The sequence below is a fragment of the Vibrio sp. 10N.239.311.G01 genome (assembly GCF_041465805.1).
Classification (GTDB): domain Bacteria; phylum Pseudomonadota; class Gammaproteobacteria; order Enterobacterales; family Vibrionaceae; genus Vibrio; species Vibrio crassostreae_C.
Window position 1 is genome coordinate 172191 of sequence record NZ_JBFSRM010000004.1, and the last position, 92996, is coordinate 265186.

71 protein-coding genes and 2 pseudogenes (1 of these 73 only partly in view) are annotated in these 92996 nt (G+C 44.3%); 41 read left to right on the forward strand and 32 right to left on the reverse strand.

The genetic code is table 11. The features are described 5' to 3' along the window. Window positions 1-929, reverse strand: the 5' portion of a protein-coding gene (locus AB6D06_RS04920) for a M14-type cytosolic carboxypeptidase (RefSeq protein WP_372109979.1). 196 nt of this gene lie to the left of the window's left edge; only the first 929 of its 1125 coding nucleotides appear in the window; it begins with the start codon at window positions 927-929; its stop codon lies beyond the left edge, outside the window. 135 nt (window positions 930-1064) lie between these two features. After that, window positions 1065-1340: a nitrogenase-stabilizing/protective protein NifW gene (locus AB6D06_RS04925; protein ID WP_017065367.1), complete on the reverse strand. Its 276-nt coding sequence runs from the start codon at window positions 1338-1340 to the stop codon at window positions 1065-1067. 307 nt (window positions 1341-1647) lie between these two features. Between AB6D06_RS04925 and AB6D06_RS04930 the strand changes: the two genes are divergently transcribed. From AB6D06_RS04930 to AB6D06_RS04940, 3 genes are all read left to right on the forward strand, one after another. Next, entirely contained in the window at window positions 1648-2742 is a 1095-nt protein-coding gene (locus tag AB6D06_RS04930) for a NapC/NirT family cytochrome c (protein ID WP_017060332.1), read from the forward strand. Window positions 2743-2764: 22 nt separating this feature from the next. Continuing rightward, window positions 2765-5212, forward strand: coding sequence for a molybdopterin guanine dinucleotide-containing S/N-oxide reductase (locus tag AB6D06_RS04935; RefSeq protein ID WP_017060333.1), 2448 nt, complete (start codon window positions 2765-2767; stop codon window positions 5210-5212). Between the two features lie 141 nt (window positions 5213-5353). Next, window positions 5354-5566 (forward strand): TIGR02450 family Trp-rich protein, encoded by a 213-nt coding sequence (locus AB6D06_RS04940; RefSeq protein ID WP_029236446.1) that lies wholly within the window; start codon window positions 5354-5356, stop codon window positions 5564-5566. 49 nt (window positions 5567-5615) lie between these two features. On the opposite strand, the gene AB6D06_RS04945 is transcribed toward AB6D06_RS04940, so the two are convergent. Then, complete coding sequence (locus AB6D06_RS04945) at window positions 5616-6353, reverse strand: HAD-IIB family hydrolase (protein WP_372109980.1); 738 nt, start codon at window positions 6351-6353, stop codon at window positions 5616-5618. Window positions 6354-6993: 640 nt separating this feature from the next. Here AB6D06_RS04945 and proV point away from each other — a divergent pair. The 3 genes from proV to proX are packed head-to-tail and all read left to right on the forward strand — an operon-like array spanning window position 6994 to window position 10279. Further along, a complete protein-coding gene (proV, locus tag AB6D06_RS04950) occupies window positions 6994-8181 on the forward strand; it encodes a glycine betaine/L-proline ABC transporter ATP-binding protein ProV (RefSeq protein WP_372099713.1) in 1188 nt (395 codons plus the stop codon). Between the two features lie 3 nt (window positions 8182-8184). Beyond that, window positions 8185-9279, forward strand: coding sequence for a glycine betaine/L-proline ABC transporter permease ProW (gene proW, locus AB6D06_RS04955; RefSeq protein ID WP_372099714.1), 1095 nt, complete (start codon window positions 8185-8187; stop codon window positions 9277-9279). Continuing rightward, the gene (proX, locus tag AB6D06_RS04960; protein ID WP_017065955.1) at window positions 9272-10279 is read left to right on the forward strand and encodes a glycine betaine/L-proline ABC transporter substrate-binding protein ProX; all 1008 of its coding nucleotides are present in this window, start codon (window positions 9272-9274) and stop codon (window positions 10277-10279) included. Before proW ends, proX begins: the two co-directional genes overlap by 8 nt. A 204-nt stretch (window positions 10280-10483) precedes the next feature. Here the strand turns inward: proX and AB6D06_RS04965 are convergent, their stop codons facing one another. After that, on the reverse strand, window positions 10484-10858 hold the full coding sequence (locus tag AB6D06_RS04965) for a nuclear transport factor 2 family protein (RefSeq protein WP_372109981.1): 375 nt from the start codon (window positions 10856-10858) through the stop codon (window positions 10484-10486). Window positions 10859-10999: 141 nt separating this feature from the next. On the opposite strand from AB6D06_RS04965, the gene AB6D06_RS04970 reads away from it, so the two are divergent. After that, complete coding sequence (locus tag AB6D06_RS04970; RefSeq protein ID WP_372109982.1) at window positions 11000-11866, forward strand: LysR family transcriptional regulator; 867 nt, start codon at window positions 11000-11002, stop codon at window positions 11864-11866. A 28-nt stretch (window positions 11867-11894) separates the two neighbouring features. On the opposite strand, the gene AB6D06_RS04975 is transcribed toward AB6D06_RS04970, so the two are convergent. Continuing rightward, window positions 11895-13754: a helix-turn-helix domain-containing protein gene (locus AB6D06_RS04975; RefSeq protein ID WP_372109983.1), complete on the reverse strand. Its 1860-nt coding sequence runs from the start codon at window positions 13752-13754 to the stop codon at window positions 11895-11897. Window positions 13755-14060: 306 nt separating this feature from the next. Between AB6D06_RS04975 and AB6D06_RS04980 the strand changes: the two genes are divergently transcribed. The 3 genes from AB6D06_RS04980 to AB6D06_RS04990 all read left to right on the forward strand — a co-directional run bounded on the left by AB6D06_RS04980 (window position 14061) and on the right by AB6D06_RS04990 (window position 29011). Then, the gene (locus AB6D06_RS04980) at window positions 14061-24455 is read left to right on the forward strand and encodes a hypothetical protein (RefSeq protein ID WP_372109995.1); all 10395 of its coding nucleotides are present in this window, start codon (window positions 14061-14063) and stop codon (window positions 24453-24455) included. Window positions 24456-24482: 27 nt separating this feature from the next. Beyond that, window positions 24483-27998, forward strand: a complete 3516-nt coding sequence (locus AB6D06_RS04985) for a hypothetical protein (protein WP_372109984.1) — start codon at window positions 24483-24485, stop codon at window positions 27996-27998. A 62-nt stretch (window positions 27999-28060) separates the two neighbouring features. Further along, window positions 28061-29011: an OmpA family protein gene (locus AB6D06_RS04990; RefSeq protein ID WP_371722140.1), complete on the forward strand. Its 951-nt coding sequence runs from the start codon at window positions 28061-28063 to the stop codon at window positions 29009-29011. 106 nt (window positions 29012-29117) lie between these two features. On the opposite strand, the gene AB6D06_RS04995 is transcribed toward AB6D06_RS04990, so the two are convergent. Beyond that, window positions 29118-29537 carry a BLUF domain-containing protein gene (locus AB6D06_RS04995; RefSeq protein ID WP_017067227.1) on the reverse strand — a complete coding sequence of 140 codons (420 nt, stop codon included), beginning with the start codon at window positions 29535-29537 and terminating at the stop codon, window positions 29118-29120. A gap of 205 nt (window positions 29538-29742) precedes the next feature. Beyond that, complete coding sequence (locus AB6D06_RS05000) at window positions 29743-29934, reverse strand: hypothetical protein (RefSeq protein ID WP_017065380.1); 192 nt, start codon at window positions 29932-29934, stop codon at window positions 29743-29745. A gap of 528 nt (window positions 29935-30462) precedes the next feature. Between AB6D06_RS05000 and AB6D06_RS05005 the strand changes: the two genes are divergently transcribed. The 6 genes from AB6D06_RS05005 to AB6D06_RS05030 all read left to right on the forward strand — a co-directional run bounded on the left by AB6D06_RS05005 (window position 30463) and on the right by AB6D06_RS05030 (window position 33871). Further along, window positions 30463-30888 (forward strand): hypothetical protein, encoded by a 426-nt coding sequence (locus AB6D06_RS05005; RefSeq protein WP_017065381.1) that lies wholly within the window; start codon window positions 30463-30465, stop codon window positions 30886-30888. Between the two features lie 218 nt (window positions 30889-31106). Further along, window positions 31107-31919, forward strand: coding sequence for a zinc-dependent metalloprotease (locus AB6D06_RS05010; RefSeq protein WP_229647203.1), 813 nt, complete (start codon window positions 31107-31109; stop codon window positions 31917-31919). Window positions 31920-32042: 123 nt separating this feature from the next. Next, on the forward strand, window positions 32043-32294 hold the full coding sequence (locus AB6D06_RS05015; RefSeq protein WP_065583896.1) for a TIGR03643 family protein: 252 nt from the start codon (window positions 32043-32045) through the stop codon (window positions 32292-32294). A 58-nt stretch (window positions 32295-32352) separates the two neighbouring features. Next, the gene (locus tag AB6D06_RS05020) at window positions 32353-32748 is read left to right on the forward strand and encodes a DUF3465 domain-containing protein (RefSeq protein ID WP_017067223.1); all 396 of its coding nucleotides are present in this window, start codon (window positions 32353-32355) and stop codon (window positions 32746-32748) included. Between the two features lie 50 nt (window positions 32749-32798). Continuing rightward, window positions 32799-33335 (forward strand): GNAT family N-acetyltransferase, encoded by a 537-nt coding sequence (locus tag AB6D06_RS05025; protein WP_372099719.1) that lies wholly within the window; start codon window positions 32799-32801, stop codon window positions 33333-33335. A gap of 2 nt (window positions 33336-33337) precedes the next feature. After that, window positions 33338-33871, forward strand: a complete 534-nt coding sequence (locus AB6D06_RS05030; protein ID WP_372109985.1) for a GNAT family N-acetyltransferase — start codon at window positions 33338-33340, stop codon at window positions 33869-33871. An 87-nt stretch (window positions 33872-33958) separates the two neighbouring features. On the opposite strand, the gene AB6D06_RS05035 is transcribed toward AB6D06_RS05030, so the two are convergent. Next, complete coding sequence (locus tag AB6D06_RS05035; RefSeq protein WP_372099721.1) at window positions 33959-34480, reverse strand: type II secretion system protein; 522 nt, start codon at window positions 34478-34480, stop codon at window positions 33959-33961. A gap of 204 nt (window positions 34481-34684) precedes the next feature. Between AB6D06_RS05035 and AB6D06_RS05040 the strand changes: the two genes are divergently transcribed. The 3 genes and pseudogenes from AB6D06_RS05040 (at window position 34685) to AB6D06_RS05050 (ending at window position 36635) form a co-directional block, all read left to right on the forward strand. After that, window positions 34685-35347 (forward strand): DNA alkylation repair protein, encoded by a 663-nt coding sequence (locus tag AB6D06_RS05040; protein ID WP_108194416.1) that lies wholly within the window; start codon window positions 34685-34687, stop codon window positions 35345-35347. A gap of 71 nt (window positions 35348-35418) precedes the next feature. Further along, window positions 35419-36181, forward strand: a pseudogene (locus AB6D06_RS05045) (nucleotidyltransferase domain-containing protein). 61 nt (window positions 36182-36242) lie between these two features. Further along, complete coding sequence (locus tag AB6D06_RS05050; protein ID WP_372109986.1) at window positions 36243-36635, forward strand: NUDIX hydrolase; 393 nt, start codon at window positions 36243-36245, stop codon at window positions 36633-36635. A gap of 168 nt (window positions 36636-36803) precedes the next feature. On the opposite strand, the gene rplY is transcribed toward AB6D06_RS05050, so the two are convergent. After that, window positions 36804-37082 (reverse strand): 50S ribosomal protein L25, encoded by a 279-nt coding sequence (gene rplY, locus AB6D06_RS05055; protein ID WP_017060373.1) that lies wholly within the window; start codon window positions 37080-37082, stop codon window positions 36804-36806. 367 nt (window positions 37083-37449) lie between these two features. Between rplY and AB6D06_RS05060 the strand changes: the two genes are divergently transcribed. Both AB6D06_RS05060 and AB6D06_RS05065 read left to right on the forward strand, forming a co-directional pair. Further along, entirely contained in the window at window positions 37450-38178 is a 729-nt protein-coding gene (locus AB6D06_RS05060) for a glycosyltransferase (RefSeq protein ID WP_017070601.1), read from the forward strand. Window positions 38179-38192: 14 nt separating this feature from the next. Beyond that, window positions 38193-39500, forward strand: a complete 1308-nt coding sequence (locus AB6D06_RS05065) for an LssY C-terminal domain-containing protein (protein ID WP_017070602.1) — start codon at window positions 38193-38195, stop codon at window positions 39498-39500. Window positions 39501-39577: 77 nt separating this feature from the next. Here AB6D06_RS05065 and AB6D06_RS05070 read toward each other — a convergent pair whose 3' ends face one another. The 4 genes from AB6D06_RS05070 to AB6D06_RS05085 form a co-directional block, all read right to left on the reverse strand. Beyond that, on the reverse strand, window positions 39578-40924 hold the full coding sequence (locus AB6D06_RS05070; RefSeq protein WP_017068035.1) for an ATP-binding protein: 1347 nt from the start codon (window positions 40922-40924) through the stop codon (window positions 39578-39580). A gap of 104 nt (window positions 40925-41028) precedes the next feature. Next, on the reverse strand, window positions 41029-41688 hold the full coding sequence (locus AB6D06_RS05075; RefSeq protein WP_017060377.1) for a response regulator transcription factor: 660 nt from the start codon (window positions 41686-41688) through the stop codon (window positions 41029-41031). Between the two features lie 61 nt (window positions 41689-41749). Beyond that, window positions 41750-42148, reverse strand: coding sequence for a PepSY domain-containing protein (locus AB6D06_RS05080; RefSeq protein ID WP_017066076.1), 399 nt, complete (start codon window positions 42146-42148; stop codon window positions 41750-41752). Window positions 42149-42328: 180 nt separating this feature from the next. Then, on the reverse strand, window positions 42329-44071 hold the full coding sequence (locus AB6D06_RS05085; RefSeq protein ID WP_136974836.1) for a DEAD/DEAH box helicase: 1743 nt from the start codon (window positions 44069-44071) through the stop codon (window positions 42329-42331). A gap of 97 nt (window positions 44072-44168) precedes the next feature. Between AB6D06_RS05085 and rsuA the strand changes: the two genes are divergently transcribed. From rsuA to AB6D06_RS05100, 3 genes are all read left to right on the forward strand, one after another. After that, window positions 44169-44864, forward strand: a complete 696-nt coding sequence (gene rsuA / locus AB6D06_RS05090) for a 16S rRNA pseudouridine(516) synthase RsuA (RefSeq protein ID WP_017060380.1) — start codon at window positions 44169-44171, stop codon at window positions 44862-44864. 200 nt (window positions 44865-45064) lie between these two features. After that, complete coding sequence (locus AB6D06_RS05095; RefSeq protein ID WP_372109987.1) at window positions 45065-46282, forward strand: Bcr/CflA family multidrug efflux MFS transporter; 1218 nt, start codon at window positions 45065-45067, stop codon at window positions 46280-46282. Further along, a complete protein-coding gene (locus AB6D06_RS05100) occupies window positions 46282-46941 on the forward strand; it encodes a DUF2913 family protein (protein WP_017060382.1) in 660 nt (219 codons plus the stop codon). Before AB6D06_RS05095 ends, AB6D06_RS05100 begins: the two co-directional genes overlap by 1 nt. Before the next feature lie 125 nt (window positions 46942-47066). Here the strand turns inward: AB6D06_RS05100 and AB6D06_RS05105 are convergent, their stop codons facing one another. Next, window positions 47067-48497, reverse strand: a complete 1431-nt coding sequence (locus AB6D06_RS05105) for a DUF2867 domain-containing protein (protein ID WP_017065397.1) — start codon at window positions 48495-48497, stop codon at window positions 47067-47069. A gap of 98 nt (window positions 48498-48595) precedes the next feature. On the opposite strand from AB6D06_RS05105, the gene AB6D06_RS05110 reads away from it, so the two are divergent. The 5 genes from AB6D06_RS05110 (at window position 48596) to nhaA (ending at window position 55778) form a co-directional block, all read left to right on the forward strand. Then, a complete protein-coding gene (locus tag AB6D06_RS05110; RefSeq protein ID WP_372109988.1) occupies window positions 48596-49969 on the forward strand; it encodes an MATE family efflux transporter in 1374 nt (457 codons plus the stop codon). Between the two features lie 122 nt (window positions 49970-50091). Beyond that, window positions 50092-50763 carry an ABC transporter ATP-binding protein gene (locus tag AB6D06_RS05115; protein ID WP_017060385.1) on the forward strand — a complete coding sequence of 224 codons (672 nt, stop codon included), beginning with the start codon at window positions 50092-50094 and terminating at the stop codon, window positions 50761-50763. Further along, window positions 50744-53197: an ABC transporter permease gene (locus AB6D06_RS05120; RefSeq protein ID WP_102333195.1), complete on the forward strand. Its 2454-nt coding sequence runs from the start codon at window positions 50744-50746 to the stop codon at window positions 53195-53197. Before AB6D06_RS05115 ends, AB6D06_RS05120 begins: the two co-directional genes overlap by 20 nt. Then, the gene (locus tag AB6D06_RS05125; protein WP_017070605.1) at window positions 53187-54335 is read left to right on the forward strand and encodes a lipocalin-like domain-containing protein; all 1149 of its coding nucleotides are present in this window, start codon (window positions 53187-53189) and stop codon (window positions 54333-54335) included. Before AB6D06_RS05120 ends, AB6D06_RS05125 begins: the two co-directional genes overlap by 11 nt. A gap of 276 nt (window positions 54336-54611) precedes the next feature. Continuing rightward, window positions 54612-55778, forward strand: a complete 1167-nt coding sequence (gene nhaA, locus AB6D06_RS05130; protein ID WP_010441484.1) for a Na+/H+ antiporter NhaA — start codon at window positions 54612-54614, stop codon at window positions 55776-55778. A gap of 275 nt (window positions 55779-56053) precedes the next feature. Here the strand turns inward: nhaA and AB6D06_RS05135 are convergent, their stop codons facing one another. Beyond that, window positions 56054-56665 (reverse strand): OmpA family protein, encoded by a 612-nt coding sequence (locus AB6D06_RS05135; protein WP_102428233.1) that lies wholly within the window; start codon window positions 56663-56665, stop codon window positions 56054-56056. Beyond that, the gene (locus tag AB6D06_RS05140) at window positions 56665-57972 is read right to left on the reverse strand and encodes a TolC family outer membrane protein (RefSeq protein ID WP_372099735.1); all 1308 of its coding nucleotides are present in this window, start codon (window positions 57970-57972) and stop codon (window positions 56665-56667) included. Before AB6D06_RS05140 ends, AB6D06_RS05135 begins: the two co-directional genes overlap by 1 nt. A 755-nt stretch (window positions 57973-58727) precedes the next feature. Here AB6D06_RS05140 and AB6D06_RS05145 point away from each other — a divergent pair. The 3 genes from AB6D06_RS05145 (at window position 58728) to fabV (ending at window position 63107) form a co-directional block, all read left to right on the forward strand. Continuing rightward, complete coding sequence (locus tag AB6D06_RS05145; protein WP_017065403.1) at window positions 58728-59357, forward strand: TetR/AcrR family transcriptional regulator; 630 nt, start codon at window positions 58728-58730, stop codon at window positions 59355-59357. Between the two features lie 55 nt (window positions 59358-59412). Further along, entirely contained in the window at window positions 59413-61695 is a 2283-nt protein-coding gene (locus AB6D06_RS05150; protein WP_372109989.1) for an acyl-CoA dehydrogenase, read from the forward strand. Window positions 61696-61904: 209 nt separating this feature from the next. Then, window positions 61905-63107, forward strand: a complete 1203-nt coding sequence (gene fabV, locus AB6D06_RS05155; RefSeq protein ID WP_017060392.1) for an enoyl-ACP reductase FabV — start codon at window positions 61905-61907, stop codon at window positions 63105-63107. 306 nt (window positions 63108-63413) lie between these two features. On the opposite strand, the gene AB6D06_RS05160 is transcribed toward fabV, so the two are convergent. Then, complete coding sequence (locus tag AB6D06_RS05160; RefSeq protein WP_017060395.1) at window positions 63414-65096, reverse strand: aspartate:alanine antiporter; 1683 nt, start codon at window positions 65094-65096, stop codon at window positions 63414-63416. 249 nt (window positions 65097-65345) lie between these two features. Continuing rightward, the gene (locus tag AB6D06_RS05165; protein ID WP_009847069.1) at window positions 65346-65609 is read right to left on the reverse strand and encodes a GrxA family glutaredoxin; all 264 of its coding nucleotides are present in this window, start codon (window positions 65607-65609) and stop codon (window positions 65346-65348) included. A 406-nt stretch (window positions 65610-66015) separates the two neighbouring features. Between AB6D06_RS05165 and AB6D06_RS05170 the strand changes: the two genes are divergently transcribed. Further along, window positions 66016-67308 (forward strand): iron-containing alcohol dehydrogenase, encoded by a 1293-nt coding sequence (locus AB6D06_RS05170; RefSeq protein ID WP_372109990.1) that lies wholly within the window; start codon window positions 66016-66018, stop codon window positions 67306-67308. 124 nt (window positions 67309-67432) lie between these two features. Here the strand turns inward: AB6D06_RS05170 and AB6D06_RS05175 are convergent, their stop codons facing one another. The 5 genes from AB6D06_RS05175 to AB6D06_RS05195 form a co-directional block, all read right to left on the reverse strand. Further along, window positions 67433-68287: a MurR/RpiR family transcriptional regulator gene (locus AB6D06_RS05175; RefSeq protein ID WP_004734686.1), complete on the reverse strand. Its 855-nt coding sequence runs from the start codon at window positions 68285-68287 to the stop codon at window positions 67433-67435. Window positions 68288-68645: 358 nt separating this feature from the next. Continuing rightward, the gene (gene panP / locus AB6D06_RS05180; protein WP_017060397.1) at window positions 68646-70289 is read right to left on the reverse strand and encodes a pyridoxal-dependent aspartate 1-decarboxylase PanP; all 1644 of its coding nucleotides are present in this window, start codon (window positions 70287-70289) and stop codon (window positions 68646-68648) included. A 118-nt stretch (window positions 70290-70407) separates the two neighbouring features. Beyond that, on the reverse strand, window positions 70408-70935 hold the full coding sequence (locus tag AB6D06_RS05185; protein WP_372109991.1) for a hypothetical protein: 528 nt from the start codon (window positions 70933-70935) through the stop codon (window positions 70408-70410). A gap of 174 nt (window positions 70936-71109) precedes the next feature. Continuing rightward, window positions 71110-72015: a lysine exporter LysO family protein gene (locus tag AB6D06_RS05190; RefSeq protein ID WP_017071961.1), complete on the reverse strand. Its 906-nt coding sequence runs from the start codon at window positions 72013-72015 to the stop codon at window positions 71110-71112. Window positions 72016-72069: 54 nt separating this feature from the next. Further along, a complete protein-coding gene (locus AB6D06_RS05195; protein WP_017066065.1) occupies window positions 72070-72990 on the reverse strand; it encodes an HDOD domain-containing protein in 921 nt (306 codons plus the stop codon). 358 nt (window positions 72991-73348) lie between these two features. Here AB6D06_RS05195 and AB6D06_RS05200 point away from each other — a divergent pair, with 358 nt between their 5' ends. Next, entirely contained in the window at window positions 73349-73930 is a 582-nt protein-coding gene (locus tag AB6D06_RS05200) for a TfoX/Sxy family DNA transformation protein (protein WP_017060401.1), read from the forward strand. A 161-nt stretch (window positions 73931-74091) separates the two neighbouring features. Here AB6D06_RS05200 and AB6D06_RS05205 read toward each other — a convergent pair whose 3' ends face one another. From AB6D06_RS05205 to AB6D06_RS05215, 3 genes are all read right to left on the reverse strand, one after another. Continuing rightward, window positions 74092-74634 carry a hypothetical protein gene (locus tag AB6D06_RS05205; RefSeq protein WP_017065409.1) on the reverse strand — a complete coding sequence of 181 codons (543 nt, stop codon included), beginning with the start codon at window positions 74632-74634 and terminating at the stop codon, window positions 74092-74094. A 286-nt stretch (window positions 74635-74920) separates the two neighbouring features. Next, window positions 74921-75418, reverse strand: a complete 498-nt coding sequence (locus AB6D06_RS05210; protein WP_017071960.1) for a response regulator — start codon at window positions 75416-75418, stop codon at window positions 74921-74923. Next, window positions 75411-77354: an ATP-binding protein gene (locus AB6D06_RS05215; RefSeq protein ID WP_372109992.1), complete on the reverse strand. Its 1944-nt coding sequence runs from the start codon at window positions 77352-77354 to the stop codon at window positions 75411-75413. The genes AB6D06_RS05210 and AB6D06_RS05215 overlap by 8 nt, the downstream gene beginning before the upstream one ends. A 183-nt stretch (window positions 77355-77537) precedes the next feature. On the opposite strand from AB6D06_RS05215, the gene AB6D06_RS05220 reads away from it, so the two are divergent. The 4 genes from AB6D06_RS05220 (at window position 77538) to AB6D06_RS05235 (ending at window position 83468) form a co-directional block, all read left to right on the forward strand. Next, window positions 77538-78800: a DUF945 family protein gene (locus AB6D06_RS05220; protein WP_017066064.1), complete on the forward strand. Its 1263-nt coding sequence runs from the start codon at window positions 77538-77540 to the stop codon at window positions 78798-78800. A 163-nt stretch (window positions 78801-78963) separates the two neighbouring features. Beyond that, window positions 78964-80058 (forward strand): 3-phosphoserine/phosphohydroxythreonine transaminase, encoded by a 1095-nt coding sequence (serC, locus tag AB6D06_RS05225; RefSeq protein WP_017065411.1) that lies wholly within the window; start codon window positions 78964-78966, stop codon window positions 80056-80058. Window positions 80059-80409: 351 nt separating this feature from the next. Further along, window positions 80410-81558: an extracellular solute-binding protein gene (locus AB6D06_RS05230; RefSeq protein ID WP_372109993.1), complete on the forward strand. Its 1149-nt coding sequence runs from the start codon at window positions 80410-80412 to the stop codon at window positions 81556-81558. 20 nt (window positions 81559-81578) lie between these two features. Beyond that, entirely contained in the window at window positions 81579-83468 is a 1890-nt protein-coding gene (locus tag AB6D06_RS05235) for a diguanylate cyclase (protein ID WP_372109996.1), read from the forward strand. A 211-nt stretch (window positions 83469-83679) separates the two neighbouring features. Here the strand turns inward: AB6D06_RS05235 and AB6D06_RS05240 are convergent, their stop codons facing one another. Further along, window positions 83680-84396: a 3'-5' exonuclease gene (locus tag AB6D06_RS05240; protein WP_372052352.1), complete on the reverse strand. Its 717-nt coding sequence runs from the start codon at window positions 84394-84396 to the stop codon at window positions 83680-83682. A gap of 5 nt (window positions 84397-84401) precedes the next feature. After that, entirely contained in the window at window positions 84402-86291 is a 1890-nt protein-coding gene (locus AB6D06_RS05245) for a DUF294 nucleotidyltransferase-like domain-containing protein (RefSeq protein WP_048609207.1), read from the reverse strand. A 150-nt stretch (window positions 86292-86441) separates the two neighbouring features. On the opposite strand from AB6D06_RS05245, the gene AB6D06_RS05250 reads away from it, so the two are divergent. Continuing rightward, entirely contained in the window at window positions 86442-87083 is a 642-nt protein-coding gene (locus AB6D06_RS05250; RefSeq protein WP_102333202.1) for an outer membrane beta-barrel protein, read from the forward strand. Between the two features lie 124 nt (window positions 87084-87207). Here the strand turns inward: AB6D06_RS05250 and AB6D06_RS05255 are convergent, their stop codons facing one another. From AB6D06_RS05255 to AB6D06_RS05265, 3 genes are all read right to left on the reverse strand, one after another. After that, window positions 87208-88398, reverse strand: coding sequence for an amino acid aminotransferase (locus AB6D06_RS05255; RefSeq protein ID WP_017065416.1), 1191 nt, complete (start codon window positions 88396-88398; stop codon window positions 87208-87210). A 202-nt stretch (window positions 88399-88600) separates the two neighbouring features. Continuing rightward, on the reverse strand, window positions 88601-90142 hold the full coding sequence (locus tag AB6D06_RS05260) for an HD-GYP domain-containing protein (RefSeq protein WP_372099740.1): 1542 nt from the start codon (window positions 90140-90142) through the stop codon (window positions 88601-88603). 249 nt (window positions 90143-90391) lie between these two features. Beyond that, window positions 90392-90691 (reverse strand): hypothetical protein, encoded by a 300-nt coding sequence (locus AB6D06_RS05265; RefSeq protein WP_017060414.1) that lies wholly within the window; start codon window positions 90689-90691, stop codon window positions 90392-90394. Between the two features lie 218 nt (window positions 90692-90909). On the opposite strand from AB6D06_RS05265, the gene AB6D06_RS05270 reads away from it, so the two are divergent. Together AB6D06_RS05270 and AB6D06_RS05275 are read left to right on the forward strand one after the other, a co-directional pair. Beyond that, window positions 90910-92313, forward strand: coding sequence for a PLP-dependent aminotransferase family protein (locus AB6D06_RS05270; protein WP_372099742.1), 1404 nt, complete (start codon window positions 90910-90912; stop codon window positions 92311-92313). A gap of 127 nt (window positions 92314-92440) precedes the next feature. Then, complete coding sequence (locus AB6D06_RS05275; RefSeq protein ID WP_004734707.1) at window positions 92441-92647, forward strand: hypothetical protein; 207 nt, start codon at window positions 92441-92443, stop codon at window positions 92645-92647. A 101-nt stretch (window positions 92648-92748) separates the two neighbouring features. Here AB6D06_RS05275 and AB6D06_RS05280 read toward each other — a convergent pair. Beyond that, window positions 92749-92996, reverse strand: a pseudogene (locus AB6D06_RS05280) (IS4 family transposase); the annotation flags it as partial.

Sequence of the window (92996 nt, forward strand, 5' to 3'; positions counted from 1 at the left end):
TCGTCTTTATCGTAACCAAATTCATCTTGGAACTCTGGCGTGATAGTGAGCAGTGCTTGCTTGAAGTGGCTCTCTAGCTTCGCGATGCGCTCGTTGTATGAAGGCGTGCCTTCGCTGCCTGCTACAAAGTTATATGGAATCGCTTCATCGCCATGAATATCTAGGCACAGGTCAACGCCCGTTTCTAGCATACGCTCGCGAACAAGGAATACTTCTGGGCTGCGTTCCATAGAAGGTGATTGCCATTCGCGGTTCAGGTTTACGCCAATCGCGTTAGTACGCAGGTGACCGCGGATGCTGCCATCTGGGTTCATGTTTGGTACAACTCTGAACACAACGCTGTCTAGAAGAGAGCGACCAACCGTATCTGTTTCATCAAGTAGGCGTTGTAGCAGGCCTTCGATCAGCCATTCAGCCATCGTCTCGCCAGGGTGTTGGCGACCAATAACCCAGATGTTTTTCTTCTCTTCACTTGGCTCGCCGATGGTTAGCAAAGTGATGTCGTTGTTGTCTAGCGTCTGACCTAGAGTTTCAAGCTTACAAGCAGGGTGCGTTTGAGCATTGTGCAGAAGATCTTGGTGACGATCGTATGAGTACGGCGCGAAGTACGCGAAGTACATTGAATCGTGTTCAGGGATGATATCGAAGCTTAATGTATCGCCATCGAACTGAGATGGGATACGGAACCACTCTTCACGGTCATACGATGCAACTACATCGTAATCTTTCCAGCCTTCAGGGTAGGCAGATGTTGCCAATTGACCGATTTCAAAGTGGTGAGATTGTTGAGCTTCACTTTCTAAGCGGAAGTGAAACCACTGAGAGATTTCAGTTTGGTAGTCTGCTGGGATCGTCAGTTGAATGTTTTGTGGTGAATCTGCAGAAACGACGTGAATGTTGCCGCTTTCGAAATTGCTGAAAATTTTCATTGTAGTTTTTATCTCGTAGTTGAGTTGCCGTAAGACTAGCACACTTTTTTTCGAGCAAACCACTAACTAAATCGTAATGAGATGTTATTTCAACTATCTACTTTTTAGTTCTCTACTTTGAGCAGTACTTCCTATCTATCGACGCTGACAAGTTGTACACCCACGACAGGCTGAACGTGTGTGGCGATCTAACTTGCTGCGTTGAACCTTACAATAAGCGTTTTTCAGCGCTCTTCTTCCTGAGAACCAATCATCGGGTTTTGACAGGATCAGATAACCATTAAAGCGTTTCATAAGCTCGACTCTATTTTGGTCGATGAACTTGCTATCAAAGCCAATTTCGAAGTAATCAAGCGCTTGTTCAATCGAGGTGAAACTCGCCATTTTTTGTTGGAATTCTGTTTGGTTCATTGAGTGAGGAGTTTATGAAAAATAGATAGCCAATATTGTAATAGATTTACAATTTACTTCTTTGACTTAGAAAGCCGTTTTGTCTCGTTGATGTTAGATTAATCAATAATAGATATTTAGCCGTCGATTCTTATTTGGTGGGTGATTGTATCTGGTGGGGAATAATTTCGTGAAGTGCCCTTGGGTTCTCATAAAGGTTCAATCTTTGTTCCTCAGAATGCGATTTATGATCCAAATCAAACTGATCTACCCCTAAAGTACTATTCTGATCTTAATTGTAACCAATTGTTGAAGATGATTAAGAATTATGACAATAAAAAAACGTTATATCGCACTAATAGCGGCGGTTGGTATAGGTATTGGCTGGTTAACCTTAGGGGGAACTGCAGCCGTTATGCACTATACATCGAGCACTGAGTTTTGTGTTTCTTGCCACACAATGGAAGCACCCCACAAAGAATACCAAGGTTCTGTACACTTCAGTAACGCAAAAGGCATTCGAGCTGAATGTGCCGATTGCCACATTCCAACTGATCCGATTGACTACGTGATCACCAAAGTAAGAGCGTCCAAAGACATCTACCACGAATTTATTTCAGGTAAGATAGACACGCCTGAGAAATATGAAGCACACCGTGAAGAGATGGCTGAGACAGTTTGGGCTCAATTCCGCGAGAATGACTCAGCGACTTGTCGCTCTTGTCACGAATTCGATGCAATGGAAGAGTTCGAGCAATCTCGTGATGCAGCAAAAATGCATGCTTATGGTCGTGAAAATAACCAAACGTGTATCGATTGTCACAAAGGCGTTGCACATTTTGCTCCTGAAGCTCAGCTAGATAGCAAAGCGTTCGATACCCTGATCGCATTTACGAAAAACACGCCAGCAGATGCGAAAGTGGTTTACCCAGTAACCGATATCGCAATGGGTGACTTCGGCAGTGTAAACCCAACAGCAGAACTGCAAGTGGTTAAGGCTGAAGGCGACAACCGTACTGTGACTTTGAATGCATTCCAAATGAAAGGTGCAGAGCAAGTGCTTTACTTCGGTGAAGGCCAACGTGCAATCGTTGCGACATTGACAGACAAAGGTCAAGAAGCACTGACTACTGGTGACTATAAAGCCGATGCTTACGGTAACGAGTGGCGTTCAGTTGCGCTAACGGGTGATATCACTTCTCCAGTTGTCGATAAACTAGACCCAATCTGGTCTTACGCAGAAGAGTTGGACAACGTTTACTGTGCAACGTGTCACGCGAAAATTCCTTCAAACCACTTCACTGTGAATGCTTGGGGACCTGTTGCGAAAAGTATGGGCGACCGTACAGACATTTCTGAGCAAAACCTTGAGCTGCTGACTAAGTACTTCCAAAACCACGCGAAAGACGTTGTTGGTCACTAAAGAGAATTAGAAGGATAAAATTATGACTAATATGACACGTCGTGGATTTATGAAAGGCACAGGTATTACAGCTGGTGCGTTGGCATTCACATCTTTGACGCCGATGAGCGCAATTGCTTCGGACAAACGTGGTTCTGGTGTTCTAACATCAGGTCGTATGGGACCAATGCTGTGTGAAGTGAAAGATGGCAAGTTAGTGTCGACGACGAATGCACTGGCACAAACGGTTCCAAATAGCCTGCAGACCACAGGCCCTGATCAAGTACACACCAAAGCGCGTGTTAAGTACCCTATGGTTCGTAAAGGCTACTTGGCTAACCCATCTGCACCTGAAGGTGTACGTGGTAGTGATGAATTTGTTCGTATCTCTTGGGATGAAGTGTACAAATTGATTCACCAACAACACTCACGTATTCGTCAAGAGCACGGTGCGGAATCTGTATTCGCAGGCTCTTATGGCTGGCGTTCAAGTGGTGTTCTGCACAAAGCGCAAACGCTTCTACAACGTTATATGAGCATGGCTGGTGGTTACTCTGGTCACTTAGGTGATTACTCAACAGGTGCTGCGCAAGTTATCATGCCGCACGTTGTGGGTTCGATTGAGGTGTATGAACAGCAGACGACTTACCCAGTTATCCTTGAGCACAGTGATGTGGTGGTACTTTGGGGCCTAAACCCAATTAACACCTTGAAGATCGCTTGGAGCTCAACCGACTGTGCAGGTCTTGAGTTCTTCCACCAGTTGAAGAAGTCGGGCAAGACAGTGATTGCGATTGACCCAATGCGCTCTGAGACTATCGAGTTTTTTGGTGACAACGCAGAGTGGATTGCTCCTCACCCAATGACTGACGTAGCCATGATGATGGGTATCGCACACACGTTAGTGAAACAGGGCAAGCACGATAAAGAATTCTTGGGTAAATACACAACAGGTTACGACGTATTCGAAGCTTACTTGATGGGTAAGGAAGACGGCGTAGAAAAATCTGCTGAGTGGGCGTCTGAGATCTGTGGTGTGCCAGTGAAGCAGCTTGAGCTACTTGCGGATATCTTCAGTAAGAACCGTACTATGCTGATGTCTGGCTGGGGTATGCAGCGTCAACAATACGGTGAACAACGTCACTGGATGTTGGTTACGCTAGCGACAATGCTAGGTCAAGTTGGCTTGCCTGGTGGTGGTTTCGGTCTTTCTTACCACTACTCAAACGGTGGTAACCCTGCTCGTGATGCAGGCGTACTTCCTGCGATTTCAGCGTCACTTGGCGGTGGTTCTTCGGCGGGTAACGATTGGGCTGTTTCAGGATCTGTGAACGCATTCCCTGTAGCGCGTATTGTTGAAGCGCTAGAAAACCCGGGTTCAAGCTACCATCACAATGGTCACAACCTAACGTTCCCAGAGATCAAAATGATCTGGTGGGCAGGCGGTGCGAACTTTACTCACCACCAAGATACCAACCGCTTGATCAAAGCTTGGCAAAAGCCTGAGCTGATTGTTATCTCAGAACCTTACTGGACAGCAGCAGCTAAGCACGCGGATATTGTTCTGCCAATTACTACATCGTTTGAACGTAATGATATGACGATGACGGGTGACTACAGTAACCAACACTTAGTGCCAATGAAGAAAGTGGTTGAGCCACAAGGTGAAGCTCGTAACGATTTCGATGTATTTGCGGACATGTCTGAGTTACTTGCTCCGGGTGGTCGTGATGTGTACACCGAAGGCAAGACCGAGATGGAATGGCTGTATGGTTTTTACAAAACCGCACAGCAAGGTGGTCGTGGTCAGCGTATCGTAATGCCTAACTTCAGCAAGTTCTGGGAAGATAATCAGTTGATCGAGATGAAGTGGAACGAGAAGAACGCACAGTTTGTTCGTTACGCTGATTTTCGTGAGAACCCAATCATGAACCCACTAGGTACACCAAGTGGCAAGTTCGAGATATTCTCAAGAACCATTGAAGGTTACCAACTAGATGATTGCCCTGCACACCCAACTTGGTTAGAACCAACAGAGTACACAGGCAACGCTAAAGATGGCGAACTGCAACTGATGACAGCGCACGCCGCGCACCGTCTGCATAGCCAGTTCAACTACGCGAAGATCCGCGAAGAGTATGCGATTGCAGACCGTGAGCCGATTTCAATTCACCCTGAAGATGCGAAAGCTCGAGGCATTAAAACGGGTGACTTGGTTCGTGCACATAATGGTCGTGGACAAGTATTGGTGGGTGCATTAGTGACGGATGGCATCAAACAAGGCTCTGTATGTATCCATGAAGGCGGTTGGCCTGATTTAGATAAAGACACAGGTCTATGTAAAAACGGTGGCTGTAACGTGCTTACGTTGGATATCCCGACTTCTCGTTTGGCGAATGGCTGTGCTGCAAACTCTGCGCTTGTGAAGATTGAAAAATACACAGGTCCAGTATTAGAACTCACGGCATTTGATCCACCTAAAAACGGCTAATCTTTAACAAGTAATAGCTAACTGAATGAAGCCAGCCTAATCGCTGGCTTTTTTTGATCCTTTTCTTGCGACGAAGACTATTACTCAGTGTCGGCTAGACAATCCATAATAATCAATGACATCTAAGCGAGAAATAAACTCATGAATCGAATCAATCCAAAGAAACTACTTCGCAGTAAATGGACGGCCGTTAGCCCTGTAAAGAAAGAAAAACACTTTATGGTCACAGAGGTAGAGTTTGAAGAAGGGGAGGTTATTCGTTGTTTGATAGAAGCGGTGATGACCAAACGAGAAGAAGACATCAATTGGCGAGAGCTTACTGATAATCAAAATTGGCTCCCAGGCTGGAAGTAGGGCTAGAAGCCTGTTTGATCAGAATCTGTTGTTCATGGTGAACTGCTGTTTATCGGATACTCGACGACTTCTGTTGCCAATATCTGAGCCCTTCAAGAACACCTTCCGCATGGGTTGCTCTACTCGTGTATACGTTGTCTCTATCCGATAGGTGAGCAACCTCTGGGTAATGGTTAGCAACCAGTATCGAGTTTACGCCTTCAATGGTGAGCATTGAGGTGTCGTTAGCTGAGTCACCTGCGACGCACACTTCTGCAACGCTCAAATCGTGTTGTTCGAGTAGGTGGTGAATCGCAGTCGCCTTGTTAACGCCTTTTGGTGTGATATCTAAGTACCAATCATGAGAGTAAGTAAGGTGAACATCTAATCCGTGGATCTCCAAACTAGATTCAATCAGTTCGTGTTGAGGCTCTGAAAGCTTTCCTTCAAAGGTGATCTTGTAATCGCCTTGATGGTTTTCTATGCGATCACCCATAAAATCAAGGGGGGCGAGAGCCGTCTCTACCCTTGATTTGTTCCAAGAAGCTTCCAGTTGGTTATGCCAAACATGGTCTGGTTTTTGGGAATGAACATGATGAATTTTGGTGCCCACATCGCTAATAATACTGTGTGGCTTCGGGTAGTTATCCGATTCTAAACCCATTCGAATCGAAGGTAATGTTCTTCCTGTCGCGATGATAAAGCGAATATCAGGTTGTTCTGTGAGGTAATCAAATAGCTGGTTAACACCGTGAGATGAGCCTCCATCAAGCGTACCGTCAAAGTCACACACCAACATTTTTATCATTCGAATTCCTTGTCTTTTTCTCTATTTCGTCACGGGAAAATGCTTATTTCTTTTATAAAGAATGGCTCAGCAATGAGCACTCTACAAGTTGAAGTTCAGCTTAGATAATCACCAATTGGCAGTTTGCAGCAAGTATCACAGTTGGTGTGACGTATTAAAATTCTTGGTTGAAAAGGTTGATTTCAACTCGCTGACTTTAGCCGGTTGACCTTTGGTTTTTAGGTAGAGATTGAGAGTTGATCTTATATTTTTTATCGAGCGAACTTTCGCCTCGGAAACATCATGAAAGCTTAATAAATAGTTCGTATTCGAATTGTTTGTGCACGAACTAATTGTGGCTTTTGTTGGTTCATTCAGCCTATTAATCACTCTAATGTAAAATTAATATTCAATAATCTACGACTACGTAATACATAATATTGGCCGTACGCTTATCTAATTTATCCCTTTTATTATCAGTGGCTTGCTTTGTTTTTGCTTATTTTTTGGTCTTGTTGTTGCTGGTCTGGTTTCAGTCTGTTGCCTTGTTTTACCGAGCGAAGAACCTTGATTTACACGTGTCAATTACTTAGAGTGCTAATTGTTTTTCGGGTTTAAATAACCAATTTAAGTTTAAATAACTGAGAAAGGATTAGATTACATGGATCCCATACTGGAAGTTAAGGGACTGTACAAGGTGTTTGGTGAAGACACCGACCGTGCTTTTACAATGATTAATGAAGGCGCAAATAAAGATAAAGTTTTCGAAGAAACAGGGCTAACGATCGGCGTTAACGATGTTTCTCTTAGTATCCAAGAAGGCGAGATTTTCGTCATAATGGGACTGTCAGGATCTGGCAAATCAACCCTAGTACGCCTTCTTAACCGCTTGATCGAACCAACCAAAGGCAATGTGCTTCTTCGAGGCAAAGACATTGCCCACATCTCAGAAGATGAACTCCGCGAAGTTCGCCGCAACAACATCTCGATGGTTTTCCAAAATTTCGCTTTGATGCCGCATATGACGGTCATCGAGAATGCCGCATTTGGTCTAGAGCTTGCGGGTGTTGAAGTTGAGCAACGAAAGCAATCAGCACTTGAAGCACTTGAACGTGTTGGCCTTGGCGCATATTCAGAATCTTACCCAGATGAACTATCTGGTGGTATGAAGCAGCGTGTTGGTTTGGCTCGTGCACTAGCATGTGACCCAGATATCTTGTTGATGGATGAAGCGTTCTCGGCGCTCGATCCTTTGATTCGTACAGAAATGCAAGATGAGCTTATTCGCCTTCAAAATGACGATAAACGAACCATTGTTTTTATCTCGCATGATTTGGATGAAGCGATGCGTATCGGTGACCGAATTGCGATTATGCAAAATGGCGAAGTGGTTCAAGTGGGCACACCAGACGAAATTCTTAACAACCCAGCGAACGACTATGTCGAAGCCTTTTTCCGTGGTGTAAATGTCGCAAGCGTACTTACTGTGAAAGACATTGCGCGTAAGAAACCGGCTGCGGTATTTAAAAAGTCAGAACACGACGGCCCAGCTTCCGCTCTGCAAATCCTAATGGATAACGACCGTGAATACGGCATCGTTGTTGAGAAGAGCAGCCTTTACTCCGGCATTGTTTCTATTGACTCTCTTCGCAAAGCTCACAAAGAGAACAAATCATTAGTGAGCGCGCAGCTCGATGATGGACTAACGCTGAACCCTGATTTACCAATCAATGATGTGCTTGGCCTAGTTGGTGGTGTGCCTTACTCAGTGCCTGTTGTGGATGAGCAAGGTAATTACTTTGGCGTGGTGACTAAGTCACGACTGTTACAAACATTGGATAAGGGGTAGATCATGTCGTCTGAACAAACAAATAATGACCCATGGTCTCAATCGGCTCCTGCAGCTCAACCTGCAAGTGATCCTTGGGGTCAATCCGCTGATACCTCACCGTCAGCGGATTGGTTAAGCAGCGAAACCGTTGAAACGACACCTTTTGATCCACTTGACCCTTTTGCAGAGGCTGTGCTGCCTGTTGACACTTTGGTTGAGTCTGGACTGAATTGGTTAGTTGAGCACGGACGCCCATTATTCCAGGCAATCCGTGTGCCTATCGATTTTATCCTAAGTTCATTTGAAACGGCGTTGGTGTCTACGCCAGCACCATTCATGTTGATCATCTTGTTTCTAGTGGCATGGCAGTTTTCAAACTTGAAGCTTGGCGTTGCAACGGCCGTATCTTTGACTTTCATTGGCTTGATTGGCGCTTGGTCTGAAGCAATGACCACATTGTCACTGGTCATGACATCCGTATTCTTCTGCCTATTGATTGGCTTACCCATGGGGATATGGCTCGCTCGAAGTAACACGGCGGCTAAATTCGTGCGCCCAATTTTGGATGCTATGCAAACCACACCAGCCTTCGTTTATTTAGTACCGATCGTCATGTTGTTTGGTATCGGTAACGTTCCGGGTGTCGTGGTGACCATCATATTCGCACTTCCTCCTGTTGTTCGTTTGACCATCTTGGGTATTCAGCAAGTTCCGGAAGAATTGATCGAAGCGGGTCACTCATTCGGTGCAAGCAAAAAGCAGATGCTTTACCGAATTCAACTGCCACTTGCATTGCCAACTATCATGGCGGGCGTGAACCAAACACTGATGTTGTCGCTATCTATGGTGGTTATCGCATCAATGATTGCGGTAGGCGGTTTAGGTCAAATGGTACTGAGAGGTATTGGCCGTTTAGATATGGGACTGGCCGCTGTTGGTGGCTTAGGTATCGTTATCTTAGCCATTTTATTAGACCGCATCACCCAAGTACTGGGTGTCAACGCTGGTAATACAAAATTACGCTGGTATCGCATGGGACCTGTTTCCCTTGTACTGAATGTACTTAATCGCGGTAACAAATCAGAACTTCAATTAAGGAAAAACACTAATGAATAATTCATGGAAGAGTAAACTCGCAGTAAGCATCGTTTCTACATTAGCGGTATCGACTAACGTGTGGGCAGCAAGCCTACCGGGTGATGGCGTATCAGTTCAGCCTGTTCAATCGTCTGTAGCGGAAGAGACATTCCAAACATTGATCGTTAACCGTGCTCTAGAAGAACTGGGTTATGACGTGAAATCAACTCAAGAAGTGGACTACAACGTAGGCTACACCTCGATTGCAAAGGGTGACGCAACGTTCCTAACGGTAGGTTGGTTCCCGCTTCATGCTGATAAATACACAATGGCAGGTGGTGATGAGAAATTCTACCGTGAAGGCCAATATGTAAGCGGCGCTGCTCAAGGTTACCTAATTGATAAGAAAACGGCTGAAAAGTACAACATCACCAACATTGGTCAATTAACTGATCCAAAAATCGCGAAGCTGTTTGATGCGGACGGTGATGGCAAAGCAGACCTAACAGGCTGTAACCCAGGTTGGGGTTGTGAGATGGTGATTGAACACCAACTTTCAGCGTTCAAACTGGACGATACGGTAACTCACAACCAAGGTAACTACGCTGCAATCATTGCAGATACAATTTCTCGTTACCAAAAGGGTGAATCAATCCTTTACTACACGTGGACACCTTACTGGGTAAGTGGCGTATTGGTGCCTAACGAAGATGTAGTTTGGTTAGAAGTTCCTTTCTCAGCACTTCCTGGCGAGCGTTCGAACGTGGATACGACGCTATCTAACGGCAAAAACTACGGCTTCGAAATGAACTCAATGCGCATTATTGCGAATAAAGAGTTTGCTAAGAACAACCCATCAGCAGCGAAGCTTTTTGAAATCATCAAACTTAACATCAATGATGTAAGCGCTCAGAACATGATGATGAGTAAAGGTAAGAACAGCTCTGCTGATATCGAAGCGCACGTAAACGGTTGGATCAAAGCGAACCAAAGCACGTTCGATGGTTGGATTACAGAAGCGAAGAAAGCAGCACTGTAACTTTGACTTGTATTTGTTCTGTCTTACCAGACACTTTGATTTGAAATGATGAGCGTGTTGAGTGATTGTGTAGAGTCACTCAATCACCTTCAAACCAAGTGAAAGGGCGACAAGAGTGAACATTATAAAGCCAGCAGTCCATTTGGATTGCTGGCTTTTTGTTTTCTGTTTCTATTTTTGAGCTTCTAGCTGTTAATTACAGCTCTAGCGTTCGCCTTGAACTTCGAAGTTGTCGCTGACTAAGCGAGCGCAGCCATCGGCTTCAAGTGCCCAGTGTTCATGATGTACAACGCCAAACGCTTTGTTCATTGTCCAACTCGCGGTAAGAATGTAACCGCCGTCTGGGTGCTCTTCCCATTTTACATCGGTGTAATCAACGTCTTTGAAACCTTGGTCGATGATGTTTTGCCAAAATGCTTGAATCGCTTCATGACCTTCAAAAGTACCAAATGGACGCGCTTCCATTACACAGCTTTTAGTATATTGATCGGCACAACCTTTCGCATCTTGGTTGTTGAAAGCCTTTTGCCACGCGTTAATGCCTTGCTTACATGCTTCTAAAATTTGGTGGTCTAACATTGTCTTTCTCCATAACAGTCTTGTTTCGAGCACTGTCTTTTTTATTTGGTATTTCGATAAGTTGAATTGAGTTTAGTCTTGGAAATTGATTTTAAAAACAGAGATAATGGAAAATACTGTTTGTAAAAAGAGAACAATAAGATGAGTAAGCTAAAGCAGATGTCGATTTTCGCTCATATCGTAGATCAGGGTTCAGTCTCGGCTGCGGCTGAAAAGTTAGAGTTGTCTAAATCTGTCGTCAGTCAACATCTCAAAATTCTAGAACAAGAGTTAGGCGCCTCTCTCCTTAAACGCACAACACGAAGACAAACTTTGACAAGCATGGGTGAGCGCTTTTATTTGAGTTGCAAAGACATCAATGTGATCGCTGAATCGGCTTGGGATATGGCAAAAGCCGAGCTAGAAGAGCCACAAGGCCGGATTCGTATCACAGCTCCGAATGCCTTGATGGATTTATTGGTAGCGCCTGTTATTGCCGATCTGATGAAACAATATCCGAAGTTAAAGCCAGAACTGATAAGCGACGATCAGCATTTAGACTTCATGGAGCACGATATTGATCTCGCGGTACGAGTGGGCAGTTCTCGTGACAGTAACTTAAAGCAAAAGCGTTTAGGTGAGTTTAAAGATGTGTTATGTGGCGTTGAAAGCATGCGTGAACGTGAGCTTGAATCGATTCCTTACATTGCAAACTCTTGGCAGGGAAAGCAGGTGACTCATCATTTTAGTTCTCAAACTGAGCAGGACTTTGTCTACCAACAGCAAGCTAGTTGCGTCACCAATTCGTTCCACAGTTGCCTTGCACTGATTAAATCAGGTGTTGGTATCGGTGTGATTCCAGATTTCTGCATTCCTCAGTTATTTGGTGATGTTGTCGACGTGCTGCCAAGCTTTGAATTACCCACCAACACGGTTTATGCGCTAAACCCATTTGCTTCAAATACGCCTATCGCCATCAAGCTGTGTATCCAAGCGTTGGAAGAAAAGCTTAAGCAGAATTTAGTATAAGCTTTCTATCGTTGGTAAAATCCGGTGCTTAACCATATTTACTAATAAAAGAAATAACATGTTTATTACTCAGTAATTCGATCTTGTCGATAGTCAGTACGCAATAGCGGTAGTTTTTGTTTTTGAAGGTGATGTTCGACTTTTGTTCTGTTGGTTCTGAAAACTTCCATATTTCAAATCCGATGTTCTTCATAAGTTCCAATGCACTTGGGTTCTTTATGATCATGGAATACTTTTTAATCTTAGTGTTTCTTGCAAGAAGCTTCATATCGGAAATCAGGTTCGCAATAGATTGTTCGCGCTTCTCAGAGTGACCGCTAACCACAATGTAATTTAAGTTATGATTAGACTCTAAAGAGCAAGCTTGCTTAATATGTAGATGCTTATTTTGGTATTGCTCGAACACCTCTTCGTTGAAGAAAAAACCTAGGCTATGACTAACAATATCGCCATTAACATCGACCATTTTTCTGCCATGCGCCTTTTTTTCACTGCAATAGAGAAACAGATCTATGGTATCAAGGGCTGAAGGATCCATCTTTGTATATTGTGAAATCAGCTTTATTCTATCTATTACTGCTTTGTCATTCTGATCTGTCATTAGTGGCATGATCTGACAGTCGCAGCCTTCTTCTATTTCCCCTTTAGAGATAGACGATATTCGGCTTTGAAACGAAAAGAACCTCTCACGAAGGAAGTCTTCAAGTAATGCACTGTCTTCGTTATCTTCTGAATCAAAGGATTTCAACGTTGTATACAAGTCCAGACCAAGGCAGTCCAATAGCTTTAGGGCTTTGTAATTACTTGGTTTTACTTTGCTATTTTCCCATCGATTTATCGTTACGACATCTACAGAGCTGAATTCATCATCTAAGTGATTAATGTATGCCGCAAAATCCTTTTGCGTTAACTTCAATTTTTTGCGCGCTTCGCGCAGTAATTGCGGAAATTTCATCATGGTAGAATATTCATTTTTGATTAGTGACATTACGTTCCGATTAGTCAGATAGTCTATTTTATCAATCGTTAATATACAGTAGCTATAATATTTATTTTTGAATGTAATATTACATTTTTTAGCAGAAGGTTCTGAAAACTTAAATACTTCAAACCCCACACTCTTCAAGAGTCTCATCATATTGGGGTCTTTTACTAAAACAGAATATTTTTTAATGTTTTTGTTCTGAGAAAGTAACTGTATATCTGAAACTATATGCTCAATAACATGATCTTTTGTCTCTGAGTGTGAGCTTATATTAAAATAATTTATGCTTTTGCTTGAATTTAAAGAGCAGGCCATTCTTAGATCTAGCTCTTGAGTTTTTAATGTTTCAAATTGATGGTCTTCAAAGAAAAAGCCTACGTTGTGACTCACAATGTCACCATCTACATTGATCAGTTTGTGACCATGTGCTTTTTTCTCACAGTAGTAGAGATATAAATCAATTTGGTCCAATGGCGAAATATCGACTTTTGTGAATTTAGAAAGTAGTTTGATTCTGTCGATAACGCCAGTGTCACACGGCTCTGACATTAAAGGCCGTGACTTAAAGTTGCGTTTGCCTTGTTGTTGATTCAGGCCTGATAGAGCTGAAATTCTACTTTGAAATGAGCCATAGGATTCGTTTAAAAACAGTTCGATTAGTGTGTCTTTTTGTTCGGATTTAAAGCTCTTTATTGTCTCAAACAAATCTCCGCCAAGGTACTGTAAGATCTTGAGTGCTTTGTATGTACTAGGCTTTACCTTACTGTTTTCCCAACGATTTATCGTTACGACGTCAACCGCATTAAACTCGTCGTCCAGCTGATTTAAGTAGGTTGCAAACTCTGTTTGTGTAAATTGAAGTTCCTTTCTGAAGTTACGTAACAACTGTGAAAACTCACTCATTAAAACATTAACCTTCTGATAATTAACTCAATGTCTTGATTCTAATTTAGACATCAGATTCTCTATTTAACATCTTCAGTAATTTGTTTTTTACAGATGTTAATTGTTCGGATTATTTGAACTGTATGTTGCGCATGTCCCTAATAGGCTAAGTGCCAAATTAGTGACGTCAAATCTATGGCTTTTTGCCTAGACACTTGTCAATCTACTGTGAAGTGCGCGTTAATGTTCAGATACAACCTTGCCTTTTTCTTATCTATTTTATTGATTCCATTTGCCTCCTATGCGGACACAACGGGTCTTGTTATGGATCTGTCTGTTGACAGCGCGTCTTACGACAACGACCAAGAGGTGGCTTATACGCTTGTTTTAACGAATGAGTCGGATAAAGCTATTGCTGAGTTGGACGTTAAGGATGAGCTGTTAAATATCTTAACGACAGATGACCAAGGGAATAATGTCAGCGCGTTCTCGCAAGTCTCGACTCAAGCGCAATCCTCCTTCCTGTCATCTCCAGGTGATTACAGTCGCTTCGGAAACTTAGATGCATCAGGTGTGCGTATTGCGGCTGGTGGGTCAGTGACCTACACCATGGTCGCCACCGTTTCTGCTGACGCAGCCGGTACGATTGATAACTTCGCAAGTGCGAGCACTGGACTATTGGATGCTGTTGAATCAAATACAGAATCCATTCAGCGTGGTGTGTACCAACATGATGTTGTTGTTTCAGTCGATAAGACGAACTATCAACTCAATAACAAACTCACCTACAAGATTAAGGTTTCGAACACTGGCGATACGTTTATTCAGACGATCGACGTTCAAGATGTCATTTCAGACATAAAGGCACTCAATATTGAAGGGGCTTTGCAACAAGCCTTTACTGACAACGTTAACTCAGTAAGCAAGGTTGAAGGCAGCAAAAGCGATCCAGGCACCTTCGCCGAATCAGGGGACTTATCAGTAAGTGCTGCGTCGATTGATATAGGTGGGTCAGTGACTTACGAAATTCAAGCGACCGTTGCCGACAATTTAGTCGGCGACATTGTTAATGACGGTATAACCGCTGAAACACGCGATGACTTGGTCACAGTTGATGAGGTTATCACTCCACCCACTGAGCCTAGTATCACCCTGACACATACCTTGAACCAATCGGATAACTACCTAGTCGACGATGAGTTTTCCTATACGGTCACGGTTGCTAACCAAGCAAACACTGGTATCGCGTACCATTATTCGGTTCAGCAGTTTCTTGAGGATCTTGAAACCGATCTAGGCAACGATGTCAGCAACGAAAAGAACGCAACTGACACGGTTGGTAACCCTTACGATTTTTGGACCAATGAAGTGACCTCGATCGGTTCTAATAGCCTTTCTGAACTCAATGCATCTGGAAAGGAGTCCAACAAGTCACTAGAAGACAAAGTGTCTATCTATCCCGGTGAGCAGATTGTTTATTCCGTTGTGGTGGACGTTAGCCCTGTGTCTATTGGTCAAATTCCCCAAGTTGCAGCCCGAGTGGTTGATGCTGATGGCCACGCAGATTCTGGCGATGCTTTGGCCAATATTCTCGATTCGAAAGACGTTCTGACGACGTCATCAAGTCAAATTACACGTAATAAGAACACCACAGATACGACTTATGTTCCGGGGATAGTCGGTGATAACGAAGTGGTCTATGACATTGTTATTTCTAACAAGGACACAGAGTTCTTCGCCAACGATATCGAAGTTGTCGATAAATTTGCTTGTATCGTGACAGAGCAAGCGGATGGCTCTAATGCTTCAGCATTTTCCGAGTGGAAGCTTGAAGTCGCTGATAGAAGTGGTGAAGGATCGAATTATGGTTCATTTAATTACAATACTTGGACAACAAACGACATCAATTTGAAAGTCGACCTCGCACCTGAGGGCTTCGTTCATTATAAGCTGACCGCAAAAGTGGCAGACACCAGTGTGGGGCAGATTGTTGATGATGGTACCGATGCCGGCTTGTGCTTAGGGGATAACTTAGGCGAGTCGGGTTCTGGCGTCCAAATGCCAAACTCGAAATTAAAGGTCCAAAAGGAAGTGGATTCTCGTTACTACTCAGCTGGCGGTACCCTGAACTACGACATCACGGTAGAGAATAACGGTGACGGCTATGCGATTGATATACCGGTTTATGATGATTTAGTCTCTGTCATGACTCAGTCTATTAATGATACACCGACTAAAGCGTATTTGAGCTGGATTATTACTGCGAAATCTTATGCCTCTGACGGCTCAATTTCGACAAACAGTGATCCCGGCTTTACTGATGACATAGAAGGTAATCAGAAGAATCAAAAGATCTTAGATGTGAAGGCAAAGCTAGCTCCACACGATAAGATCGTTTATAGCATTGCCGCGATCGTAAACCCCATTGCCGATGATGAAATCCGTAATGAAGTGACGGTTGACAGCGTACTTTATTCCGATAGAGGCTCATACCCACGAGATTACTACTTAGTATTGGATAAGCGTGTTGATGGTCATGACGAACAAAACGCGTATACCGACACCACCAATACTGTCACTTATACGATCAGCATTACCAACCCAGCAGGGAACGGTTTCGCCTCTAACATCAATGTTAAAGATGAAATTAGTACCATAGAAGCAGAGTTACTTCACGAGCCGGGTGAAACCAAGCCCGTGTTCTCTTCGTGGACGATCAGTGCAGAAAGAGAGGCAGACTCCCCGTGGGTGAAAGCCGTGACTGACCCTGGATCGTTCTCGGATAACAATGATCTGGATGCCACCGCTCAGCTCCCGCCAGGTGCGACGATTACTTATACCATTGTTGGGACACTCGATCGCAGTGTCGACAGTGAGATTCTTTGGGGAGCATTCACCAATACCGCAACAGTGACGGGACCAGATACTAATCTATCGGATACGGTACGTACCTATCCTAGCGAGCCGAATCTTGTAGTCGCTAAGACCGCTCAAAATACCGACTTTGTTGTAGGTGAGCGCGCTACGTTCGATATTTATATCTATAACCGCGGTGTTGGCTATGCAAATGACGCAACGGTACAAGATAGTATTTCAGCGCTTAACTTCTTTAATAGTTGGACAATTGTAGGTTCGACCAACACAGATAAACCGGGTTCTCGTTACGGTGACATTGCTAACGACACTGACATCGATACCGACGTTGATATCACTCCCGGAGGGTGGGTTCACTATGAGGTGAGCGGCATTGTTAAGTCTGACTATGAAGAAGAACAAGTATCGAACCGTGTTGATGTTTACGATCCTATTACAGACCGTGACCACAGCTCTTCCGCTCAAATAGATAACTCACACAGTACCTATGACATCAATGTTTCATTAGCCAAAACGACCGATGTTGTCCGCTACACGCCGGGTGAAGATCTCACCTACACCATCGTTATTGGCAATAACAGCGACACTGATGAGACCGATCTTATCTTCATGGATCGCCTGAGTGAGATCACTACTACGCTAGCGAATGATAAAGATGGTGAAGTAGAAGATGTTCTTAATCAAAACCCGTTTGACTATTGGTCTGTTGATACTGGCTCTGGTTTCGGCCCTCAAACGACTGAAGATGTGGAGTTCCCAGTTTCAATTCCGGCCAAAGACTTTGTCACGGTGCGTATTAAGGCGCATGTCAAAGACAATGCGGTATCTAACGGTGTAGCGGACAGAGACGGCGGCATAATCCGCAACGAAGCCGTGCTGATTCATGATGATAATGCCGGTTGTACTGACGATTGTGAGTATGCCAAACGTGCCGTGGCTGAAAACCATCAGGTACATAATAACGGCGGCGTTGTTCGCACTACTAACATTAACCGCTACTCTCCGGGAGATGAGTTGACTTATACCATTAGGTACAACTCTCAAGATGTACATGGTTATCGAAACAACGTAGACGTTAACGAACTGATTAATGACATATCAGTGGAGCTACAAGATGGCAATTCAGGTAATCCATTTTTCGATGATTCGGTAGGTTCAAACAAGTTTACGGTGGCGGTTGCTAAGAGCGATCCTGCGAACGCGGGTACAACAGATGGTACCAAAGACGGTGATGTTGCGAACGACACTGACATCGTAACCTCGATTGATATCGATGCTGGCGAAGACGTGACTTACACAGTAACAGGTACCGTAAGACCGGATGCGGTCGGTGATATTCATTATCGAGATACCGTCGTGATTCCCGATGGCTACCATTTAGATTTTGATAAAACGACTGATGAAGCGGTGTACGAGCCCGCTCAAACCGTGACCTATCACTTAGTGATTGAGAATGACGGCAAAGGTAACGCTCACGATATTCCAATCGTCGATAACCTCGAAGATATTACGGTCAGCTTAGTGGATGGTAATACAGGACCAGCGTATTCAGATTGGACCATCACATCGATCGCAACTGGAACTGATTCTGAGTATGTGGATGCGGGCGCAGGTGCTGGCAATGTTTACACATCAACCAACAGTAACCTAAATGTTGAAGCCGATATTCCGATGGGCGCTAAGCTTGAGTACCAAGTTGTCGCGACCATAAATGACAAAGCCAATGGCGATGTTGTTAACGTTCTAACCGTCGATGGCGACACGATATCTCATAATATTTCGCAAACTGGTCGCCAAATTGATTACGAAAAAAACATTCTGGCTTACTACGACACGGATGGTAATGAGTTGGTTGGTGCTACCAATTACATGCCTGGCGGCTACATCGAGTATGAAATCCTAATCGAGAACATCGCATCGGCGCACGTTGATGACATCAGTTTACGTGATGACATCGACCAAATAACGACTCAATACTACGATGGAACTCGCGGTTCGGCGTTTGATAGTTGGACGATTGAAACTTTCGCTGATGGATCGGGGATTTCAGATCCTGATGTAGATAACTCGATTAAAGACAATCAACCGATTGATACGCACTTTGATATATCGGCAGACAACTTTGGCGGTGTAGTATTGTCATCGTTTGTGCGTTACGTCATCAAGGCCAAAATCAGTCCGAAAGCAGTAGGTTCTTTCACTAACCGAGCGTACATCGATGAAGATGACGGAAATGAACTAATTGCCGTATCTCCACCTGCAAAGATGGCTGAGCCTGAAATTTCGTTCTCTAAGAAAGCATTTTATGACGCAGGCCTCTCCTCGGCAAAGACTGAGTATTCTCAAGTCGCTGGTGAAAGTGAGGTTTACTACCGAGTTCAAATTAAGAACACGGGTAATGGTATTGAGTATGGTTCTCGCCTTGAAGATACTATTTCTGCAATTCAGACTCGCATTGCAGAAGATGCCTCGACGTCTGGCACTGACCCTGTCGGCCAGCCATTTTTATCTGGTTGGGAAGTGCAGCTAGAAAAAACGGCAGCGGTAGGTTCGATTACAGACGCGGTTGACTTCGTTTCTGGTAATAACGTCAATATTGATAACGACATTGTTATCGCGCCTCAAGAAAGCCTAACGTTCACCATCCATGCTGAGATTCGTGAGGATGCGTTGGGCGATATTCAAAACAAAGCGAATTATGACGGTAAGGTTCGTACTGCGACTCTAATGCCACTAGGAAATAATATCAGTGTTGAAAAACGCGTGGTGTCGATTAACGGCAACCCGTTCAATGATGGGGATACCTATCTGCCGGGTGACGAAGTTGAGTATGAATTTGTGGTCACTAACACTGAAAACGGTTGGGCGAATGATATTCAAATCAAAGACACGGTAAAGGATATCCAAGTTGAGGTTATTGGCGGAACAATGGAGTCTGCCTTTGTTTCGGGCGATATCATTCACGAAATCAGTAATGGTATTGATGCCAACGTCGATACCTATGTTCCTAGCTATAACCCAAACAATAACCTGAATATTGAAACCGATATTGCCGCAGGTGAAATACTGACGTTTAACTTAACGGGTGTTATCCGTGATGACGCTTTGGGAACTATCGAAGCCAACCGAGTGACGGCAGAAAATGAGTCTGCGACGTCAGAAACTATCCCACCTCAAGAAGCTGAGCTCGACTATTTCAAAACCTTGGTTTACACCGATGGTGAATCGGCTGGTTGTTCAGTTCCTTCAAACGATGGCAGTAGCTGTACCTACGCACCTCGCGGGGATGTTGAGTATCAAGTTACGCTAGAGAATACGGGTGATAGCATCGCGAATGACGTGAGTGTTATCGATGCTATTCATACCATCAAAACCGAAGATGGTGATGATGCGTTCTCTGAATGGACCACCGCGATTGCTGTGGAACCTGTTGGTTCTTATGACGTACGAGGTAACTACAACGGCAGTGTACCATTGAATGCAACTGTCGACCTTCGCCCAGGTGAGCACATTGTATTTGACGTGAAAGGCAGAGTTTCTACGTCAGCGACAGGTACCATCACCAATACAGCACAAGTGAATGGCGATAACACCAACGATATTGTCCTCAACCCTGGCCGCTCGAACATTCTAGTTGATAAGTGGACAGATACACCTACGTACGTACCTGGTGGAACGGTGAATTACTACATCGATATTACCAACGATGATGTGGATTCTGGCCTGTTTTCAATCCGCGACATCATCAGTGGCTTCGAAGTCGAAACTGTCGATGGTTCGATGCAAACCGCACTCACGGAGTGGAGCGTCGATTACGATGTGCTTTATAACTCGGCGCCGTCAGACCCTGACGCTAATGATTTTTCAGAGCTAGATAAGCTAGTTGCTCAAAACAGTCCAGACATCGATTTACCTGTCGAATCGATCAAGATGGCAGGGCGTGACGATGCCGGTACGGGTGGCGGCGATAAGTACACAGTTGTCCGTATTCACGTCCAAGGCAAGGTACGAGATGACGCGATTGGGCGCTTCACCAATACGGCTTATCTGCGACATGGTTTGGACGATTCGAAGATCGCTCGCTTACGAGAAGGCTTTATCACTCCGAAGTCGGGTCAATTGGTTCTAACCAAAGAAACGACGCCAATTGCAGAACCTGATGCTAAGTATCAACCGGGTCAACCTATCTCATACAAGATCACCGTGGCTAACACAGGTGAAGGTTACCTTGTCGATCAAGTTCTAACCGATCGTATCGACACCATCATGACAGAGGTGGCTAACAGCCCAGATCAAGAGCAAGCGTTGACAGGTAATTGGATCATTAGCGACGAACAGCTTGATGGCAGTGGCGATCCAGCCCTGAACGCTCGCAAAGATGTGGTTAATAACGCACAGGGTTATAGTGCGACTTACAGCATTCACCCGGGTGACAGTTATTCATTTGTCGTGACCAACACTGTTAATGATAAGGCCAAAGGCGAGATCACTAACGTCGTTAAAGTTGATAGCGACGACGGTGAGCACTCTGCAGACGCGACCTACATTCCAGAAGATGCGCAAGTTGAGATCACTAAAGATGTCGATAAAGCAGAGTACCTTCCGGGAGAAACACTTCAGTACACCGTGACCGTTAAGAATAATGGCTTAGGTTGGGCTGAAGATGTTGCTATTGAAGATGCGCTGAAGTCGGTTGAAACCACGATTGCAGGTGGTACGACTGAACAAGCTTTTGACCCTGCTTCAATCCAAATATCGGCGGTATCGACAACCGGTGAAACCCCAGTACCGGATGCAACCCGTGGTGAAGACCTTAATGAGACTCTCGATATTGCGCCTCAAGACAGCATTGTTTTCACGATTCAAGTGACGACTAATCCGTTGGCGACAGGCGATATTACTAACATCGCATCAGCGACCTTTAACGGCACAACATTTGATGACAGTGCTACCAGTACACCAGTGTTGGCGACGGTTTCGGTAAAGAAGACAGTTGATACGCCATCGTATGAAGTAACCAAGCTGATTAACTACGACATCACCGTAACCAACAGCTCTGATGCGTTTGCATCTGGTGTTCAACTTCAAGACATCATCAGTGACATTCAAGTCGACACGACCGCGGATAAACAAGAGTCGGCATTCCTACTATGGGAAGTGAGCTTTGACGCCTCGGATGATCGCTCTGTTGTCACTCCCAAGACGTTCGACTTGAGTGAAGATATCGATGTGAGTATGGATGTGGCGCCACAAAGTACCGTGACATTCCATGTTAAGGCGTTGATTCGTACGACGGCGATTGGCGATATCAGTAACACGGCAACCATCACTTATAACGGAACACCACAAGACTCAACGGTAGTCATGACACCGAAAGACTCTGAGTTTGTTGCGACGAAAACTAACGTACAAACCGAGTATGAGCCGGGTGGTGAGCTGGAATTCTTGATTACCATTGAAAACACCTCTAACAACTACATCAGCGATTTAAGTGTTGTCGATGACATGAGCACAATAGAGGTGGGCTATTACGATGGTACCACTGGGCCTGCTTTTGTTGCTGGAACCACTTCTTTGGTTGTTGAGTCAACCACGGTAGGAACGACGACGGAGCAAATTAGCCCGATTGAGTACAGTGTGGATATTGCACCGCACGGCACAGTTGTGTTCCGCTCAAAAGGCACCGTAGTCGATACCGCGACCGGACACATCATTAATACTGCGCAAGTAGATGGCGGCGATGTTATCAGTCCTCCAGTTCAAACAGTTGCGGCTGTGGTTCAAGCTGAGCTGTTTACCGATGCCCCGTATTACGTGCCGGGAGAGCAGGTTGAGTATCACTTAGTGGTGCAAAACATAGGCCGAGGTATAGCCAAAGATGTCGCGCTTTACACCCAGTTCTCTGAATCCATGGGTGATCATATTGATGGTAATTTTAGTAATGCGTTTGATGAATGGACACTAACGGCAACATCAGAAGGGGCTGAAACTCAACCTGGCACCTTTGATGACGACAAAGACCTGTTCACCTTGGTCGACATATCGCCGGGCGGCAAGATTGATTACACGTTCACATTGACGGTCAACGAAGACATGCTGACTAATATCGATGTGCTTGGATACTACCTCGACTTAACTGGTAGCCCGGCGATGCGCGCTCGTTCTAAAGGCATGTTGGCCTCTGAAACCTCGATGCAGGCATTGGCAGATCAAGTATCTGCTTTGGATTTGCCGCCAGTGGGTGCTGATTTGGTTGTTGAAAAACGTTCTGATAAGCCTGAATACACCGAAGATGACGACAGTGTCACTTATTACTTAGCCGTGACCAACAACGGTCAAGGTAACGCGGCTAATGTTCGTCTAACCGATGAGATCAGTGGACTACAAAACAGCACAGGTAATAAAGTCTTTATCGATTGGACAATTGAAGGTGTGGAAGTCGACGACTCGGGCGCGGTTATTCAGCGTCATTCTTTCCCGTCGAATAAAGACTTAGACACTACCGTTAACCTGAAATCCAACAAACGAAATGCTTACGCGTTTGAGGTCGTGGGTACGCTAGGTAAGGGCTTGGATGACGACATTACCAATACCTTTACGGCGACTGAATCTGACGGTACTGAAACCAGCGACAGCGTAACTACTCACATCAAGAAGATTCCAGATAACTCTGGGGAGTTGGAGCTAACCAAGTCTGCGCTGCAAGATACCGCGCAAGTGGGTGATGCGGTTGAGTATGAGATCATCGTTGAGAACAACAATGAATCTTACTTTAAGAACGTGACTGTGGAAGACCGTTACCCAGGTGGTCTGAAATACATCGTGGATACATCAGAAGTTGTGCTAAGCGGCATTGATGGTGAGTTTGGTACAGAAGACGATCAGGTTATCTCTCAAGAGCCATCAGACACGGGCAAGTTAATGTTCACATCGTTGAACTTTGATCCGGGCGAGAAGCTGCGTATTCGTTACTTATTGCGTGTCTCGGTAGGAGCAACGTTTGGTGATTACATCAACACCGCAGTAGCAAAGGTTGATGGCACGGCTGTTTCTAATGAAGACACCGCCAAAGTAACCGTAGAGCCGGACAAGGTGTTCGATACCTCATCGATCATCGGTAAAGTTTTTGAAGATCACAACAAAGATGGATTCCAAGCCGATGCAACCGCGTTTGATGTTGAGCTAACTGCGAACTTAGCAACGCAAGGCTACATCGCTGATTCGACGCACATCATTCGTGATGGTCAAGACGTTGCTATTCAAGATGGTGCGATAACCACTGCACTTGAGCAAGGCTTGGATCTTGGTGATCTTTGGGGACATTCAGTGAACCGAACGCTGCCAGAAACCAGCAAAGTGGTTATTCAATTTAAAACTCGCACACAGCAGAGCTTTGATTTCTACGTCACGACCGATGCGGGCTCTCGCATCGAGTTCGACGCACAAGGTCAGATTCAGTTTAAGCATGAATCGGACAAGAAAAAGGGACTGAGTGCGGAAAACCTCAATGTAACCAGAAACCTATATCGCGATGGCGAGCATTACCTGTGGGAAATCGTTATCGAGAACAAAGGTATCTACGAAGATGGTATTCCGGGCGTTAAGTTGATGACGGTTGAGGGAATCGTTATTTACACAGACCAGTACGGTCGTTACCACGTGCCCGACCAATGGGTACTCAATAAGAAAGGTAAGAACTTCCTAGTGAAGTTGGACACTGATTCGCTCTCCACCTCCATGGAAGTAGTAAGCGAAAACCCGAAAGTGTTGCGAATTACCCCGAACAAGCTCACCAAGTTCAACTTTAGCGTTCATCGTAAAGACCAACAAAGTGAACAGAAGTAAGCCATTGGAACCGTATCTGGAAATTGTATGAAAGTATTTAGTAAGTCTCGTTTAGCGACGTGTGTGTTAACGGCCATTCCTGTGATGGCGGTAGCGAAAGACACAGGTAAGCTTGAAAAACTCGGTTCTGAGACGACTGGCATTGAAATCACTAAGCCGAACCAAGACCAAGACAGCTCGCGTATTTACTTAGAGCAAGGCGCTATTTGGGCAAGCCGTGACATCACTCGCTTTGACCCAGTATTAGATGTCAGTGTCAGCGATGAATTAGAAGTCGAACAAGGCACACTGCGTGACAGCGTCGGTTTCACCATTACCACCAACTACGGTTACTACATCAAAAAGTACCAGTTGGAAGTGTACCGAGTGGGTGACTTTGGTCTGTCTGAGCCAATCGCTGTGCTTGAAGGCGATAAACTGGCGAACGACTCTGACATCAATTGGGATGGTCAAACTGATGTTGATTATCAGTTTGAGGTCGGTGAGCAGCTGATGTTCCGCCTAAAAGCGTGGGACAAAGATGGCAACATGGATGTGACCACCGTTGGTGTGACTGACTTAGTTAAGCCGGACTCTGAAGTCGATATCGACCGAAACGATAACGACGATGAAGAGAGCAAAGGTAAAAGTTACGGACAGGCAAAGCTGATGCGTCACAACATCCCGACCAATGCGGGTTTAGCGAAGTTCATCGGCACTGGCTTGAAAGGCGTAGATAAAGTCATCATCGGTGAAGATGAATTTGATGTCGAAGATGGTAACTTATATGCAGAGCAGTACTTACCAACAGACTCCTACATTTTCCCTACCAAGGTTGTGTTTGATAACGGTGATGAACGTCGTTACAAGTTGTACGTTCGTATTCCAGATACGTACTACGCACAAACCGGTTTGGCTGATCTTTATGTTGGTAAGAATAATGTGTCTGGTAATAGCGATGCATTAAGTGTCGATGACCAGTATCAAAATGACATCTATAACCAAGGTCGTTTAGCGTACTTTGGTCAGGGTAAATTTGGCGACAAACTTCGTGTAACAACTCACTTTGATACGCGAGAAAGTGAAATCAAAGACATGTTCAAACATCCGTTCGCCTCAGGCGATTCGGATGTGTTCGATATCCTCGAAGACGACGATGAGCTTTATTACGGTAACTATGGTGACAGCTCAAACATCGAAAAAGTGGTCAACACCAAGGGCAAGGTTTACCTCAATGTGGAATACGATAAGTCTCAATACTTGTGGGGTAACTACAACACGGGTTTAACAGGCACTGAGAACAACGATTACAACCGTAGCCTCTATGGTTTCAAAGCTGATTATCGCACTCGCGATACTACACAATACGGTGAAGATCGTCTGAACATGGTCGGTTTTACCGCAGAAGCAGATTCGTTGTATGCACACGATGAGTTCTTGGGTACAGGCGGCTCTCTGTACTTCCTTCGTCATGGTGAAGCGGTACCGGGAAGTGACAAAGTTTACGTCAAAGTAAAAGATGAATCTGGCCTAGTGCAGAATGAAATCCCACTTGAGCCGGGCGTCGACTATGACTTTGACCCGTACCAAGGTCGAATTATTTTGACCAAGCCACTCGACAACATCCTATCCGACAGCTTTGGCAGCGTGATTGAAAACGGAGACGACTACGAAAACTTTCTGGTTGTCGACTATGAGTACGTCCCACAAGGTTCTGACTCGTTAGACGCAATGTCTTATGGTGGTCGTGCCAAAGTCTGGATCAACGATTACATTGGCGTTGGCGTGACGTACGCGACCCAAGAGAAAGACAACCAAGACTACGAGTCTTATGGCACGGACTTAACGCTACGAGCTACTGAGGGTACCTACATTAAGGCTGAGTTTGCACACAGTGAAGGTACTCAAACTGAGTCGAATTTTGTCTCTGTTGATGGCGGCTTAACCTTTACGCCCATTGGCGACACGTTGGAAGACCGCGAGGGTGATAGTGTCCAAATCACAGCTGTCACCAGCCTTTATGATCTTGCTCCAAACATCTTTGGTGCCGTTGGTAATGACCTGAAACTTTGGTATCGAGACAAAGACGCGGGATACAGCTACGCGAGCAGCAGCGATGATTTAGAGCAAGAGGCATACGGTGCTGAACTTCGTTTACAAGCAACTGATCGCTTGGCGGTGCTATCTCGTTTCTCGACCAATGAAGAGCGCGATGTCGATGGTAATCTAGAAACAGATACTGAAACGATTGAGATTGAGACTCAAGTTAAAATCACCGAGCACATTAAGGTTTCGGCGGCAGGGCAACAAACTGAAGAGCTTAACCAAAACGACGAGCACAGTGATGCCACCTTAGCGGGTGTGCGTTTGGAATACATGTGGGACAGTGAGAACAGCGTTTACGTCAAAGGGCAAAAGACCGTCGACCAGTCGGATGACTATGATGAAAACGACAGCGCGTCGATTGGTGCTGAATTCCAAGTGTTGGAAGACTTGTCTCTTGGTGGCGAATACACCGATGGCGACCGAGGCCAAATAGCAGAAGCGACTGTGACTTACGATGTATCCGATGACCACTCAACCTACGTAACTTATGTAGATGATAACTACGAAGGCCAAAACAACGTGATTGTTGGTCAGCGTGCAGACCTCACCAGCAGTGTCGATTTTTACCAAGAGAACCAGTTTGTTGATGAAAATGATGGTCATGGCCGTATCGACTCGTACGGCTTTGGCTACGATGTGACGGAAGATGTCGAGATGGGGATCGGTTATCAGCTTGGGGAAATTGAAGATGACCAGAGCATCACCACAGAGCGTGAGTCCATCAGCTTCAATGCTTCAATTGACCTAGATGACATCACCCTAAGCCACAAATTTGAATATCGAGTGGATAAGAGTGAAGACGACCCTGACATCGCTCAGCGAGAGCTGCAACAAATCGTGACGACCAACCGTTACACGCATCACTTAACGGAAGAGTACACATTGTTCGGCAAGTACAACTACTCCATTACCGAAAGCGAGACTACGGGCGAAACCATGGCGCAATTTACCGAAGCCACTGGCGGCCTCGCGTATCGTCCGATCTACAACGATCGACTCAATTTACTGAGCCGCTACACCTATATTGCAGATTTCGACCAACTGGATCGCGATGTGGATTATCAAGACGAAACCAGTCAGATCATTGAAGTTGAGGCGATCTATTCGATTGACCAACACTGGGATATCGGTACTAAGTACGCCCATAAAGACAAACAGCAAGCTTTTGAACGAGCATCTGGTTCGAATGAGCTGGTTAAAAGCGATATCGACCTATACGGATTAAGCGCTTCTTACCGTGTGATGAAAGAGTGGGATGTGACGGGTGAATACCACTGGAAAACAGACACACTCAACGATGAGCTAGAACACGGTGCGTTAGTTTCGGTGAACAAGCACATCGGCGAGAACTTCAAAATGGGGATTGGTTATAACTTCTCTGCGTTTGATAGTGACTTAACCAATGATGACGACTACGACGCATCCGGCGTGTTTATTAACTTAGTCGGTAAGATCTAAGCATGCCCCAAAGTGGGTTGAAAGTTAAGAGTTGAGAATTCAAAGTGACAGTAAAGAGTAAGATGAAAACAATTATTTTCCTAATAAGCGCAGTGATGAGTACTTTGCTGCTGTCCGGCTGTGCAACCGACACCTATGTGAGCCAGGAGAACCGAGACAAGTTCGCAGGCATCGATGTGTCTAAGTTTTTAATCAGCGAGTGTTTGGCGCCAGAGCGTGAGGTGCACATCGCCATCGCAGAGCATTTTGCGTTTGATAAATACCAATTACGCGACCTCGACAAGATCAACTTAGATACCTTTGTTAAAGAGATCAGAGGCTTAAAAGGGCGCATCACGATTGTCGGCCATACTGATTTCAAGGGTTCTCTCGAATATAATGAGCGCCTTTCACAGCGCCGTGCTAAATCGGTCGCAGATTATTTGAAAGGGCAACTAGACCCAACGCAATATGACTGGGAAGTGAAACATCTTGGTGAGACTCAACCTCTTCTGTTTGGTAAGACAGATAAAGACCGAGCGGAGAACCGCCGTGCATTTATCGTGTTTGAAGAAGCTCAGAAGTACGAAGAGATGCCTTTCTGTGAGCCGCCAAAACCAGAACGTAAAGTTTATATGGCAATGACGCCGCACTTCGATTTCGATAAGTCAGTACTCAAGCAAGAAGACCTAACTCAGTTAGATGACTTCACAACTAAGTTGAGCGGCCTGCAAGGTAGCATAATGGTGGCAGGGCACACCGACCAAGCGGGTTCACTTTCTTACAATGAAAAGCTGGCAGAGCGCCGCGCAGAAACGGTGGTTGAATACCTCAAAACCAAACTCGACCCTAAGCAGTTCATCTGGGAAGTGAAGTCATTTGGTAAGTTGCAGCCTGCGATTAATGAACGCTCTGAAAAAGCCGATGCATTAAACCGCCGCGCGTTCATTGTGTTCAAAGAATCTGATATTACCGCCGAACAGCAAGCTCTTGCTGGCAGTGAACAAGAAGCGGTGAGCAGCGAGAGCGATTAGAGTTCACCGAAGAATAACGAATAGTTGCCTTTACAATAAAACGCAAAAAGCCCCATACGTTGGGGCTTTTTGTTGCTTGCTCTACGGATTAAGTTGGGTCGAAGAGCTATTCTGATGGCAAATTCTGTTTCAATTCCAGAAGCATTCGGTAGGCACTTTCTCCTGACATCTCATACGGGTTGAACTGGTCTGATGTTGAAAACTGTAAATTAACCAGTTCAGTTAGGCTAGATTGTGGAATATCACCCATAGACCAATCACCAAACTGCCTACAATCGATCTCTTTGAAATATAAAATCATGACGTTTTTGTGTCGCGTGTCATTCAAGATATGATTGTAAGTATGGTTCACTGCGGTTCTCGAACCTTCAATACATTGCAGGAAATACTTATCATTGTGGCTTAGAAGGCCTGTTAAATGGCTTTGCTTATTGCGGTCGTGTGAAATCTGAAGAATGTCGTTCAAAGCCTGAGAATCGCAACTTTCACAGAGCGTACTGACATAAATTAACCGAGTTAGGAACATAGGCATCATTTCGAATTTTTTTTCAAAGGGTATTAATAAATATAAGCCAAGATCATGGAATTGCGAGTTATTGATTTAATTGTCACTCGGTGCTTTTGGAAGAGAAGAGGGTGGGTATGAAGTAGAAAAGGGCAGGTTGCAAGATACGCTAAAATGACTCGAATGTTGGCCATTCAATTATTTTAGCGACCTGCTTGTGAGCTCGTTAGTTGTTTAGAGTTGAAATCGATTCAACGTTAGAAGAGGAATCAAATCGAACGTTGACCAACACATTTTCACGTTCGAAAGTCACATCATCAAAGTCAGTCGTTGCGATCTTAAATCCATTTCTTGCGAATAAACTCGTCACCGTTGTTCGTTGTTTCTGTTCCATACCGCATGTCAGTAGTTCGTTCATCGTGATCTTCATTAGGTAACCGTGTGCATAGTGTAAGCGTACAGACTCTACATTATGAGATCAATTGCTTAATCGATAAGCTATATTGATATGTTCAATTGAGTGATTCAGGTATTTAAAAGCCGGATGGATGGTGGGCAAGGGAGTTATGCGACCTATGACAAGTGGAGCGTTATGTGACCACTGTTCAGCATTCCTTGAACACGAAGTTTGTCGCAAAAATCGCGTTGAAATAAGTGGTTACAAAGCAGGAGGAATTATGCCCGCCGTTTGGTATGTTTGGTCGGTTATTGGAAATATTATCGGCCTATATCTCACTTAACTAAAGTACATCGATTTACGATGAGTAGACTCCTCAATAAGCCTTCTTTTTATTTGAATTTTATATGCTAAGTGGTGTTGTTATAATTGTTATTAATTGCATAGGCTTGATTTTAATATTGGTTTGATTTATAAAACAAGCATTCGTTCATTAACTTCATGATTATATTAGTTTTTACTAACCTTTAAATAACATGGAGAAAGGCGATGAATAAGAACCAAACACGCAACAGGTTAGCGAATTTAGTGCGACTTCGTAGGTCATACAAAGCATCAGACTTTCTGGTGGGTTCTGATGAACTCCGAGTTAAAAAAGATGTGTATAGCTTACGTAAAATCAAACAGTTAGAAATTCGTCAATTGGGTCTTAAAGAAAACGCAATCAATATCGTTTCGTTGGCTTTAGTCCTCTCGGCGGCGACTTGGGCATTTGTTCCTCAGTTCGGTTTACCAATGCTTGCACTGACCTTTATTTTGGCGTTTGTTACATGGCGACGATATGAGTTGCGTGCAGAGTTTAAAGGGGCCGATGAAACTGGCGACCATTGGGTTTCCGTGGCGCGCGGTTGTACTCGAGAAGAGTTCAAAGTATTGAAAAACGTTGAATTGGCTTTACGCGATCAGCTGTCTTAGTGGCTAGATCTGTTAAGGTTAAGGTCTTATAAGCGTTAAGCTCCCATAATCAACAAGGCTCGTCATTGTATGGCGAGCTTTTTATTTTCTGAAAAACACAGGTAGTGCAGGTTACTTTGAGAGGCCAATGCTTATATGTGTAATGGGGGTTGATATGAATCTTAAGTCACGGCGTTTTTGATGCTCTTTGTGGTTTTGAATATAGGGAGAGGGTGGAAATGAATACACGAGTCAGTGAGAGTTCTTTTAAAAGGCTCATCCAGTTAGTTGGTTGTGTTTTGATTATAGTGTTGAGCAATAGTCGACTCTCCAATGCTCAAAGCATCGAGTTTCCTACTTGTGTACAGAGCGAGGTTTTGAATACAGAAATCCACCTTTATGTTGATGAATCGGTGTTAGATGAATATTCCAAAGCATTTATAGCCTCTAAAATAGCGACATGGGAAAGCTATTCGAATCTGGTGTTAAAAAACTCCTGCGTCCCTATGACGAGAAAAGTCACTAAGGTGACTTATACGTCTGAAATCGACAGCCTTTGGTTTCAAGATTTGGGCGCAGCAGAGAGGTTATTAAAACTCTCGATGGAAGAACCGATTCCAGAAACAACAGAAGACGGCGTCCCCATTTTTACTGGGATAGTATTTTCTAATTATAATTTTAGCTTTGAGTCTGATTATTGTGGTATGTCTTCTTCGGTATCCTACTTTTTTTCTTTAGCGATAAACTGCCCTGATTACTTAATGGAGCATGAAATTGGCCATTTAAGTGGTGCTAATCATGACTATAAAACGTTATTGAAAGATTTTGATAGTATAGAAAGTTACATTTCTGGAACGTATCCAAGAGCTCCTCAATATTCCTTCGGTACAATTTGTGCTGACAGAGGCACAGTGATGTCTTATGAGCGAGATGTTATACCTGCATATTCCAGCCCGGACATCAGAGTAGATGGCACAAAGTGCGGGGATAGCAAATACCACAATAATGCGAGAGTGCTTAGAGAGTTCGCACAAGCTTATTTAATCCCATGATTGCCTAGTTGGTAGCCTGTTGTTTTATCGAACGTTATAACGCGTTCAATTCAAAGTGTTTGTCCTGTGATCTTTAAATTTGGAACGAGCGTATTTCTCCCAGTTTATTAAGGAAGAGTATGTATGATGTTATCCAAAGAGAATGAATCAAGAATTATTGAAATGGCGTGGGAAGACAGAACGCCGTTTGAAGCAATAGAACAGCAATTTGGTTTGAATGAATCGCAAGTGATTCGTTTTATGCGTAGCCATCTCAAGCTTGGCAGTTTTAAGCTGTGGCGCTCACGTGTTTCTGGGCGCTCGACCAAGCATGTAAAACTACGCAGTTCGGACGTTTCGAGAGGTTATTGTCCGACTCAGTACAAGCACCGCTAAATTAGGGGATGCCCAGCCAGTATCCCAAATCAACACACAGATATGGGAAATGAAAGGAATGAAACAATTTTGCGCTCTACTTTTGGTGCTGCTTAGCTTCGGCATCAGTCATGTTCAAGCGAATGATACGCGACTTAAGCAAGCTTACGAAAATCACCAAAGCGACGTTCAGGTGCGCGGATCGGGTACGGTGTATCGAGTACTTCCTGATGATAATAAAGGCTCTCGACATCAGAAATTCATTTTGCGACTCGATAGCGGACAAACCTTGTTAGTCGCACATAATATTGACTTAGCGCCTCGTGTTCAGGGACTGGCAAAGGGCGATCGAGTTGAATTTTATGGTGAATATGAATGGAACAAGAAAGGTGGCGTAATGCACTGGACGCACAAAGACCCTCGTAATCATCACACTCATGGTTGGTTGAAGCATAACGGGAAAGTATACGAGTAAACACCTCCGAGGCTTTTCCCTTCATGGCTATGAAATAAAAAGGAATTTTGATGTTTAAGCTGGAAACTGACAGGTTGATTCTTCGAGATATGAGTCTTGAAGACGAGTGTGCCTTTGTTGCGATGTCTCAAGACGCTAAGTATCAGCGTTTCTATGATGAAAGTGATTGCGAACCTAACAAATATCGAGAGCTAACTCAGTTGTTTGTTGCGCAGGCTTTGGAAGTTCCGCGCCAGTCTTTTCAATTAGCGGTTGAAAGCAAAGGCTCGGGGAAGTTTATTGGAACCGTTTGTTTGCGCCTTGAGGGCGATCGACAAGCTTCGATGGGCTGTGCTTTCTCGAGGGAAACTCAGGGAAAAGGACTTTCTATAGAAGCATCTGAAGCCCTCGCTGATTTTGGTTTCTCAGAGTTAGGCATACACCGTATCTACGCCGAAACCATCAGCAAGAACTTGGCTGCGATTAAATTATGTAAGTCACTGGGAATGAAACAAGAAGCGTGTTTTAAAGATCATCGATTCTTCAAAGGTCAATGGTGGGATACAGTTGTGTTGGCGGTTCTACGTTCTGATTGGAAAAAGGCTTAGTGATGGAAAGTGAAAGGCTCAAATTAACCCCTCCATCATTAAAATACTGCGAAGAGATGTTTGAGGTGATAAATGAGTGCAAGGCCGAATTTTCCCCATTCTTACCTTGGGTTTCTGATTCTCTAACTAAAGAGCAGCTAGAACTTAACATTCAAGATGCTACCAATAATTTCGCCAACTTTACTGGCGAGTTCTGGTTCAATATTATTGACAAGCAAACAGGGGTATTTATCGGGGCTATTGGCTTTATGATCAGAGACGATACTGTCCCTTACTTTGAAATCGGCTACTGGTTGCAAACATCAAAAACGGGCTTGGGTTACGTGAATGAAGCTGTCCGAATTATCGAAGAATATGCATTCACTCAAAAAGGTGCGAAAAGAGTCGAAATTAGGATGGCAGGCTCGAATCTTAAAAGTCAGGCCGTGGCCAAACGATGTGGCTATCAACTTGAAGATCGCTTAGCCAATGATCGACGTTTGCCATCAGGAGATATGGACAGCACGCTCGTTTACACCAAAATAAGCCAGTCTTAAATGTGTGCTGTTGATTCTTAATGTGTGGCACTTTTATTGAGAGAAACCGTAAATTCCCAAGTACTCTGAAAGACCAACATTTAGCGCTTAGTTATCTGGCTCATCGTCTACAGTGACGTCACCATTCATTGAGTTGTAGTCAATGGAAATTCCCGGTACGACTCGATAATGATAGATACACTGATCCGTCTGTATATATTCAGCGATGTAGTCTGTATCTTCTGGTGAATTGAAACTTGAAATACTAGGTGGATCGAGGAGCAGTGCGCCCCATACCGAAATGCAATCTTCAGCGTTATCTAATCTTGGAGATTCTTCAGGTAAGTGCCATTGCTGGGCTGGATATCCCCATTCATTGAAGTCAAGCTGGCCGGTCGCGGAGTCATCATAGATAGGGACATTCGTGGAAGCACCACCACCGTTTGAGGTTAAATTTTTTGAATAGGCAAGATCGACCCCTGTTTTAAAAGAAGCACCAGTACCTTTAACAACTGCAATATGAGAATCGGTACTTACGTTGAGGAACCTTGGAGCAGCAGTTACGGCGAGTATTCCAAGGATCACAATAACGACAACAAGCTCAATAAGTGTAAAACCGTTCTTTTTCATTTAGCACCTCTTTTAAAGGCCGTTAGTATGCATTATAAGTTACTCTTACCAAAGGGAATATCCTTATTTTAGTGGTAATTTAAATGCTCAATAATGAATGTTGTGATTAAGGTAACTTATATTTTATAAATCCAATGCGTATGGTTTAAGTGCTGTGTATCTCACTTTGATATTAATTTTAGTTCTATGAAGGTTTGGCAATTAATGAATATCGTTGAAACGGTAAAGCTTCATCTCTCAGGCGTTGGTTATCCAGAGGCTAGTGTTAAAACAGGGCAGGTTCGATCTATATCGGCGCTCGTTTTTAAAACCATCAAAAACAAAGATATCTCTAATGTTTTGTCCCTGTGTACTCAATTGCTTGAAGAAAGGGATTGGGCGTTAGGTGTTATTGCTTACGACTGGGCTTTTAGAGTAAGAAAACAATATTCGAAAGAAACGTTTCCAATCTTTGAGCATTGGTTAATGGAGTATGTCATTGACTGGAATGATTGTGATGACTTCTGCACTCATGCGTTTGGTGAGTTACTGTCTCAATACAATGAGTTGTTCGAACTCATAACCAAATGGGTTGAGCATTCGAATTTTGCTGTACGTAGAGCTGCTGCTGTCATCTTAATTTATCCGATCAATCAGAATCGATACTCAGCGTTGGCTCCGCTTTGTGTAGCAGACCTATTGCTAGAAGATGGACATGACCTCGTGCAGAAAGGATATGGTTGGATGCTTAAAGTCCTCAGTAAAAAGGAACCTCAACAGGTTACTGGTTATTTAAACGCTAAGCATACCGCAATACCGAGAGTTGCTTTTCGCTACGCGATTGAAAAGTTGGACGATAAAACTAAGCGAGAGTTAATGTTACTTTAACCACTGGCACTCCTCAAATCATCATCAGAATCCGGTGTGATTAATTATAACGATTAAAATAGGAACCCAAGGTGCAAGAACAAACTAGAGGACTCGATCGAGAAGGGTTCATTCAAAATCTTTATTCGCCAAAGAACATTGCGACTGAATTTCAAGAAGTGGTGTCAGCAGTCGTTGATTCGCTGCTAAGAGGACTTCCAGGTCAAGTTGATGGTATCTACTTGACCTGGAAGCGTGCCTAGAGGAACAGCCATTGTTGGTCGCTCTGATTTGGATGTTTCGATCGTACTCGCTACGCCTATTGATCAGAGAGAAAAGGAAGTATTTAACCTACTTTCCGACACCATACCCCAAGCCTATCCTCAAGTGACTAAGCTTGATATTGATCCAGGGTCTCTCTCAGAGGTTCTGCAGCCCAACGAAGAATTCCATTGGCAGTTTTGGCTCAAGCATTGTTGCTGTTGTATTTGGGGGAATGATTTATCTATAAAGTTTCCACAATATAAGCCCAGTAATGAAATAGCCCAAGCTCTTAATGGCGATTTATCGACTTATCTTAAGCAAATGCCCTCGAGTTTCAAAACAATGACTGATGCGGATGTCGTTAAGGTAATTGGCAAAAAGTTAGTGCGAGCGGCGTATTACTTTGTGGCCGAGCAAGACGGCAGTTGGTACACCAATCTGAGCCAGTGCGCTGCAGTAGCCAAGCGCTATTACTCTAATCAAAGCGACGATATTGAGCTAGCTCATCAATACGCTCTCGGAAATTTGATATCTAAAACAGAAGCTTTTGAATTGTATGAAAGGCTGAGTAAAAAGCTTGTTGTAAATTAAGCATTAACACAAGCTAGAGCAACAAACTTAACTACCTTTGTAACGGCTTTAGGAAAATTAGATGGATGTCCACGAGTGTGTTTCTTTTATCATACTGAAGGAATCGCAGGTATTACTAGAAAAGCGTAGTGAGTCTAGGGAGACCGATCCCGGTTTAATCACTATACCTGGCGGCCATATTGAACACGGTGAAAACCAGGTTCAGGCGCTGTTTCGTGAACTTGATGAAGAGATTAATGTTGTTCCGATTGATTACCAATACTTGTGTTCGCTTTACCATCCTACGAAGGAACTTCAGTTGATTCATTATTTTATCGTGAGTGACTGGAAAGGAGATATCACCGCTCAAGAGACTGATGATGTTAAGTGGTATTCACTAGGTTCAGCTCCTGTTGGTATAGCAGCCGATGGTATTGCTTTGAAAGAAGTAGAGCGCGTGGGTAGGTATCTTTAGTTTGGATTCGATAAGATGTTTTGGACGTTTTTTGAGGGCTCAAAAACGGTGAAACCCCGATGTTGGTAGCATCGGGGTTTCGAATTTCTAGATTTCTCGACTGGTAAGATCGATTATCTTTTCTATGCAGAAGGCTGGATTAATCCAATCTTATTCCTTGGTAGGGAATTAGATGCGGATGAAGTCCATGTGCTCAACTTTTGGCTTGAACGCGTGACGTTGAACGTCTTGTGGCTTAACCTTAACTTCTGCGCCGTCAATCAGTAGAGTGATTGCTTCGTAGAATTCAGGCTTGTCCATTTGGTTGATCACGTCAGCGTGAACAAGTTCGATAGCTACAGCTTCAGCTTCGCCACCGTAGATTACAGCTGGGAATTTACCAGCGTGACGTAGGCGGCGGCTCGCACCTTTACCTAGTTCAGTACGTACTACTGCTTCAAATTTCATAGTTTTACTCTCAAATTAGTAAAAATTAACTTCACACCTCAATGCGACCTTGAGTGTGTGGTAATGCTTAAACATAAAAGTTCATGCTTAAGCGAGCGCGGATACTAACATCACATTCCAATATGAGCAAGTCAGAAGCCCATCTCAAAGTGAATTTCCTTCGATAATGGGTTCGTTTGGAGATAAAACGTTCGCTAACGCTTGTTTAGCGCATTTTACTCCCTTTTACATCGCAATCCTTATCTATTTATATCACTGCTAAATCATCAAGTTAATGAACGGAAAATGAATGTTTGCCTAAGACTTGGTTAAGTCTTAGTTCGTTAATCTTAGTGTTAATTAAACAGCAGAATGAATAGGTGAAAATATGAAACCGGTAAGCATTGTCGTAATTACGCTAAACGAAGAGAAACGCATTAGCCGCTTAATGGAAGAGTTGAGCGTGCAAACCCACCAAGAGTTTGAAGTGATTGTTGTCGACTCGAACAGTGAAGATAACACCAGAGAAGTGGCGCAAGCTTATGAAAACGCGTTGCCAAAATTAACGGTGCATCACATGGAAAACCGTGGTGTGAGCCTTGGCCGAAACACGGGTGCTTCATTGGCGCAATACAACCGAATCCTTTTCTTAGATGCTGACGTGAGCTTGCCTCGAAACTTCCTTGCGAAAGCGCTTTATGAACTAGAAGAGAAGAAGCTTGAAGTGGCGGGTGTGTACATGAGCTCGAAAGGTTTGCCGCTTGTACACAAGTTTGGTTACGGGCTATTTAACGCAGGCTTGTTTACTACTCAGTTCTTTTTCCCGACGGCGATTGGCGCATGTATTTTCTCGACTAAACGGGCGCATGATGAGATCGGCGGTTTTGATGAAGAGATCGTCCTGTGTGAAGATTGTGACTACGTAAAACGTGCGAGCAAAACATGGCGATTTAGATTCCTAAATATGACTTTTGGTTTTGACCCACGTCGCTTAGACCAAGATGGCGTTGTGAAGACAGGCTCTACTTATCTTAAAGCCAATGTAAGACGCTTCTTTAAAGGAGAAATGCGTAATAACGAGATGAACTACAAGTTTGGTCACTACAAAGAACAGTAAGCGTTGAGGTTGTTATGTTTGATGGACTAGGGTTGTTTCTGGGAGCATTGGGTGATGCTCTCATTGGCCCAAACCTATTTGTACCGGGAGAGCCGTTCTTTATCGCAGCGGGCTTTCAACTGTATTCAGGTGCATGGATGGCGTTGGTTTTGGTGATGCTAGGTGGTTTGCTTGGTGATCAACTCAGTTATTTCATTGGTTATAAATACGGTGTTAAGGTGCAACGAAGGCTCATTAAGTTTCGCCCTAAAACCAAAAGATTAATTGCGCGCTGCCGCTATCTGGTTGCTCGCAAAGGCACATACATCATTCTTTTTGCTCGTTTATTAGGGCCTATCGCTTGGGTTGTGCCATTTATAGCTGGCTCGCATCGTGTACCGTGGCGTAATTTTAGTGTGTTGGCGTTTATCGGTTTGGCCCTTGGTGGAGGGCAGTTCATTGCTTGGGGCATGTTACTGGCGCACGGCGTTGAAAACTTCCCGTGGCTTAATAGCCTTAAGATATTTATCTCGGAGCATAATAGCTTGATCGTTGGTGTGTTCGCGGTATTAGTCTTCACCATTATCGGTTACCGAATGAAGTGGCGATGCTTAGTACTTAAGTCTAGTGCGCTGTTGTTGGCGTGGGTATTGTTTGCGAACTACGCTCACTTTTTCTGGAAAGCGGATGACTTTCAGAATCAACCAGAGACGGCTCAAATAAACAAAGTCGACTGGAACTCGGTTACCTATAAAGCGTTCCCCGGTAAATCTTCGTTCTACTCGGCGCAAGCGATCAACGTAATTTATGTTGGAGCAACCCCAAGAGACTTAATGAAGCAATTAGGCTGGATAGAGAATCAAACCTTCTCTCGAAATGAGATTGAATGGGTTGGTTATCTCGCATTGCTTAGAGAAAAAACGCCGCCAGTGTCTGATTTATATTGGCGAGACAAGCCGCAAGATATGGCTTTTCAATTGCCGGGTAACCTGATGAAGCGCAGCCATATTCGTTGGTGGCGTGCAGGTGTTGATATTAAAACTAACCAGCCTCAGTGGTTAGGCGCAATTAGCTATGATGATGGCCTTAAAGTCACGCCTTACTCAGGCATTGTGACCGTGCTTCATAACATTGACCCTAATGTTGATGAAGAGCGAGATCGGCTTGCTAATCAGATACGAACGTTACTACCAGACATCGAGTTAGACAAGTACCCATTAGCAACGGTGGAAGTGATCAATGACGATCATGACTATTACACTGATGGCCGGGTATTAACGATTGGAGCAACGACCCTTAGTGATAATTCACAAACTTTGGATGTTGCTGTGAACGATATATAGAGTTGTATATAAGGTCGATAGAATTAAGCCCTAGCATTACGTTAGGGCTTATTGTGTTTAACTTTTACTTAGCTTGTTCAGCCTTTACTTACTTTAAGCACCAGAGAAGCTTTTAAGCCGCCCATTGAGCTCTTGCTGAGCGTTAGGCTGCCTCGGTAACTGTGTGCCATTTCATTTACGATATTAAGCCCTAAGCCTGTTCCTGGTGTGGTTTCATCAAGTCGGACGCCACGTTTGGTCACTTGCTCAAGCTTCTCTTCAGGAATGCCTTGGCCATCATCTTCAATCACCAACTCTATGTTGCCATCGTCGAGTTCATTTGCATGGACGCGAATAATGCTGCCCGCCCACTTGTAACTGTTCTCGAGTAGGTTGCCGACCATTTCATCAAGGTCGGTTTTTTCTACTGCCACTTCAATCTCAGAGTCTAGCTCGTTAATCATGGTGACTTCATTGGCAGCGTAGACTTTATCAAACGCCATTGAGATAGCTTCGACACGCTCACAAGGTGAAGACTTCACCGAAAGAATGTTCATTGCACCTGCCATACGAGCGCGGCCAAGGTGATAATCAATTTGGCTTTGAATCTGATGAATGGGCTGTTGCAGCAGTGCCTTGTCATCCTCTGGAAGTCGCTCTATCTCATTTTTTAGAACTGAAAGCGGTGTTTTCAACGCATGAGATAAGTTACCCGCGTGGTTACGAGCTCGTTCTAATAACTCTTGATAGTGAAAGAGCAGGGCATTGAGGTCAGAGACTAATGGAGAAACCTCTTTCGGGTAGTTATCGCTTAACCCTTGTTGCTCGCCGTTTCTTAGCATTACCAGTTCGCGTTGCATCTTGCTGAGCGGTAATAACGACCAACTGACTTGAATACCGATCAACATCAGCACGCCAACAAACAGCAACATTAGGATCAACCAGACTTGACCAGTAAGCTCTGTCAGTGTGGATTCTAATGGATCTTCATCAATACCAATGGTGATCGTGACAGGGTCGCTCAGTTCAGGCAGGTAGATATCTTGCTCGATGTAAATCAGCTTTTCTTTCTCTGGCCCTTTGACTGATGTGTGAATCGGTGAACGCTTGATGGTGAGGTCTTTATCCCATAGCGAGCGAGATCGAATGATCTGCTCTTGGGTAGCGGCGCGCCAATAAATACCACTGTAGGGCTGGTTGAACCTAGGATCAGACAGACGCTCTGCCATGATCAGGTTACCACTGTCATTGGTTTCGATATTGGCGGTTAACTCATCCATGGTTAAGCCAAGCTGCTGCTTCATGTCATCGACGAGGTAGTCGTTAACCAGTTTCGGAATCCCGACACCAGCCGCTAATATCATCGCACCTAGCCAAAAAGCCGCAGCAAGGAGCAAGCGGCTTTTTAAACTGATGTTTTTAAGTGTTCGTTTCTTTAGATTCATGCATTTCCAACCTGCCTTTGCTCATCGTAACTTATCGTATTGCGATGATCAGAACAGGCTGTCCACTTAATTAATGGTTGCTCTTGGCGTGATTGACGACTGAGCTATTCAGCATTCAGTTGGTAGCCAAGGCCACGAACGGTTTTGATGATCTTTGGTGCGATTTTCTTACGAATACGACCGATGAACACTTCAACCGTGTTTGAGTCTCGGTCGAAGTCTTGCTTGTAGATATGCTCAACCAACTCAGTGCGCGAGATAACCTTGTTTTGGTTATGCATGAAGTACGCGACAACTTTATATTCCAGCGCCGTGAGGCTAACTGCTTGACCTTGCCACAATACTTTAGAACTGCGTGTGTCTAGGCTTAGATCACCGATTTGAAGTATCGGAGCAGCACTGCCTGATGCTCGGCGCAGTTGAGCTCGGATACGGGCAATCAGCTCGACCATCTCAAATGGCTTAGTTAGGTAGTCATCAGCACCGGCGTTCAAGCCCTCAACACGTTGAGTTAGCGTGTCACGAGCACTTAAGATAATCACTGGCGTGTTGATGTTTTCGTCTCGAATGCCTTTTAATACCGTTAGGCCGTCAAGCTTAGGTAAACCTAAATCGAGGACAATCGCGTCCCATTCTTCTGACGTTGCACGGTAGAGTGCGTCGATACCATCTTGAGAGAGCTCTGGAACCCAGTCGGCCCCCTCAAGTGTTTCAATAATTTGTTGGCCCAAACGAGGCTCATCTTCAACGACTAAAATTTTCATAATTGTTCTTCTAATTTCTTCTAATGACTGTTCGTCGTGCTTAGCTCTTCGTCGTACGTAACTAGTCGCCGTGTTTAATTGCGTCTTTAAAGTTGCGGCCTTTGATCATAAGCATTTCTAACGTCTCAGCGTTGTATTCGACTTTGATGATGTTGTTTTGGTAATTGATTTTTAGTTCATACACCCAAATGTCGTCATCTTCTTCTAGTTCTACTTTAATGATTCTGCCATGAAGATCGTTTTCAACCGCCGCATACATTTCTGAGAAAGGGCGAATGTAGCCTTCTCGTACGGCTTCATAGACTTCGTCTTGATCTTCTTCAAATTCGATGCTGGTTCCTGCTTTATGAACGTCCTGCACTAATTCATGACCATTATGATGTGAGTCAGCCCATGCGCCAGCAGAAACAAATAAGCCTAAGCTTATAGAAAACAAAGAAATCATAGCTTTACTAAACATAGCGAATCCTAGAGAAGGTTGATAGCGTTCAGTATAAAAAAGTAATTCTGAACAGAAAGTGAACCTGATTAATAATGAGAATTTGATACCGAAAAACTTAACGCTTAAATGGCGCAGGCTTTAATACATAAGATTAATTGCCGAGTGTTAAGAACGTAAGACTTACTTTTATTCTTAACCTTAACGCTGCTGTAGTTCGTCTTCGAATATCTTGTCTCTCATTTTCCAAAAGCGTCCGACTTTACGGGCAATCACGAATTGAGGTGGGCGGAATCTATGTTGGTGAGCAACCACTTTCGTCGGTGAGGCTTCTTCGAAAGGGCGATGTCTGTCTGCAAGGTGAGGGCGAACAAACTGGTCTTTGAAGTTCTGCTTCTGCTTTTTGCTGGTTAATGACCAAAACTCATGCACTTGCGCTTGGTTTTCTCCGCGATAGGTGACCTTAAGTTGTGATTTACCTTTCTCGTCTTTAAGCACGTTGAGGTCCATTTCCAAGCATTCAAATACCAAGGCATCTTTTAGGTTCAGTGCTTCTTTTAGCTTTTTGTCTGGGTCGACTAAGGTTGCATCGCACTCATGACAAATGCGCGCAGCAATGTCATTATCAGCACCACATTCACCGCAATATTTCGCTCGGAAGCGATAATTACAGTGCTCGCGCTCGCCCGTGTCTTCATCGGTAAAGTAGCCTTGGCATTTGCGCCCAAAGTGCTCAAGCAAGAAGCCATTGCTGTCTAGCTTGCCCCAAAAGTTATTATTGAAGCCGCACGCAGGGCAAGGGATGGTGATGATTTCACTGTCTGAATCGGGTTTAGGGTCGCCAACCTCAGGTTGGTAGAGGTCGTAACTGTTGCCCGCATAGTCGAGCACCAAACACTCTTTTTTACCCGGAGATAGGCGTAAGCCACGGCCAACGATTTGTTGATACAAACTGATGGATTCTGTCGGGCGCAAAATCGCGATTAAATCGACGTGTGGCGCATCAAAACCTGTGGTTAATACCGATACGTTAACCAAGAACTTGATTTTACGTTCTTTGAAGTCGCTGATAATTTGGTCACGTTCGAGAGTTGGTGTATCACCAATCACAATTGAAGCTTCACCTTCTGGCAATAAGCTGAGGATCTCTTGCGCGTGTCGAACGGTCGCAGCGAATACCATGATGCCTAGTTTATCTTGGGCTAGGTGAATAATCTGATCGACAATCTGTGGGGTCGCTCGTTTCGATTGCTCGATCACCATGTCGAGTTCTGCTTCTTTGTAGCGACCAGTGCTCGCGGGCTTTAACTGCGAAAAGTCATAGCTCAACACGGGTGCATCAATCATGCGTGCAGGAGTTAAGAAACCTTCATCGAGCAGGTAACGAATCGGCAGCTCAAAGATACAGTCGCGGAAGAAACGTGGCTCATCTGAACGCACTTGACCGCGAGTGTGGTATTGATAAATCCAACCCATCCCAAGACGATATGGGGTCGCTGTTAATCCAAGCACTTTGATGCCCGAATTATTCTCGCGTAAGTGAGTGATGACTTTCTGATAACTACTGGTCTTTTCATCGGGAACACGGTGGCATTCGTCGATAACCAACAGCGAAAATTGGTTAGAGAATGAATCGAGATTTCGCACCACAGATTGCACCGAAGCAAACACGACTTGTTGGTCGGTCTCTTTGCGTCCTAAACCCGCAGAGAAAATCGAGCCTTTCAGCCCGTAACCTTCATACTTTTCATGGTTCTGTTCAACCAACTCTTTTACGTGAGCAAGCACCAACACTCGACCTTTCGCAAGCCTTGCTAACTCTGCAATCACAAGGCTTTTTCCTGCACCTGTCGGAAGCACGAGCACTGCCGGAGTTTGGTGTTTTCTGAAGTAATGAATCACTGATTTTACAGAATCAGCTTGGTACGGGCGGAGTGTATACATATCGCGTCTTGTAAGAAGGAAAACAAATAGTGTGAAATAGCTCAACTAATTGAGCAAAGGTGACTATAATACCCGACTTAGATTAGTTGAGGTATTCATGCGTTTAGATAAATTTCTGTGCGATGCATTAGGCGTCACTCGAAGAGAAGCAACACACTTATTAAAATCCAAGGCAGTGACAGTAAATGATGTCATTCAAAAAAGCGGTTCACTCAAGGTAACTGAAGAGTGCGTTGTCGAATGGCAAGGCAATGAACTGAATGTTCACGGCCCACGTTACATCATGCTTTATAAGCCTGAAGGCTTTGTTTGTTCGCATGAAGATGGCGCAAATCGTATCGCGTTTGAATTACTTGATGAAATCAAAATGGACAAGCTGCACTTTGCTGGCCGTCTAGATATTGATACAACAGGTCTTGTATTGATTACCGACGATGGTAAGTGGTCTCACCGTATCACTTCGCCAAAGCACAAGTGCGAGAAGACGTACCGTGTTTGGTTGGTTGAACCTGTTGAAGACGATTACGTTGAAAAATTCAAAGAGGGCATCCAGCTTAAGAGCGAAGATGGCCTAACACTTCCTGCACACCTAGAAGTTCGTGCAGAGCGTGAAGTATTGCTAACGATTCACGAAGGCAAATACCACCAAGTTAAACGTATGTTTGCTGCTCTTGGTAACAAGGTAGAAGCACTACACCGTGAACGTATTGGCGAAATTGAGATGGACGAATCTTTAGAGTTAGGTGAATACCGTTACCTAACGCAAGAAGAAGTCGATTCAATCTGGAAGTAGTCCTTAGCTAGAAGTTGCTCTTAACAAGAAATTGTTCTTAACAAGAGACCACTTTTGCTGGAAATAGCCCTTTCGTTGTAAAGCCGACCATGGATAGCGTCGGCTGATGATGTTGACTGGTACTAGGAAAGTCTCAGCCAATCTTTGACTCGCGTACTCACGCTAGTCCCTAGCTCTATCAGTTGAACATTCGGATAACCATGCAAACATCGACCTCACAGAGCCAAAGCTCCCAACTAGAAACACCTCAATTAGGCTTAGTGCTGTTTTTGATTCTAGGTGCGATTGGTGCACTTACTCCGCTAGCCATTGATATGTATCTGCCAGCGATGCCTACCATTGCTAAAGATCTTGGTGTGACGGCGGGTGAGGGACAAATCACGCTAACAGCCTATACCGCAGGTTTCGCGCTGGGGCAGTTGCTGCATGGCCCGTTGGCGGATAGCTATGGTCGCAAGCCTGTACTGCTTATTGGTGTGTTCTTGTTTGCTATCGCTTCTATGGTGAGTGCGACAACTCATGGCATTGAAGCGCTGACTTACATCCGTACCGCTCAAGGTTTTGCTGGTGCTGCGGCGGCCGTTATCATCCAAGCGGTGGTAAGAGATATGTTCGATCGTGAAGATTTCGCAAGAACCATGTCTTTCGTTACTTTGGTGATGACAGTTGCGCCATTGGTTGCTCCGATGATTGGCGGTTACTTAGCGTTGTGGTTCGGTTGGCGTTCAATTTTCTGGGTTCTGGCTATTTTTGCGGTGATCGTGATTCTGGCGGTATCGATGAAGATCCCAGAAACGCTTCCTGCAGAAAACCGACAACCATTGCGCTTTAAAACAACGATTCGTAACTATGCTCGACTATGTAAGAACCCAACGGCGATGGGCCTGATTTTCTCTGGTGCATTCTCATTTTCAGGGATGTTTGCGTTCTTAACGGCAGGTTCATTCGTTTACATCGATATCTATGGCATTCGCCCTGATCTGTTTGGCTACCTGTTCGGCTTGAATATTGTTGCTATGATCTTGATGACGAGCATCAACGGTCGAATCGTTAAGAAAGTGGGCTCTCACGCTATGCTCAGAGTCGGTTTAACCATTCAACTGTTTGCGGGCTTAGGTCTGTTAGTCGGTTGGATGTTAGATATCGGTTTGTGGGGTATTGTGCCATTCGTGATGCTGTTTATCGGCACACTGTCTACCATTGGTAGTAACTCAATGGCACTGCTTTTAAGCGGATACCCGAATATGGCCGGCACAGCTTCTTCGCTTGCAGGCACATTAAGATTTGGTACTGGTTCTGTAGTGGGGGCAATTGTTGCTATGCTACCAAGTGACACTGCAGGGCCAATGGCTATGATGATGGCAGCATGTGCAATACTGTCAGCATTACTATATTGGACATTAGGAAAGAAGGCATAATGTCAAAATACTATATTGAAATTCAGAAGTTAGTGAACGATGCGCTGGGCGAGCTGTATGCTCTGCATAAGTCTGGTAAAGCGATCGACGCACCTATCGCGAACAACCTTTATCTTGTTCGTTGGGTAACAAAAGCGATTAAATCTCAAGCTTATGATCGCGTGATTGTGCCTGACTTAGTTCGCTGGCAGAAACAGGGTCGCTCAAAAGGCAACAACTCTGATTTAACTTTTACCTTTAAACGTATTTCTGCGTTTTACGGACGTTTTTTCCCTGAAGGCGAAGAGCCTAAAACGCTAAAAGACAGTGATGTTGAAGCGTTCATGGACAAAATGTACGAGATGGGTTGGAGCGTATCGAGTGAAGACGAGCTAACGACTGGCGGCAAGATTCAATTCTTCACCGATGGCGAGCACTCTTTTGCTTTATGCGGTAAACAGTGTGACGACTCTTTCGACGGGGAGTTGATGGTTAAGCCAATGAACTGGTTTGTTCGTGGCAACCATGCTGAGTTCATCCAAGCGGCGATGGAAGCGGGCTTCATGCTTCACAAAGTAACGGACTATAAGTCTGCGGTGAAGTATCACGGTGAATACATCGTTTACCCTGCTAACCAAGGCAACCAACTGGCTGAGATCCCAATTAGCGTTATCGGCTAATAGCGGATTCGAGATGAGAGATACGAAGAGCGGAATTATCCGCTCTTTTTTGTCTCTCATAGCGCGTGTCGCTAATTTGCTGTTAAGTCTTTTCGCATCCCGTTACCCGAATCTCGCATCTGCTTTTAATCCTGTTCTTTAGCCTGCTTCTCAATTGCCTTCACCATGCCTTTAAAAATAAACAGGTGGGCTGGCATCATAGCAAACCAATACAGTAACCCTAGAAAGCCTTTAGGGTGCCACCAAGCCGAGATATTCAGCTCGCGAGAGTCACCGTGGTCAGAGACAGTAATCTCGAGTCGCCCTAAACCGGGGCCTTTCATACCGAAAAGCAGAGATAAAAACTGATTCTCTTCACAGCGAATGACCTTCCATGAATCGATTTTGTCACCGACTTTTAGGTTGGGCCCTTCTGGCATTTGTCGAACCGGTACACCGCCACCGAAAAGAACATCCAACCATTCGCGTGTGCGCCATAAAGTGTTAGCAAAGAAGTAACCTTGCTTCGGGCTTCCGATTTGCTGAGCAACATGCCAAAGCGATTCCAATGAAGCGCTTGAGGTGATACTTGCGCCTGTTTTCTTCGGGTAATAGCCATACCCAGCTTGCCAGCGTTTGAATGCGGTTTTATCAAAGCCCCATACATTGCTTTTGACAAAGTTTCCTTCAGCGTGAATGGCTTGTTCAACCATATTTTCGAACGAGATAAGCTTCTGAGGGTACTTTTCTCTAATGATGGTCGAACTGGCGATGAAGTCGTGCTTTAAGCCTGCAAGTAGTGCTCTACCTATGTTAGACGGTACAGAAGTCACCACACCTAACCAATATGAAGCAATCTTTGGTGTCAGTAGCGATGTCGCCCATAGTTTGAGTGGACGATCGGCGGTTTTAGCAATATGAGCAAATTGGTTTCGGTAAGAGACAATATCCGGCCCGCCAACCTCAAAGGTTTGGCTTTCGCTAGGCGTGTCTTGTGCGAGTTTTAGTAAATAGTGGTTCAGGTTCTGCAAAGCAATCGGGTTGGCTTTAGAGTCAACCCATTTTGGCGCAATCATAATCGGCAAGTTGTACACGAAATCTCGCATGATCTCGAATGCCGCAGATCCTGGGCCAATGATCACGCCAGCTTGAAGTTCGGTAACGGGTACAGGCCCTTTACGAAGCAATTCGCCGGTTTTCTTTCTCGCTTGAAGGTGCTCTGAATCACCAGTCTGAGGCTGTAAAGAACTCAGGTAGATGACGTGTTGATTCTTTGGCCCAAGAGCAGAAACAAAGTTACGGGCTAAGTTCAGCTCATAATCGATAAAGTCGTGGCCTTCCGCCATGCCATGGACGAGAAAGAAGATAAGATCAAAGTCGGGGACTAAGGCTTGTGTCGCAGCTTGATCGGCCAGATCAAGATACTCAAGCGATAAGCTTTCGTGAGGCTCGGTCCGTGCCTTTAAATAGTCGATATGCCTTGCTGCTGCCGTGACTTGATAGCCTTGCTCAAGCAGGAGAGGGAGGAGTTGCGAACCAACATATCCAGAAGCGCCTAAAACCAGTACTTTCTTCATTGTTACTCCATTTATATCTGTGGTTAAAAACCGAACATTGATATAATAGCGCGATATTTATCTTTATTCATCAATACGTTCCGTTTAGGTATCTCTCTATGTTGCTCTCTTCAATTATTCATCACACACGAGGTGATTTTGTTCGCAGGCTTATTGCGATTGCACTGCCCATCACCTTGCAGAGCATTATGTTTTCAAGCCGAGGCTTGGTGGATGTATTGATGTTGGGCCAACTTGGCGAAGCAGACATCGCAGCTGTGGGGGTGGCGAGCCGAGCGATGTTCGTGACGACCATTATGCTGGTGGGTGTTACCACGGGCGGTGCTCTTCTTACTGCTCAATATTGGGGCGCGGGTAACAGACAAGGTGTGAGAGAAAGCACTGCGCTGACGTGGCTGGTGTCGACACTGTTTGCTTTACTGACTATCGCGTTTTTCGTTTCATTTCCTGCACAAATCATGGGCGTGACGACCGACTCTCAAGAGGTCATCAACTTAGGCGTTGAATACATCGTAATTACGTCATTTAGCATGCTAGCGGTATCGTGTGTCAGCAGTATGGCTGTGGGTTTGAGAGCGATGCACAAACCCGGGCTAAGTACATTTTTCAGCGGTATCGGCATCCTGTCTAACGTGTTCTTAAACTGGGTGCTGATCTTCGGTAACTTAGGCTTTCCTGCGCTTGGAATCAAAGGTGCGGCGATTGCGACGGTACTGAGTGGCGCGATTGAAGTCGCGACTTTGTTTGGTTATCTCTATTTCTCTAAGCATTTATTAGCATTTAAGTTTTGCGATATTAAAGCGGCAGCTTCGATTGATAAGGTGGTTCGCTTCTTGAAGCTGTCTCTGCCGACCACGTTTAACTTCTTAGCATGGGCGGGTGGTTTGTTTGCTTACCACGCGATCATGGGGCAATCGGGCGTTCAAGGTCTGGCTGCGCTATCGGTCATGACGCCGGTTGAATCTATCTCATTGAGTTTATTGATTGGCCTTTCGAATGCGGCAGCTGTTTTGGTGGGTAATCAACTTGGTGCGAAAAACAATGAAGCGGTTTACTATCAAGCGCTTGGCTTAACAATTTTGTGTTTCTTAACTAGTATTGTTGTAGCCGTTTTTCTCTATTTCGTTCAAACGCCAATACTTAATGCCTTTAGCGCACTGACGGAAGAAACCAGAGCCCTCTCAGAGAAGTTTATTCTCATTTTAAGTGTCGGAATTGTTATCCGTTCTATCCCAATGACAGTGATTGTAGGTGTATTGAGAGCGGGTGGTGATGTTAAGTTCTGCCTCTATCAAGACTTAATCGCTCAGTGGGTGATTGGCATTCCATTGGCCGCGATCGCTGCTATTTATTTCAAGTTCCCGCCTGAATGGGTGTATTTACTGTTTCTTACCGAAGAAGTCATAAAGTGGGGCGGTTCGCTCTATCGCATGAAAACAAGAAAATGGATTAAAAACTTGATAGGAAGTTGAAGTAGGGCGCACCAATCGCATCACTTTATCGTTGGCGTGTGATCTATCTTTCAAAATACTTCCTCCTAACAGGGAATTAGTGTAGATTCTCCTTCCAAATTCTAACTAATGCGAGCTGTTTAATGTTAAAGCTGTCAGACCTATGTAAAGGCTATGTCGATGGGGGGGAGTTTCACCCTGTTTTGCAAGGTGCTGAATTAACATTAAACCAAGGTGACCAGCTGGCATTAATGGGAGAAAGCGGTTCAGGTAAAAGTACTTTACTGAATCTTATCGCGGGCTTAGACCTAGCGGACTCAGGTGAAATCGCTTTTCCTCACTTCAATATGCACGACTCAACCGAGCGTGACCGCACCGCTTATCGCAGAAACAACATTGGCCATATTTTTCAGCAATTCAACTTACTGCCAACGTTAAATATTGCCGATAACATCCGTTTTTGCCGCCAGTTAAAAGGCTTACCTGAAGACAAAGGTCTCTGGAGACAGATTCTCTCTGCTTTAGATCTTATGCCTTTACTTGGCCGTTACCCTGAAGAAGCGTCTGGTGGCCAACAACAACGTGCGGCCATTGCGCGTGCGCTGTATATGGAACCAAAAATATTGCTGGCCGATGAGCCAACCGGTAGTTTAGATGAGCGTAATGCAGAAGCGGTAATGCGTTTGCTGACCTCTTTGGCTCGTCAATTAGAATGTACGTTGCTGTTGGTAACACACAGTGAAAAAGTAGCTCTGCATATGGATGGTAGGATCCGTCTGCAAGGAGGGCAACTGCATGTTATGGCCCGTAGTTAAGGCACTACTCGGTCACTATCGACGTTACCCACTGCAGATTATTTTGGTATGGCTTGGTTTAACCCTCGGCGTATCACTTTTGGTTGGTGTTACTGCTATCAACCAACACGCCAAGCAAAGCTATGCGCATGGCGAAAAACTCTTTTCGAATCCTCTTCCTTACCGTATTCGACCAAAACACAACGCCAATAAAATCCCGCAAGGCTTTTATATCCAACTTCGCCGTGAAGGTTTTCAACAGTGTTCTCCTCTTGATCACCATCGTATCACTGATGAAAATGGCGCAAACTTCATGGTTGTCGGTATAGATCCTGTTTCTATGCTTCAGCTACAACCTGGTATAGCGTTAAAAGATCTCACCGCTTTGAACCTCATGAAGCCACCATATCCAATCCTTGTCAGTGATGATCTTGCTGAACACATGGAATGGCACAACGGTGATTACATCCCTTTGATGGATGGTTCTGAACTTGGTCCTGTGGTTGTTGATCAAAATAATATGATTAATGGTACAAGGTTGATTGCGGATATCTCCTTGCTCCGAATGCTTAAACGCAGTGCTGGGCTTTCAGTGATTGCTTGTTCAGACATGCCCACTGAGAAGTTTGAACGTCTTAAAAATATGTTACCTAATGGTTTGACGATCTCTCGTAGCTCTAAGGCAGAGCTTGAGTCGCTGACCAGTGCGTTCCACTTAAACCTAAAAGCGATGGGTATGCTGTCGTTTGTGGTTGGTTTATTTATTTTCTATCAAGCGATGTCGTTGTCATTTATTCAGCGCCAACCGTTAGTCGGAATCTTAAGACAAACAGGTGTATCGGGCTGGCAATTGGCTAAAGCGCTTTGCTTAGAATTGTTGATATTGGTCGTACTGAGCTGGATCTGCGGTAATGTATTCGGTGTCATGTTAGCCAACCAATTGTTACCAGCGGTATCTTCAAGCTTAGGCGACTTATACGACGCCAACGTTGGCTTAACGATCGACTGGAATTGGCGATGGAGCGGCTACAGCTTATTGATGGCGTTACTTGGTGCGTTTTTAGCGTGCGCTTGGCCATTGGTGCGCTTGCTTAGATCACAACCGATTCGTTTGACCTCTCGCTTATCTTTGATGCGCTTTGCGGGTACGGAGTTTACTTGGCAAGCATTGATTGGCTGTGGTTTCTTGGTTGCCGCTGTCGCCGTGTATCAAGCCCCTCAGACTCAAGAGACGGGTTTTGCGATTATCGCGCTAATGCTGATCAGTGTGGCGCTATTTACCCCGTTTTTGATGTGGAAGTTATTTAACAGCCTCTCTTATTCGTTGCGCTGGGTTCGTGCTCGCTGGTTCTTTGCTGATGCAGCCTCCAGTATGAGTTACCGTGGCGTGGCGACGATGGCCTTTATGTTGGCCTTAACAGCCAATATTGGTGTAGAAACCATGGTCGGTAGCTTTAGAGATACCACTGATAAATGGCTAACACAGCGTTTGGCAGCCGATCTTTATATCTACCCAACCAACAATGCCGCTGCTCGTATGAGTAATTGGTTATCTGACCAACCTGAAGTGGATTCGGTTTGGTGGCGTTGGGAGAAAGATGTTGCGTCTCCAGTCGGTAGTATTCAGGTGGTCAGTACAGGCCCTTCTGAAGGCGAACTAGAAGCGCTGACGATCAAATTAGGTATTCCGAATTACTGGTATCACTTACATCACTCTAAAGGTGTGTTGATCAGTGAATCGATGTCTCTCAAGCTGGGGATTCGCCCTGGCGACTACATCGACCTCTATGACAGTCTCGGCTCTGGTTGGCAGGTTGTCGGTGTCTATTACGATTACGGTAACCCTTACCATCAAGTCATGATGTCGCATCGAAATTGGCTGTATGGGTTTGCAGGGCGGGGAAATGTCGGCCTTGGCGTAATACTCAAAGACGATGTGAATTCACTAGGGCTTCGCAACCGATTAGAAAGTGTATTCAGGCTTGGTTCTGAGCGTGTTTTCGATAATAACAATATTCACAGTCAAGCGATGCGGGTGTTTGATAGAACGTTCGCGATTGCAGATACACTAGGCAATATCACCTTGGTTATCGCCGTCTTCGGTATCTTCTTCGCGACGGTTGCGGGTGAAGTATCTCGCCAAAGGCATATTTCCTTGCAGCGCTGTTTGGGTGTCTCGGCGAAAGAACTGATCCTGACAGGTAGTTTGCAGCTGTTTGTGTTCGGGCTTATTTCCTCCTTAATTGCGATTCCGCTCGGATTAGCGCTAGCGAGCCTAATTGTTGATATCGTGATAAAGCAGTCTTTTGGGTGGTCACTTGAGTTACAAGTGATTCCTTGGGACTATTTGCAGACATTTGCATGGGCCATGGCAGCATTGATGCTAGCTGGTGCTTTACCAGTGATGAGAATGATTCGGAACACTCCGATGAAGTCACTGAGGGATGCGCTTTAGTATGTTTTTACGGAATACCTCAAATAAGTTAAGACAACGAATCCTGTCTTCTCTGCTATTAATCAGTTTCTTCGGCATCTTTTTAAGTGTTTGGGGTTATTACTCCTATTTCATCGATCCTGGTGAAAAGGGCGTGAATGAAGTTAACTCAATATTGGTTAATGAACACTTCAATGTGTTCGAACCTGTTTTGCCAGACCGTAATGTTTCGCTACCACAAGATTTTAAGTTCCACCCAGAGTTTCAGCACGAGTGGTGGCATTACTTTGCATCTTTGAAAGGTGATGATGGTAAAGACTATTCGGTCCAGTGGAGCTTTTTCCGTATCGCAACGGACGAACGTGAAACACCAGGGTGGCAAAGCCCTCAAGTCTATATCTCAAATGTAGTGGTCTCTTCTAAGTCCAAAGTATGGAAAGAACAGCGCATGGCTCGTGGCGGCATTGGCCAAGCGGGAATGACTAATCGTCCATTCAGGCTTTGGATTGATAACTGGAACTGGCGTGCACTCGGCAACACCCCATTCCCAGGACGCCTTCAAGTGCAAACAGACACGTTTGGACTTGAACTCGACACCATTGCAAAAGGGCCCTATGTGCTCAACGGCGATAACGGTTATCAGAAAAAGCACGACTTATTACCTGTCGCGTCTTATAACTTCAGCGCTCCATTTTTATCGTTGAGCGGTGTGTTGAACCTAGACGGCGTTACCAAGGAAGTGGAAGGAACTGCGTGGGTACATAAAGAGTGGGGCAGTGGCTTACTTGGAGTGGGCCAACAAGGTTGGGATTGGTTTGTATTTAACCTCGATGACGGCACAGCGCTGAGCATTAACCGCTATCGTCATAACCAACAGTTGCCTTACATATTCGGGACATTAGCAACGCGCTCAGGCAAAGTTTACCAATTAACGGAATCCGACATTTCCATTCAACCATTGCAAAATACAACGTTGATGAATGGAAGACGGATGCCTTTGCAGTGGATCATTAACGTCCCTAAGCATGATATCAACCTCACAACGCGTATTATACGCAGGGATATGTGGCTTCCATTTGTCATACCATATTGGGAAGGGCCGATTAAGGCGAGCGGGAGCCATGAAGCGACAGGCTTTATGCAGTTAACTGGCTACTAAAAAACACCTAAGTCTATAATTTGATAGCCTTTTTTTATGCCTGCGCCTTTTAGCGTCCCCCAATGAATTGTGCATACAGGTTCGATGATCTCATCTATACTTAATTCATGGTGCATAACAACATATATGGAATATACGACGTATTGTTTAGTATTTGTAGGAAAAACCGAAGTTAAACATCCGAAGAAGTGATTATCTATCGATTACGCTTGGATATAAACTCATGGTTATTCTTTGTTATTCGTTTATTTAAATAATAAATATAAGGGCGAAATCATGACCGACGTCATCCGTGACTTCTTTAAAATGGAATCTGCTGGCGGCATCATACTAGTCATCGCTGCGGCGATCGCAATGTTTGTAGCAAACTCACCACTGAACGAAATGTACCAAGGCGTATTGCATAGTTACGTTCTTGGTATGTCTGTGTCTCACTGGATTAACGATGGCTTAATGGCTGTCTTCTTCCTTCTAATCGGCTTAGAAGTTAAGCGCGAACTTTTAGAAGGCGCATTAAAGTCTAAAGAGACAGCAATCTTCCCAGCTATCGCAGCCGTTGGCGGTATGCTAGCTCCGGCACTTATTTACGTGCTATTTAACTCAAGTAACCCAGAAGCGCTTCAAGGTTGGGCTATCCCAGCGGCAACTGATATTGCATTCGCATTAGGTATCATGGCGCTTCTTGGTAACCGTGTACCGGTTAGCTTGAAGGTGTTCCTATTGGCTTTAGCAATTATCGATGACCTTGGCGTTGTTGTTATCATTGCACTGTTCTACTCAGGCGACCTATCAACGCTTGCGTTAACGGTTGGTTTCATCGCAACTGGTGTGCTGTTCATGCTAAACAACAAGCATGTAACTAAGCTGAGTGTGTATCTCATTGTTGGTGCAATTCTGTGGTTTGCAGTATTGAAGTCTGGTGTTCATGCAACGCTGGCTGGTGTAGTGATTGGTTTTGCTATCCCACTGAAAGGCAATAAAGGTGAACATTCTCCGCTGAAGCATTTAGAACATGCTCTGCACCCATACGTCGCTTTTGCAATCTTGCCAGTCTTTGCTTTTGCAAACGCAGGTATTTCATTGGAAGGTATCTCAATCTCAAGCCTAACAGGTATGCTACCGCTTGGTATCGCTATGGGTCTATTGATTGGTAAGCCTCTTGGTATCTTTGCATTCAGCTGGGGTGCGGTGAAATTGGGTGTTGCTAAGCTCCCTGAAGGTGTGAACTTTATGAACATCTTCGCAGTATCTGTCCTGTGTGGTATTGGTTTTACAATGTCTATCTTTATTTCATCACTAGCATTTGGCCCAACGAATGTAGAGTTTGACACACTAGCTCGACTAGGCATCCTGATGGGATCTACAACAGCTGCAATTCTAGGTTACTTCCTGCTAAGCGTTTCTTTACCGAAAACAGCAAAGCAACAAGAAGTAAAACTATAATCAGCGGTAGGCTCGTTTAACGGCGAGCCTATTCACTGATTAACAAGCTAACTTCTGAGTAGCAAGACGAGTCACAGAATCATCCTCCCCGATTCATGTGACAGCAAAGAACAAAAAAGCCGTGATAGGGTTTCCTATCTCGGCTTTATTGATCCTAACTGCTAGTATTTTTAGTTTGGTTAGTTATTGATGATCTAAAACTCCTAGATTCAACTCATTATTTTGATCGGCATGAATTGCGGATCGTTTTGGATGACCAGAGTGACAGTGTCATGTTATTTTTCTAGCGTGGTAAATATGGTCCACTCCTCGACGATCTGTTCGCTTAGTCCGACAACTGTGGCTGTTACTCGGCGGTTCAGTGCATGAGACGTAGCATCGTTGCCATCGCTCTCTAAGCGGTTTTCACCGTAACCAACAACTCTTACTCGGCTCGGGTCGATACCATTCGACAACAGTTCATCTTCAACGTGGTGAGCGCGTTTCTTTGATAGCTCTAAGTTGTATTCACTCGCGCCGACTTTACTGGCGTAACCTTGAATCTCTATCGATGCACTTTGGTAGGTTTCTAAGAACTCAGCCATAGTGGTGATTTGATCTGAGAAGATAGGGTTAACTTCATAGGAGTCATTGGCGAAAAGGATGTTCAGCCGTCTGACTTCTTGCGAGCTAACCGTCTCTCCACAGCCTTCGTTGTCTACCAGAGACGACTCTGGTGTGCCAGGACAGGTGTCTCGTGCATTGACCACACCATCGTTATCATCGTCTTGCAGGTCAGAAATTTGCTCCGCTTCTGGCGTTTCTATGTAGGGCTCTTCATTTTGGCTAGAGCATGCACATAGCGTTATCGTTAATGCGGAAAGTAATAAATAAGGTCTCTTCATCATTAATACTCCACTGCCGTTGTCCACTCGTCTGGAATGTCGACCAGTAGAGCGTTCAATAGAGAGCCTGTCGCGTTCATTACACGGTATTTAGCGTACTGTTCAGAGTAATGCGCATCTAAGTAATCTTTGCGGGCTTCAAACAATTCGTTTTCAGTGTTAAGCAGATCAAGTAGCGTACGTTTGCCGATTCGATATTGTTTCTCATAAGCGATAACGGTTTCTGACGCCGAATCCACGTGATCAGACAAGAAGTTCTTTTGTTGTAACGTCAGATCCAATGCACTCCAAGAGAGGCGAAGGCCTTCTTCAACTTGTCGATAAGCACGATCTCTTAGATCTTTTGCTTTATTGAGTTGGTAAGCTGCAGCTTCTGAATTAGCACTATCGGTACCACCGTTGTAGAGGTTGTATCGCATTCTCAACATTGCCAAAGTCTCTTGGCTCGAACCTTCATCGCCTCCAGCATCATCTCGCCATGATTGAGATGCCTCGATAGAGAACGTCGGGTAGTTAACCCCTTTTGATTGTTTGTACTGGAAGTGCGCTGAATCGACATCTGCAGTCGCGACTTTGATGACTGGGTGTTGGTCCAGAGCATCAACAAGCGCGTCTGATAATGACAGAGGAATCATAGAAATATCGGCTCTTGGGTAGACTAAGCCAAGCGGTTCTTGACCCACTATTCTTCTAAATTGGGTGTGGGTATCAATTAGGTTGTTCTGTGCGGCTAATAAGTTGCCGTGAGCTTTTGCAATCCTTGCTTCTACCTGAGATACATCTGCGGTTGAGCCTATGCCTGAGACTGCACGCTTTTTGATGTCTTTATAGATTTTCTTGTGGATAGCGAGGTTACTTTCCGAAAGGGCTAAAACTTCAGTTGCTTTGACTGCGTCTAAGTAGATCTGTGTGACCTCTAGCGCTTTGTCTTCGGCATCCGCGATCAATTGCAAACGTACCGACTCGGCTTCTGCGGCGGTACGATCAATGTCGTTCAGCGTAGCGGAACCATCCCACAGCAATTGAGTGAGGGAAATCGTCGCTTCCTTTCTTGTGAGATCGGTATCGGGGCCGTTATTTGGTGCAGGGTTTATGCCTTCGTAACCAATACCAGCATCAAGGTCGATACTCGGCCTATAAGCACCACCTGCGGCATCGTTTCGTTTTTGTACACTCACAAACTCATTAAAAATACTTTTTATCTCAGGATTGGTAGCCAAGGTAATGGCAACAGCCTGTTCTAAAGTCTGAGCAGAGAGTGGGGTTGCAATAGCTAAGCAACAGATGATGGGTAATTTAAACAGTCTCAAAGTAGGTCTCCTTCTACTTTTAAAAGCTCCCGCCTCCTCCCAACTAGCGTTTAACTACTTAATTGAGAAGGGTATTAAACGAAGCTTAGGACATCTGCTAGAAATTGCTAAGTTTGTTGGCTTTATTTCGAATGTAAGTCTCTATCGCTATTGATTAATTTACCAGTTGTGACAGGTGGCAAGCTTCGAGTAGATGTGTTGAAAATAAATGCAAGGCTAGAATTCGGCTTGGGCAGAGATTGGTAAACGTTGGTTAGGAGGTTGTTTGAAATACGTATCTCAGTGATAGCAATGTGCCAAGCGTGGTAGTTCGATTTTTAGTAAAAAATGACAATATAAAAAGAATCGATCGCGCTGTTTAGTTTGTAGTTGTAGCTGTGAAGAAGGGTAAGTAAGGTTTCACCCTAAACAACAAACAAAAAAAAGCCCAAACCAACGTGGTTTGGGCGGATACAAGTATAGGAGTTAATAAGGAAAATGCAGTAATTAAGAAAGCAGTGAGAAGAACAAGTTTGACGGCCTGTTAAACTTCTAAATACGCTGTTTTCTACCTAATTTAGGACTCTCCATTTCCATTTCAGTTCCAAGAAAATTCATTATTTTTTTCTTTTTTTATAAACACACAGCGATTCAATCGTTTAGTGCTGAGTTTTATTAACTGGTACGACCAATTTGTGAAAATGTGATGTTGCTTGCTTGTTAAATAAATGTACTAAGCGTATATTTCAAACAGTTGTTTAATACGAGTGATTGAAATGGCACCAAGAAGTACAACCAAAGACAAAATCTTAGATGTGGCTGAAGGCTTATTTGCTGAGCACGGTTTTAATGACACCTCTTTACGTACGATTACGAGTAAAGCGAATGTCAACTTAGCTTCAGTGAACTATCACTTTGGCGATAAGAAGACTCTGGTTCGTGCGGTACTCAATCGTTACTTAGAAGCATTTATGCCAGCACTGCAAGATGCATTAGTGAACTTAAACTTGAACGAAACGTATTCTATGAGTGACGTGTTTGAGTCGTTGAGACAGCCACTAAGAGCACTTAATGATGTTAGGCCAAATGGTACAAGCCGATTCATGTTACTTATCGGCAGAGGCTATACGGATGTGCAAGGACACTTGCGTTGGTTCATTACTACTCGCTACAGCGAAGTACTTTCTTTGTTTACGACATCTGTAATGAAGGCGAATCCGAACCTCACTCAAGAACAGTTATTTTGGCGATTACACTTCACCCTAGGGACTTGTGTATTCACCATGGCATCAAGTCAGGCTCTGGTAGAAATTGCAGAGAATGACTATGACAGAAAGATAGATGCTAAGGCAGTGGTCGATATTCTTATTCCATATTTAGCCGCAGGCATGTCAGCAGAAGAATAAAACAATAAAAAGCGAAACATTCACAACCAATATAGTGAACAAAAGGATCTGAACTATGAGCTCTCTAAGACAAAAATGGGTAAGTGACCCAGCTTTTAAACTCTTTAAAAAAGTACTACCACCACTATCTAGCACCGAGAAAGAAGCGATGGAAGCGGGTAGCGTGTGGTGGGACGGAGAGCTGTTTTCTGGTAAACCAGATTTCACTAAGCTGCACCAATACCCAAAACCTCAGCTGACAGCAGAAGAGCAATCGTTCATGGATAATGAGCTTGAAACCTTGCTCGCTATGCTTGATGACCACCAAATTGTAAAAGAAGATCGAGACCTTCCTGAAGAGGTGTGGAACTTCTTACGCAAAGAGCGTTTCTTTTCGCTAATTATTGCGAAAGAGTATGGCGGTCGTGAATTCTCAGCACACGCTAACTCAACTATCGTAACTAAGATTGCGACTCGCAGTATCAGTACTGCGGTTTCAGTAATGGTTCCAAACTCTCTTGGTCCTGGTGAGCTGCTGTCTCACTACGGCACTCAAGACCAAAAAGACTACTGGCTACCTCGTCTTGCTGACGGTACAGATATCCCATGTTTCGCACTAACAGGCCCAGAAGCGGGTTCTGATGCGGGTGGTATCCCTGATGTCGGTACTGTGTGCATGGGCATGCACGAAGGTAAAGAGACGCTAGGTATCAAGCTTAACTGGAACAAACGCTACATTACACTAGCACCAGTGGCGACGGTACTTGGTCTGGCTTTCAAACTGCACGATCCAGAAAAGCTACTGGGTGACAAAGAAGACATTGGCATCACTTGTGCGCTAATCCCGGCTGACCACGAAGGTGTTGTGATTGGTGAGCGTCATGACCCACTTGGTCTTGCGTTTATGAATGGTCCAACACGCGGTCACGATGTATTTATTCCTATGGAATGGTTAATCGGTGGTGCCGATTACGCAGGTAAAGGCTGGCGTATGCTGGTGGAATGTCTGTCTGCAGGTCGTGGTATCTCATTACCCGCACTTGGCACGGCGATGGGCCACCTAACGGCGAAAACGACCGGCGCATACGCTTATGTTCGTAAGCAGTTCGGTATGTCGATTGGTAAGTTTGAAGGAGTTGCAGAGAGTTTAGGTCGTATTGGTGGCTTAACGTATCTACTAGAAGCGACTCGTACACTAACAACTACTTCACTCGATATGAAAGAGAAGCCGGGTATCGTTACGGCTATCGCGAAATATCACATGACAGAAATGGCGCGTACTATCCTGAATGATTCAATGGATATCCACTCTGGTCGTGCAATTCAAGATGGTCCAATGAACTACTTAGCTGCGCCTTACCTAGGTATTCCAGTTGCTATCACAGTAGAAGGTGCGAACATCTTAACTCGCAACCTGATGATCTTCGGTCAAGGTGCGACACGTTGTCACCCATACGTGCTAAGCGAAATGGAAGCGGCAGCAAACCCAGATGAGAAGCAAGGTGCGAAGGATTTCGATAACTTGTTGTTCAAGCATATCTCTCACGCAACTAAGAACACGTTTGGTGCGTTCGGTGCGGCATTGACAGGCTCTAAGTTCATTAAAGCGGATATGAGCGGTCCAACGAAGCCTTACTACCAAGACTTAACTCGCTTGAGCCGTGCGCTTGCAGTGAGTGCGGATTTCGCAATGCTTACACTAGGTGGCGAACTGAAACGTAAAGAGCTTATCTCTGCACGTCTAGGTGATGGTCTAAGTTACCTATACATGGCGTCTGCAGCGCTTAAGAAGTATGAAGATGAAGGTCGTCAACAAGCTGACCTAGACTACGTACACTACGCGGTTCAACACTGTTTCCATAACGCGGCTAAATCGCTACAAGAAGCGTACAGAAACTTCCCGAACAAGATGGTAGGTAAAGTACTTAAAGGTCTAGTTTTCCCTGTCGGTAACCACTTTGAAAAACCAAGTGATAATCTAACGGTACAACTGGCAGAAAGCTTGATGACTCCGGGTGCACACCGTGAACGTCTAACTCACCTTTGCTACATAGGCAAAGAAGAAGAGGATAGTGTTGGCCTAATGGAGAATGCGTTCAATGCGATGTACAGCATCAAGCCTCTCGAACGTAAGCTCTTCAAAGCAGTGAAAGAGGGCAAAGTGGCTCGTAAAGGTCTATTGCAAGATAAACTTGCTCAAGCACTGGCGGCAGATGTTCTTACTCAAGACGAAGTTGACCAAATCATTGCAGCAGACAAACTTCGCTACGCAGCGATTCAAGTTGACCACTTCAGTCATGATTACAGTGAAACTTTGACGCGAAAAGAGTTAAAACCTAAGCTAAATAGCGTTGCTTAGATAAAGAAATGACAAAAGGCACCTTATTAGGTGCCTTTTTTGTTTTTGTCGTAGAAGTTGCAATAGAGGCGTTAACAAATGGTGACTTAGTCAGCAAATATTCACTGAGTGCTCCAACCACTTGCATTTTCACCACATTTTTACAGAAATTAGATGCCATTTGCGTACGAAACTTTTATCCTTAACCTGATTTTTTAAGGAAGTTGAATATGATCATCAAACCTCGAATTCGCGGATTCATCTGTACTACAACACATCCAGTCGGTTGTGAAGCTAATGTAAAAGAACAAATTGCTTACACAAAAGCTCAAGGCCCAATCGCAAACGCACCTAAACGTGTACTAGTTGTTGGCTCTTCAAGTGGCTACGGCTTGTCTTCACGTATTGCGGCTGCATTTGGTGGCGGCGCTTCAACTATCGGTGTTTTCTTCGAGAAAGCCGGTACTGAGAAAAAGCCGGGCACAGCTGGTTTCTACAACTCAGCAGCGTTCGACAAGCTAGCTAAAGAAGAAGGCCTGTATTCAAAAAGCCTGAACGGCGATGCTTTCTCTAACGAAGCGAAACAGAAAACAATTGACCTGATCAAAGAAGATCTAGGCCAAATCGATATGGTTGTATACTCACTGGCGTCTCCAGTGCGTAAAATGCCAGAGACTGGCGAAGTAATTCGTTCATCTCTAAAGCCTATCGGTGAAACGTACACGTCAACTGCGGTTGATACGAACAAAGACACAATCATCGAAGCAAGCGTAGAGCCTGCAACTGAAGAAGAGATCAAAGACACTGTTACTGTAATGGGCGGTGAAGATTGGGAACTTTGGATCAATGCTCTTTCTGAAGCTGGTGTTCTAGCGGACGGTTGTAAGACGGTTGCTTACAGCTACATCGGTACTGAACTAACGTGGCCAATCTACTGGGATGGCGCACTAGGTAAAGCTAAGATGGATCTAGACCGTGCAGCGACAGCGCTGAACGAGAAGCTAGGCCAAACTGGCGGTACTGCAAACGTTGCTGTTCTTAAGTCTGTAGTGACTCAAGCAAGTTCTGCAATCCCTGTAATGCCTCTTTACATCGCTATGGTGTTCAAGAAGATGCGTGAAGAAGGTATTCACGAAGGTTGTATGGAACAGATCTTCCGTATGTTCAGCCAACGTCTATACAAAGAAGACGGCAGCGCGCCAGAAGTGGATGAAGTGAACCGTCTACGTCTAGATGACCTTGAGCTTCGCGAAGACATTCAAGATCACTGTCGTAACCTATGGCCTCAAATCACAACTGAGAACCTAAAAGAACTGACTGACTACGTAGAGTACAAAGAAGAGTTCTTGAAGCTATTTGGTTTCGGTGTTGAAGGTGTTGATTACGAAGCTGACGTTAACCCAGCTGTTGAATTTGATGTAGCTGACATCTAATTCAAGTTATCGAATCTAAACGAAATAGGCGCTCATTGAGCGCCTATTTTTTTGTCTGCTATTTGGTTCAAGAGATTAAGAGCAGATATGGGATTCGAGTGGCGGGATGCGAAGAGATTTAAGAGCGGATACGGCTACCGCGATTCGAAGGGGGACAAGAGTAGAAATAAGGGATGAAGAGAGTTAAGAGCAGGAGTGGGGAAGAAGGCTTGAACCGCTTAAAACAGGTTATAAAAAATGCACTAACCCAAAGTGAATTAGTGCATTCGAAATATCTAAGCTTGGCTGCTTTTAATGCAGCAGATGCTAGCTAATTATGATGATGAAAGTACCTGCTAAGGTCATCAATATATTGGCTATCGCATAAGTACCCGCATAACCCAGAGCCGGAATCGTTGAGCGAGCGTGGTCATTTACGATGTCCATCGCTGGAGCGCAAGTTCGCGCGCCAATGATTGCACCGAACAACAAAGCTCGGTTCATCTTCAATACGTAAGCGCCAACCAAGTAAGCGAAGAATACTGGCAGCACACTCACTACTAGGGCAATACCTATTACCTGTGGGCCAACTTGGGTTAAGTGCTCAAATATCTTACCACCGGCGCTCAAGCCGATACCGACCATAAAGAACATCAAACCGAGGTCTTTGACCATGTTCAGAGCACCTTGAGGCACATAACCGAAAGTAGGGTGGTTCGCTCGTAGGAAACCAAGCATGATGCCCGATAGAAGCAGGCCAACCGCGTTACCTAGCCCAAACGATACCTGACCGAATGTCATGGTGATCAAACCAAACAAAATACCCAAAATGAAGAAGCTACAGAAGGCCATCAAATCCGCCATTTGGCTGTGGATTGAGATGAAACCAATTTTCTCAGCTAGGCCGTGCACTCGACTCTTTTCACCACTCACCTGTAGGACGTCACCTTTAGAAAGCACGATGTTTAAGTCCATCGGCATTTCAATCTGAGCACGTACTACGCGGTTAAGGAAACAGCCGTATTCAGACAGGTTTAAGTCTGATAGGCGCTTACCTGCGATACTGTCACTCTTAACGACGATCTCTTCTTCCACGATACGCAGATCGAGAAGGTTACGGTCGAAAACTTCTTTACCGTTACGGAAGCTTGGGTCTAGACGAGCGTGGCTATCTGGGAAACCAACCAATGCGATCTCATCGCCTTCTTGCAGAATTGCATCACCATCTGGATGGGCAAGAATACCATTACGTCGAATACGCTCGATGTAACAGCCTGTTTGGCGATAGATGCCCAGTTCACGCAGATTCTTACCGTCAGTCCAAGAGATGAGCTCTGGTCCCACTCGATAAGCACGAATAATGGGCAAGTAAACCTTACGCTGACCTGAAGCGCCTAACCCACGTTCTTGGGCGATTTGCTCTGCCGAGTCGTGTAGGTTCACTTTTTGAAGTTTTGGAATCAAGCGAGCAAACATAATCATACTGATTAAGCCAACCAAGTAAGCCATCGCGTAACCGACTGAAAGGTTTTCGATAATCAGGCTCAAGTCCATGTTTCTTGGTAATTCTGCAAGCCCAGAATTCAGAGCATCTTGAGCACCTACCAATATCGGCGTTGCTGTTAAGGCACCTGCCATCATGCCTGCAGATAAACCAAAGCCTAGGCCAAGGTAATGACTACTGAAATAGGTTAGGGCAATTGCGGTAGAAAGTACCACAAGGCTCAGAATGAGGTAGTGCTTACCGTCTCTGAAGAAGATACCGAAGAAGTTTGGTCCAGCTTCAATGCCAACACAGTAGATGAACAGCATGAAACCAATGGTGAGCGCATCTGCGTTAAAAGAAAAGCCAAGATGTCCCATGATAAGGGAAGTAATCAAAACACCGATTGAATTACCAAGTTGGAGGCTACCGAAACGAATTTTACCAATGGCTAATCCAATCGATAAAACAACAAAGATGAGGAGAATGGGGTTTTGTTCTAACAGAAAAACAACGTCGATATTCACGGTGGTCGCTCAATAATTGGCGTGGAACACAGGGTAAGTTTGAGAGGTGAATTGTATCTAAATATAAATAAATTATAAGCAATATTTTGTTAATTTACTTGATTTTGACCTTATTCTTATTCCGTATGAAAACTGGTCATAAAAAAGCCCGCTACAGTGAGCGGGCTTTCTATAAATCGTACAGTCTAACGCCTAAATGGGTCAGCTGTTTAAGGCTTTAGCCCTGATTCTCGTTTGAGAAATCCTAGCTTAGTCGAAAAGACCTAGGTTTTCTTTTGCGTATGCTTCAAATTCTGTGCAGCCGCCGATGTGGTCTTGGTCGATGAAGATTTGTGGAACTGTATCGACAGGTTTACCAACAGTCTTCTCTAGATCAGCTTTGCTGATACCTTCAGCGTGGATGTCAACGTAACGGTAGTTGAAGTCATCGCGTTTAGCTTTAAGAGTTTCAGCATGCTCTTTTGCACGAACACAGAATGGGCAAGCAGGGCGACCAAAAATAACTACAAACATTTAATTTCTCCTAAATACGGGATGAGGCTCGTTAACTCGATTATGTTAACTATTCTTTAGTGAATGCCACTCAAAATTTCATAAAACCAACTATGCCTCAATGCCATGGGGAAATAAAGATGGAATTACCTCTTAATACAATAGGTTTTGTCTATCAGAGCAAATAATGGTCACAAAAAGGATCCATGCTGATTTCTGATGGGTATTCAGATTGATTACCCTTAATTTAAGAGTGTGAATTACCCCTAAGAATACGACATTAATCCATCTTTAATGCGACAAGTTGCACCTCGTCAAAAAAAGCGCATACAGAACGAGGCATCTTAATACTGATGCACTATATAAAGGCTAAATTCCAATAACCAAGAGTTCGCAGTTTTGTTCGGTCATAGGCGCAGGAGGCACCATGTTTCAATTTATGACATCTACAAAGATCATCTTTGGTGATGGAGCACTTTCCGCTTCATTGTCTCTCTTTAATCAATATGGCTACAGCGTGCTATTGGTTACAGGCAATACATTAGAGCGCACTTCAATTGTTACTGACTATCTTGATGCGCAGAGTATGCGTTATCAGCACATTGCCGTTTCCGGTGAACCTAATATCAAAATGGTTGAAGAGGCGGCTATTTCTGCTCGTCGATTTAAGCCAGATATGGTTGTCGCCATGGGGGGCGGTAGCGCCATCGATATGGGCAAAGCGTTGGCTGCGGTTTTACCTAATCAAGGCAATTTATATGACTATGTTGAAGTGGTCGGGCGTAATGTTCCTCTTAAAACCAAACCACTTCCGTTTATCGCAATTCCAACCACAGCGAGTACCGGCGCCGAGGTCACTAAAAACGCGGTGCTGAAATCAGGCCAAGACCAAGTGAAAATCAGCCTGAGAAGCCCAGACATGCTGGCCGACGTTGCGATTGTCGACCCAACCCTAACTCATGGAACCAATCTATATCTATCTGGGCGAGGTGCGATGGATGCCTTTACTCATCTAATGGAAGCCTACGTGTGTGGTGAACCGAATCCGTTAACCGATATGATTTGTGAAGAAGGGCTGCGTAAGTTGAGTGGTTCTGTGGTTAAAGCGTGTGTTTATGATGAGCCTCAAGCGCGTTCTGATCTTGCTTTCGCTTCTATGCTCGGTGGTATGGCGATAACTAATGCCAAGCTTGGCGCAGCCCATGGTTTAGCCTCCGCACTAGGAGGTAAGATTTCTGCGCCTCATAGTGTGATTACCGCGCGTTTAGCGCCGTTTGTGATGTTGGAGAACATAGCCGTTGCAAAAGAGCAGCAAAGAAGCGACATCCTAGCGCGTTATCAGCGAATCGCTCAGATAGTAACAGGTAACGTAGAAGCAATAGAAGAGGAGGCAATTTCTTGGTTATCGGAAGTGCTTGATACGCTTAAGTTACCCAACTTGATGGAATTTGGTGTCTGTGAAGCCCAGTTTGATGAGGTGTCTGCCGACGCGCTCAAATCAGTGGCGATTAAAGGAAACCCTTTGCCGCTTAACCAAGAGAGGCTCGTGCATATTTTTAAGCAAGTATGCGAGAAGTGCAGTTGTAGAGAAGGGCATCATGAGGGAGCTTCAATGAATCAAATTGGGCAAGAGCCAGCTGTCGAGTCGAGCTTTACCATTATCAATTCTTATGCGTCCGAAAACAGCGTGGTTGAGAAGGGCAATAGTTGGACTATCTAACGGTCTTAAACTTGTTCGTTGTATAAGTCATTTTATACAGACAAATAAAAACGGAGCTCTAGGCTCCGTTTTTTTAATTCAACTTGTTCTCTGGTCATCTGTTTTCAGTTCATGACTAAGCAGATTAGAACTGAGAGTACTTCTCGTAACGTGAATCACGAAGTGACTCTTTGACGCGCTTTAGGTTCTCTCTGAAACCAGAACCACGACGTAGCGTAAAGCCTGTCGCTAGCACATCGATAACCGTCATCTGAACAACGCGACTTGCCATTGGCATGTAAACGTCAGTGTCTTCTGGAACATCCAGAGAAATAGACAACGAGCTCGCTTTATCCAGTGGAGAATCTTTTGCTGTGATAGCAATAACTGTCGCACCGTTTTCACGCGCTAAGTTTGCAATCTCAACTTGGCTTTTAGTGCGGCCAGTATGAGAGATAAGAACAATAACGTCGTTATCACTGCAGTTAATGCAGCTCATTCGTTGCATCACGATGTCTTCGAAACATGTGATTGGGATATTAAAACGAATAAACTTGTTTTGAGCATCTTTGGCGACAGCAGAAGAGGCACCCAGTCCGAAGAACGAAATGCGTTTTGCTTGAGTCAGCAAGTCAACAGCACGGTTTACTTGCATCGCGTCTAGACTGTTTTTAGCAACGTCTAGACAAGCCATAGTTGATTCGAAAATCTTATGCGTATAAGCATCTGGACCATCATCTTCTTCAACATTACGGTTCACGTAAGGTGTACCGTTTGCCAAGCTTTGAGCTAGGTGAAGTTTGAAGTCAGGGAAGCCCTTTGTGTCTAATCGACGACAGAAGCGGTTAACTGTAGGCTCACTCACGTCAGCCATTTTAGCTAAGGTAGCAATGCTAGAATGAATTGCAGTTTGAGGGGAAGCCATAATTACTTCGGCTACCTTGCGCTCAGACTTGCTGAAATTTTCCAGGTTTTTTTGTATTTTTTCTAATGTATTCATAGTGTTCACAAGGGTATAGAGAACAACTTGCTAGTTAATATCTTTTACCAGGGGGTATGGCTGAAGCAAATATCAGTAAACACAAAGCCGATGTATATTCGGTTTCGTAAATACTGCTGCGTCAAATAGATATCAAGCTAACTAGCACCATAGAGTCAGTATAAACCCAACATACTATTTACTAATACAAAAACAGGGCATGAATGCTTAAGAATATGACAAACCTCAACAAAATTTTAGAAAACTACAGAATTGGAAGAGAGTTTGAGCAAAAAGAATGCAAAATGGGTATGAACTGACAGCTTAGTTACATCAAAAAGAAAGAAATTTTCAATTTGATGCAACTAAAATTGAATGACTATGCGTTGATTTGCGTAACCAGTTTGTTGATTTTGCCCATCAAGTTTGGTGCTAGTTTAGAGATCTCACGCTGTTCTTCAAGCACTGACGAAAGAATGTCATTGCCTGTTAGTGGGTTTGCTAATACCACGCGGAAAACGATGATTGGCTGATGTACCCATGCTTCAGGGTTTAAGCGTGTACGTGACACGAAAGACTTACCTGTTTCACGCTGCTTCTTCTGAATAAACTTAGTCAGCTCATTGAGCAACTCATTCAGTTCGACACGATGTTCAGGCTCAGCTTTAAGCAGTGCCGCTTTGACTGACTCAGGGACATAGCGATAAGTCAGTAGGCAAAGCTCAGGTTCTGAAACCAGCTCGAAGTCGCTCTGATCTTTAATTAGGTCGGCAAAGTAGCGCGCTTTGTTGATGCTTTGGTCGATCAGCAGTTCATAACCTGGGCGGCTAATGATGTGCATTGCGGCGTAAACCAGCATTGCCATACCTGAACGAGAACCTTCTAACGTATGGCTGCCTAAATCTTTTGAGCCTTTACGAAGAATGTATTGAGCATGATGTTCAATCGCAGTCATCGCATCTGGCTTCTTAAACAGAACCATACCCGCACCCATAGGGATATAAAGCTGTTTATGCGCATCAATCGTGACTGAATCCGCCAGTTCAATACCATCAAGTAGGTGACGATGATTGTTAGACATCAGAGTCGCACCGCCCCAAGCTGCATCAACGTGGAAATGACAATCGGATTCGGCACACACCTCAGCAATGTCTCTTAGCGGGTCGATATTACCGGTTTCGGTTGTACCAGCCACACCAATGACGGCGAAAGGTTTGATCTTGTTCTGCTTGAGCTGCTCGATCTTGAGTCTTAAATCATCAGTACAAATACGGTTGTCGTTATCTGTTTTAACAGACACTAGACCTTCTTGACCAATACCAAGGACATCCGCGGCTTTTTTCAGAGAGTAGTGGCCACGTTCAGAGACTAAGATGGCAAGGCCTTCGTAGTCGTAGTGCTTCATGGCTTTAAACAGGCCTTCTTTTTCTACACCTTTGAACGAACCTTGCGCTTTTAGTGCGTTGTTACGTGCAACCCAGAGCGCTGTAATGTTCGCGATGGTACCGCCAGAACAAAACGCACCTAAAGAGTGGTTTGCGCTGTGCATCCAACGAGAATAAAACTGGTCACTATCTTGATAAATCAGGCGATGTAACATGCCCAGAACTTGACGTTCTAGGGGAGTGAAAGCTTTTGAGGTCTCGATTTTTACTAGATTCTGATTCAACGCAATCATGATTTTTGAAAGCGGCATCAGGAAGTACGGCAACGCAGAGGTCATATGGCCAATAAAACTTGGCGAAGACGTGTGAACCGAATGAGACACAAGAGAATCGAGGAGATGCTCAGTATGTTCAGAAACAAACTCAGGCTGCTCTGGGATATGAGCATTTGAAAAATCTTTCTCAATTTCACGTAGCGGCTTTTCTTCAGCCACAATATGTTCACGTAAGAATTGATTCAGGTTTCGTGAAAGTTTGTCTTCAATTTGAGTGAGTGTTGAATCTGGGCCTTCAGGTACCGTGAAGATACGTAGAAGACTGTCGAAGCTAACATCTGCTGTTTTTTGTTCCGTAACCATAGCAAGCGAGTTATTTTTCTAATATTGACGCGAGCGGGACAATCTAAACGAAAACGGGAACAATGTCCCGTCTTAATTATGAAATCCAACTTCTCAAAAAAGCATATTAAATGCGGGGTTATTTACACTTAATCGATTCAAGTTTACTGATCGACTGGTTGTAACGCTGCAGCGCTGAGTCGATTTGCTTAGGGTGACTAAGCAGCTCTGCAAAGGCAGAACGTAGTTCGTAGTTTTGAGCGTGAGGCGTTGATTGGCGGTCATCGAATGTTGTTTTCGCGATTTTACCAAGCTCATCATCACGTGTTGATAGCGTTTTAATGTCGTGTTGCTCAAGTTGCAACCAACCTTCTACAGGTTGCTCTGTTGCCACTTTGCTTGAGTCGTTTACTAAGTAGTAGTGAACCGCAGCACGGTTAAGCTCAAAGTGGTGCTTACGACCTTCTAGGAACCACTCACTCACTTCTGTTAGCTCTGGATATTGCTCAGAGGTTAATGCAGCAAGGTCGGCATACCAATTCAAAGAAGCGTCGATGTACGCATCATATTTTTTTGCTTGGCACTGGTTTGTCTCAGACATTGAATCTGCTGCAAAAGAGAAAGTAGAAGTTGAAGCTAGCAGTAATGCGACGCAAAGGCGTTTCATAGTGGTTCCTTTTGTAAGTTTATTCTTTTTATAACTTTGTCGTTACAGGTTACCGTGATCGTTATTTGTTGAGCAATGACACTTAGTGTCTTTTTATTTCGGTAACTGTATCGGTGTCTTGGGCATTGGTATTCGAGTTGCATTCTAATCTAAAACAAACGCTATTCCTGCGATCTAGTTAGCAAGAGATACAAAGAACAACATCAATATCGGAACAAGCAAGCTGAGGATAAAGCCACTGACGATAGCGATAGGCACACATCTAACGCCGCCTGTTGTTTGAATGACCGGTAAGGTGAAGTCCATCGCAGTCGCACCAGCATAACCAATGGAAGTGCATGGGTAGCTGCGAATTAGCACTGGAATCAGTACCAAGGCAACTAACTCTCTTAACAGCTCAAGCATGAAAGAAGCGCCACCATAGACAGGACCAAAGGCGTCACCCATTAAGATACCAGCCAGAGAGTACCAACCAAATCCAGAAGACATTGCCAAGGCTTTGAACAGAGGGATATCTAGGATGTAAGCCGCGATTACACCACCTAACATTGAGGTGATGATAATGGTGATTGCGATAACCATACCGTGCTTGTTGAGTAAGATCTGACGAAGTGTGAGTCCGCTATTACGCAGCTGAATGCCGATAAAGAATAGAAGAACAAACAGAATCCATTCGCTTGCGGTATCAACCCAATCAAGGCCAATAGGCAGCACTAAGCCAGCGATTAGCCCTGAACCTACCACTAAGATGAGTTTTGCAGATTCCATCGCCATAGAAGAGAGGGGAAGCTTCTTCTTGCTACTGTCGGTTTTGAGTGGCAATAACTTATCAATAGCGGGCAGTGCCATTAGGTTACATACGCTTAAGCAGACAAAGAAAGTGACGGTATATAGAAGGATTGTCTGCAGGTTACTGCCTAGGTTATCGAGGGCGGCTAAGCTTAGTCCCATTAACGCCAGAATCACGTAGATCAACCGCGATGTTGAGCGGTTGATAAATTCTAATGTCTGAGCGTTCGAAATTGCAAAAAGATACCCCACGACGAGTGGCGCAAATATAAAGATCATCCCTGTAAACATGCTTTCCCCATTGCATTTACTTCATATTACACTTACTTGTAATTTAACAGTGACTTAGAAGCCGCTAGTATTGATCACGTCGCTTAGCTTTGCATTAAAATCATGCTTGCTCAAGTTGCTTAATTTATAAAGCACCTCTGCACCTGTCACGTTAAGTTCAACTTCGTGATCATCGATGTTCTCATCCTTGTTTCTGAACATCAGCAGGTGGTTAGCGATTCGAGCGATATCTAAGTAAGAGACTTCACGCTGTTCGTGGTTATTGATGGTATTGCTGCACACATCAATAAAGTCGCTGTCGAAGCCCCAACGGTTAAGCACCAATTTACTGGTAGCAGAACATTGGCCTTGGAAGATTTGTAGAGCGATGTCGTGATCTAGGTAATTGCCATTTTCGAGGTAGAGGTGGTATTCGCTAACCAAACAGAACAAACCAATATCAGCCAGTAATCCAACAAGCAGCGATTTTTCATGCTCAAGGTAACGGTATTCAGTAGGGGAGAGCTCTTTGAAGCTGTTGGTAACAAGCACCATAGTAGCGCCCAGCTCTTTTGATACAGAAGCGCTCTGAACCAATACCTTATTACATTCTTTACTGAGGTTGACTGAGTGTTTGAGTTGCTCAATAGCCTGAGCCGTCACGATGTCACGTACTCTTAATATGCCAAGGCGCGACACCGCCGTCATAATATCAACACAAGTAATATTACGTCGGTTAAAGACGACAGAGTTAGCCACACGAATGACAATAGCAGCGAGGCCTGGGTCTTCGAGTAAGCACTCGGCAACGTCAGCAATCCCAGTTGATTCAAGGGTACAAAGCGATTGAATCTTCAGTACAACGTTAGGGATAGGAGGAAGTGTTATTTTTCCCGCTGAGATAGAATGTCCAACAAGTTGGGCAAACTCTGATTCTAGACCCTTTAAGAGAAGAGTCTTATTTTGAGGTAGCCAGAAAAACGATAAATGATTCATATAAAAAGTAAAAACAGGTCTGTCCTGCCATTTTACAAGCCACGATGCTGCGAGGCAATACTCACCCGTCTACATAACCTTTAATAATTTGAACCGGTGTATCACTAGGTGTCCAAATTCAAGCATGGTTTGATAGTTTACTGTGAAGTCAATCATGAAAAACCGGAATACTCAATTGATTGATGTGAACTAAGTCCAGACTTATTTTTCTTTTCGAAGTATCATTTATTTAAAGGTGGAAAACGAAACCATAATATTCACCTATAGAATAAAAAAATAGATTTAAAATTTTTCGCATAACAAGCTGCTTGTCTGGTGATCAACCTAATCGGGGTAATTTGATTAAGGATCAACGGATATGACCGAGACAGCATTTATTAATTACGTGAATCAATTTGGTGAGCATCAAAAACGTTCTATGTTCGGAGGTATTGGCCTCTTTCAAAATGACGCTATGTTCGCTTTATTGAGTGAAGGTTGTTTATTCATTAGAGGTGGAAAATCATTAGATAAAAAACTGACCGATCTTGATTGTGAAAAGTATCGTCATGTAAAGAAGCAGACAACAGCAACCGTAAACTATTACGACATTACGGATCTGTTTACCTGTGAACATCCTGAATTGGATAGTATTATTCGTACTTCAATCGATAATTCAATTCAGCAGCGTAGCTTCAAGAAGTCATCAGCTAGCCGTAGATTAAGAGATCTACCAAACATGCAGCTTACGTTAGAGCGCATGGTTAAAAAGGCGGGTGTGGATGATGTTTCAATGTTTATGCAGTTGGGCGCACCTGAAGTGTTTAATAAGGTTCGCGAAGCGTACGGAAACGATGTTGACCTAAAACTACTTTGGAAATTTGCGGGTGCAATTGATGGTATTCACTGGAAACTATTACAAGAGCCACGCAAGCAGCAATTACTAAAGAGCTGCCACTAAAGAAGTTTACCTTATATGCTTAAGATTACTGTTAATAAATAAAAACCGAGGAATGTCCTCGGTTTTTTTGTTTCTGTCTTAGCCGGATTTCTTAAAAGACTAAGTATCAAAAGGCTAAGTGCTCATAGAGAGCTTATTTGCTAGGGCTTGAGCTTTAAGTATTAGTACTTGAAGCGAGCAGTGAACATAAGTTGGTCACCGTAGAAGTCGTTAATACGAGCTTCAGCACCTAAAGAGAAAAGCTCTGTAGAGTGGAAACGCGCGTAAACAGAACCTGTCCAATCATCGTTGTCATCGATAGAAACGTAACCACCTTTACCACCAACTTCTAGTTGTGGACCAAGCCATTGGCGAACACCAATGTTGATTTCCATACCGATATCAGTAGAGCTTGAGTTCTCAGGTTGAACGATACGAGCTAGCATTTCACCTGTTAGGTCTGCCCAGTTGTTTAATGGAGCGTGGAAACCAAGACCTACAGCTGAGTCGTAATCGCTTTCAAATTCTGAATCGATACGTGCTATAGCGTGAGCGTTCGGGTGAATGGACTTACTGAACGCACCACCAAATGTTACTGGGCTAGCACCGATACGTGCTTCAAAGTAATCATAGTTAAAGTTGCTCATTACCTGTGGTTGTTCATCAACAGCTAGTGCTTGACCAGAAGCCAATAGCATAGCGGTAGTAAGTAGAATTTTGCGCATAACGACTGTAAACCTATATTAGTGTTAATTCCTTTGGTTTGAGACAAATCGGCAAACCATAAACATTGAGACAGTTTAATCTAACTCACGGAAAAGTAATCCTTTAAAATGTAAAACCTTACTCATTTAGTTAAAAAACAAGCAAATTAAGGATCAGTATGTAACGGAGATCTCATGTTTAGGGCGAATGAGAAAAATAGACGAGCGAATTATCCAAAATTTGTATACATTCGGAAGGTTTTTATATCGGATGACGCTATTCTCAGTATCCATTAACCAATCAGTGCTATTCACCAAAACTGGTGCGTTTATCCGCCATTGAAGTCAGTATGCGCTCGGTATCTAAGATGGAAGTCCAGTTTAGCAATTGCTTGTCGTTGGCAATGACATAGTCAGTCAATTGTTGAGTAATCGTGTCTCTCAGTTGATCGCCTTGCCAAGGTTTTGAAATATAGAAATCAAGTGCAGCGTTGTTAATGGCCGTGACGGTATCTTCCAGCCCAGCTTGCCCTGTGAGCAGCAGCTTACGTGTTGGTTTCGTCGCGTCGTGTTGATTGAGTTCGATCAGAAAATCGATGCCGGTCTTTTCTGGCATGATGTGGTCGCACAAGATTAACGCGAGCTTAATACCATCTTGTCCCATTTCTTTGATTACTTGCTTGGCTTCATCGACCGACTCTGCACCTTCAACCAGAAAGTTCTCTTCAAATATCGCCAAGTCCTGAAGGACACTATTGAGAACTTCAGGTTCATCATCGACACATAAAATTAGGTACTTATTCATGAGGTGCTCCTTCTTGTTTGAATGGAAGCCACACTTGCATGTTTGTATGGCTGCCTACCTCTGACTCCACCAAAATAAACCCTTGATGAGCCGAAACGATTTGTTGAGAAATGGATAACCCAATCCCTAAACCAAAGTTGCCTTCTTTTTTAGTCGTGAAATTTGGGTTGAAAATGGTGTTGATGTCTTCTTTGGCAATGCCGTGGCCAGTATCGGAGATTTGCACCACAAGAAACGCGTCGTCGCCTTTTGTCTGTTGAGAAGTGGTGATGGTCACTTTTCCTCGTTCAGATAGGGCATCGAGCGCATTGGAGATAAGGTTGGTCCACACTTGTTGCAGCGAGAGCGACTGGCACAATAAAGGCGGTAAGTCGGTATCGTAATGCTTTTCGAGTTGGTGGTGTTTAAGCCTGTTTTCGAAGATCACTAAGGTATCTTCAAGCCCTTCGTGGATATCTGTGTAGTGGCGAACTTCTTCATCTTCTCTAGCATAGCTTTTTAAGCTTTTGACCATATCGGCAATGCGTTTGCTACACACTTGAATGGAACGGATAGAATTTCCAACATAGTGGTAATGCTCTAAGTCGTTGAGTAATTCTTTGCCTGCGACAGGTGAGTCTTTCAGAGTCTCTAAAACCTTAGCATCTTGGCTTAAATTCAATCTAACCGCTTTTTTTGCTAAAGCACGGTCATTAATCGTCGACGTAAGATGCTTTACGAGCTGTCTTTCTTGGGCTGTTGATAGTGGCTTAGCTAACTTTGAATGTGCCAGTACGTCAGTCCCTTTATTGGACTCTGGAACGGATAGGTTTGCCAATATTTGGTCGAGATGGTCTGACAGAGTTTCGATGCTTCTTAATATGGCAGCAATCGGGTTATTCAGCTCATGTGCGACTCCCGCGACTAGCTGCCCGAGCATCGCCATTTTCTCTTTCTCGATCAGTTGTTGATGTGCAGACTCTAATGATTCTAGTGTCTGCTGCAGTTTGATCTTATTGGTGATGCTGCGTTGCAAACGTCGATTAAAATGACGGAGCAATAGATTGGTAAATAAAGGCAGCAGGGTATTGTTTGAATGCATCACCTGAGCAAAGCTATCTTTATCCAGTTTGATAACGCGAGTCTGCGTTAGGGTGATCGCCGTAGAAAACGAAGGCTCGCCTGTTACAAATGACATCCCGCCAACAATGTTCCCTTTGGAGTGACGTACCACTTCCCGCTGTTGCCCAAGTTCATCTTTCTTATAAAGAGCTGCTTCACCCTCAATGATCAGCCATAAAAAGCGATTGTCTTCGCCTTCCACAGTGAGTAGATGCTCGGGGGAATAGTCACGAATGGCCTTAGTTTTGTCATCTTTTGAAAACACATCTTGTAAGGCACTGACGACACGTTCTGCAAGGGCATTATCAGAAAGCTGGTGGTAGTCGTGAATGAAACCCGATTGGAAAGAGTGAATCTTTTGCTCAATGTGCGCTCTGAGTAAGCGTTGTTGATCCAATGCATCGCTGTAAGAGAGCAGGTTTTCTGAGTCGTATTGGATAACAAAAGAGGTCAGCTCTTTTTGCGCTGATTTGAACAGAACCTGATCTTGAACCGGTTTGGTTAAACAGTGGTTGAGCCTACCTTCATTCACAGCGGTTAAAATGGATTGAATGTCTGACGAAGCGCTGACTAATATCGTTCTTGCGGTATTACTATGGGGCAGCTGTTGAAGTTCAATCAGGAATTGCACGCCATTAAATTCAGAATGATGATGAGTGATCACCAAGGCAACGGTTTGGTTGTGATCATGAATATCTTCTAATGCGTGATGTGCGTCTTCTATGTTCTCGGCAGTATAAATATCGAATACAGAAGCCAACGGAGCCAGCTCCGAACGTATTCTTTCAATGCTAACCGGATTATTGTCCAAACAGATAACAGCGTATTGATTCACAGCTCAACCTTAATAGTAGCGACGTCTTTAGCCTAGCAAGAACCGCCGAATAAGGATGAGAGCTAGCCGTTAATTTATTGAGGCAATCGAAGTATCGAGCAATAGACTGATTTAACTCAATGTTTCTTGTTTGCTACTGATGGGTTAGACTAAAAAAAATAGACACGTGTAGAAAGAGAACTCATGGAACAGTTAAGAAAAATTGGTGCTATTGGCGGAGCAATCTCACTGGCACTTTGTTGGCCGCTAGCGGTTGGGCAAATTGGACAAAATGCGATTACCGATGGCGTTGCAAAGCTTAACAATTCAAGCATTCAAGCTGAGATCGTGGAATACGATAGAGGTTACTTGTCTTCCAACGTAACCACTCGTTTAACTGTGATGGATGAAAACCTGAAAGAGCAACTTGCGATTGATGGGTTGCCGAGTGAGTTTGTCATAAATAGTGCGGTTAGCCATGGTTTGGTGAGTCTAAATGCACTGTCGACGTTTGAGAATACCGATATTCTGCCTTTAACTCTGACCACTAGTACTGAGCTAAACGGCAACACTGACTTTAACTTTGAGTTAAGCCAGTTCAATCACCAAGGTTCTGATGAGAATGGGACTTCGGTCTCGATCACTAAATCGAATCTTTCTGGCCATGCGACTGTTTTAGGCCAAGTTGATTACGAGCTTTCAATCCCTTCAGTTCAAATTGATTTTGAAACCGGTGAAGAGGTAACGCTGTCTAATCTGAAAGGTGTGGGTTCAGGCCAACAAGCGAAAGGCTACTGGTTAGGTACTCAGAATTTTACTATCGATAGCTTCTTGGTTTCAGATTCTGCAATGCAGCCTTTCATGACCATTGAAAATTCTAAGTACGATTTTGAATCACATCTAGATGAAGCAACTAAGCGTCTGCGCAGCAACCTCAAGCTGGATATCGCAAACATCGAGACCAGTGAAGGCCAGTTGAACAACCTAAACGTCGATTTTGAAATGTCGAAGTTGGATAGCGAGTCGTTTGAGAAAATCTTTGAGATTTACCAATCTAATCCTGTGATGACGCAAGAAGACGTTGCAGAGATCATTCCATTTATCGATATCCTGTTTGCTAAAGGTTTCGACCTTTCAATGAACAACATGTCGTTAGAGTTAGGTAAGGGACAGTTCGAATCTAAGTGGTTGGTGAGCGTACCGGAAGGGACAGAAAACATCAGCAGCAACCCTTCGATGATCATGCCTGCATTAACGGGCAACGTTCACTCTAGCTTCTCAAATGAGCTTGTTGAAGAATACCCATTCATCCGTGAAGGTATCGATGAATTGCTTGTGATGGAAATGATCAAGGAAACAGACAGTGGTTATGAAATCAGCGCTGACTTAGAAAATGGAAACCTAGTGTTCGAAAATGGACAAGAAATTCCATTAATCGCTCTACTTATGCCGGTTTTTGTTCAATAAACAGAGCAGGCGTGAATACTGATAGGGTGATTTAGCAGGTTAAGCTTAAACATTTTATACGGTACAAAACAAAAGAGGTCTTAAGACCTCTTTTGTTGTTTTTATGTTGGGTAAAACATGGTATTACTTGCATAGTTATTATTTAGCAGGAGCAATCATCCCCATGGAACTTACATTAGATAACGTATTCAACTTCAGTGCTGGCCCAGCTGCACTGCCTAAACCGGTAATGAAACAAGCGCAAGCGGACTTTATTGATTGGAATGGTTTAGGGACTTCCGTGATGGAAATCAGCCATCGCAGCAAGGAATTTATTCAAGTTGCTGACGAGTCCGAACAGGACCTACGTGATCTTCTGAACATCCCAGACAACTACAAAGTTCTTTTCTGTCAGGGGGGCGCTCGTGCTCAATTCGCTGCTGTTCCTCTAAACCTTTTAGGTGATGCGACGAAAGCGACTTACATTGATGCGGGTTACTGGGCAGAAAGTGCAGTGACTGAAGCGAGCAAATATTGCGAAATCGATGTATTCAACGCGAAGACGTCAATTGATGGTAAAGCAGCGGTTGTTCCAGCTAAAGATTGGAAAATTGACCCGGAAGCTGCGTATGTACATTTCTGTCCGAATGAAACCATCGATGGTATTGAAATCAGCGAGCTTCCTCAAACGGATAAGCCAATCGTAGCGGATATGTCATCTAACATTCTGTCTCGTAAGATTGATGTGTCTCAGTACGGTGTTATCTACGCGGGCGCGCAAAAGAATATCGGCCCTGCGGGTATCTGCATTGCAATCGTACGTGATGATCTACTCGAACTCGCAAACGACGTGTTGCCGAGTATTCTGAACTACAAAGTACTTGCTGAAAAAGACTCAATGTTCAACACACCACCAACGTACGCTTGGTACCTATCAGGCCTTGTGTTCAAGTGGCTGAAAGCTCAAGGTGGCGTTGAAGCGATGGAGTTGGTGAACAAAGAGAAAGCAGCGCTGCTTTACGATGCAATCGATAGCTCAGCTTTCTACAAAAACGATGTTCACACTGCAAACCGTTCTAGAATGAACGTGCCGTTCCAACTGGCGAAACCTGAGTTAGATGGCAAGTTCCTAGAATTGGCTGATGCTGCAGGTCTGAAATCACTGAAAGGCCATAGAGCAGTAGGTGGAATGAGAGCTTCACTTTACAACGCAATGTCTCTGGAAGGCGTTCAAGCGCTGGTTAGCTTCATGAAAGATTTCGAAGAGAAATACGCTTAATCGATGATAGGGCTTTGACTGATAAATTGCTTATTTGATTTTTATTGTGTCGAATGCACCGAACGAGATAGATGCCGCTTTTGCGGCATTTTTTTTGTCGTTAATAATAAAGGGTATGGTATGTTGATTTATTGTAAGAACAGTCATCCAGAGATATGACGGATGTATCAGAATGAGCAGACCTTTCTCTTAAAGCGAGAGTATCAACTGTTATTTAGGCACTTTTTACTATATAACGTGTCGCCCAAAGCTAGGTCTCTAATCATGAGCAGTGAGCGATAAGCCGCATCGCCCGGTTTATTGATGGGCGATTAAAATCCAACGTCTAATTTTTACCACAAGGAACCAAGTGTGAGGTTATTGAGTCTATTTGCGATGCTATTTCCGGCCGTTGCTTGTTCGTCCACACTTGAAATATGGGCTGGTATTAATTATGAAACGGCCGATTATGTAAAAGAACATATCGAAGCGGTGACTGATCATCGTGTAGAAATTCGTTCGTTTGACGTCAACAGTATTCGTTCTGAACTGCTTGTTGCTGATCCTAGAGACAATACCTTTCCCGACGCCATCTGGGTTCCTTCTGACTTCTTAGGTCTAACTGAATATATCGATTTAGCGACGCTTCCTGATGCTTGGGTCGATACCCAACGCTATGAGAAAAAAGCGCTCGATGCAGTGGTCATCAACGGTGAGCTTAAGGCGTTACCGGTTGGTATTGGAAACCAAGTCGTTCTGTATTCGAGCAAGCCTCAAGCGCAAGTCGTGACATGGGAGAGCCTAATTGAACGCTCTGCTCAGTCCGATCAAGTGAGCGTGCTTTTTCCCAATCCAAACATGTACTTCTATCTAGCTTTCTATCAGCTTTTTTCTGAAGACTTATTATCGTCGAAGAATGTTAATGGTGAAGGGTTAGTTGCTATCTTTGATTTCATCGACATGTTGCAGCAGAAAAAAGTCATCGAATCATCGTGCAGCGATATTTGCGCGAGGCAGAGGTTCATCAATGGGGAAGTCGAGTTTTTGATTGACGGTGATTGGGCGTTCGGCGAACTCGATGCCGCCTTTGGTCGAGATTTGTACATCAATTCGTTGCCGACCTATCGTGGTGAAAGTATGTCTTCATTTAGTGGCGCAAAGGTTTTTGCTGTCACGGAAAAAGGCATGCAAAACCCAGATAAGAAATTGGCTTTGAAAGAAGTCGTTCAATACCTGCAATCAAACAGTTTCACCTATTTAGCTCACTCGAGTGCCATGGTTTCGCCGTTTTATGAGGTTAATCAACGCCGTGTTGAGGAAGGTAACCAGACACTTTCAAATATGTACGATGAGTTTCAAGCATCGCAAATGATGTCGAGTGACTACAAGATGGCGATCGTTTGGGAGGCATCGGCTCGGGCGTATCAGCGTTACAAGTCAGGGATGCCAAAGAGTGAACTGCATAAGTTTTACAATGATTTTGTTCAATATTACTCGGCGAATATGAGGGTAAGAGATTGAAGCTATCATTAAAATACACCATGGGCTTGGTGTTGCTGGCTTGCTCAATGCTTCCTGTTTACCTAGCGGGACAGTTGATTCTCAATAAACAAAACCAAAGTTCTTTAGAGCAAAAAGAAACCAAGCTGGACAACTCTACGACCGGTATTCGTCAAACCGTACAAGAGCAAATTAAGCTGACGGCGAGCCTAACTCAATGGTATTCGCATGACCGATCATTGATTAAAGCGGGTGGTAATATCTTTTTCTCGAGTGTTGTTTGGGACAAGATGGATAGCTTCAATGCGCTAGCGGAGAGTGTGTCCGCGACTTATATTCTGGACCAAAACTGGAAGCCCATTTATGACAGCAAAGGCAGCTTGTACCATTTTGAGCAGAGCCAGTTATTAGAAAGCTTGAAGCGTCCTCAATCGGTTTATGGGCAAGGGAAATTGTTCCACACCGAGTTTACCGAAACTGAAGTGGCGGATAATGCCGCTGCAGGTATCGCTTTTGTCGCGCCGATTTTACCTTATCGTTTGATAGAAGGTTCTACATACACGCCGCAGGGTTATCTTGTGGTTCTTATGGGGTATGACAGACTTAAGACTAAAGTGACGCCTTTCCTTTATCAAAATGAGTCGGTTGAGTTTAACTATATTGATTCAACGGATGCTCAATCTTCTGAACAAAGTGCGAACATTATCTCTATCGACAGCACATTCTTTACCGACAAATTGGTACTGAACGTCAAACATCATATTTCCGACAGTGAGCGTTTATTAGAGATGCAACAAGCTCAGGTGGTCTTTGTCAGAATATTGGTGGCGACGCTTGCCATCTCGATTGTGTTTGCTCTGTTCCTAAGCCGCTGGTTCTCAGGGCAGTTAAACTTGTTGGCTGAATCTGTTACGTCGTATTCGCATAACCAGTCACCGACTCATAGTGTGGATGAACATCGTTTTACAGAGTTCGTCACGCTGAGTCGTTTATTGGAAACCATGTGGGGTCGTATACAATGCCAAGTCCGTGAACTGACCGAAAGCAACGATAAACTCGAAAGGTTTAATGTTCTGCTAGAGGACTTAGTTGAAGAGAAAACCAGCAAGTTAACGTATTCGCTCGCGCGTGAAGAATCCCAGAAGCATCGTCTTTTGAAGATCGTTCAGTTTGCATCATCAAGACACGCGGCTGAATATCGGTTGATTCCTCAAATGGTCGATCAAGAGTTAAAGACATTACTTGTTCAACATTCGATTCAGTTTAATTTTAACCGGACTGGCGAGGCTGACCTGATACTCTGTGACTCACAGGGGACGGCGATCGGGTATTTTTGTTCAAGTTCATTTGATGTCCTCAGTGAAGAAGATCTTCTGATTTTTGACATGTACCAAAAACAGTTAGCTGGTTGGCTAGAGCTCGAAAATATTACACGGATTAACATGCCGACTGGCTGTTTGAATCGTAAAGCTTTTAATGAAGATCTCGAATTCAGTAAACGCAGCATTAACGACAATCAAAATCAGATTTCTTTGATCATTATTGATATCAATGGCTTGAAAACGACCAATGATGTTCATGGGCATGAGATCGGGGATGAGCTGATACAGCGCTGCGTAGACGTAATCAGCCACGAATTGACACCTGCCAGTAATCTATACCGTTTGGGTGGAGATGAATTTGCGGTGCTTACCTTAACGTCTGGTGAGTCGAGTTCGCTCAATGTCGCAAAGATGACTGAGCAGTTGTACATTGCTCAGGAGCAACAGGCAATCGAGACTAAAGCGGGTATCTCTATTCCTGTCAGATTCTCGATTGGTGCAGCCTCTAGTAATTCAACAGACGTTGAGCAATTGTTCTCAGTCGCTGATGAGAATATGTATCAGCAAAAGCGTCTTTATTACCAAACGTTGTCTGTGGTTGGGAAGTAATAATGCCAATCACGCTGACAAATAGCGATCACGATTTTCGACGTCCATTAGAGCGGAACTGCTGCGGTGTGACGTTATAATATGTTTAAACGCTTATGGGAAATGCGCTTAGTCGGGCCAACCGTTGCTTAAACACAGACGATAAAAATGAAAAAGCCCACCAATGGAAAGTTGATGGGCTTTGTGTTTGTATTTAGCTTACGTAACTCAGCTAGAGCCAGAAACTCTTCAGAGGCATCTCAGAGTCAAAGTGATGAGCAATTTGCGCTTGGAGTAGCTCAGCGGTCGCAATAGCGTCAGTTAATGCATGATGCGGCGTGTAGTCGGGCAGATGGTATCGACGACGACTCTGACCCAGTCTCACTGAAGCTGGCTTCTTACCTTTCAGCTTATTCCACAAGCCGCCAGCCAGTTTATTTTGGATCTGAGATTCAATCTCCAGCGTGTCGAGGACTGGGAACTCAATGCCTTCACCGAGTCGCACTTTCAATGCATTGTCCAAAAAGTCACGTTCGATACGACGATAGTGAACCACAGGGATATGCCCCGCCATTGATTCTAAGATCTCGCCCAACACTTCGCTAAGGTCTGGCGCATCAATGATGTCATTGTGAGTGATGCCATGAATCACGACAGACTCTTCTTCTAACTTCTGTTTTGGTCTCAGCGTCCAGTGTTTGGCTTGTCGCAAGTAGATGCGATTGAGCGTAAATGGCACTAAACCAATGGTAATGATGCCGTCTTTGTTTGGGTTTAACCCCGTCGTTTCAAAGTCGACAGCCAAGAACATCACTTCTGAAAGTGGCGTATCAGGCGCAGGAAGAGGCTGGCTGTAAAAGTACTTTAAGCGCTCGTCTCTCGCTCGTTCTAGCTTCTGAGCAAACTTAAATGGCCAATCGACCGCAGGTGATCTGAATAGTTTGTTCATAGGCCCTACTTAAACTTGTTGCTGGCTTGATAACGGAACTTAAGGAAGTTTTGTGCATTACTTAATATTTGGAATGCATCCTTTAGGTTACGTCGTTCGAAGTCAGACAGGTTCTCTGGCTCGATGTTGTTATCGGGCTCGATGTTGTTGTCGACATCGTGTGCTTGGTGGCGAATACGAACCAGAGAGATAAACTCCATCGCATCTTTCAAATCTTGAGCTCGGCCTTTCGGCAGAATACCAGCGTCGATAATGTCATCTAAACGTTCGAACGAGTTTTTAGAACGAGAGGCTACCGCCAGTGAGTGAACACGAATCAAATCGGCCAGTGGCGCAGTACCACGACGCTTAAGATTGATTGAGTTGTTGTGGCGGCCATCTTTCTCCATCACGAAATCTTTGAAGAAGCCGAGTGGCGGTGTGCGGTTAAGAGCATTACGTGCAAGACACGCCAAGAAGCGGTTGTTCTTACGTGCGCGTCGAACAATAAAGCTATTCAATTGCTCAGCCCATTTCAGGCGACCATAAACGCCATCTAAGTCGAAGAAGATTGAAGCATTCAACAGGGCTTTCGGGTTTGGATCATCAATCCAATCGGCAAAGCACTCTTCCCATTGGCGGCGAGTCATACGCCACGTTGGGTTAGTCGCCATGATGTCGCCAGTACAGTACACATAGCCACACTGATCTAAGCCATCACAAATGAAGGTCGATAGCTCCTCAAAGTATTTACCGTGCTTTTTCTCGTCGTAGGTATCATCAAGAATAATTGCGTTATCTTGGTCTGTAACCAGCAACTGCTCATCACGCCCCATAGAGCCGAGTGCGAGGAAACAGTAAGGAATAGGCGCCTTGCCCAATTTCTCTTCGCCCAGTTCGATAATTCGCTGCTTAAAGCTACGACCAATTACCGACATTGCAGTACCCACCATGTGGGCATTGGCATCTTCGTTAACTAAGCGTACAAAGCTGTCTTTCACTTGCTCGGAAAGCACCTTCAGATCTTCGATACTTTGTTGCTGGAAGATACTACTTACCAATAACAGCGAGTTTTGAGACTCATAACGAACAATATCGGTCGCTTCGATAATACCAATCGGCTTCTTATCTTTAAGTACTGGTAAATGATGCACGTTATAGCGAAGCATGGTCATCATAGCTTCGTATACATAAGCATTATGGTCGAGTGAGATAACCTCGGGTGTCATTACGCTGGATACTTCATCCGAAGGATCGAGACCTTCGGCGAGGACACGCGTACATAAATCTCGGTCGGTGATGATACCAATCACGGGTGTTGAGTCATCTTCATCATCTTCAACGATATCTGGATCGATGATCAGCAAAGAGGAAACATTATCTTGCGCCATCATGGTTGCAGCTTGCTGAATCGTGCGCGTTTTTTCGATCATTGGCGCTTCGCTGGTCAGCAGCGTTTTAACCTTGGATGTTGTTAGGTCGTTAGCGTCGTTGCTGTCTGAGTTGGCTTGGCGCAGTCGCGCGTTATCTTCTACTTCTACGAAATCGGCAAAGGAGTCGTAGTTGTCGTAGAGCTCTTGGAAGATAGGCTCAGGAATACAGTAGAGTAGGGTGTCTTCAGTCGCTTTAACTGGAAAACGCACCTTGTTGTTGGTCAGTAGGCCCATTTGACCGAACAAGTGGCCTTCATCAAGGCGGTTATAGAGTTCGCCTTTACGACGATAGACTTCGACTTCGCCACTTCGAACGATGTATAAGTCATGTATTTGATCACCAAAGTGAATGATAGGGGTATCTTGGCGGTAATAAGAAATTTCCACGCTACTGGTCACTTTCGCCAACATCTCCTCAGGGAGTTCTGTGAAAGGGGGGTATTGTGCCAGAAAGTTTTGAATCTCTAATAACTCAGCATCCATAATGATCATCCATTGGTTTGTATGATTTCATGGTACAACATTTGATAATATTTTGCCGTCACAAATCAATCTGTGAGCTAAAACCTTTTTAAAGTCTTATGGATAGACTAACCTTTCAATTAATGGAGTGACAGTTTAAGGATGATAGGAATGTCGAAGTGGAAGCTTAGTTTTGTATCTGCGGTTTTTATGTTTTCTCCAAGTTTGTGGGCGGACACTAACGCGGTGGATATTTTAGATTACGACCATATTTATGCCACGGCGCATTCGGGCAGTTTAAATGAAGATGCAGGCAGTAATAACAATGCCTCGTCTTATGGATTAGGCGTCAGTTACGCGATGACGGATGATTGGTTGCTGCTGGGAGACTACAGCGCACGCTTCATTCACCCTGATGACACCACAACTCGAATTGATACGCTGATGCCAGGTGTTGGTTACCGTTACAGCATTAAGAAAGATTTAGATATAGTGGCTTACTACCTGCTTGGTATCACGAAAGGTAAGGTTGAAGATAATGACACCAACCGAACTGAATCTTCAGACACCGAGTTCATCCAAGGGGTAAAAGCTGAGCTTAACTATGGATTTGCGAAACGTTGGATAGCTAACGGGAGTGTGCAAGTGAATCGAAGTGACCTGTTTGATGAACAGATCTATCACTTAGGTTTACGTTATCTAGTGACCAACAAGTTTGCGATTGGTGGGTCATACCAACATCGAGATGGTGAAGGTAAAATTCGTAGCGAACGTACTAACGAGCTAGGTGTGGAATTTTTCCTAGAGTATTAGCCAGTAACGAAAAGGCTACATGCCCTAATAGCTCTTATATACAAAGAGGCAGACACAAAAAAGCCAGCTTGATTGCTGGCTTTTGCATATCTATTGGTCTGCAAATAAAGGTTTCGCTTTTCGATTAAAGAACCGCAGCGATACCTTTACATAGAGGACCCATGTTTGACTTAGTCATACCAGCAACACTGATACGGCCAGAACCAACAATGTAGATTGCGAATTCGTCTTTTAGGCGAGTTACTTGCTCTTTGCTTAGGCCAGAGAAAGAGAACATGCCGTTTTGACGTTCAATGAATGTGAAGTCTGCATCAACACCTTCTGATTTCAGTGTTGTTACAAATAGCTCACGCATCTCTTGGATACGGTCACGCATTTCTGCTACTTCTGCTTCCCATTCAGCACGTAGATCAGCATCACCAAGGATGTGAGTAACGACAGCACTGCCGTGGGCTGGTGGGTTAGAGTAGATAGAGCGGATAATGCTCTTAACTTGAGAGAATGCTGTCGTTGCTACGTCTGCTGATTCAGCAACCAGAGTGAATGCACCAACACGCTCGTTGTACAAGCCGAAGTTCTTAGAGAACGAGCTAGCAACAAGGATCTCTTTGTTGTATTGAGCAAAAATACGTAGGCCAGCAGCATCTTCTTCAACGCCTTTTGCAAAACCTTGGTAAGCAAAATCGAATAGAGGAAGCAGTTTCTTCTCAGCAACCAGTTTAGCAAGAACTTCCCACTCTTCAGTTGTTGGGTCGATACCTGTTGGGTTGTGACAGCAGCCGTGAAGAAGAACGATATCGCCTTCAGAAGCTTTCTCTAGGTCAGCAACCATGCCAGCGAAGTCTTTGTCTTTAGTTTCAGCGTTGTAGTAGCTGTATTGAGCAGTTTCGATACCCGCAGCTGCGAAAACGCCGTTGTGGTTAGCCCAAGTTGGGTTACTGATCCAGATTTTCACTTCGCCCAGTTGGCGCTTGATGAATTCACCCGCTACGCGAAGTGCACCTGTACCACCTGGAGCTTGTGCTGTTTTAGCGCGTTGAGATGCAACGATCTCTGCGTCTGAACCGAAAAGAAGTTTCTGAACCGCTAGACCGTATTCAGCTGTACCTTCAATCGTTAGGTAAGATTTGGTTTTTTCGTTTTCAAGAAGTGCAGCTTCTGCTTTCTTTACTGTTTTAAGTACTGGTGTTTGACCATCTTCATTTTTGTAGATGCCAACGCCAAGGTTGATTTTCTCTGCACGAGAGTCTTTTTTAAACTCTTCAGTAAGGCCGAGGATAGGATCGGCGGGAGCAGCTAACACTTTTTCAAACATAATCTTCATCCATGTCAATTGAGAGGGGATAGTATCTATGGGTAGTTATACCTGTATGGAATTTTTAAGACAATACGAAGTGAACAGAAAGACCAAAAAAAATCCATTTCAATCAGATTTATTGACTAAAGAGGATATTTGATAACAAAACACCCTACGGATTAACCTATAGGGTGCAAGAAGTTAGTGGATTTTGAATAGATTACGCTGGTTGAGCAATAAAGCTTTCGCGCTCGAGTTCACTCGCTACATTTTTGCCATCTTTGTAGGTCGCAGCAATTGAAACAAACGCTTGTTCGACGACCAGAAAAGCTTGGACAACTTGCGGATCAAAATGCGTCCCATTGCCCTCTAAGATGATCTGTTTAGCTTGTTCATGAGTAAAGGCTGGCTTGTAGACTCGCTTCGAGATGAGCGCATCATAAACATCAGCTAATGCCATTAAACGGCCAGATAACGGGATATCTTCACCAGACAACTGATTAGGATAACCACTGCCATTCCATTTCTCGTGGTGAGTCAGAGATATCTCCTTTGCGACTCTTAAGAAAGAGCTACTTCCCAACTGCTTTTCTGCAATAGATAACGCTTCAGCCCCAATCGTGGGGTGACCTTTCATTATCTCAAACTCTTCGTCCGTCAATTTGCCCGGCTTCAATAACACACTATCAGGAACACCTACTTTGCCCACGTCGTGCAAAGGCGCAGATTTGTAGAGCAACTCGATGTAGTTTGGAGTTAACAAGCTTGAGTGGGTTTCTGATTTGCTGAGCTCTTGTGCGAGCACCTTGACGTACTCTTGAGTTCTTAGGATATGTGCGCCCGTTTCATTGTCTCGAGATTCAGCCAATGCCGATAAGCTCACAATGGCCACGTCACGTGTGGTTTTCACTTCGTTTTGCGCGGTTTCAAGGCTATCAAGCATGGTATTGGTCATAGATGCCATTGATCCAAGCTCGTTGTAGCCGAAAATAGGTAAGCGAACGCCTTGCTCGCCATTGGTGACTTTGTTTAATGCGTGCTCTTGGCTTAGGAGAATACGCTTAATTAGCTTACTCCAAAGCGTCATGATGGTTATCGCGTAGCCACCCAGTACCACAGCCAAATAAATAAACTCTTTGATCACGCTGATCTTGCCGGTGCCATCCAATAAGCGGTCAGGGTTATGTTCTAACCAGAAGATGTCTTTGACAGCAATCATCGTCAACATAGTCGTCAGTGTTACCAGAAGCACGATAACCAAGCCTATCATCTGCTTGACCAGTGAACTTCTTTCACCAACCAGTTGGAAGTCGAATTGTCCAGTCGTCTCCATTTTATCCATTTGGCTGAGCTTGGCATTCAATTGAAGAATGGTTCCGGTAAAGAAGCCGAATAGACTCATGCCAAACAGCACCTTCAAATTACTATCTATGGTGAATTCATAGCTTAAGTTGTAGTAGAGCGCGAAAGGCACACTTGCAGCAAAAAATAGCAGGGTATCGAGTTGCGCGAATCGGCCTTGCTTGACCAAGGTATGTTGCGCCAATGGGTAACGACGTGCGAGCCATAATAAGATAAACACAATACTGACTTGTGTGAAAATCTCTAACGTCGTTAAGCTATCGAGCATAGGGCACACCCGACTGCCATAGGTGCCAAACAGCACGCCAGCAATGACGTATAACTTAGTCGTTAGCGATTGATTGTAATTTGAAGTATCCATCGGTAAGCCTTTGTTCTCATTCTTATTAGATTTACGCATTCATTGATTCACGACTTTAGAATTGCGAATAATTAGCATAACTGACGTGAATAAGACCGGAAATTCTATCGATAGCTTTCGTGGATTGATACAAGAAACTGGTTTGTGTTAGAGATTTGTTAGCTAGGTGGGGGTTATTGCAGCATTTTTATGAAGATACTTGAATAGCCTCGGTCGAGGTTCGAGGCTATTCAGTCTGTGTACTGGTTAGAATCGCGAGTGATTGAGTTTGCTATCTACTTTACCCCGTTACTTTTTGAGATTGATTTCAGCTTCGATTGAGCCGGTTTCAATCTCAGGGTGAGACGCTAGTTTGTCTGCAGCCCATTGGTTGATGTGTTTCAGAATAGCAGACACCGCGTGTTTTTCCGTTGGTGCTTGGTCTTGTTCGACATCGATCTTTTGCTTTGGATGTGAGCCTGTCGCATCTTCAGCAATATGGAGCCAATCTGGGTGCCAGTAATATGGCTGACCGCTCGGTGTTGTCCAACTGTGAACACCGTTTGACTCTCCTTTATAACTTAATTGGTCTGCTTCTATTTTTTTCATTGTTATCTCGCATGTTTTTGGGTTACATCAAATTATTGAGGTAGAAAGCCAACTTAGCTCCTACCTTGGGTACAAACTTAGCAAAGCTTACAAAGTTATCTGTGAACCAATTCACACTATTGTGGAAATTAGGTGCGATCATATGGATAGCAGCAATAGTTGTTGGCGTAAGTGATAAAATCACCGGCTCACAGAATTTCTCTAGGTAGTACAATTAGATGGCGCGTTATGAAGAGCTTGCAAAGGATATTCGAACTCAGATAGCCAACAATACGTGGCGATCCGGAGAGAAGATCCCTTCGGTACGCATGAGTTGTCGAAATTACAACGTCAGCAATAGTACTGTCTTACAAGCCTATCAGTTGCTAGAAAGCGAAGGGTGGATCATCGCTAAACCTCAGTCGGGCTACTTTGTAGCGCCAAGGCTGGACGGCGTTGACTACGCACAGCCACTCGTTAGTGAAAAGAAAGCCATTAATGACCGCTTATTTGATTTCTTGAAGTCGAGTTCAGCCGAAGGTGTGATGCCTTTCGGCTCTGCATTCCCAGATCCCGACCTTTTCCCGTTACCTACCTTGACTCGAAACCTTGCCAGCGCGGGTAGGAAGATGACTGGCGCGAGTGTGATAAATAATTTACCACCGGGCAGTGAGTCCTTGAGAAGGCAAATCGCACAGCGTTATCTGCAGCAAGGGATCACGGTTAATCATCAAGACATCGTGATTACGTCGGGTGCTATGGAGGCGCTCAACTTGAGCCTGCAAACGGTCACCAAGTCGGGTGATAACGTCGTGATTGAGTCTCCCGCATTCTATGGTGCTCTGCAGGCTGTCGAGAGGCTCGGGCTTAACCCGATCGAAGTGGACGTTTGCCCAATCAATGGGTTGAATATAGAGCAGTTTGAAAACGCGCTACAAAACCAAGATGTTAAAGCGTGTTGGCTGATGACGACTTTTCAAAACCCAACGGGAACCAGTTTGTCGGAACAGGCAAAGCGCCGTGTGGTAGAGATTGCAGAACAACATGGAACCTACATTATTGAAGATGACGTGTATGGCGATCTTTATTACGAAGGGCATAAGCCGAAGCCACTAAAGGCCTTCGATAAGACCGATTCCGTCTTGCTTTGTGGGTCGTATTCAAAAAGTTTGTGTCCTGGTTATCGAGTAGGGTGGGTTGTGAACACGCGTTTTAACGACGCGATTCAAAAGTTACAGCTTCTTTCTACGTTATCGAGTAGCGCTCCTGTTCAACTTGGTGTCGCTCATTTCTTAACGCATGAAAGCTACGACAATCACCTTCGTAAACTGCGTAAAAACCTTGTCGTCAGGAAAGAGCGATTTATCGATGTCATTAAGCAGTACTTTCCGCATTCAATAGAGATTGAAGAGCCGGCTGGTGGCTACTTGATATGGATTCGCTTTTCTGAAAAATTCGACAGCCAACAGTTTCATCAACTGGCTATCGAGCAAGGCATTAGCGTTGCATCTGGCGATCTGTTTAGTGAGCATGGCAGAGTGGATAACGCGATACGATTGAACTTCTCTTATGAATTGACAGAAGAGAAAGAACAGGCGCTCATCTGGCTTGGCAAACTGGCACATCAACTTACGCACTCGTAAAACCTTAAGTCCCTCATAAAAAAGACAATCATTCCAACTGTACGGGTTGTTTGTGGGGTAACTGTACGCCTAATTGACCAAAGAGTTGTGATTCAATAACGGTAGACCAAATATTGGAGATACCGTTATGTTGAAAATGACTATGGGAAATGAAGTTAAGCTGATTATTGTCGCTATTGTGTGTGCGCTTCTGCTTATTCTCGGCCACGTACTGCTGGCAAAAGCATTCGCTGATATGGCGTGGGCGGAATACACCACTGCCGCGATCCCATTCGTTATGATGGCAATCTGCGGTCTTGCAATAAAATACGCTATCGACCAAGACGTGGATTAGCTTTTGAATAACGAGTCCAGATGGTAGTACGCAGAAACAGCCGTCGTCTCGTTTTATTCCGAACATAAAAAAACCTCCGCAAGTGCGGTAATGCCGTTCACTTAAGAGTGAACGGCATTTTTGTTCTTAGCATACCGTTGTGGTCTGGGTTTAACTCTTCTAGGGAATGTCCTTTCCCTTCGCCCTTCAAGTATTAAGCTTTCAGCCATGTTGTGGAACCCCTTTAGCTGACGAGGTATTGCGCCTGGTGTTGAATAAGGTAAGCCTACAAGTAACGCTGATACATGAGCTAACGTGCCGTTAAAACTCAGTTGATAAGGAAGGTAATTTCCCTTTAAATTGAAGCAGA

Excerpts from the sequence above, each read along its gene's own strand:
- AB6D06_RS04985 (WP_372109984.1), top strand. The coding sequence starts at position 24,483 with ATGAAAGTATTTAGTAAGTCTCGTTTAGCGACGTGTGTGTTAACGGCC.
- AB6D06_RS05110 (WP_372109988.1), top strand. The coding sequence starts at position 48,596 with ATGTTGCTCTCTTCAATTATTCATCACACACGAGGTGATTTTGTTCGC.
- AB6D06_RS05070 (WP_017068035.1), bottom strand. The coding sequence starts at position 40,924 with ATGAATCTAAAGAAACGAACACTTAAAAACATCAGTTTAAAAAGCCGC.
- AB6D06_RS04940 (WP_029236446.1), top strand. The coding sequence starts at position 5,354 with ATGAATCGAATCAATCCAAAGAAACTACTTCGCAGTAAATGGACGGCC.
- AB6D06_RS05220 (WP_017066064.1), top strand. The coding sequence starts at position 77,538 with ATGGAACAGTTAAGAAAAATTGGTGCTATTGGCGGAGCAATCTCACTG.
- AB6D06_RS05015 (WP_065583896.1), top strand. The coding sequence starts at position 32,043 with ATGATGTTATCCAAAGAGAATGAATCAAGAATTATTGAAATGGCGTGG.
- AB6D06_RS05275 (WP_004734707.1), top strand. The coding sequence starts at position 92,441 with ATGTTGAAAATGACTATGGGAAATGAAGTTAAGCTGATTATTGTCGCT.
- panP (WP_017060397.1), bottom strand. The coding sequence starts at position 70,289 with ATGGTTACGGAACAAAAAACAGCAGATGTTAGCTTCGACAGTCTTCTA.
- AB6D06_RS05255 (WP_017065416.1), bottom strand. The coding sequence starts at position 88,398 with ATGTTTGAAAAAGTGTTAGCTGCTCCCGCCGATCCTATCCTCGGCCTT.
- AB6D06_RS05260 (WP_372099740.1), bottom strand. The coding sequence starts at position 90,142 with ATGCGTAAATCTAATAAGAATGAGAACAAAGGCTTACCGATGGATACT.
- AB6D06_RS05035 (WP_372099721.1), bottom strand. The coding sequence starts at position 34,480 with ATGAAAAAGAACGGTTTTACACTTATTGAGCTTGTTGTCGTTATTGTG.
- AB6D06_RS04945 (WP_372109980.1), bottom strand. The coding sequence starts at position 6,353 with ATGATAAAAATGTTGGTGTGTGACTTTGACGGTACGCTTGATGGAGGC.
- AB6D06_RS05135 (WP_102428233.1), bottom strand. The coding sequence starts at position 56,665 with ATGATGAAGAGACCTTATTTATTACTTTCCGCATTAACGATAACGCTA.
- AB6D06_RS05235 (WP_372109996.1), top strand. The coding sequence starts at position 81,579 with ATGGGCTTGGTGTTGCTGGCTTGCTCAATGCTTCCTGTTTACCTAGCG.
- AB6D06_RS04925 (WP_017065367.1), bottom strand. The coding sequence starts at position 1,340 with ATGAACCAAACAGAATTCCAACAAAAAATGGCGAGTTTCACCTCGATT.
- AB6D06_RS05265 (WP_017060414.1), bottom strand. The coding sequence starts at position 90,691 with ATGAAAAAAATAGAAGCAGACCAATTAAGTTATAAAGGAGAGTCAAAC.
- AB6D06_RS05125 (WP_017070605.1), top strand. The coding sequence starts at position 53,187 with ATGCGCTTTAGTATGTTTTTACGGAATACCTCAAATAAGTTAAGACAA.
- AB6D06_RS05165 (WP_009847069.1), bottom strand. The coding sequence starts at position 65,609 with ATGTTTGTAGTTATTTTTGGTCGCCCTGCTTGCCCATTCTGTGTTCGT.
- AB6D06_RS05185 (WP_372109991.1), bottom strand. The coding sequence starts at position 70,935 with ATGAAACGCCTTTGCGTCGCATTACTGCTAGCTTCAACTTCTACTTTC.
- AB6D06_RS05150 (WP_372109989.1), top strand. The coding sequence starts at position 59,413 with ATGAGCTCTCTAAGACAAAAATGGGTAAGTGACCCAGCTTTTAAACTC.
- AB6D06_RS05085 (WP_136974836.1), bottom strand. The coding sequence starts at position 44,071 with ATGTATACACTCCGCCCGTACCAAGCTGATTCTGTAAAATCAGTGATT.
- AB6D06_RS04935 (WP_017060333.1), top strand. The coding sequence starts at position 2,765 with ATGACTAATATGACACGTCGTGGATTTATGAAAGGCACAGGTATTACA.
- AB6D06_RS05250 (WP_102333202.1), top strand. The coding sequence starts at position 86,442 with ATGTCGAAGTGGAAGCTTAGTTTTGTATCTGCGGTTTTTATGTTTTCT.
- AB6D06_RS05245 (WP_048609207.1), bottom strand. The coding sequence starts at position 86,291 with ATGGATGCTGAGTTATTAGAGATTCAAAACTTTCTGGCACAATACCCC.
- AB6D06_RS05040 (WP_108194416.1), top strand. The coding sequence starts at position 34,685 with ATGAATATCGTTGAAACGGTAAAGCTTCATCTCTCAGGCGTTGGTTAT.
- AB6D06_RS04980 (WP_372109995.1), top strand. The coding sequence starts at position 14,061 with ATGGATCTGTCTGTTGACAGCGCGTCTTACGACAACGACCAAGAGGTG.
- AB6D06_RS05050 (WP_372109986.1), top strand. The coding sequence starts at position 36,243 with ATGGATGTCCACGAGTGTGTTTCTTTTATCATACTGAAGGAATCGCAG.
- AB6D06_RS05270 (WP_372099742.1), top strand. The coding sequence starts at position 90,910 with ATGGCGCGTTATGAAGAGCTTGCAAAGGATATTCGAACTCAGATAGCC.
- AB6D06_RS05095 (WP_372109987.1), top strand. The coding sequence starts at position 45,065 with ATGCAAACATCGACCTCACAGAGCCAAAGCTCCCAACTAGAAACACCT.
- AB6D06_RS04995 (WP_017067227.1), bottom strand. The coding sequence starts at position 29,537 with ATGTTCCTAACTCGGTTAATTTATGTCAGTACGCTCTGTGAAAGTTGC.
- AB6D06_RS05000 (WP_017065380.1), bottom strand. The coding sequence starts at position 29,934 with ATGAACGAACTACTGACATGCGGTATGGAACAGAAACAACGAACAACG.
- AB6D06_RS05075 (WP_017060377.1), bottom strand. The coding sequence starts at position 41,688 with ATGAAAATTTTAGTCGTTGAAGATGAGCCTCGTTTGGGCCAACAAATT.
- AB6D06_RS05210 (WP_017071960.1), bottom strand. The coding sequence starts at position 75,418 with ATGAATAAGTACCTAATTTTATGTGTCGATGATGAACCTGAAGTTCTC.
- AB6D06_RS05005 (WP_017065381.1), top strand. The coding sequence starts at position 30,463 with ATGAATAAGAACCAAACACGCAACAGGTTAGCGAATTTAGTGCGACTT.
- AB6D06_RS05080 (WP_017066076.1), bottom strand. The coding sequence starts at position 42,148 with ATGTTTAGTAAAGCTATGATTTCTTTGTTTTCTATAAGCTTAGGCTTA.
- AB6D06_RS05010 (WP_229647203.1), top strand. The coding sequence starts at position 31,107 with ATGAATACACGAGTCAGTGAGAGTTCTTTTAAAAGGCTCATCCAGTTA.
- proX (WP_017065955.1), top strand. The coding sequence starts at position 9,272 with ATGAATAATTCATGGAAGAGTAAACTCGCAGTAAGCATCGTTTCTACA.
- AB6D06_RS05190 (WP_017071961.1), bottom strand. The coding sequence starts at position 72,015 with ATGTTTACAGGGATGATCTTTATATTTGCGCCACTCGTCGTGGGGTAT.
- proV (WP_372099713.1), top strand. The coding sequence starts at position 6,994 with ATGGATCCCATACTGGAAGTTAAGGGACTGTACAAGGTGTTTGGTGAA.
- AB6D06_RS05195 (WP_017066065.1), bottom strand. The coding sequence starts at position 72,990 with ATGAATCATTTATCGTTTTTCTGGCTACCTCAAAATAAGACTCTTCTC.
- serC (WP_017065411.1), top strand. The coding sequence starts at position 78,964 with ATGGAACTTACATTAGATAACGTATTCAACTTCAGTGCTGGCCCAGCT.
- rplY (WP_017060373.1), bottom strand. The coding sequence starts at position 37,082 with ATGAAATTTGAAGCAGTAGTACGTACTGAACTAGGTAAAGGTGCGAGC.
- AB6D06_RS05025 (WP_372099719.1), top strand. The coding sequence starts at position 32,799 with ATGTTTAAGCTGGAAACTGACAGGTTGATTCTTCGAGATATGAGTCTT.
- AB6D06_RS05120 (WP_102333195.1), top strand. The coding sequence starts at position 50,744 with ATGTTATGGCCCGTAGTTAAGGCACTACTCGGTCACTATCGACGTTAC.
- AB6D06_RS05065 (WP_017070602.1), top strand. The coding sequence starts at position 38,193 with ATGTTTGATGGACTAGGGTTGTTTCTGGGAGCATTGGGTGATGCTCTC.
- AB6D06_RS05100 (WP_017060382.1), top strand. The coding sequence starts at position 46,282 with ATGTCAAAATACTATATTGAAATTCAGAAGTTAGTGAACGATGCGCTG.
- AB6D06_RS05105 (WP_017065397.1), bottom strand. The coding sequence starts at position 48,497 with ATGAAGAAAGTACTGGTTTTAGGCGCTTCTGGATATGTTGGTTCGCAA.
- AB6D06_RS05240 (WP_372052352.1), bottom strand. The coding sequence starts at position 84,396 with ATGAACAAACTATTCAGATCACCTGCGGTCGATTGGCCATTTAAGTTT.
- AB6D06_RS04990 (WP_371722140.1), top strand. The coding sequence starts at position 28,061 with ATGAAAACAATTATTTTCCTAATAAGCGCAGTGATGAGTACTTTGCTG.
- fabV (WP_017060392.1), top strand. The coding sequence starts at position 61,905 with ATGATCATCAAACCTCGAATTCGCGGATTCATCTGTACTACAACACAT.
- AB6D06_RS04975 (WP_372109983.1), bottom strand. The coding sequence starts at position 13,754 with ATGAGTGAGTTTTCACAGTTGTTACGTAACTTCAGAAAGGAACTTCAA.
- AB6D06_RS04970 (WP_372109982.1), top strand. The coding sequence starts at position 11,000 with ATGAGTAAGCTAAAGCAGATGTCGATTTTCGCTCATATCGTAGATCAG.
- AB6D06_RS05020 (WP_017067223.1), top strand. The coding sequence starts at position 32,353 with ATGAAACAATTTTGCGCTCTACTTTTGGTGCTGCTTAGCTTCGGCATC.
- AB6D06_RS05175 (WP_004734686.1), bottom strand. The coding sequence starts at position 68,287 with ATGAATACATTAGAAAAAATACAAAAAAACCTGGAAAATTTCAGCAAG.
- AB6D06_RS05205 (WP_017065409.1), bottom strand. The coding sequence starts at position 74,634 with ATGCGCAAAATTCTACTTACTACCGCTATGCTATTGGCTTCTGGTCAA.
- AB6D06_RS04930 (WP_017060332.1), top strand. The coding sequence starts at position 1,648 with ATGACAATAAAAAAACGTTATATCGCACTAATAGCGGCGGTTGGTATA.
- AB6D06_RS04965 (WP_372109981.1), bottom strand. The coding sequence starts at position 10,858 with ATGTTAGACCACCAAATTTTAGAAGCATGTAAGCAAGGCATTAACGCG.
- AB6D06_RS05200 (WP_017060401.1), top strand. The coding sequence starts at position 73,349 with ATGACCGAGACAGCATTTATTAATTACGTGAATCAATTTGGTGAGCAT.
- AB6D06_RS05060 (WP_017070601.1), top strand. The coding sequence starts at position 37,450 with ATGAAACCGGTAAGCATTGTCGTAATTACGCTAAACGAAGAGAAACGC.
- AB6D06_RS05170 (WP_372109990.1), top strand. The coding sequence starts at position 66,016 with ATGTTTCAATTTATGACATCTACAAAGATCATCTTTGGTGATGGAGCA.
- AB6D06_RS05145 (WP_017065403.1), top strand. The coding sequence starts at position 58,728 with ATGGCACCAAGAAGTACAACCAAAGACAAAATCTTAGATGTGGCTGAA.
- proW (WP_372099714.1), top strand. The coding sequence starts at position 8,185 with ATGTCGTCTGAACAAACAAATAATGACCCATGGTCTCAATCGGCTCCT.
- nhaA (WP_010441484.1), top strand. The coding sequence starts at position 54,612 with ATGACCGACGTCATCCGTGACTTCTTTAAAATGGAATCTGCTGGCGGC.
- AB6D06_RS05115 (WP_017060385.1), top strand. The coding sequence starts at position 50,092 with ATGTTAAAGCTGTCAGACCTATGTAAAGGCTATGTCGATGGGGGGGAG.
- AB6D06_RS05030 (WP_372109985.1), top strand. The coding sequence starts at position 33,338 with ATGGAAAGTGAAAGGCTCAAATTAACCCCTCCATCATTAAAATACTGC.
- rsuA (WP_017060380.1), top strand. The coding sequence starts at position 44,169 with ATGCGTTTAGATAAATTTCTGTGCGATGCATTAGGCGTCACTCGAAGA.